This window comes from Vreelandella profundi (genome assembly GCF_019722725.1).
GTDB lineage: Bacteria > Pseudomonadota > Gammaproteobacteria > Pseudomonadales > Halomonadaceae > Vreelandella > Vreelandella profundi.
Window position 1 is genome coordinate 113,555 of record NZ_CP077941.1, and the last position, 115,343, is coordinate 228,897.

Below are 115,343 nucleotides of genomic sequence, written 5' to 3' on the forward strand. Positions count from 1 at the left end.
TAGTCGTGGTCATCATGGACTTCATGGCCCAGGTGCAGTCGCATCTCATGTCGCATCAGTATGACTCAGTGATGAAGAAGTCCAACCTGAAAGGCTACGGTAGCGGCGGTATCATGCGCTGAGGCGCCGCCCACCCCTATTAAGTTAGTGAAGGGGGCGAGCCGCGAGCCGGTTTTTGGAGAAAGATCGATGAAAGTTCGAGCTTCCGTAAAGAAAATGTGCCGTAACTGTAAGATCATTCGTCGCAATGGCGCTGTCCGCGTCATTTGTAGCGAACCACGGCACAAACAGCGCCAGGGTTAATACCTCTGGGTTGTTTTAAGCGGGTGCCAGCATACCCCTTGCCTTCGGGCAAATGAAGGGGTATGCTGTTGCGCCTTTTGTAGATGAATAAACGAGCAAGCCGCTCAAATTTCGGAGTAAGCTGATGGCCCGTATTGCAGGCGTCAATATCCCGGACAACAAGCATGCGGCGATCTCGCTGACCTATATCTTCGGGATTGGCCGTACTCGTGCTGAGCATATCTGTGCAGCAGCCGGTATTGCCATTACTGCCAAGATCCAGGATCTGTCTTCTGAAGAAGTCGACACCCTGCGTTCTGAAGTTGGTAAGTACACCGTAGAAGGCGACCTTCGTCGTGATGTTACGCTTAATATTAAGCGTCTCATGGACTTAGGTTGCTACCGTGGTCTGCGTCATCGTCGTAGTCTTCCGCTGCGTGGTCAGCGGACTAAGACTAACGCGCGCACCCGTAAGGGCCCGCGTAAGCCGATCCGCAAATAATACGCCGGCTCTTTAATAGAGAGCCGGTGTAACGACAGGAATAGACATCAACATGGCTAACCCGCGTAGTAACCGTAAAAAGGTTAAAAAGCAGGTAGTGGACGCGATTGCGCATATCCATGCCTCTTTTAACAACACGATCGTGACGATCACAGACCGCCAGGGCAATGCGCTTTCTTGGGCAACTGCCGGTGGTTCGGGTTTTCGTGGTTCTCGCAAGAGCACCCCGTTCGCTGCTCAAGTGGCAAGTGAACGTGCAGCAACTGCTGCAGCCGAGTATGGTGTGAAAAACGTAGACGTACTGGTTAAAGGCCCAGGGCCCGGTCGTGAATCCGCCGTGCGTGCACTTAACGCCGCCGGCTTCCGCGTGCAAAGCATCACAGACGCGACGCCCATTCCTCACAATGGCTGCCGTCCGCCTAAGAAACGCCGCGTTTAAGGAGACAGATTCATGGCTCGTTATATTGGACCGAAGTGCAAACTGTCTCGTCGTGAAGGCACCGATCTCTTTTTAAAGAGTGGCGTGACTCCCTTCGAGAAAAAGTGTAAATCCGAGCAAATCCCGGGTGTACACGGCCAGCGTCGTCAACGTCTTTCAGACTACGGCTTGCAGCTTCGCGAGAAGCAAAAAGTACGTCGCATGTATGGCGTACTCGAAAAGCAGTTCCGCAACTACTACAAAGAAGCTGCTCGCCTGAAAGGCGCGACCGGTGAAGTATTGTTGCAGTTGTTAGAATCCCGACTGGATAACGTCGTCTATCGTATGGGCTTTGGCTCGACTCGCTCTGAAGCGCGTCAGCTAGTAAGCCACAAGGCGATTTCCGTGAATGGACGTACCGTTAACGTGGCTTCCTATCAGGTTAAGCCAGGTGACGTTGTTTCCATTCGCGAAAAGGCGAAGAACCAAGCACGTATTCAAAGCGCACTGTCCATTGCGGCAAACCGTGGCGATATCGTTTGGATCGAGATCGACGCCAAGAAGATGGAAGGCACTTTCAAGGCTCTGCCTGAACGCGGTGACCTGACTGCCGACATCAACGAAAACCTGATCGTCGAGCTGTACTCCAAGTAAGCAGCGTTAATTAAGTAAGAGTCTGCTTCTTGAAGCCCGGACGGGTAGCGTAGCTCTCCGTCCGGTTGCTCTTGAGTACATGCTCTTGAGCCTATGCTCTTGAGACTGAGTATCCGTTTGGCAGCCTGAAAGGTGTTCATATGCAGCGTTCAGTGACAGAGTTTCTCCGCCCTCGCGACATCAAGGTCGAAGAAATCAGCGCACATCACGCCAAAATCGTACTCGAACCGTTCGAGCGCGGATTTGGTCACACCCTTGGGAATGCACTGCGTCGCATTCTGCTTTCGTCTATGCCCGGCTGTGCCGTGGTAGAGGCTGAAATTGCCGGTGTAGAGCATGAGTACAGTGCGCTCGAAGGGGTGCAGGAAGATGTTATTGAAATCCTCCTGAACTTGAAAGATGTTGCGATCAAGATGCACAGCCGCGATGAGGCGGTGCTCACGCTGAACAAGCAGGGCCCAGCCGTCGTCACCGCAGGCGACATTGCGCTTGATCATAGCGTCGAAATCGTCAACCCGGACCACGTCATTGCTCATGTCAATGAAGGTGCCGAGCTGAAAATTCAGCTTAAGGTAGCGCTGGGTCGTGGCTACGAACCGGCTGACGCCCGCGGCTCTGATGAAGAGTCACGTGCTATTGGCCGCCTGCAGCTGGATGCCACCTTCAGCCCTGTCCGCCGCGTTTCCTACTCGGTTGAGGCCGCTCGTGTTGAGCAGCGCACCGACCTCGATAAGCTAATTATCGATTTGGAAACCGACGGTACCCTGGATCCGGAAGAGGCTATCCGTCGCAGTGCGACCATTCTGCAAGAGCAGCTGGCCGCCTTCGTCGACCTGGAAGCTGATAAAGAACAGGAAGTCGAAGAAGAAGAGGATCACGTTGATCCAATTCTATTGCGCCCCGTAGACGATCTTGAGTTGACCGTTCGTAGCGCGAACTGCCTAAAAGCCGAGAATATTTATTACATTGGTGATTTGATTCAGCGCACAGAAGTTGAGCTGTTGAAGACGCCGAACCTCGGTAAAAAGTCTTTGAATGAAATCAAAGATGTATTGGCGGCGCGCAGCTTGTCCCTCGGCATGCGGTTGGAAAATTGGCCACCGGCAAGCCTGAAGGACGACAAGGCCTCCGCGTGAGTGTCGACTTGAGTCCCAGTTTGGTAAGGAATTACAACCATGCGTCATCGTAAGAGTGGTCGTCATCTGAATCGTACCAGCTCGCATCGTCAGGCAATGTTTAAAAACATGTCTGTCTCGCTGGTCGAGCATGAAGTCATTAAGACAACCCTGCCGAAAGCCAAGGAACTGCGTCGCGTTATCGAGCCGCTGATCACCTTGTCTAAGCAGGATAGCGTTGCAAACCGTCGCTTGGCGTTTGCCCGTACGCGTTCTAAAGAAGTGGTCGGCAAACTGTTCAACGAATTAGGTCCGCGTTACGCTGAGCGTCCGGGTGGTTACATCCGTATTCTTAAGTGCGGTTTCCGCACCGGCGACAACGCGCCTATGGCGTATGTTGAGCTAGTTGATCGTCCCGTTGTTGAAGAAGCCGCAGCAGAAGAGTAATCCTCTGTCGTTAGCGTCTTGAATAGCGAATGAAAACCGACCCTCTTGGGTCGGTTTTTTTTATGCCTATCAGCTAACACTCTCCAGGTGAGCAGGCGTGGGTATATACTCGGCATATTATAGATAGCCAAAATGACTACTTTGCCGCCATGGGAAAGCCTTGCGTTGCGCCTTGAGTGTGGCATGGTAGTGAACCAGTAGAATCTATCAATCAGTCGAAACTAACGATCAGTCGAAACAATGGGCTAGTACGAGCGCGTTGATAACGAGCAAGGGGCAGAGGCATGTATGCGAGGGTAAAACACGCTGTCGGTAGAGCATCGGCGGCATGGGCAGTGAGTATGGGGCTACTACTTATGCTGTCATTGATCACAAGCGCTCACGCTGACAATCCTCGCTATGCGGGCATTGTGGTCGATTTAGATAATGGCGAAGTGCTGTATGCCGAAAATATCGATGATCAGCGCTATCCTGCATCGCTTACTAAAATGATGACGCTGTATTTGACCTTTGAAGCGCTTCAAGCCGGTACCCTGCGTATTGACCAGCCCTTGCCCGTTTCTAGCTTTGCCGCTGCTAAGCCAGCCGTAAAGCTCTGGCTGGCGGCGGGTAGCTCTATTCCTGTTGATACCGCCATACGTGCACTGGCGGTACGTTCGGCTAACGATGTCGCTGCGGTGATAGCCGAAGCGCTAGGCGGCACCGAAGAGCGCTTCAGTGACATGATGACCACCAAAGCGCGTGAACTAGGCATGCACGGCACGACCTTTCGCAATGCCTCCGGTTTGCCGGATGACGGCCAGGTGACTACCGCGCGCGATATGCTGACGCTTTCTGTGCGCGTGATGCAGGATTTCCCTCAGTACTATCATTATTTTGGCCTGCAAGAGTTCACGTATCGTGGCACTCGGCATACCAGCCACAATCGCTTAGTGCGTGACTACCCAGGGGCTGATGGTCTTAAGACCGGGTTTATTCGTGCCTCTGGTTTTAACGTGGCAACGACGGCCGTGCACGGCAATCGCCGGCTGATGGCTGTTGTGATGGGCGGCTTTTCCGCTCAGTCTCGCGACACGCATATGGCTAACTTGCTCGACCGCAGCTTTTTGCGCGCATCGCTACGCGATCAGCAAAACTGGATGGCGAGCACCAATGTCGCCCAGGAATTTATGACGTTTGGGCCCACCGCGTTGATGCCGCCCCAGCCGGTTTCACCGCCTGCGCCGCGCCAGCCTATGTTGGCTGTCGTGGAAACCGTGCCGTCGCCCGCTCCCTCTTCCTCTCTGTCTTCAGCGCCCGCGCGAGATCTCGATGCGCAGCTGGCCGATGTGTCGAGCATACAGCGCCCCAGCGAGCAGCAAACCACGCAGCAGCGCGATCCCTTACAGGCTTTTATTGAGCGTGAGCAGCAGATGGCGTCGGTATCTGAAGCCGGTGGCAGTTGGGGAATCCAGGTAGGCGCGTTTAGCCAAGAAATGCAGGCAAGGCAGCTTGCCCAGCAGGCGGCGCAGCGGGTAGACCAAAGCGTTGGTGGCCGTGTTGAAGTAGACACCATCGCTGGTCAAACACCGGTTTACCGAGCCCGCTTAGTCGCGCTCGATGAGCAGCGTGCGCGTCAGGCCTGCCGCCAGCTAAACTCTCAAGGCATGGACTGCATGGTAGTCAACGCCAGCTTATAGCGCGTTGCACTGGCACATCACCCCGCCAATCTTCGTTGGCGGGGTTTTTTTTTAGGTAGTTAATGAAAAGGAGGCTGCAGTGACAACGTCGTTGAAAGGCATTCTCAGCATGTGTCTGGGCGTATTTTTTCTAGCGATGGGTGACGCCGTCGCCAAGTGGCTTGGTGAGGTGCACTCGCCCCTGCAGATTATTTTCTTTCGCACGCTGATATCACTGCCGCTGATCGCGCTGCTGGCCTATTTCTCGGGAGGGCTGCGTACACTGGGTACTCGCAGGCCGGGGATGCATGCCGTACGAGGTTTGATTTATACCGGCACCATGGTGTTCTTTGTAGTGGGCTTAACACTGCTCCCACTGGCCGAGGCGACGGCGATTGCATTTGTAGCGCCGCTATTTGTCACGCTGCTGTCGGTGCCTTTGCTTGGCGAGCGAATTGCGCCGCCGGTGCTAGCCGCCTCGCTGGTGGGTTTTATCGGTGTGCTGGTGGTGGTTCGCCCGGGGGGCGGTGCCTTTCAAATAGGCACGCTCAGCATGATAGCGGCGGCCGTGTTTTATGCGCTTATGATGATTACAGCGCGTCGCTACGGTGCTCGCGAGCACCTCTGGGCCATGGTGTTTTATGTCACGCTAGTGCCGTTCTTAGTCACCGCAGTGAGTTTGCCTTGGGTGTGGCAAACGCCCCAGCTTTGGCACTGGGCAGGTTTCATGGCATCGGGCGTGCTCGGCGTGGCGGCAACGGTGTTTATCACCCTGGCCTTTCGGTTTGCTCCGGCGGCTATCGCCGCACCGTTTGATTACACCGCCATGCTTTGGGCCGTGATACTGGGCTGGTGGTTTTGGGGTGAAATGCCGGACATCTGGGTGTGGGTGGGCAGCGTCTTGATTGTGGGTAGTGGCATTGCCGTGGCGTACTACGACCGTCGGACTACTTTAAAACGCCGCCCAACTTCTTAGCCGGGCGCTCAAGCAAACTGATAAACATCCATCGCCAGCACGCCGTGCTCAACGCTGTGATGTAGCTGGGTTGCCTCGTTACCGGCGCCCATTGCGACAAGCAGCGGTTGAAAGTGCTCTGGCGTAGGGTGGTTCCTATTGGCCTGCGGAGCCTTTTCCCAGTGCAGCAGCGCGTCACGATCATTGGCAACTATATGGGTGCTCACCCAGCTTGAAAACTCATCTACCCAGGCGGGCATTTGACTGCCCATCGGCATCAGCTCATACAGGTTATGGGTCAGGCTGCCTGAGCCAATAATCAAAATATCTTCTTCTCGCAGTGACGACAGCCGTTCGCCGAGTGCGACAAGCTCGGTATTCCCCCAATGCACGGGCAATGATAGTGAAACGACGGGCACATCGGCAGCCGGAAACATCAATGAAAGTGGCACCCAGGCACCGTGATCCATACCACGCTCTACTCGCTCGGCACCCAGCAACAGCGCCAGCCGTTCGGCCAGCTCAGGGTCGCCTGACGCAGGGTACTGGCATTCGAAAAGCGCCCGTGGGAAGCCTTTGAAATCATGAATCGTTTCTGGCTTGGCGGTCGTGCTGACCTTGAGTGACGAACTCTCCCAGTGTGCCGATATCACGATGACGGCGTTAGGCGAGAGCCGCTTGCCCAGTTCGCGTAGAAAGGCATGCGCAGGGGTTTTATTAAGCGCCAGCATAGGTGAGCCGTGGGAAATAAACAGGCTAGGTAACATGAGTGGTTCTCCATCGCAGTGCCAGCGCTAGCGGTAAGCAAGCGCTGGCGATAACGTTAGGCAAAGCGGCGATCTAACACCCAGCGCCCACTTCCTAGGCCGGCTTGAACGATCAGCACCAGCGTCCAAAATATCGGGAATTCCCAGCCGCCCGCACAAACGTAACGAGATGCCCAAGCTGATTCATGAGGCCGTTGCCGCTTTAAACGCCCGCGCGGCTTGAGCCGGGTCGGGCTGGCCGCAAATAGCTGAAATAACCGCTAAGCCGTTTGCGCCTGCGCGCCGTACAGAGTGCGCGTGTTCAGCCTTTAACCCGCCAATGGCAACGCTGGGGAGCCGGCATGCGGCTACCAGCGCCGCTAGGCCGTCAAAGCCGACCGGCTGCGCGTGGTCTTGCTTACTTCCGGTGGCAAACACCGGGCCAATTCCCACATAGTCGAGCAGTGTCATTGGCGCTGCTTCAAGCTGGGCAAGCGTGTTGATCGACAGGCCAATAATCGCCTGCGCGCCCATCGCTGCCCGCGCCTCTTGCACAGCGGTGTCGCTTTGCCCTACGTGTAAACCGTCTGCCTGGCTTTCTAGCGCTACCGCTAAGCGGTCGTTAATAATCAGCGGTACGCCGGTGCCGGCCAGCACGCTTTTCAGCCGCTTGGCTTGTGCAATCATCTGAGAGTCGCTGGCGTGCTTATCACGTAGCTGGACGATCGTCACGCCGCCGTTTACCGCTGCTTCGACCGTTTTTTCCAAGCCATAGTCGTGGCATAGCGCCGCATCGGTGACTAAATACAGCGACAGATCAAACGGCATAAACCGCCTCCAGATGAGTATGCGTGGTGAGATCACCGGGGGTAAGCTGGTAGAGCGCATCCAGAAGCGCCACCTGGAAGCTACCAGGCCCTTGCGCGCTACTTCCCGCTCGTTCACCGGCAACGGCAAAACAGGCCAAGGCGGCCGTGGTTGCGCCCAGTGCCGCCGTGGGATTAGCGGCCACAAAAGCGGCAACCAAAGCGCTCAGCCCGCAGCCAAGCGTCGTGACATACGGCATCAAGGAGTGGCCGCCCTCGATACGATAATGCTGTGCGCCGTCGGTCACCCAGTCGCTTTCGCCGGTCATGGCCACAACGCAGCCGTGCTTTTGCGACAATGCGATGGCTGCGTCGACGGCTTGGTCATTGGCGGCGGTTGAGTCCACGCCACGCCCTTGGCTAGCCAAGCCGTTGAGGGCAAGGATTTCAGAAGCATTGCCGCGAATAACGCAAGGCTTCAAGGCCAGCAGGCGTGTGCAAAGCGCTTGGCGATAGCGCGTTGCGCCAACCGCGACAGGGTCTAACACCCACGGGATGCCATGCTGATCGGCGGTAGTCGCCGCGATCAGCATGGCATCTGCCCAGTGGGCAGAAATCGTACCAATATTGACAGACAGCGCCGCAGAAATAGCGGTGAACTCAGCCACTTCCTCAGGCGCATGCAGCATGGCGGGCGAGGCCCCCGTGGCTAGCAGCAAGTTAGCGGTGCTGTTCATAGCGACGTAGTTGGTCATGCAATGAACCAGCGGTGTCTGTGAGCGAAGGGCCTCAAGATAATCGCCAAGCGGGCGGAGGGGCATAGTCTGTTCCTATAAAGCGGCCAGCGTGACCGGCTGAATGCCAGCATGGTAACGATTATTCACCATCAGTGCTGACCGAGATTCATGAAAGACAGCGCTTGATGAAAGGCTTAGGGCAATAAAAGCCTATAGACTTGCCACAGAATCAATCTGCGAAGCAGTGATACATGGGGAAAACCAATGGCTGAACTACTCTTCCGGCTGCGCCACGTGACCGATGAGGAAGCGATGGAAGTACGCGATCTATTCGCCGCACACGGCTTTGATACCTATGAAACTCAGGCGGGCTTTTTCCGCCTGGGTGTCGATGCCATTTGGCTGCGTAATCCACATCAGCACGAAGCAGCGGCCGCTGCGTTGAATGCCTATCAAGCCGAGCGACTTGAGCGCGTGCAGCGTGAACACCAGGCGGCGGTTGAGCGCGGCGAGGCGACAACGCTGTGGCGCCGCCTAGCCGCTCACCCGGTACAAGTCGTGCTGGTGCTGTTAGCGGTAGGGCTTATTGCCGCCCTCACGCTGCTGCCTTTTTTAGGCCTATCGCGCGCCTAAGCGGGCGGCAAATGGCCGCGTTTAAGATACATCATGACGCCTTCGCTACCGGCGACGAGCGCCGGCGCCGCGCCGCTGGGGTAGCGGCACCAGGTACCTGCCGAGTAGCTTTGCTCAGCATCGCTAAGCGTGCCTTCTAAAACCAAAAACTCCATTCCCCCCATCAGAGTCGGGTAGGTAATAGATGTGCCCGCGGCCCATTGCTCTAGGCTGATGCGCTCCTGCTTATAGGTATGCAGCATTTTGTAGGCAATGCGCGGGCGCCGGTCTGGCTGCCAGGGCAGCCGATGGGCAGGAATCGCCAGCTGCAGCGTGTCGTTAGGATCAAACTGGTGCAGCTTGACAAAAATCAGCGCGCCTTCCTCGCCAATCTGCGGCGTATGGCCGGTGCCAATGGGGTTTCTTAAGTAGCTACCCGCCGCGTAACGGCCATGTTCATCGGCGAAGACACCCTCTAACACCAGAATTTCTTCACCGCCGCCGTGCGTGTGCCGCTCGAACTGCGAGTTGGGGGCGTAGCGAACCAGGCTGGTTGCACGTGCGACTTCATCACCAATCCGGTCAAACATCATGCGCTCTACTCCCGCACTGGGGGAGTCGACCCACTGATACTCTTCCGGGGTAACACAGGCAAAGTGGCTAAAATCAGCGTTTAGGCGCATAGGAAGGCTCTTCGCAGGGGACATAAAGTAAGGGGGAAGGGGTGCTAGTCTCCTTATCGAGAGCCGAGAATGCAACTTTCAGTGCTGTGATACGTGCGGTGAAGGCAAAAAAATACCGCCCGAAGGCGGCATCCATAGACGCATGCGTGAAGAATACGTCAGGGCGCGTCGGTCAGCGCCGTCAGAATATGATGAGCCGCTTCAATACGTGCGCCGTTGGGATAGTTGCGGTTAGCCAGCAGCACAATGCCGATTTGCTCGCTAGGCACAAAGGCCACGTAGGCACCAAAGCCGTTAGTCGCGCCGGTCTTGTTGTACAGCGCATCCTGGCGGGGCGGCAGCGCCGGGCTTAGACGATTCGCTGGGTTAGCTTCTAACACCATCTCGACCGAGTTGCCTTCCAGCAGCTCCTTAAGAGCCACCGGGTACGCATAGCTTTCCCAGCCGAGGCCTTGGGTCATATTGCCCACGCTAAAGTAGCCCATTCGCGTGGCCGCCATGGCTTGGCTTAGTGGCTCATCCCTTTCAGTCTCAGCCGCCTCACCCAGCTCAGCCATATTGGCATCGACCAGCATTAGCACGTCGGCAGCGGTCGATTTTAAACCGTAGGCCTGGGCATCTAACACGCCGGGATTGACCCGAATCGGCTCATCTTCTTTTGAGTAGCCGTAGGCATAGTTCGCCTGCTGCTCTTCTGGCACCTGAAAATAGCTGTGCGCCATCCCTAACGGTGAGAACACATCTTCCTGCATCAGCGCCTCGAACGGTTTGCCAAGGCTGTGTGCGGCCAGGTAGCCAAACAGGCCCAGGCTCGGGTTCGAGTAGAGGCGATGGCTGCCAGGGGCCGATTCAGGCTGCCACTGGCGATAGTAGTCGATCATTGCTGCTTCGCTATCGACCGCGTCCGGAAACTGCAGGGGCAGCTCACCGGCCGTGTAGGTGGCCAGCTCTAGCAGCGTGATCTCATCGAAGGCGCTACCTTCCAGGGCAGGCAGATAAAGGCTAGCGCGATCAGAGAGCGAGAGCGCCCCGCTAGACTGCGCGTAAGCCGCAAGCGTTGCAGTGAAAATCTTACTCACCGAGCCAAGCTCAAAAAGCGTCTCTTCGGTGACCGGTATGCCGGCTTCCTGATCGGCGTTACCAAACTGAAAGTAACGCGGCTGGCCATTGATACTCAGCGCAACCGACATGCCGGGAATACGATGCTCGGCCATCAGCGGCACGATGGTGTCATTCACCAGCGCCTCAATGCGTTCGTTATCCGCATCCCCAAGCGCCCAGGCGGAGCTACCGAATAAGAGTGAGCCCGCCATAAGAAGGCTGATCTGTGCTGCTAACCGTTTAGGCATACCAGGACCCTGCTGATATTAGTGGTGAACGTGGCCGCTATGGCCGTGTTCATTCTCATGGTCGTGATCATGGTCATTGTGGCCGTGTTCATGCTCATCATGACCTGGCTCTTCATGCCCGGGCTGGGCCAGCGCATCATGCAGCATGCGAGCATTGTGGTGCATCATACCCAGGTAAGTGCTGGCCTCGCCTTCACTGGCCAACGCGTCCGCGTATAGCGTACCTGCAATGGGCAGGCCGGTTTCTTCGGCTAGCTGAGTGATGATCGATTGGTTGGTCATGTTTTCGTGAAACAGTGCCTGCACGCTCTCTTGATTAATCACGTCTACCAGCGCCGCCATGCTGGCGCCACTAGGGTCGGCTTCTGTGGAAAGCCCCACTGGAGACAGGAAGTTAACGCCATAAGCGTTTGAGAAGTAGCCAAAAGAGTCGTGGCCCGTAATCACACTGGTGGAGGCCGGTATTTCCTCTATTAACGCACGAATCTCAGCGTCGACATCAGCTATTTCTTGTAAATAGCGTTCTGCGTTAGCGCGGTATTCATCTTCATGGTCGGCATCTGCCGCGATTAATCCATCGCGAATATTGGCGATATACACCTCGGCTTGGCGCATATCCTGCCAAGCGTGCGGGTCCTCATCACCATGATCATGTCCGGCATGGTCGTCGCTATGCTCGTCATGCGCATGCGCTTCATGATCGTGCCCTTCATGGCTGTGATCGTGTTCATGATCATGATCGTCATGCCCGGCATAAGAGAGCGGCTGAATGCCATCGGTCGCGGTGACCAGCGCGCCGTCGTAGTCGCTGGCGCTAATCAAACGCTCCATCCAGCCCTCAAACAGCAGGCCGTTAAACACCACCAAATCAGCATCGGCCAGCGCGCGTGCATCGCCTGGGCTTGGGGAGTAAACATGGGCATCGCCATCGGCCGCGACCAGGGAGCTCACCTCGACATGGTCGCCGCCTACGTTTTCCACCATATCCGCCAAGATAGAGAAACTGGTTACGACCTGAATGCGCTCATTCGCCATGGCAGCAGGCAGCGCCAACAGGGCGGAAACGCCGACTAACCAGCGTGCCGACTGGTGTGATAATCGATATGAAAAATGGCCAAGCGACATACAACACTCCTTACGATTAAGCATGAAACGGACAATTAAGACCCGTGCTCAACAGCCAGCGGCGTTGTTTTACGCCTAAGCTTGGCTGCCAAACTGTGGTAACGACCAAACAGGGCCGAAAAAAGGTATCCCACGCCGGCCAGCAGAATAATGCTCGGGCCGGAAGGAATATCCAGATGAAATGAAAGCAGTAGGCCGCCGGTGCTAGACACCATAGCCAGCACAATCGAAATGCCGATTAGTCCTTCTAAACGCTTGCTCCAAAAGCGTGCCGAGGTGGCGGGAAGCATCATTAAACCCACCGCCATCAGCGTGCCTAGGGTTTGAAAGCCGGCCGTTAAATTCAGCACCAGTAGTCCCAAAAACACGCTGTGCACCCAGCCGCTGCGGCGGCTTTGGCCGCGCAAAAATAGCGGGTCCAAACACTCCACCACTAAGGCCCGAAAAACCACCGCCAGCGTCACGACAATCAGCGTGCTGATACCTGCAATCAGCATTAGGGCGGTGCCATTAATCGCTAAAATAGAGCCAAACAGCACGTGGGTAAGATCCACGCTGCTACCGCCTATCGAAATCAGCATGACCCCTGCGGCCAGCGAAATAATAAAAAAGCTCGCCATCGCCGCGTCTTCACGCTGGCCGCCCATCTTGGACACCGCGCCCGCCAGCAGCGCGACCATTAATCCAAACAGCACCCCACCAATACTCATAATGGGCAGCGAAAATCCTGCCAGTAAAAAGCCGAGCGCCACGCCAGGGAGAATCGCGTGGGCCATGGCGTCGCCAATCAGGCTCATCCCGCGTAACACCAAAAACACCCCCAGCGGGGGGGCCGCCAGCGAAAGCGCTAAGCCGCCCACCACCGCACGGCGCATAAAGCCGTAGTCGAACGGCGCGACAAACCAAGCATTCAGTAGATCAAGCATGCTGACCTCCCGGGCTAAACGGCATCACCTGAGCGGGCGCATGCTGATGAGTAAGCGTTGCGGGGGCCACCCAGCGCGCATGACCGCCGTTGAGCATCAGCACTTCATCGGCGAGGCGGCGCAGATGATCCATATCGTGCAGCACTACAATAATCGTCGCGCCGTCATCGGCCATCTGACGCAAGATACGAATCAAAATATCGACCGTTTCACTGTCCACGTTGGCAAACGGCTCATCTAGCAGCAATAGCTCGGCTTCCTGCATCAGCGTTCGCCCAATCAGCGCACGCTGGCGCTGGCCGCCGGAAAGCTCGCCTAGCGGCCGATGAGCCAAGTGCGAAATGCCCAGCCGCGCCATGATCTCACGGCCTTTTCGATAGTGCCCGGCACAATAGCCGGTTAGCGCACCGTGGCTAGGCCAGCTGCCGGTCATGACCAGTTCTTCCACGCTCATCGGGAAGGTAAGGTCCAGCGCCAACTGCTGGGGCAGCCACGCCCGGCGCTCTTTGGCGACGTTGCAAACCACTTCACCGCTGATCGGCCGCAGTTCGCCCATAATCGCCTGAATTAACGTACTTTTACCGGCACCGTTAGCGCCAATCAGGGCAGTAATCGCGCCCGGCTTGAAGTCGCCTTCAATGTGTTCCAGCACCGTTCGGCGCGCCTGCGCCAAGTGTAGGTCGTGCAGATGTAGGCGAGAGACAGAAGGCTCACTCATCCCCACCACCCGCCAGCCCAACCCACCAAACCCCACAGCGCCAGCAGCGGCGCGGCAACAAACAGCAGTCGCTTAACCGCCGACAATGACATTAAGGAAAAGTGACAAGGACCTTCCTTGTTATGGCGGTGCGTATGCTCACTCATCAAGTGGCCTCGTGTAATATAAAATAGGTTATAACATAACACATGGTAAAGCCGAAAAATTGCTTGATATTTTACGCCTAAACGCCGTGCTGGCAATCATAAAGCGCTGGATTGAGTGGCGTCGTAAATGCTACCCCAGCCCGCCTGCCAAATCATGAGCTGGCACACATCATTATCAAGCACCGCATCGTATTCGCGCAGCTGCGCTTGTATAGGGTAAATCTGGCTGTGGATAAGTCTTTGGGTAAGGTTGTGAATAAACGTGTGCATAAAGCGGCAGAACCATTAATAGAGGGCTAATCAACGCCGCGAACAGTGCATAAAGCGAACAGGACAAAGACGTATTTATTCATTTAATGGCGCTATCCGTAGCATGGAGCTGGCATATCACTAACGTGGAAACAGCATTAGCTAAGTAAGACTAAGTTTAATGGCGCTTAAGAGTAAAGAATGATTTGATGGGGAAAGGTGATGACTAGGAGCGTGCCATGGATGACTTTTCGCCCAATGATTTAAAAACCATTCTTCATTCCAAGCGTGCAAATCTCTACTACTTGCAGCACTGCCGCGTGTTGGTGAATGGTGGCCGAGTGGAGTACGTCACCGATGAGGGTAGCAAGTCACGCTACTGGAACATCCCTATTGCCAACACCACTTCGATACTTTTGGGCACCGGCACTTCTATCACTCAGGCAGCCATGCGCGAACTGGCGAAGGCAGGTGTGTTAGTCGGGTTTTGTGGCGGTGGCGGTACGCCGCTCTTTGCGGCTAATGAAGTCGATGTTGATGTCGCTTGGCTGACCCCGCAAAGCGAATACCGTCCTACAGAGTATCTCCAATATTGGGTGCACTTTTGGTTTGATGATGCAAAGCGTCTGGATGCAGCCCGTGCATTCCAGCAAGCGCGCCTGACTCGCATTGAAGCCCTGTGGACAAGCCGTGTAATGAAAGATGCAGGCTTTAGCATTTCAACGGATCAACTGCATAGCGCACTTGCCCACCACCGTGAAGCGATCAAGAAAGCACCTAGTACCGTTGACCTGCTCACCCTGGAAGCGCGCTTAACCAAAATGCTGTTTAAGCTGGCGGTGAATGCTACCGAGTATGGCGACTTCACCCGCGCCAAGCGCGGAACAGGCGTGGATCCCGCCAACCGCTTTCTCGATCACGGCAACTACCTCGCCTACGGGTTGGCCGCCACGGCCACCTGGGTGCTGGGCATTCCTCACGGCCTGGCCGTACTTCACGGCAAAACTCGTCGAGGCGGGCTAGTCTTTGATGTCGCCGACTTAGTCAAAGACGCAGTGATTTTACCCCAGGCATGTATTTCCGCCATGCGCGGCGATGAAGAGCAGGAGTTTCGCCAGGCCTGTATCGAGCGCCTGACCCGCACCGAATCCCTCGACTTCATGATCGATACACTCAAGGAAGTGGCTCAAGCGCTGGGGAGCGCAAAACAATGAATGTGCTGCTGATTTCCCAGTGCAATAAAAATGCGCTGAAAGAAACCCGCCGCATTCTAGACCAGTTTGCCGAGCGCCGCGGCGACCGCACCTGGCAAACGCCCATCACTCAGGCCGGGCTGGATACACTCCGCAAACTGCTGCGTAAAACCGCCCGTAAAAACACCGCCGTGGCCTGCCACTGGATTCGTGGGCATGATCACAGCGAGCTGATGTGGGTGGTGGGGGATGCTGCGAAGTTCAATATCAATGGCGCTGTACCGACCAATACCACCGCCCGAGATATCCTGCGCCGTCGGGATGAAAACGACTGGCACAATGGTGAAGATATTCTTTTGCTCACCGCTATGGCTGCGTTACTGCACGACCTGGGAAAAGCCTGCGATGCCTTTCAACAGCGGCTTAAAGGCAAGCTAGAAGGGCGTAACTTATACCGCCATGAGTGGATATCGCTGCGCCTTTTCCAAGCGTTTGTAGGAAGTGATAACGACGCCACATGGTTGGCGCGACTCGCCGCAGGCAGCTATCACGATCAAGACTGGCTAGAGGGTTTAGAGCGTGACGGCATGGACACTCCTACTTCTGCAGTGTTTGGTCGTTTACCGCCGCTGGCTGCTGCGCTTGGTTGGCTAGTGCTTAGCCACCATCGGCTACCGCTAAAGCCGCCTGAAAAAGATGGTGAAACTGAGCGGCGCTGGGGGCGAGGAAAGTCGCCACTGCAGGCGGAGCAACTAGGCGGGCTGTTTGCTTCTATCCATGCTGAGTGGAACGAGATTCCCGAGACACAAGACCCTAAGCGGATCGCGCCTTACTGGCAGTTCAAGGGTGGATTGCCGGTTAGCACACCACGTTGGCGCGAGCGTGCCACAAAGCTTGCCACGCGGTTACAGGCGCGGCTGAAAAGCGATAGCCACTGGCTGGAAAGCCGCTACGTCATGCACTTAGCCCGGCTTAGCTTAATGCTCGCCGACCATCACTATTCAAGCCTAGAAGACTTACAGCATCGTGTTCGCGGCGAGCCCAACTATCCGCTGATTGCCAACACCGTGCGTAAAACCGGTAAGCCTAATCAGCCGTTAGATGAGCATATTCTGGGTGTTGAAAAACATGCGGCCGCAGTTGCTCGTGCGCTGCCCAGCGTAGACAGCCACTTGCCCCGTCTAGCGCGCCATAAAGGCTTTCGTAAGCGTAGCAGTCACTCGCGTTTTCGCTGGCAGGATAAAGCCTTTGATCTGGCCCAGTCGCTAAGGGAACTCAGCCAACGCCAAGGCTTTTTTGGCATTAATATGGCCTCCACCGGCTGCGGTAAAACCCTAGCGAATGGGCGCATTATGTACGCGCTAGCCGACCCCTTGCAGGGCGCGCGCTTTAGCATTGCGCTAGGGTTGCGCACGCTAACGCTACAAACTGGCCAAGCCCTCCGCGACCGTTTGCATTTGGGCGAAGATGAGCTCGCCGTACGTGTAGGTGGCAGCGCTAATAAAGCCCTGTTTGAGCACTACGAGCAAGAAGCTGAAGCCAGTGGCTCTGCGTCTAAACAGGCGCTGATAGAAGAAGATGCCCACGTGGTGTTTGACGGTAATTTTGATGCCCATCCGGTACTCCGCCGTTTGAGCGATGAACCGGGCACCCGCGCGCTGATAGCGGCCCCCATTCTGGTATGCACGGTTGATCACTTAGTGCCTGCCACGGAGAGCACACGAGGCGGACGACAAATTGTGCCCATGCTGCGCCTAATGAGCAGTGATTTGGTACTCGATGAAATAGACGATTTCGATATCAACGACCTGCCCGCGCTTACCCGGTTAGTCAATTGGGCCGGGCTATTAGGTTCACGAGTGCTGCTTTCCTCTGCCACCTTGCCGCCTGCGCTGGTGGAGGGTTTGTATGAAGCCTATCGCAGCGGTCGTGAAGCTTTTCAGCGCCATCGCGGCGAGCCAGGATTAGCGACAGATATCTGCTGCGCCTGGTTCGACGAACATGATCGTCAGCATGCAAACTGCGCTAGTAGCGAGACCTTCCAAACGGCTCATCACGCCTTTGCCAAGCGTCGGTTAGACCGCCTATCCAAAAGCCCAGTACGCCGCCGCGCAGATATTTTAGCGTTGCCACCGATGGGCAAACGTCCAGAAGAAATAAGGCCCGCCATTGCCACCCTGCTGCGTGAAAATGCGTTAGCACTCCACCAGCAGCATCACTGCGTTGACCCTCACTCAGGCAAGCGGATCAGTTTTGGCTTAATGCGAATGGCCAATATTGACCCCTTGGTTGATGTAGCCAGGGCGCTTTTTCAGCAGGGCGCCCCTGAAGGTGTGCGCATTCACCTCTGCGTTTACCACTCTCGCCACCCGCTGGTAATGCGCTCGGAGATTGAGCGCCGGCTAGATAAAACGCTACAACGGGCTGAGCCAGATAGGGTTTTTCAGCAGCCGGATATCCGCCACCTGCTGGATAGCAGCGAAGAAAGCGACCATCTGTTTATCGTTCTAGGATCACCGGTCACAGAAGTAGGCCGCGATCATGATTATGACTGGGCGATTGTTGAGCCATCTTCTATGCGCTCAATTATTCAGCTCGCGGGTAGAGTTCGCCGCCACCGCGAGCAGGGATGTGAATCGCCCAATATCTTACTGCTCGATACCAACCTCAAACACTTGGAGCAGTCTGGAAAGCCTGCCTTCCACAAGCCTGGCTTTGAAACAGATATCAATTGGCGGTTAAGCAGCCACTCACTGAAGGATCTATTAAACGAAGAGGAGTACCAGGTCATCGATGCCCGCCCCCGCGTGCTGGCGCGAGACACGTTGCGCGCCAAAGAAAGTCTCGTCGATCTGGAGCACGCGCGGCTGCATCAGTTAATGATTGAGCAGCCCGCCGAGCCGTTAACCAAAAAAGATCTACGCCTAGGAAAAACCCCCAAACCACCGCCGCTTGGCGCTTATAGCTGGCATGTGATGCCGCAATTTCACTTAACCGGCGTGTTGATTCAGCGCGACCCATTTCGCAAGCAGCTCGAACCGGAAATAACCCTGGCGCTGCTGCCCGATGAAGGCGGTGAAACCTGGACGCTAAACCGTGTAGACGACGGCGCGAGACGTGGTGAAAAGCTCTATGTGCCGGTGGAAGAGAGTCTGCTGGTACGGGTAGACCTAGCCAAAGAGCGGGGCGAGCGGATTCAGACTTGGGGTGCCAGCGACTACTTAACAGCCCTGGCGGACTTAGCAGAAGACCTGGATATCTCTCTTGATCGCGCCGCCCGTACCTTCGGCACGGTGACAGCCTCGGCTAGAAACCAGCGGTGGGGGTATCACCCGGTGTTGGGGTTTTGGCGGAGCCGCTAGCTATACGTTTGCGAGCCGATCACTGACTAAGCGGTTGAGGCTGATATTTTCTTCTGCTGCCTTAATCGCAAGCTCGCGGTGTTTTTCTGGGGGAATACGCACATTAAAACGGCCAGAATAGTGGCGTTCAGAAAGTGGGAGCGGGGGTGTTTCTCCTTCAGCTTCCATGTCTGCCACCACGTCGGAAACTAGGGAAAGAATACCTTCCAGCGCTTCTTGGTGAGTATCTGCAAGCCAAGAGAGGCTGGGTAGTTCGGTGCATAAACCAACGAATTGGTCATCTTCTTCTGACCAGCGTATGCGGTACGTGTAATGGGTATGGTTCACCATGGTACTACTCCCATCGTCATGCTGATGACGACAATTTATCAATGGCAGCGAGCGCTTGGCGTATCTGATAAGCCTTGGCCTCTCCATTCTTCCCCCGCTGAATATTAACGCGAGGGTCGCCTGGCCAGGGTGTTTTATACACACGATGGCTGGTTTTTTGCTGGCGAGGAGGGCCAAAGTAGTGATCGCATAAATAGGCCAATTCGTCGAAGCTCATGCTTTTGGGCTGTCGACGTGCTTTATCCAGAAGCTTATCAAGCTTTGCCATAAGCGCTCTCAAATAGTAGTACTAATAATAGTACCGTAGCTGGTGTGTGTCACGTTCTGTTGGCAGAAATAAGTTGCTCCTACTACCTGGTCGGCAGCAATAAATTACTAGAACACTTTCCTAAGCTGTCTTCGCAACAGAAAATTAGTATAGAAGATAATTTCTACTAGCACACTGGAAAATATAAGTAGAAGTTTAATTAAAATTCGAATAAATTGAGTGTAGTGAACTAAATCTATTGAGAGATTGAATAGACAAACACAAGGATAATTCATGGCCATTACTCAGCAACTGGGTATCCGAAGTACCATTGAGCAGTTTCTAAAAGAGCGCTTTGATACCAAGGCGGAAAAGCTGCAGCCCGACGATCCGAAATACCAAGCGCTAGTTGAACAATTTCAGTTCGATACTTGGATCAACGATGCGGCAAGGCGTGTAGGCCAGCTGCAAGTGGTTACCCACTCACTAAAACCTATTCACCCTGATGCTAAAGGCTCCAGCCTTTATGCCCCGCCTGAATCGCTGAACAAACATAATCTTGTCGGCAGCCACACGCTATCTGCTAATTTTGCGGGGGATGTTGTGGGGAACGCTGCAGCTTTGGATGTTTATAAATTTTTAAAGCTGACGTTTGAAGACAAATCACTGCTTGAACGTGCGCTAGAAAATGACTCTGAGCTTGCCAAAGCGTTAAGTGGTAAGCCCGAACAAGCTCAGGCGTGGATCAGCGCTTTTGCTGCTATTACCGAGCCACGTGGGGAACATGCCTCACATACCCGCGGTAAACAACTTTATTGGTTAGTGGGTGATGATGCCGCAGACGTAGAAAATGAAGCCGAGAACTTCCGTCTGCTAGCCCCGCTCTACGCAACCTCGCTGGCGCACCGCGTATTTCAAACTATTAACCATGACCGCTTTAGCGAAGAGGCCAAAGATGCCCGTAAAGCCAAGCGGGAAGGCAAGTACGTGGAGCAGCCCGTGCATAGCTACCCCAATTTAGCTGTGCAGAAAATGGGTGGTACTAAGCCACAAAATATCTCGCAGTTGAATAGCGAACGCGGTGGCAATAACTATTTACTGGCTTCAATGCCTCCGAGCTGGAATGTTCGTGATACTCGGCCCCCTCTAAAAGTAGCATCGGTTTTTTCGGACCCAGGAGTATTTGGCAGCCGTTCAGAAGTACGCTCCCTGGTTAAAGACCTCAAGCAATTCCTTGAAAAAAATCCTACGTCAGACATGCACACACGCGATTTACGCGATGACTATACCGCGATGCTAATGGATGAGCTGGCGCTGTTTGCGATGCAAATGCATAGCCTGCCTGCAGGTTGGAGCAGCGATGAAAAATGCGAATTGGTCTCCGAAGAAGCTTTCTGGCTAGATCCTGGCCGCGCCGTAGAAGATGTCGCTTTTCGCGAGGCGCGGAATAGCGTGGAGTGGTCAGAAGATATTCGCCACCGATTTGCTAACTGGCTGAATGCCGCGCTCGGTGGAAAGCTTCCCCTTGGTGATGTGGAGTTTCGCCACTGGAAGAAAACGCTGGCAAAAGATATGACGCATCAACGTTTGCTGGATCGTGACCGCCGCTGGATGGAAAGCTTAATGGAAGACTTAACCAACCTGCCAGGAGGTGATGACGATGAGTGAAGTGAAAAACCTCCTAGTCCTGCCGCGCCTACGGGTGCAAAACGCCAATGCGATTTCTAGCCCAATGACCTGGGGCTTTCCCGCCATGAGCGCTTTTGTCGGCTTGATGCACGCCCTGGAGCGCAAGCTGTTTTCAGCGGGTATTAACGTTTCGCTTAGTAGCATCGGCATTATTTGTCACGATTTCGATGCTCAGACGACGGAAGGCGGCTACATTCGCGGCTTTCACCTCACCCGTAACCCGGTGGATAAAACCGGCGGCACGGCAGCTATTGTAGAAGAAGGGCGTGTTCATCTGGATATCACGCTGGTCTTCTCAATTGAAACCGCTGCGGCAGAAAGTGAACATAGCAATATGGCTCACCAAATCAATGACATCGTGGCGGGCATGCGTATTGCCGGGGGCAGCGTGGTGCCTAACCGTAGCGTGCCAAGCCATCAGCAACGCCCGCAATGGGTTGTGCTGGATGACAAAGAGGAAGAGCGGGCCAAGCAATTTGCGCGCTTAAAGCGCCGTTGGCTGCCGGGCTTTGCGCTCACCCTGCGCGATGACTACCTCTCGGGACATCACCAGACGCTGCAACAGCAAAACCCCGAGGCCAGTTTGCTGGATGCGTGGCTAGATCTGTCGCGCCTCAACCACCACTGCTCAATGGAAAACGAAGGCCAGCCCAACGAGAAACCCGCCTGGCAGGTGCAGCGACCTTATCGCGGCTGGCTGGTGCCGATCCCTGTGGGGTATGGCGCTATTTCCGATCTTTTCAATCCCGGAGAAGTGGCCAACGCCCGTGATGAAAAAACCAGATTTCGCTTTGTCGAAAGCCTCTATTCCATTGGTGAGTGGGTTAGCCCGCACCGCATGAAGCAACCCGAAGACCTGCTTTGGTACGTTGATAATGACGAAGAAGCGGATCTTTACCGACTCAATAACGATTACCACCTTCGCGCCACTGCACAATAAACAAGGAGCTTTATCATGGCTAAAAACGATACCCTCAAAACCGCCTCCGTCCTCGCCTTTGAGCGCAAGCTCGACCCTTCTGATGCACTGCTTTATGCCAGCAGTTGGGAAAAACGGGAAGATGAACAGCAGTGGCAGCCAGTCGCGGTGCGTGAAAAATCGGTGCGCGGTACTATTTCCAACCGCTTAAAAGCCAAAGACCAAGATCCCGCCAAGCTAGATGCCGCGATTGAAAACCCTAATCTTCAAACCGTCGATGTTGCCACGCTGCCCCACAATGCAGACACGCTGGTCGCCCGTTTCTCTCTTCGTGTGCTGGCCGGTGCCGGAACGCCTTCGGCCTGCAACAACGCTGAGTACCAAGCCAAGCTGGAGCAGGCAGTCGCAGAATATAAGCAAGCACAAGGATTTGGCGAGCTGGCGCATCGCTATGCCAATAACCTCGCTAATGGTCGCTTTCTGTGGCGCAACCGCATGGGCGCTGAGCAAGTAGAGGTAAGCATTCGCCAGTTAGCTCAAGGCAAAGCCATCAAAGAGTGGACGTTTGATGCGCTGTCGCTTTCTTTGCGAGCTTTCGAGGACACCGCCGAGCTTAAGGAGCTCGCCAGTGTTATCGCCAAAGCATTGGCGGGTGAGCTGCACTTGCTGCTTGAGGTTGTGGCCTATGTGCGCATGGGTCGTGGCCAAGAAGTATTCCCTTCTCAAGAGCTGATTCTTGACCCGGAGCAAAAAAAGAAAAAAGGCAAAACGCTTTATCACGTCAGCGATATTGCCGGTATTCACTCGCAGAAGCTGGGTAACGCCATTCGAACGATCGACACCTGGTACCCCAATGAGAACGATGAGGACCTTGGCCCTATCGCCGTAGAGCCCTATGGTTCGGTGACGACGCAAGGCAAAGCGTATCGGCAGCCTAAGCAAAAAGCTGACTTCTACTCACTGCTGGATAACTGGATGATCAAAGACCAAGTGCCTTCTAAGGAAGATCAGCACTTTGTCATGGCCACTCTGATCCGCGGCGGTGTGTTCGGCGAAGCGGGGTGAGCCATGGATCACTATATTGATATTCGCCTAAGGCCAGACCCGGATTTTCCCGAACCAATGCTGATGGGCGCGCTTTACAACAAGCTGCATCGTGCGCTTTTCGACCTGGAAGCAAACGGTATTGGCGTAAGCTTTCCGCTATGCAAACACGGCGTTCGCGCCCGCACGTTGGGCGTTCACCTACGCTTGCACAGCACCCAAGCGAGCCTTGAGCAACTGATGGCGTCTAACTGGCTGGCCGGCATGCGCGATCACGTTAGCGTCAGCGACGTATTGGTGGTGCCTAACCACGCGAAGCACATCAACGTAGCGCGCAAGCAGTTCAATACGGGGAGCCTCAGTCGTGCAAAGCGCTATGCCAAGCGGCATGACATTTCTGAAGAAGCAGCGCGCCAAATCTACGCCAAGGTAGCTGAAAAGCGCATTGAGCTTCCCTTTGTGCAGATTAACAGCCGCTCTACGCACCAGCGTTTTGCTCTATTCATAGAGCATCGCAAGCCGCAGGAGGAGCCGGTTGCAGGGACGTTTAACCATTATGGATTAAGCAATAATGCCACCGTGCCCTGCTTTTGACCCTTTTTTCTAGTATGAAAAAGGGCGACCAGTAATCAACCACTTAGCGGTATCTCTCAAAAAAGGGTGATATCGCTTTTTTTGGCTAAAGCTCTTTAACAATCAGTAGATTATTTTTGGTAAGCTCTAGTTCGCTGCCGCCCAGGCAGCTCAGAAAAAGCCCAGCAACAAGAAAGCGGCCGCCCCACGGTTCGCTGCCGCCCAGGCAGCTCAGAAAAAAGCCCAGCGCGAAGCTGCTGAGAAGCGCAAGTTCGCTGCCGCCCAGGCAGCTCAGAAAATGCCATCGTGCGGCACACGCTTGCGCCCAGGGTTCGCTGCCGCCCAGGCAGCTCAGAAATGCTCATCGCCCCAGGCCCATGCATCGTTCACGTTCGCTGCCGCCCAGGCAGCTCAGAAAAGATATTTAATCAGCAATGGCTCGATCAGTGAGTTCGCTGCCGCCCAGGCAGCTCAGAAAAAAACGATAATGGGGTGCCTTTTGACACCGGTGTTCGCTGCCGCCCAGGCAGCTCAGAAAAAGAATCGACGAGAACACGTCAACAATGCCGCGTTCGCTGCCGCCCAGGCAGCTCAGAAAAATTGGCGATAACGATCGTCGCCTAGCGCATCGTTCGCTGCCGCCCAGGCAGCTCAGAAATAGCGCATCCCATAAATCGCCCTTGCTTAGCTGTTCGCTGCCGCCCAGGCAGCTCAGAAAGTACGCCGCGACGCGTGGCGAGGATGACTATCGTTCGCTGCCGCCCAGGCAGCTCAGAAAGTAGACAGCTTTCGTACGATTCGCGTCGGGCGGTTCGCTGCCGCCCAGGCAGCTCAGAAAATTAAAAAGCCTCCCGCGCCTGTAGGGTTATCGTTCGCTGCCGCCCAGGCAGCTCAGAAAGTAGTGCTAATAGCGGATTCCAGCGCATAGCCGTTCGCTGCCGCCCAGGCAGCTCAGAAAGCCGTGATCAGCGGTACTGCAACGCCTTAACAGTTCGCTGCCGCCCAGGCAGCTCAGAAAGCTAGCCCCTGACTCTATGGAGAAGGTCATGAGTTCGCTGCCGCCCAGGCAGCTCAGAAATAAGAAAAAGGGTCGCCCATTATGCATCCATGGTTCGCTGCCGCCCAGGCAGCTCAGAAAAGATGACACTGACGACGAACGCATCACTCGCGGTTCGCTGCCGCCCAGGCAGCTCAGAAAACATTGCCTGAGGCGCTAAACGCCGATTTAACGTTCGCTGCCGCCCAGGCAGCTCAGAAATCTAGCTGCCAGTCCCTCCGGGCTAGCATGTTGTTCGCTGCCGCGTAGGCAGCTCAGAAAATCTAAAAATGCATAAATACAATCAGTAAAGCGTTCGCTGCCGCGTAGGCAGCTCAGAAAAGCGGCATTGAGTGTAGCCATCGTGGGGAATCGTTCGCTGCCGCGTAGGCAGCTCAGAAATAATTTACTCTCATTAATACAATACATTTTAAGTTCGCTGCCGCGTAGGCAGCTCAGAAAAGCGAGATCATTTATTTAACGCTGCGCATGTAGTTCGCTGCCGCGTAGGCAGCTCAGAAAAGGTTAATCAGGGCGAAAAACTCAACGACCCCGTTCGCTGCCGCGTAGGCAGCTCAGAAAATGAGCGAAGAGCGCGCCTTCCGGGGTGTCTGGTTCGCTGCCGCGTAGGCAGCTCAGAAACAGTCGGTTTCTGTAGCCGGGTCGCTGTAATCGTTCGCTGCCGTGTAGGCAGCTCAGAAAATCAAGCTGGAAGCCGATCGGAACCGAGCGCAGTTCGCTGCCGCGTAGGCAGCTCAGAAATCGACCGTATTCCTGGAACGATATGCATCCAGGTTCGCTGCCGCGTAGGCAGCTCAGAAAGCTAGCTGGCTGGTGTTTTTGCACTCAATGGGGTTCGCTGCCGCGTAGGCAGCTCAGAAAAAACAGGCACAGTAGCGATAGCTCCATAGCGAGTTCGCTGCCGCGTAGGCAGCTCAGAAAATACGCGAAAACCAACCGTTGCTGTGCTGCGTGTTCGCTGCCGCGTAGGCAGCTCAGAAATCTATTTGAAACACAGGAAGCCGCCGACCTGAGTTCGCTGCCGCGTAGGCAGCTCAGAAACGCATCCCCCATCAGCTGTAGCGATTCAACCAGTTCGCTGCCGCGTAGGCAGCTCAGAAAAACACGCTGTTAATCGTTATTTCACCAGCCAGGTTCGCTGCCGCGTAGGCAGCTCAGAAAATGATAGAGGCGGAGAAGATAGCTACCGCCCAGTTCGCTGCCGCGTAGGCAGCTCAGAAATTCCATATCAACTGGCACATGCGCGCTTCAAGGTTCGCTGCCGCGTAGGCAGCTCAGAAAGGCGGGGCCTTCTCAGTCTCATACGCATAAACGTTCGCTGCCGCGTAGGCAGCTCAGAAAGGAGCACCCATTGGGGCTTCTATTGAGGGGCCGTTCGCTGCCGCGTAGGCAGCTCAGAAATCACCGAAGATGAGGCATTCCTGCGTATTCACGTTCGCTGCCGCGTAGGCAGCTCAGAAATGCGCCGCTGCCCGCTGCTCATCCATCGCTGAGTTCGCTGCCGCGTAGGCAGCTCAGAAAAGATTCGCAAGCCAGCTATCGATGCTATTGCCGTTCGCTGCCGCGTAGGCAGCTCAGAAAAAACAGATCTTACCGCTGTTTAAACCGCATACGTTCGCTGCCGCGTAGGCAGCTCAGAAAGTTGGGGTTTTCCGGCGTACTTCCGGGCGCTAGTTCGCTGCCGCGTAGGCAGCTCAGAAATATTTGCGCTGGCTCAGCAGTTGACAGGTAAGGTTCGCTGCCGCGTAGGCAGCTCAGAAAATAAACGCGAGGCTTAACGTTGCCGCCAATGTGTTCGCTGCCGCGTAGGCAGCTCAGAAAAGCTACGCCGTCGCCCACACGGTTGTTAAAGAGTTCGCTGCCGCGTAGGCAGCTCAGAAAAAGGCAGCTCAGAAAAAGGCAGCTCGATGTAAGAGCCAGCTGACGCCGTTCGCTGCCGCGTAGGCAGCTCAGAAAAAAACAGAAACGGTAACGACAGCGATCACCATGTTCGCTGCCGCGTAGGCAGCTCAGAAACCTGGGAAGTCGAACTATGCGATGCGCGCGGGGTTCGCTGCCGCGTAGGCAGCTCAGAAAATGCTCAAAATGCACATAACATTGCAACGGCGGTTCGCTGCCGCGTAGGCAGCTCAGAAAAACTAATACTATCCAGCGCCTCGATTGAAGCCGTTCGCTGCCGCGTAGGCAGCTCAGAAAATAACGCTCTCCTGTGTAATTCGTGATAGACGGTTCGCTGCCGCGTAGGCAGCTCAGAAAACGATAGCGCACCGCAATCCATACCACCGATGGTTCGCTGCCGCGTAGGCAGCTCAGAAACGAAGGATAACGGGAACCCTATCACCCACGTTGTTCGCTGCCGCGTAGGCAGCTCAGAAAGACCAGGAAAATCTCGACAAGCTGCTCAGCTTGTTCGCTGCCGCGTAGGCAGCTCAGAAATAGCCAACAACCGTAAGCCGTGGTCTGCCAGTGTTCGCTGCCGCGTAGGCAGCTCAGAAATAGCGCGCTGATTCTTGCGCGCCTTGGTTTTGTTCGCTGCCGCGTAGGCAGCTCAGAAAATACCAGAACATGCCGTTTATAGCGTTAAACAATTCGCTGCCGCGTAGGCAGCTCAGAAATTGTTGATTGGCTGCATACTCTGCGGCTTCAGGTTCGCTGCCGCGTAGGCAGCTCAGAAAGCTAACTTGTCAGGCCGGAACCCGCTCCAATGGTTCGCTGCCGCGTAGGCAGCTCAGAAACTGATCCAAGTTGCGTCCGTGTAACGTTGTCGGTTCGCTGCCGCGTAGGCAGCTCAGAAACTGATCCAAGTTGCGTCCGTGTAACGTTGTCGGTTCGCTGCCGCGTAGGCAGCTCAGAAAGCGATAAAGCCGAGCTAGTAGCGCTGCGCCAGGTTCGCTGCCGCGTAGGCAGCTCAGAAAAACTCCACATCCCGTTATTGATTTTAAAGCCCGTTCGCTGCCGCGTAGGCAGCTCAGAAATGATATCAACGCAGCACTCAACACATCGAGCAGTTCGCTGCCGCGTAGGCAGCTCAGAAATCACCGACTCATCTATTCGGGTGCGAATAATTGTTCGCTGCCGCGTAGGCAGCTCAGAAAAAATTGATATGGCTGGACATATTGTGGTTTGCGTTCGCTGCCGCGTAGGCAGCTCAGAAAACGTTAACCGCCTCCTGATGACGCTTTGAGCAGTTCGCTGCCGCGTAGGCAGCTCAGAAAAGAGGGCGAATAATGAAAATAACCCTAGAAACGTTCGCTGCCGCGTAGGCAGCTCAGAAAGGTTGGGACGACCTCACGCTAACGCACGAAGAGTTCGCTGCCGCGTAGGCAGCTCAGAAATGCTCGATGCGGCACTGCTGTTTGATGATGTCGTTCGCTGCCGCGTAGGCAGCTCAGAAAGCGATGGGCAGCGACCCGGTGCCGGATGTTGAGTTCGCTGCCGCGTAGGCAGCTCAGAAAGCGATGGGCAGCGACCCGGTGCCGGATGTTGAGTTCGCTGCCGCGTAGGCAGCTCAGAAAACGGTATGCGGCGCTTGATGCGACACCTGCACGTTCGCTGCCGCGTAGGCAGCTCAGAAAAAAACATATCGACATCAAAACCAGCATCAACGGTTCGCTGCCGCGTAGGCAGCTCAGAAATCTTGCTCAAGCGCGGTGATGCGGCGGCGCAGGTTCGCTGCCGCGTAGGCAGCTCAGAAAGATGAGTGCGCAGCAGCAGGCGCTATGGGCCAGTTCGCTGCCGCGTAGGCAGCTCAGAAAGAGTCAGGCGGTACCTACCAGTATGTGGCTGAGTTCGCTGCCGCGTAGGCAGCTCAGAAAACCCATCTCGTTAAGCCCGAGGTGCTGCTCGTGTTCGCTGCCGCGTAGGCAGCTCAGAAAGTCACAACGCCCACCGGCGGTGTGTATCAGCTGTTCGCTGCCGCCCAGGCAGCTCAGAAAGCTGGCAGGTTCACTTGAGCGACGGCATCGGGGTTCGCTGCCGCCCAGGCAGCTCAGAGCCAAACCACCCACAAAAAAAGCCACCTCGTAAGGTGGCTGTCAGTACTGAGTGATCAACGCTAGCGCGTTTAACTTTCTTTCGGTGACGTTTCCATGGCGCGTTTGTCGTCGGGTACTCTGACTATGTTACCGACTTCGAGTTTTTCATGGCGCTGGTGGCGGCTGCCGTTGGAACCAATGATGGCGGCCACTTCGCCGATGCTCACCGCGTCATCTTCCCGGTAGGCCTCTACTTTGATGCGTACCATGGCGCCTTGGTAGCGCGCGGAAATAATATCGCCCGGGTCGGGGGCGTGATGGTCAGGGTCGTTCTTGAAGTACTCAGATACGCTGGCGCTGCCTGGGGCATCCCATTCGACATGTTGATGCATCGCTGTTTTCCTTATCGTGTTGGGTGTTTCTGCAGTGTAGTGCGTTCAACCGCTCACTTCCTGTGTGCTTTGCGCCTCCGCTGATTTTTCTGTTGTTTCTACGCTGTTTTCTTGCCCAACGTACTGAAATAAGAAGTTGAGCGCGGCCGGTAGGCTGGCGCGCCAGACGTGCCAGGTGTGGCCGCCGGGGTAAAGGTCGAGACGCACGTCGTTGGGCTGAATGCGTTCCATGGCTTGGCGCATTAGGCGGGCATGAAATTCGGCGTCGTAAACGTCACTGCGTCCCGCGCTTATATACAGCGGCACGGGCGGAATCTCGGCCTCTTGATCGGCGCTGCGAGGCGTCACGCGTAGGCGGTACTCCTCAAGATGAGCGGTATAGTTGAGCGATTCCCACAGGTCAGGATCAAACCGGCCCTGTTCATCAAGAAAGGCCGGGTGGCGGTGGGCCGATGAGTTACGCGGTGGCTGCGGTGAGTAGCTGGCGGGGCTTAGCGCTGCAACAGCGGCGAATAAGTCAGGCCGTTCAAGCGCGAAGTTAAGCGCGCCATAGCCACCGGCTGAAAGCCCGGCCACGCCACGCAGGCGGCGTTCCTGGCCTACACGGTAGGTCGCTTCCACGTGGGGCATTAAATCGTTAAAAAACGCGCTGCGAGCGGGCTCGTTGTAGCCATCTACCCACCAGCTGCGGCTGCCGGGCATAATATAAACGGCAGGCGGAATGTGCCCTGCGCTAATTAACCTGTCGGCAACTTGCTGCAGGTTGCCGCGTGACACCCAGTCGCGATCGGTTCCAAACGAGCCGTGCAGCATATAGATGACTGGATAGGCGTCTGTCGCCTGGGCGTCATAATGATCGGGTAAATAAACGCTGTAGGGGTAGTCGTAGCCGAGCGTGGGCGAGAAGAATTTATGGTGCTCAACCTCGCTGGCCAAACTATGGCCGCTAAACGTTAGCCATCCAATTAGCGCTGTTAACAGGGCTTGAGATCGATACGAGCAGAGCGGTCGCTTGAGTTTGAGCACCTTGCCTCCGGGAATTAAAACGCTTCAATAAGGTCGGACAACGGGACGGCGTTAGATGTTCATTATAGTAAGGATGGCATTATGTAGCGGCGGGAGGCCTAATGCGGAAAGTTGACGAGATTTATTGGCTGCGTGCTTACGGCTGCATGGCCGTTTTTTTATTTCATCTATTAGACCATGTAAATCAACGCGTTGATAACGTTGCCACTGATCTCCTGCGCCTGCCGCTTGTGCTGGGTACGCCCATTTTCCTGTTTATTTCGGTGTTTGTGTTTGCCGTTCGTTACGATAAATCGGTGCCAGAAGGCTTCCTCATCCAGCGCGTAAAATATGTGATGGTGCCGTATTTTGTGTATGGCTTTATCTATTCAACGGCCGAGTGGGTGAGCTTACAAGGCTCGGATGAGCCGGTGGGGTTTGTCGCCAATGCCATTGAGTATTTTGTCTACGCGGGCTGGCACGGCTATTTCTTAATCATTGCGATGCAGTTTTATGTGGCGTATTGGCTGTTTACACGCTGGCAGCTGTGGCGCTTAAATCCGGTGCCTTGGCTGTGGGGCGCTTGTGTGATCAGTATGGCGTACTGGGGGCTTGCATATTGGTTTGATATTGATCTGCCCGGCTACTTGCTTTGGGTCGCGCCGCTAGGATGGATCTATGTGTTTTTCCTGGCGCTGGTGCTGGTGCGTTATTACCCGCTAGCGCCAGAGAGCGTGCTTGCCCAGCGGCCTGTTTGGATGCAGCAGCTGGCTCAGCCCGTTTGGCTTGTGCTGCTCGTCGCGCTGGTCGTTGCAGGCACTTTCGCGGGCCAGCTAGCCTTTTCATCTAAAGAAGTATGGGTGATCCCTTTCTTTGTGATGTTTACGCTTTGCGCGATGCGCTACTTAGCCGGACGTACGGTGCCGGTGTGGGTGCGTCATGTGAACGCGCATTCGTTTGGCATTTACTTGGCGCATCCCATGTTTTTTGTGCTTGCCGATTTGGCCGTTGCGCCTCTGGCGCTGCCCGTTGTGGTATATGCCTTGGTGCTTATTGTGGTGGGCGTCGTGGGGTCGGTAGCGCTTAATAAACTGGCAAATACCTTTACGCTGGGGGCGATGTTGTTTGGTAAACAGCTGAAGGTGGCCTAAGGGTGGAAGATCAAAATAGGTTAAAGGCGCGGCGTGTAAGCGGCGCTAAGCTTGCTGGGCGAAACCGTGCTTGGTTCGCTTAACTGGCGGATTAGTTGGCCGCTGTAGGTTTTCAGGCGAATGGGGCAGGCGTGTAAGCGCTGCACAAAATCAGCAACCGCACGTTCTTCATCCAGCTCAGGGTCAAAACCTCCTAAGCGCTCGAACCAGGCCCGTTTAATCGCGATGTAGGGCGGTAATAATGGGGCGCTTGCCAGTAGCCGCCGCAGAAAACGCTCTGGCAATGTGGGCTGCGTAAGGCTGACAAGCAGTGCATCCAAGGCATAGGTGTTTAGCTGAGAATAGAGTGAGCCCCAAAGGCTTGCCGGCACTGGCTGTTTTTGCAGCGCAACGATCAACCATTCAGCTTGGCTAGTAAACGCCGCTTGGTTAACGCGTGCGCCGAGCCCCAGCGTTGGCGTGATGAGGCTGCGCGTGTGATAGCGCTGTTCGATAGAGGGCAGGCGAGCATGAGCGCAATTGCTGGTCACTAGAATAGGCAGTAGATGGTCGGCAACACCCGATGCACGGATGGATCTTAAATGGCGTGGCAGCATTGCCCCTGTCACCATGGCATCAATGATAAAGCAGACCGATCCCATTGCCGACTCCGTGTGTGAGTTAATTTGCTGTTATGTAATTTATTGTAGTGTCTTGTTTCTTTGGGTAGCAAGAAAAAGTTTGCGAGCCAAACAATAGTGCTCATTATTTTCAATGGTCTATTTTGGGGCATTAATATGTATTTTTGTTCTATTTTGGTGCATTGAGCATGTTTTTAGCGCCTGATTGGCTGCAGCTAAGGCGCTATGCGTCATCACGAGGCATCGCGAGGTATTTTTTAATGTTTAAAAAACAAATGGTTGTTGTTTTTTAATACCATAATGGTGCAGTGTTGGCATGATCTATGCTTTCTCCTGTGCAGTAAGTTTTACAACGGCTACTGGTCGTAGGCAGAAGCCCTGCGGCGTGATAAAACGATAGCCGGCCTGAAAGGCTTGCTCAGTGATTTGTTTATATTTTTCAGCAAACGTTGGGTGAGCAAAAAAATGACAGGCGTGCGTTTTTGCACGTATTTTGTCGCACAACACTTTTATCGATAGCTTACTGTCGCTAGCTTTAAGCCACGCTCATACCGGAGGACACTATGTCAGCCAAGACCATCGCGCTAATTGAAGAACATGATGTTAAGTGGGTAGACCTGCGTTTCACCGATACGCTCGGTAAAGAACACCATGTCACCGTGCCTGCTCGCGACGTGACCGAAGAGTTTTTTGAAAATGGCCAGATGTTTGATGGTTCTTCCATCGGCGGCTGGAAGGGCATCAACGAATCCGACATGATTCTGAGCCCAGAGGACGGCTCTGCTTACCTCGATCCTTTTACTGAAGACGCGACGCTAGTGCTGCGTTGCGACATCATCGAGCCTGCGACGATGCAAGGCTATGATCGTGACCCGCGCTCCATCGCTAAGCGTGCAGAAGCGTTTCTGCAGTCAACTGGCCTTGGCGATACCGCTTTCTTTGGTCCTGAGCCTGAATTCTTCATCTTTGACGAAGTACATTGGAAAACCGACATGCAGGGTTCCATGTACAAAATCTCTTCTGATGAAGGCGCTTGGGCGACTGACAGCGTCGTAGAAGGTGGTAACTTAGGCCACCGTCCGCGTCTGAAAGGCGGCTACTTCCCGGTCCCACCGGTTGATAGCTTCCACGATATTCGTGGCGCTATGTGTAATACGTTGGAAGCGATTGGCCAGACCGTGGAAGTTCACCACCACGAAGTTGCCAACGCAGGTCAGAACGAAATTGGCGTTAGATTCAACACGCTGGTAAAGAAAGCTGACGAAGTGCAGGAAATGAAGTACGTGATCCACAACGTGGCGCACGCTTACGGCAAAACGGCGACCTTCATGCCCAAGCCGCTGGTAGGTGACAACGGTTCTGGTATGCACGTTCACCAGTCGTTCTGGAAAGATGGTAACAACCAGTTCGCCGGTGACGAGTACGCAGGCCTGTCTGAAATGGCGCTTTATTACATTGGCGGCATCATTAAGCACGCTCGTGCGTTGAACGCGTTCACCAACGCTTCTACTAACTCGTACAAGCGTCTAGTGCCTGGCTACGAAGCGCCGGTAATGCTGGCCTACAGCGCGCGTAACCGCTCTGCTTCTATTCGTATTCCTTACACCGCTAGCCCGAAAGGCAAGCGTGTAGAAGCCCGCTTCCCTGATCCTACCGCTAACCCATACCTGGCGTTCTCTGCCATGTTGATGGCCGGTATCGACGGTATTAAAAACAAGACCCATCCTGGCGATGCTATGGATAAGAACTTGTACGACCTGCCGCCAGAAGAAGGCAAAGCGATTCCTACGGTCGCCAACAGCCTGGATCAAGCATTGGAAGCGCTCGACGCTGACCGTGCGTTCTTGACCGAAGGTGGCGTATTCACCGACGACATGATCAATGCTTACATTGAACTCAAAATGGAAGAAGTGAATCGTATCCGCATGACGACTCACCCGATTGAGTTTGATATGTACTATAGCTGTTAAATGACAATAGCTGCTAATCAGCGCATTAGCCGCCGACTGTTGCTGACGAGATGTTAACAGCAGTGATAAACCCCGCTTCGGCGGGGTTTTTTATTGCGAGCACCAATATGGTGCAATAATAAAAGCGATAGTGCAGCGGGATGCGCTAAAAGGACTCGGCGTTTGGTATGACGTTGCTCGCAGGCCGTGCAACCGGGCATAGGCGCGTAATTGGCGCGCTTATTGCAGTCTCTCATTCATCATCCACCTGTAGGTCTGTAATGGCGATGAAAGACGCGATTTCTCAGGACGGTTTCTCAGAACATGCAATGCACCAGCGCTTGCTCGAACATCTCACTACGGCAGTACTGCTGTTAGATGGTGAGCTGAGGGTGCGCTGGATGAATCCTGCGGCCGAGGCGCTATTAGCGGTTAGCCTTAGCCGTGTGCGTGGGAGCAGCCTGGATACGTTACTAGGTGGCGATGAAAGCATTGATGACGTGTTGGCCAAGGCCCGCGATGCCTTTCACCCGTATACCCAGCGCGAGGCGCGCATTACGCCGCTGAATAGCGACCCGCTAACGGTCGACTATACGGTGACGCCGCTATCAGACAATGAGCTGCTGTTGGAAGTAGAGCCTCGCGATCGGTTGATGCAGATCTCTCGAGAAGAGGCCCTGACCACGCGTCAAGAAACTATCAAGATATTAGCCCGAGGGCTTGCCCACGAAGTTAAAAACCCGCTAGGCGGCATTCGTGGCGCCGCACAGCTGCTAGAGCGAGACTTAGACGACCCGGCGCTGCGCGAATATACCCACATCATTGTGGAAGAGGTGGATCGGCTGCGCGATCTGGTTGACTCCATGCTGGGACCTAATCGGATTCTTAAACACGAGCCGGTGAATATTCATCGGGTGCTGGAGCGCGTACGCACGCTATTAATGGCTGAGCACCCCGATGTGGCTATTAATCGCGATTATGATCCTAGCTTGCCCGATCTTTCCGGCGATGAATCGCAGGTGATTCAAGCCGTGCTCAACGTGGCGCGTAATGCGGTGCAGGCGATGAGCGATGCCCAAACGCCTGAGCCCACCTTAATACTGCGCACCCGTGCCCGGCGCCAGTTTACCCTCGGCGCTGAGCGTCACCGCTTGGTCAGTGAAGTCGCGGTTATTGATAACGGCCCTGGCGTTCCCGATGCGCTACACGAAACGCTTTTTTACCCCATGGTTTCGGGGCGTGCTGAAGGCAGCGGCCTTGGACTCTCTATCGCCCAGTCGATTTTGCACCAACATCAAGGATTGATCGAATGCGATTCACGCGCCGGACATACCGAATTTCGTTTATTGATTCCACTGGTATTAACTTCACCGGAGAAACGTCATGACTGAGGCGACACGTACTGATGTTGCGCGGGTGGTGATTGTCGATGACGACCGCGCTATCCGCTGGGTGCTTGAGCGCGCATTAGCGCAACCTGATCTTGACGTTGAGTGCATTGAGCGTGCGGACGTTGCGTTGGCGCGGGTGCTGGAAAACCCGCCGGACGTGCTGGTAACCGATATTCGTATGCCCGGTATCGACGGGTTGGATTTAATGTCGCGAGTCCGCGAGGCGCATCCTGACCTACCGGTCATTGTGATGACCGCGCACTCCGATCTAGATAGCGCCGTCGCGTCTTATCAAGGGGGCGCGTTTGAGTATCTGCCCAAGCCGTTTGACGTTGATGAAGCGCTGGCGTTAGTGCGCCGTGCGGTGGCGCATGCGCGTGAGCGCGAACGTCAGCGCCCGGCCACTGTGCCGGAAGGCTTAAATACCGAAATTATTGGTGAAGCCCCGGCGATGCAGGAAGTGTTTCGCGCCATCGGTCGGCTTTCGCACTCGCATATCACGGTGTTGATTAACGGTGAGTCGGGCACCGGCAAAGAGCGCGTCGCCCAGGCGCTTCATCAACACAGCCCGCGATCAGGGAAACCGTTTATCGCCTTAAACATGGCGGCCATTCCACGCGACTTGATTGAATCGGAGCTGTTTGGCCATGAGAAGGGCGCCTTTACGGGGGCTGCGCAGCAGCGCCAAGGGCGCTTTGAGCAGGCCAACGGTGGCACGCTGTTTCTAGATGAAATTGGCGATATGCCCGCTGAAACCCAAACGCGCTTGCTGCGGGTATTGGCCGACGGCGAGTTTTATCGCGTCGGGGGGCATACGCCGGTTAGGGTCGATGTGCGCATTATCGCCGCTACCCATCAAAATTTAGAGGTATTGGTGGACGATGGCCGCTTTCGTGAGGACTTATTCCATCGCCTGAATGTGATTCGGATCCACCTGCCCAAGCTTGCCGAGCGGCGTGAAGACATTCCCCGGCTTACGCGGCACTTTTTGGCTGAAGCGGCAAAAGAGCTGACCACCGATATTAAAGTGCTCACCAGTGAAGCAGAAACTCATCTGACGCATTTACCGTGGCCTGGCAACGTGCGTCAGTTAGAAAACATCTGCCGCTGGCTGACCGTTATGGCCTCAGGGCGCGAAATCCTTGTTGAGGATCTGCCTCCCGAGTTGCGTTCGCCCAATGCCACTGATAGCCGTGTTCACGGCGACTGGCGCACGGCGTTTCGCGATTGGGCCGACCATGCGCTGGCAGAGGGCCACACGCATTTGCTGGAAGAAGCCGTGCCGGATTTCGAACGTATTTTGATCGAGACGGCCTTGAAGCATACCGGCGGTCGCAAAGGGGAGGCAGCAGAGCTGCTTGGCTGGGGCCGCAATACGCTGACCCGTAAATTGAAAACGCTATTACCGGCGCTGGCCGACGAGTGAGCGCTATTCTTGCGCTTCTATACGCAGGATCTCTGCCCGAATGGCCTCGGCTTCTTCGGTAAGCGTAGCGTTGGCGCGCATGTCGCCATTACGTGATGCCTCCATCGCGGCCTGAAGTTTACGTTCGTAATCTTGCTGCAGTTTCTTTTTGGGGTCGCGCTTAAACATGCCTAACATGAGCAAACTCCGCACTGAATGTATACTATTTGTATAGCTTTTTAAGGCTCGTGTCGAATATTTGTTGTATGTTAGCCGGCGATGGCTTGACGGGCATCGGCACCGCACTGGTGTAAGAAGCGTTCGAAATCGAGCAATATCGTATCGAGGCTGGCATGCAGGCGATGATCGTCATCGACCATGCGTAGCGACAGACGCTGAAGGCGGGCGCGTTCAATCACTGGCCCCGGGGCAATCACATCATCGCGCCAGCCGTGAATAATATGAGTATGGCGCGCCTGAATGTTGGGGGACGTTTCAGGGTAGTCAATTAAACCCAGAGCTGGGGCCAAGAGAAAACAGCCCAGCACCGGCTGCTGGGCACTGACCGCCGCACTGAGCCAGCCGCCTAAGCTTGAGCCTGCTAGAACGCAGCAGGCGGGGTCATCACCACGTTCGGCCAAAACCGCAAGCAGATGCGTAAGGCGTTGCTGCGGTTCTGCCATGCCACGGTAGTCCATAACGACGGGCTCACAGTCGTCCAGCTTTTCGGCGATGCTCTTCAGCGCCTGAGTTTTCAATGCACCCGGCCCGCTTTCCAAGCCGTGAGACAAGTAAACAGTCATCATCATCGTTATTCCGTTGAGCGTTGGATAGCCTGGCCACCCTGTTCAATGTCTTCACCTGCGCCGCGAATAGTATTGCAGCCGCTAAGCAGCAGCGCGGTGATGATGAGAATACCCATAGCAACAGCTGATTTCATGGCGGCCTCCTTGAAGGCATAGCTTGAACTGGATGGTAATAGCTTGAACTGGGCGCTAACGGTTTGGACTGGACGCTAACGGTGGGCACCCCTCGGCGAGGGCACTCTTTTCACCATCAAATAGCTTTCACCATCAGATAATAAACTAATCCCTGTTGCGACGTTGCGCTACGGCTGAGTGAAAGAAATGCGCACTTATGTCGTATGCTTATGTCGCATGTGTCAGTTCTACACATTAATTAGGTATTTAAAAAGCTAGTCTTTAGGATTGTGTGTTTTTTAAGTATTTGTTTTTAAATTAATTATTTGTTTTTATAGTCATTTGGCCCAGCGTGTGCATTATCTAAGATATAGCAACAAGCGCAGTCATCCATATTTAATGTTAAGTAAAATTAATTAATAGTGATGTAATAGTTGTTGAGTATCGATTTTCATTTTAAGCAGTTGTTGTGGCGGGTAGTTAAGATTTTTTAAAAAGACTGAGTGAGTGGGCCGAGTACATTAAGGAAGGCAGGAAGCCGAGCAAAAGAACAGGGAGTGAAAAGGACAACCCACCCGCTCATTGGTTACAGCGCATAGAGGCGCTGTTCATCAAAGCCAGGGATCGGAATCGATGCAAAACGGCCATCTCATGAAAGTGAGGTGGCTTTTTTGCGTCTGGAATTTGCTTGGGTGGATGAATCTTGCTCGTTATATTTTGGCTGCATAGGTTTTGCATAAATAAAAATTTTGTACAGATTAACGCCGTGTTTTGGTCTATCCTTTTAGCAGGTGTAAATATGTTGCGGTTAGAAGACGTCAACGTTGCAACCGCACACTGACAGGGACAAGACTATGGCTATGGCACTGATGTTGTGCATGTTTTTTTTGTTCTTAGGGTTTTCGGGCGTTGGGCTGTACATGGTGTTTAAAACATCATTTATGGCGAGATTGGATGAGCGCGACGACATGCCTCCCGGTATGTAATAGCCACTTTTCATCATGGTTCGTGTCTACTGATCATTTTCTCGTACTTTGAGATTTTTATAGGCACATGAAAAACGTCCGCTTAGCGGGCGTTTTTGCGTTCAGCCCATCCAATAAAGGCTGATCAGCGCAAATGCGTAGCCCAAGGCGGCGCCTGCCAGCACATCGCTTACGTAGTGCAATCCCAGACCCACGCGCGAAATCGCAATTAGCAGGGTTAACGGCACAATCACTGGCAGCAGCCAGGGAGTGTGCGCGGCGACTAATACGCTAAACATGACCGCGTGCATGGTATGGCCGCTAGGAAAACTGTAGCGATCACGCGCGGGTTCGCAGCACTGAATACCCTCACCGTAGGTAATGAACGGTCGCTCGCGGCATAGCCGTGTTTTCACCAGTCGATAAACGCCCATGGCCAACAGCGCGACAACGCTGTACTGCATAACTCGCCAAGCGCCATTCGGCTGAAGCCAGGGTTGGGCCATGATGAGCAGCACCCAGGCCGGCCAGTCGCCTAAACGGCTGGCAGCCTGCAGCGTGATACGCCACGGCGAGTAAAGCGATAGGCGTGATATACGCTGGCAAAACTGCCATTCCAGCAGATCAAGACGATCGAATACGACAAGCGGACGCGGGCGCATGGTGTGCCTCCTGGGCTTGGTGTAAATAACGCAGAAACTGCTCGGTAATGCCTGACCAACTTTGCTCAAGCGCGCGCAAGCGTGCCACGCGGCCTAAGCGTGCGTAGTCAGCGGGGTGCTGGCAAAGATCGACCGCTGCTCGGCGAAACGCAGCGCTATCACCTGCGGTGACGGTGACGCCATTGTGGCCGCTGTTAATGAGCTCAGCGCTGGCGGCGTGATCATAGGCCACCACTGCCAAGCCGCTGGCCATGGCCTCTCCCACCACGTTCCCCCAGGTTTCTGAAAGCGAGGGAAAAACAAATAAGTCGGCACTGGCATAGTGGCGGGCGAGATCATCCTGATTAATGAAACCAGTGAAATGCACGTCGGGTAGTGCCCTTTGCAATTGCGCCCGGGCTGGGCCATCGCCCACGATTACCTGGGCCATGTCGGGGCGCACTTCACGCATAGCGTGAAAGCTTTCTTGCAGTAAGGTGAGGTTCTTTTCTGCAGCTAATCGGCCAACGTACAGCGCCACTGGCTGGTGCTCGCTAACGCCCCAGCGCTTACGTAGCTGTGGGTCACGGTGTGTCGGCGAAAACCGTTCGCCGTCTAATCCCCGTGAAAGCACGTGAACGTCTCGAATGCCTTGGCGCGTTAGCGTGCCAGCCTGCGCGTGGGTAGGAACCAATGTTAAGTCGCAGCCGTTATGGAAGTAGCGCAGATAGCGACGGGCCGTCGAAGCCAGCCATGTGACCCCGTAATCTTTGCAGTAGTGGTCGAAATTAGTGTGCCAACCGGCTACCAAGGGAATGTTGAGCCGCTTTGCCGCGTGGCGCGCCGCCCAGCCGAGAGGGCCTTGAGTGGCCAAATAGATCACGTCGGGGCGATGCGTTCGCCAAAAGCGCCGCAGCGCGGCCGGTGTCGTCAAGCCCACCTGAACATCGGTATAGCCGGGTAGCGCAACGCGTGAAACCTGTAGCTCGTGGTTAATGCGCGTGGTATTTCCAGCCACAAGCGGGCGGGGGCGAATAACGTCAACCGGCACTCCTTGCCGATTGAGCTCACAGCTTAGCCGGCTCAGCGTATGGGCAACGCCGTTAATGTCCGGTGACCATGTTTCACTAACGATACAGAGCCGCATGAGCGATTCATCCCTTCATCACGTTTATACGCAGTGTGGGAGAGGAGAATGACACTGCTGAGTCAAGCCGATGAATAAGCGATGACAAGCGGGGATTAGTCCGGAAGAAATAGGGTGGCTGAACGGGAACAATGCGAGATGGACTTAGATTGAGATGCCCTTGTCCTAAAGATTTGATGGCGTTTTTATTTATTCACTATAAATAAAAATTAAGTTAAAAAATAACTCATCCCCTAGTCATTAGGCGAATATAAGTTTTCTGCTATACTTTTTGACTATTTGATCAAGACGATGAGCGTGAAGTTCCGTTTTCTTCTCCCCCTGCCGGGCACTAATCTTCAAGTGCTAATTGGAATGCCTCAGGTTCGCCAGATACTTCTAACCTACTATTTGAGAATAGCCCACGGGACTTCGTTAGGGTAAAACCAATCAGGCGACAACTATCCTAGCACCGGGGGCATATTAGCACCTCTAATTAGGTGGCCAAATTCACTATGCCACTACAACCTAACATTAGGAGACGCAGTCAATGAAACACTCTGCCTTTTAGCTTCTCTCTCTTGTATTTTTAATGACCTTATATAAGCTTCTCTACTGCTTAGTTTATCCCAGTACCTTTTAATGCCATCTCCAAATTTTTCTTCCATATCTAAATATGAGGCTAGCATTAGAGAGTAACCAACTGATACGTCGGCAGCAGTGAACCTCCCGGAACAAATATAATCTTTAGACAATAGTCTCTCGTCAATAAGTTTCAGTCTTGAAAGAAACCAGCGTTCATAATCGATCGCCACTTGCTCTATTCTTCTTTCTAACGACTCAAAGTACTTGTATCTAAGGATAAGCGTCTGTGGGAAAGTGAGTGTAGCTTCTCCGAAATGAAGAAAATTTATATAGCAGCCATAACTTGGTTCCGCTACTCCAACCCCCATTTTATTGGCAGAGTAGCGGTCGGCTAGGTATTGGCACACTGCCGATGACTCTGTCATGAAGATACTATCGTCATAGAATGCTGGAACAGTTCCCAAGGGGTTTGTTTTTTTGTAATCGTTTTCTAAATGCCTTGGGGGAAAATCATGCATAACCAAATCATACTCCATCCCCAGCTCTTCCAGCATCCATAAAATTCGAAATGATCTAGCACTCATACAGTGGTGTAAAGTAATCATAAGTACTCCTAAAAATTATATTGAATTTAAAAACTAAAAAATTACTTAAAGACCATCTCAGGCAGCAATAACATGATTGCTATAAATAGGGCTATCAGCACACAGGCCAATGTGATTAGAGCCATAAAGGGATTGCCGCGCGGTAAAGGCCAACGATCTCCACCCCAGGCGGTACCGATGGAAAATACTTCGGTAAAGGCAGTGTCTTCCCACCAACAGCATTACCATAGTGGTGATCTTGCTGGCCTCGTCCAGCGTGGGATAGCAGGTCGAGGCCTTCGTTGAGTGCATCTATAGCCCTAGCAATGGTGTTCATGAAAAGGCTCTCTGAAACGAGTGAATCAAACGTATCGGGGTGTTGGAGGTGCCAGAAAGAGTCCGGGGCACGTAAGCCCCGAACTGATTACTGGTTTATGCAAGCTTCAAGTTCTTCAAGGGAGGGTAGGTTGTCCGTGGTGCGGCTCATGTTGAAGGGAACGGTCAAGTCGCGCCAGATGGAGTAGTGCTCTAGATAGCTGACCATGGAGTGATACACTTGTGCTGTCATTGGATTTTCACATGCACTTTGAACAATAACTTGATTAGTAATTTTTTGGATTGTTTCTAAGTCTTCCTCTGATAGCCTATGAATCTCAATTCCTGCCTCAAGAAAACTTTCAGCCCCTTCAGTTGATTTTCTTTCAAGCCATGAGAGCGACCAAGCCATAGTGGACTCAGCGGCAATTTTTAGTTTATCTTGGGTTTGCTCTGAGAGCCTATCCCAGGCATCCTTATTGATCATTACGCCCAGGACACTTCCTGTTTGATGCCAGCCAGGAACAGTCCAATGTTCAACGACCTCTGCAAACCCAGCGTCGTAATCTACTCCAGGAGTATTAAACTCCATTGCGTCTACAATGCCACGCTCAACAGCTTGATAAATCTCAGCGCCAGACAGCGATACTTGAGAACCTCCCAGGCCACTCAAGACTCTTCCTTGATCTCGCCCAGCTAGGCGAATTCTTTTTCCATCAATATCATTTAAACTAGTAATTGGAACCCCTCCCATCAAGCCAGATTCGCTACCAACAATTCCATACGGGAGATAGACTATATTATATTCCCCGTAAACCTCTTGATAGAGCTCCCAACCGCCCCACTGCATTATCCAATTAAGGTAGTCAACACCATTGAATAACATGGTTGTAGTGCCTAAAGGAGAAAAGGCCGAATCAGTACCTGCCCAATAACCTGGCCAGTCACCAGAAGCTTCGATGCTTCCTGTTTCTGTGGCATCGAAGACTTCGGTGCTTGGCATAAGGGTTCCGCCAGCACGAAATTCAATAGACAACTCTCCATCCGTAAGCTTATTTACAGTCTCGACCCAATGTCGATCGATCTCTATTAACCCCAAGCTCTCTGGCCAAGTCGATGTCATAGTCCATGTATCTTGAGCATTTGCTGTTGCCGATAAACCCAGCAAAGCTGTTGAAATGATCGTTTTAATTAAAATTGTTTTTTTCATGGCTATCTCCAGTTGTTATAAAACATCTTTTGGGTAGTTTTCAGCATGAAAGGAGCTAATTAATTTTATTCAGTTGCAATAAGTCATTGGGGTTAATTAAAATTTATCATTGTTTTGTTATTTTTAAAATCAGCGTCATGAGAAATGATGTTTATGTTGGCATTGTTCGTAAACATTAGATAAGTATTGCAGTTTCATATAAGTGTTTGTTACATTCTTTTAAGCTTCCCACGTATAATTTTTCCAGTAGCTGTCTGCGGAAGCTCATCAATGAATGTTATTTCACGCGGATATTCATGTGCTGCTAAACGCTTTTTAACATGACTTTTAAGCTCTTCCGAAAGTTCCTCAGTTGGCTCATACCCTTCCGCCAACACAATAAATGCCTTTACTATTTCAGTCCTCAGTGCGTCAGGCTTTCCTACTACAGCAGCAAGTCGTACAGATGGATGTTTAAGCAAACAATTTTCAATTGGTGCGGGGCCAATTCGATAACCCGCACTAGTTATGACGTCGTCATCTCTTCCAACAAACTTAAAGAAGCCATCTTCATCTTGCACACCCAAATCACCGGTTACCAACCAATCACCAATGAATTTTTCTTTAGTGGCCTTGGGGTTGTTCCAGTATCCAATAAACATAACAGGATCAGGGGATTTGATAGCTATACTTCCTAACTCACCACTTTTAAGAATATTTCCCTTGTTATCTATAACTGCAACTTTATGACCTGGTACAGCCTTACCTGTATGCCCTGGCTTATGAACGCCCATCTGTGCGCTAGATGAAACCACAATATTGCATTCAGTCTGCCCATAAAATTCATTTATTGTTACATCAAAAATTTTTCGCCCCCAGTCAAGAAGTTCTTCCCCTAGTGACTCTCCGCCACTTGCGATACTCCTAACATTCAGTTCCCACTTATCCTTGGGATTCTTTTCTTGCCGCATAATCTTAAGTGCTGTTGGGGGAAGAAACATATTTCTTACCCCAAAACTTTCAATGAGAGAGAATGCTTCTTCAGCATTAAATTTTAACATTCGCCTAGCAATGACAGGAACACCAAAATACAGCGATGGCAATAAGACATCTAATAGGCCGCCAATCCATGCCCAGTCCGCAGGTGTCCACATCACATCTCCGGTTTGCGGAAACCCATCATGTGAAATTTGAACACCAGGGATATGGCCAATCAGCACCTTATGAGAAAGAACAGCACCTTTCGAGCTCCCTGTAGTACCTGATGTGTAAATTATCATGGCCGGGTCATCTGCTGATGTTTTCTTCGCTGAAAAATGCTCATCAAACAGAGATATATCTTTATGAAAATCAATAGAATTAATATCTGACTTACAAGGCTCTATAGAATAAATTATCTCAATGCTATTAAGGTCGTTGATAATGGATAATAAATTCTCGCCTCCCCTAGCATCCGTTATAACCACGCGCATGGAGCAATCATTCATTCTATGAAAAACGGCATCCGGACCAAACAAGCTAAACAAAGGAACGGCAATAGCACCTAATTTATAACAAGCAAAATGAGAAACAGCCGTCTCAGAACACTGTGGCAGGTAAATGCCAATTCTATCTCCAGACACCACCCCCTTTGCAGCCAAACTATTTGCTAACCTATTTGATTTTTCCTGCAACTCTTTGTAGGTTATCTCTTTACTGCCCCCTTGGCCGTCGACCTCTATCAACGCAACTCGTGAATTATCTTTGTTGGCCCATTTGTCACAACAAACATCTGCGATGTTAAAATCTCGACAACTCGGCCAAGAGAAATTATTTGCAATATCTTCATAACTTGAAAAAGAACTAATCATACCTCCTCCTTAAAATTATTATTGAAGCCTGATAATTTTTGATATCATCTCCGCCATATTTCGACAGCCAAGCTTTTTCATAACTTTAGATCTATGCGCTTCAACTGTCCTGTAGGATATACCAAGCTCTTTAGCTATTTCTTTACACGTCATCCCGTTAGCAATATAGCCTGAAACCTCTCTTTCCCTAGCAGATAAGACCTTACTTGGCCCAGAGAAATCTTCAGCTTCAGAAAAGCTCCAAACTGCCAGCTTGAAAGGATCTTGTGGAGTCAATGTTCTACCCGAAGCTCTAGCCCAAAAAATCTTGCCCCCCTTGGTTTGCATAAACCTCTCATCTACATAGGAGGCAGACTCCATCAATTCTGAATAACTTTTCTCACCAATCTTGTTGAAGTCGGCAACGGAGGGATAAAGCTTCAAAATCAATTCTCCTAACAGCTCCTCCTTTTCATACCCAAACAACTCGCAAAATTCTGCATTGCAAATTTTTATTGATCTACGCTCAGTCAGCACAAGGGCAACAGGAGCATACTCAAAAACTAGGTTCTCAACTTCATCACTAAGCACAGAGATCATGGGCGGCATCATCTAGTCATTTGATAGCGTGACTTGTTTTTTTAGTTACGCGCTTCAATCCAATGTCGATGCATTAGAGATTATCAGCACGCACTACGTTCCTCTATACGTAGTACTACGTATAGAGGAACGCATAATCTTCTACTATTGCATATCCTTTCAATGGTCAAGTAAAAACAGCATCCGATTTATAATTAACCCAGTGATTTTCCTCTATCTGGTTCGGACTCATCCCCTTTTTGTACTGATGGGGGCGAAGCTGGCTGTGATACCCGATTAAATAAGTTCACGATATGATATTGGCCCTGCAAGAATGAGCGATACCCATACGTAGGCACACATTCAACCTGTAGGCTCCGAAAGAACTGCTCTATTGGCGTATAATCCCAGTAGTTCCCGCGCCGACTAAGACTTTGTTTTTATTTTGTATTTCCAAAGCGTCTGACGCTTTTTGCTGGTCGCTGTGCCACAGACCCCTTTGGGTTGCACACGGCTCTCATTGGCCATTTTTAATGCGCTGCTGGTCAGCTCGTTATCCGGCGGCAACGACATAGTCCAGCCAATCGGTTTTCTAGCAAATAAACCGATGACAACGGCAAGATAAGCCCAGCGGTTGCCTGTCCAGATATACGTGACATCGCTACACCAAACGGGGTTGGGCACTACAACGTTAAACTGACGCTCTAAGTGGTTCGATGTCTCAACATGTTCATCCCCTGTTTTCTTGTAGGTGTGATCGGACATTTGGCAACTAATCAGGGCCAAGCTTTTTCATCAGGCGGCCAGCGCGATAGCGACTTAACGGTACTTCCTGCGTTATCGCCATCTCGGGGATGCTGTGCGCACCCGCAGATCCTTCGCTCTCGCGAAAGAGCTCTTTGCCCTTGGCTATTTCCATTGCCGTTGTGACACACGCAGGCCTTTTCGAACGTTGTACCCAGTATTTAAAGCTGCTGCGATGTACGCCAAGCACGTCACACAGTTTTTTCACTGGATAGCTCGTCTTGAGTTTCTCGATTAGCGAGAAGTGTTCAGGGAGTCCGACATCAAGAGAGCGGTAGCCTTTTGTAGGATGTCTTTTTCCATCCCAATATCACGGATGCGCTTTTAAGCGCGCGAATATTGAGCTGATGGGGTGTCATGGGCGTTGCTGTAGGGCGTTGGCCATCACGCTCTTGGCGACGTCACCCCTTGATCGAGATTCGGCGGCCTCAAGTTCCAAGCGCAACGCTATTGAAGAGTGCTTGGCCCGGCAACGGACTTCTTGAGCACCTCGGCGTAAACTTCCAGCGGCGTTCGCGCCAATGAAACCGCGCTGGGTAACTTAATCACCGATGCACAGCTGCTGACGGCGTTCGAAATCGCGTTGGGCGAATGCGCCTGACGAGAACGGTAGTTTTATGCATGTATCCACGGGGGGTGAGCTGGTGTACGACAGCCGTCAGCCGGTGGGCGAACGCGTCGTCAGCCACACGGTGCTGGGTGCGGCATTAACTTATAGACTAATCCCCCATGCGTTTTCCAGTGGCACTGTTAAAAGGATGCAGTGCTTCGCGGGTCACAAAAAATCGCAGAGTTTCACCTTCGGCGACCGGCGGCTGGCCTGAAACGCGAATGACGATGGGCTGATCGCTGCCGGCAAGCGTCACGTAAAGATGGCTTTCGGCACCGGCGGCTTCAAATAGCGCAAGGGTTGATTCGACGACTAAATGGGGCTCGGCAGGGGCGGTTAAGTGCATATCATCAGGACGAATGCCGACGATATCGGTGCCCTCTGGCAAGTCATCCAGCAGGCCGCTGGCGCCTTTTTCCATTAGATAGTTCACCGGCAGCATGTTCATGGCGGGGGAGCCGATAAATCCCGCAACGAATAGGGTCGCTGGTCGCGCATAGATCTCCATGGGAGTGCCGACCTGTTCAATCCGCCCGTCATTAAGAACCACCAAACGGTCGCCCAGAGTCATGGCTTCTAGCTGGTCGTGGGTGACGTACAGGCTGGTCGTTTTCAGGCGCCGTTGGAGCTGCTTAATTTCGACACGCATCTGTACGCGTAGCTTGGCATCCAAGTTGGAAAGTGGTTCATCAAACAAAAACGCGGCAGGATCGCGGACCAGCGCACGTCCCATCGCCACGCGCTGGCGCTGGCCGCCGGAGAGCTTGCGCGGCTTGCGTTCTAGGAACTCCTCAATTTCGAGCATTTTGGCCGCTTTACGCACGCGCTCTTCGATCTCGGGTTTTTTAAAACCTCGGTTTTTCAGGCCATAGGCAAGATTGTTGTACACCGTCATATGTGGATAAAGCGCGTAGTTCTGAAACACCATGGCAATATCGCGTTCGGCGGGTTCGAGTTTATTGACCACGCGATCGCCGATTTTAAGCGTGCCTTCGGTTATCGTTTCAAGCCCTGCCACCATGCGGAGTAGGGTTGATTTGCCGCAGCCAGATGGGCCCACCAGCACCACAAACTCACCGTCGTTAATCGCCAGATCAATGCCCTTTACCGCATGCACATCGCCCGCGTAGGTTTTCTCAAGCCCTTCCAAGGTAATACTGGCCATGTTATTTCTCCGTCTCGGTCAGGCCTTTCACAAACAGTTTTTGCATAAACAGTACCACCAGCACCGGTGGCAGCATGGCAAGCGTGACCGTTGCCATAATCAGGTTCCAGGCGGGTACGCGGTCGGATGATGCCATCAAGCGCTTAATCCCCATTACAATGGTGTAGAAGTTTTCGTCGGTAGTGACCAGCAGCGGCCAGAGATACTGAACCCAGCCGTAAATGAACATGATGACAAACAGCGCGGCAATATTGGTGATCGAAATCGGCAGCAGGATATCGCGGAAAAATTGCATCGGGCTGGCGCCATCCACCCGGCTCGCTTCCATCAGTTCTTCGGGCACGGTCATAAAGAACTGGCGAAACAGAAAGGTGGCCGTCGCTGAGGCAATCAGCGGCAGGGCAAGCCCTGCGTAAGAGTTCAGCAGGCCAAGGTTGGCCACCACGGCGTAGGTGGGAATAATGCGCACTTCAACCGGTAGCATTAAGGTGATGAAAATAATCCAGAAGGCCAACATGCGAAACCTAAAACGAAAATAGACAATCGCAAAGGCCGAAATAATCGAGATAGCGATTTTGCCGATAGCGATCGTTAATGCCATGATCAGCGAGTTGCCGAGCATCAGCCAGACGGGCGGTGTTCCGCCTACGCTCCAGCCGGAGTTAAGCATTTGTCCGTAGGATTCGAACATATTATTGCCCGGTAGCAGCGGCATCACGCCGCGCACAAAGGCACTTGGCTCATGGGTCGAGGCGATAAACGCCACGTACACCGGAAACGCCACCACCAACACGCCTATAATCAGCACAAGGTGCGTCAAGAGGTTAAGAAAGGGTCTGTTTTCAACCATGTTGAAGTCCTTTAACGCTAGTAATTGACACGGCGTTCTACAAATCGGAACTGGATAAACGTCAAGACAATCACGATGCCCATCAGCAGCACCGACTGGGCCGAGGATGAGCCAATATTGAGGCCAGCGACGCCATCGGTGTAAACCTTATAGACCAGCGTCATGGTGGCTTGCCCGGGCCCGCCGCCGGTGGTGGCGTCGATTACCCCAAAGGTCTCAAACATCACGTAGTTAATGTTGATAATCAGCAGGAAGAACGTGGTGGGCGATAGCAGCGGAAACACGATGGTCCAGAAGCGCTTGAAGGGGCTGGCACCATCGATGGCGGCGGCTTCAATCAGCGAGGGTGGAACCGATTGCAGCCCAGCCAGGAAAAACAGAAAGTTGTAAGAAATTTGCTTCCAGGCAGCGGCGATGGTGATCAATATCATCGCTTGGGTGCCTGACACGCGATGGTTCCAATTGATGCCGAACCAATCAAGCAGGTGCGGGAGCAGGCCGATGGTGGGATTAAACAAAAACCACCACAGCACCCCGGCTACCACTGGAGCGACGGCGTAGGGCCACACCAACAGCGTTGTGTAAAACCGTGAGGTACGCATTACGCGGTTAACGCATACGGCCAATAGCAGCGCTGTGCCCATGGAGAGCACCGTCACCGAGACGGCAAAAATCGCGGTTCTGCCCAGCGCATTAAGGTAGCTGGGGTCGGCCAGAATTCTGGCGTAGTTTTCGAGGCCGATAAACGTTGTTTTGAAGCCGAAAGGATCGGTTCGCTCAAAGCTCGATTTGACCGCCTGGCTCGCCGGCCAGATAAAAAACACCAGCGTGATCGCTAGCTGCGGCGCTAAAAGGAAAAAGGGTAACCATCGGCTCTGATAGGTGGAGCGTTTTGTCTGCATGAAACTATCCTGTCTAGCGGGCGCAACGGATGTAAATCGCCCGGCCAAGCGCTAACGCATCACCGGCAAGTCAGCCATCCCTTACCCTCGCGCTGTGCCGAGGGTAAGGGATGGCCGTCATAGTAGAAGCCCCAGCCTTGAAAGCCGGGGCTTTGTAACGGATAGCGGTGCGCGATTAGCTATTGGCCGCTTCAAAATCGCGTAGGATCTGATTGCCACGCTCTGCGGCATCATCTAATGCTTCCTGGCCGCTCTTGTCGCCTGACAGCACGTTCTGGAACTCTTCATCCAGCACCATGCGCACCTGCGGGTAGTTGCCAAAGCGCAAGCCTTTGGAGTTCTCGGTCGGCTCGTTTAAGTTGATTTGCTCGATGGCAATATCGGCGCCAGGGTTCTCGTCGTAGTAGCCCTGCTCTTGGCTCAGCTCATAAGCGGCAGTAGTGATCGGCAGGTAGCCGGTGCCCTGGTGCCACTCGGCCTGTACTTCCGGCGAAGAGAGGAACTGTAGGAATTCTGCAACGCCCGTGTATTCGTTTTCTTCATGGCCGGAAAGCACCCAAAGGGTCGCGCCGCCAATGATCGAGTTCTGCGGTGCGCCGTCCACGTCATCATAGTAAGGCAGCATGCCAAAGCCCACGTCGAAGTCGGAGTTCGCCAGTACATCGGCACGCGACGCTGACGAGTTCATGTACATCGCGCAGTCGCTTGAGTAGAACGCCGGTGCGGCATCGGGGCCGTTCGCCGGACCGGCATACATGTAAGCACCGCTGTCGCTCCACTCTTTGAGCTGATCCCAAAAGCGCGCCTGAACGTCACCGTTAAAAGTGAATTCGGTCTCTAATCCACCAAAGCCATTTTCCAGGGTGCCGACGGGCAGGTTGTGCATCGCTGAGAAATTTTCAAGGCCGACCCAGTTGGCGGCATAGGCCAGCGTGAAGCCGCACGAGGCTGCATCTTCATCCAGAATCTGCTGGCTCATCTCACCCATTTCTTGCCAGGTGGTGGGCGGTGTTTCAGGGTCGAGGCCAGCGGCTTCAAAAACGGCTTTGTTGTAGTACAAGATTGGTGTCGAGGAGTTGAACGGCATGGAGAGCATGTTGCCGTCGGTATCGGTGTAATAACCAGTGACCACTGAGAGATAATCGGATGGGTCAAAGTTGTTGCCGTGCTCCTCCATCAGCTCATAAACCGGATAGATAGCGCCCTGAGCGGCCATCATTGTGCCGGTGCCGACCTCGTAAATTTGTACGATGTGCGGTTGCTCACCCGCGCGAAAGGCCGCAATGGTGTTGACCATCGCCTCTTCGTACTCGCCACGGTAAGAAGGCGCGATAGTGAATTCATCCTGAGAGGCGTTAAAGTCTTCGGCGATAGCGCTAAGGCGCTCACCCAGCTCACCGCCCATGGAGTGCCACCAAGTTATTTCGGTCGCTGCGTGAGCAGACAAGCTAAGGCTTGCCGCTGCGATACCTACTGAGAGGGCGTGCAACGTAAAACGAGACATAACAGCTCCTTGTGAGCCTGAATTTAATCAGGCAGTGCAGTACGTTTGTTAGGATTTTTGAATGCACTGAACAATAGAAAGTGTAGGTGACGTTTTGATGAATGCGAGGTGAATACGAAATGAAATTCAACAGACGGTAAGCAGAGTAGGTTTCATAAGGTGGGAGTGGTAGGGTTAGCGCCATATCATTTGAGAAAGAGAAGATCATGTCCGACACCATCGCGCTTTTGGAAAAGTTGATCGCTTTTGACACCACCTCTAGCGAATCCAATTTAGCGCTCATCGAGTACGTCGAAGGTTACTTGGCTGACTATGGCGTTAGCGCTGACCGTGTGATGAGCCCCTGTGGCACCAAAGCTAATCTGGTCGCCAGAATTGGCCCTGATGCACCGGGTGGCGTCATGCTTTCTGGGCATACCGACGTGGTGCCGGTGGCGGGGCAGCCGTGGTCGAGTGACCCTTTCACGCTGCGCGATGGCGGCGATGGGCGTTTGTATGGGCGTGGCACCTGCGATATGAAAGGCTTTATTGCCTGCGTGTTGGCTAGAGTGCCTACCTGGGTGAAAGCACCGTTGCAGCAGCCGATTTACCTAGGTTTCTCGTACGATGAAGAAATTGGCTGTGTGGGCGCGCCGGATCTTATCCGTTTCTTCTGTGAACACTACTCACAAACGGCCAACGTGATTGTGGGCGAGCCCACCAGCATGCAGCCGGTGGTTGCCCAGAAGGGCGCGACTAACCTGCGCACCACGGTGATTGGTCGTGAAGCGCACAGCAGTCAAGTCAACCAGGGTACGTCAGCGATTCATGTCGCGGCGCGGTTAGTAACGGTTATTGAAGACACCATGGCAGCCTTAGTCGAAGAAGGGCGTGTGGATGAGGCCTTTAACGTGCCGCACACTAGTCTGCATGTGGGTAAAATTAAAGGCGGCACGGCGATCAATATTATGGCGCGAGAGTGCCAGTTTGATTGGGAAATCCGCCACCTGCCCACCGAAACGTTTGAGTCGATCTATGAGCGTTTCGATGCATTTTGCGCCCAGTTAACCGCTGAGCTGCAGGCGAAAGGCAAGCATGTTGAAATCACTACGACACCCCTTAGCCCGACGGTGCCAGGGCTTGCTGATCGTGATAATGACTACGTTCTGCGTTTAGCCAAAGACCATTTGCCTGCTGCCTGCTGCAACCACGCAGTGGCTTACGCCACAGAGGCCGGGCAGTTTCAAGGCCAAGGCTTGCAAACCATTATTCTCGGCCCTGGCAGCATCGCCCAAGCGCACCAGCCTGATGAGTATGTCGAGATAGAACAGCTGCAAGCCTGCGATGATTTTCTAGCCAAGATGGGCAAGGCGCTGGAGCAGCCGTTTGAAGTCTGAGGCAAAGATGTTATGCCGCGCCCTATTGAAATGTGCGTTTGGCACTGTTGTATGTTTTATCTCTAAATAATATTTACGGTAAAAGCTTTGATACCATCAAGTTAGAAGCCATGGCCCTCTCGATGCCATGGTTGTATGATTAACTGCAAATGCTACACAGCATGTTGTGATTTCTGACGTTTCCATCGCACAAGAAGAGGCGATGCTAGTGCCAGCAGAATTAAGCCCATGATGAGCAGCGAGAATGGGCGATCAAAATAATATCCCAGCATATTACCTTTAGACATTACCAATGACTGCCGGAACCCGATCTCAGCCATAGCGCCCAATATCATGGCAAGCACAATGGCGGCTGTTGGGAAGTCGGTCTTTCTCATCAGATAGCCCAATAATCCAAATGTAGCCATGATGTAAACATCGAACATACTGTTGTTGATGGTGTAGGAGCCGACAACTGATAGAACCACAATAATCGGCGCAAGAATTGCAAAAGGCACAGAAGCTACCTTAACGACATACTTTGCCAATGCTAAGCCCACGATACCCATCAAGATATTCGCCAGCAGCAGCCCCACAATAATGGCATAGACAATATGAGCGTTGGCGGTGAATAGTTCGTGCCCAGGCTGCAAGCCATGAATATACAAACCTCCTAGCATAACCGCCGTTGCTGCGCTGCCGGGAATCCCCAGTGTTAGCAGCGGAATCATGGCGCCACCCGTCACGGCATTATTGGCTGTTTCAGCAGCAGCCAGTCCTTCAATGTCGCCTTTGCCAAAGAAACCGGGAGTTTTGGCATTACGTTTGGCCTCATTGTAGGCTACCCAAGATGCGACATCGCCCCCTGCCCCTGGTAATGCCCCCACCAGCACACCAATGACTGAGGATCGAGAAATAGTGCGCCGAATTTTTCGCCACTCTTCTCTACTAGGAAATAGATTGCCACTCAACTTTGGTGCTTGGGATGTAAGGTTATTGGCTCCATGGAGCTTTTCAGCCTGGATCATAACTTGAGAAATTGAAAAGAGACCAATCATAGCGGGAATCAGAGAAATACCATTTTCTAGCTCGGCAACTCCAAAGGTAAAGCGTGGATAGGCGGTCATAACATCCACGCCGACTAGGCTGATGAGTAGACCCAACAGCCCTGCGGATAGGCCTTTTACCATTGCGCCACTGGAAAGGCTGCCAATGATGGTCAAACCAAATATTGCGATCAGAAAATACTCAGGTGCACTGAAGCGTAATGAAATCTGTGCCAAAGGCGGTGCCAGCAGTAGCAAGGCAACTACACTAACTACACCTCCGATTACGGAGCAAAGCGTGGATGTTCCCAATGCTTTCAGCCCTTCGCCACGCTGTGTCATTTGGTAGCCATCTAATGCCGTGGCTGCTGATGCAGGCGTACCCGGCGTATGAATTAAGATAGCCGTAATAGATCCTCCATAAACGGCAGACGCATATATAGCGGAAAGCAGTACCATTGCTGCTACTGGCTGCATGCCGAAAGTGACAGGAATCAATAGCGCAATACCCATCGTCGCGCTTAATCCAGGTAAAGCGCCGAGAAAGATGCCTCCGAAGACACCCACGCATAGCATTAGCAACACATCTGGTGAGGCTAACTGCGCGAGAACTGACAGTAATAAGGTCGTATCAATAGCCATTATCCCTCTCCTTTACAGCAATAAACCAGTGGGAAGCGCGATGCGTAGCTGCCAGACAAAGAGCAGATAAATGAAAGTATTCATGATAAGGAGTACTAACATTACTTGGACGTATGATCTCACGCCAAAGTAGATCATGAAGAAAATGGCGACGATCGAGCTGGCAGTAAAAAAACCGAGAATGCTGATTAAGACTATATAAAGGCAAAGTGCTATAAATGTGATGAGTGGGCCACGGATATGCTGAAAAATAGACGTGTGTTTAACACCCTGTTTCTCGGCTGCCCATGTTTTTGATACCCCTGACCAAGTAATGAATAGCGAAAATATCATTAAGATGGTTAGAATAAGTTTAGGAAATACCGCTGGGTCAGAAGGCATCTGAGCGGATAAGATTAAAAATATTATTGAGAAAATCAGCATAGCCAAGCCGATTAACGCATCGGAGTGTAACGCTTTCATAAAACACCTATTTTATTATTGTAGACGTTTCGCATCTAAGGTTCTGATCGTGATATACATCAATATCACGATCAGTGATGGTTACCAGCCAAGCAAGTTTTCAAGAGAGCGAACGCCTTGTTCTTCCTCTTCCAGCATTTCTCGATAGGAATCACCTGTTCGTATATCGACTAGCAGTCCCAGCTCTTCCATTTTTGCTAAATGCTCAGGGTCTTGCATACCGGCAACAAAGGCTTCTTTAAGCTGCTCCAACACGGAGGGATCGGTGCCTTTAGGAGCCGCAATGCCGCGTGCGGACCAAGAAATCACGTCCGAGTAACCTAGCTCCTCTAGCGTAGGGATATCAGGAATAAAATCTGATCGCTCGGGAGCCATGATCGCAAGAATTTTTAAATCGCCATTACGATGCGCCATGTTGGTATCCCCAACGTTTGAAAAATTCACATCAACGTGCCCGCCCTGAATCGCGGCGCGCTGCTCCGCCGTGCCTGTGGTATGGACTGGTACAAACTGCGTCTTATAATTATGATTCATCTTCAACATCGCAATATGGTCATCACCATTTGCCCCGGTTGTTGAAGCTGTCAGTATGTTTGATTGGGCGTAAGTGACTAACTCGTCAATAGTGTTAAAGCGGGTCTCATCTTTATTGATCGAAATGACGCCGTAGTCAGTGACATGATTCGCGATGAGTTCGAAATCATTCAGATCTATGTCGCGACGATACTGTGGATCCAAGTAGCCGGTGATCAAATTGGGAGTATTTATATAGCCTAGGGTATAGCCGTCATTGGATGAGTTGAGTAACTGTGCCCAGCCTACCCAGCCCCCTCCGCCGGGTCGATTGATAATGTTAAGCGGTACACCTAACTCACGATCTACTGCTGGAAACAGGATCCGCGCACCAACATCCGTATTTCCACCAGCTCCAAAGGCGATAATGGTAGAAATTGGTCTTTCCGGATAGCTATCCGCACCTGAATAGGCTGCAAACGTCATGGGGAATGCAAGGCAGGAGAGCATGCTAATTGCTTTTATAGTTTTCATTTCAAATCTCTTTAATGTTGTCTAAAGCGCTATTTTATAGTTATTTGTTTCTATTTCTTTAAATTATGAGTAACTTTTACGCTAAATTTAATTTTATTAAGGTGTCTCTTAGTCCTAGTAGGTCTACGGTGTTGCTCCCTTGCTTTATTTCTTCACGGTATATTGCTTCAGTGTTTTCGCGCTCTTGGGTTGCTTGAAGCACCGCTGCTAGGTTCTGTGGCGAAACCGCCACGACCCCATCTTCATCGCCAAAAATATAATCACCTGGGTTAATAACCGCATCACCAATACAAATAGGTACATTGATTTTGCCAGACTGTTTTTTTGCTGTCCCTTTGATGCTTAAGCCGCGACAGAAAACAGGAAATCCAAGTGTTTTTATTGCCTGGGCATCTCTAACGGAACCATTAATGATAAGGCCTGCAACGCCTTTAGTGATCGCTTGCTCCGTGAGGATATCCCCCCATGGGCCTGCTTCAATAAAGCGTTTTGCATCCACGACTAATACATCACCTGGCTGAATATGCAGTAGGGCATAATGCAGCATGAGGTTATCGCCAGGATGTATATCTACCGTGAATGCTGGCCCATATACTTGCATTGAGTCGCTGAGGGGTTTGATACCACTGTCGAGTGCTCCTATGGCGCCCTGTGCTTCATAAATAGATGCGCTACCAAACTGACTGAGTTGTGAAGCGATATGCTTATTTATCATTATTATTCTCCTGAGTTGACCTCAGACTCACTATCATATATTTATTATCTTTAATAAATCAGCAAATTGTGCAGGAAAGTTCATAAAAAATGAATCTACGGCAAATGCTTTATTTCTGTGAAGTAGTCGATGCGGGCGGCGGCAGTGCTGCCGCAAAGCGGCTTTTTATCGCGCCGACAGCGATCAGCGCTCAGCTCGCTCTCTTGGAACAGAATCTGGGAGGCGAGCTATTTGACCGCACAACTCGTCCCATGCAACTCACATCGCTTGGGAAGTTTTTTTATCCACGTGCAAAAGAGCTGTTAAATCAGGCCTCTCGACTGGAGCAAGAATCCAAGCAGGTAGCCAGTGGCAGTGGCGGCTGGCTGGGGATAGGATTTATTCGCTCCACACTTTTTTCCTTGCTACCCAGTGTGATTAAGAATTATCGAGTGCAGCATCCAGAGGTTCATCTGGACCTTGTTGAGATATTGTCGGAATATCAGGAAGAAAGATTAAGACAGCACCGCATTGATGTAGGAATTGCTCGATTTATCGGTATGTTTGAGCGCCATGCTGATATGGATTATGAAGTAATAATCAACGATCCATTTATGGTTGCCTTACCTATTGATCATCCACTTGCTAAGCAGGACATCTTTCCTATTCGAGCATTTAATCAAATTCCTTTTATTCTTTATCCTAAGGATGCTCGAAGCCCTTTTGGGCAAAAAATTCTTTCACATCTTGAAGAAAAAGGAGTACGTCCTTCTGTTACACATGATGCGATTGAAATTCATACAGCATTGGCACTGGTAGGTGCAGGGTTGGGAGGAACACTGGTAAGTGGTTCAATTGCACTTAACAATCGAAGAGATGTTGTATTTCTACCTGTCGATGGTATTGAAATCAGCACAACGCTTGTAGCCGTCACGCGAAAGGGTGAAGAGAATCCCCTGTCAGATAACTTTATCAGTATGCTGATTAGTAATGCTGAGGAAGAGATGCACTGATGTCCTAACAAAAATCCCACCCGTTTCAAGGGGTGGGATTGTTTTCAAACGCACTTAAATACGATGTTTATAATACGTATATTTATAGCGCGTATGTTCATCGTTCATGTGTTCAAAGCGCGTCAGTGCTGAGAGTGCTGTTCATAAAGCTCTGATTTGGCATGGCGCATCACGTCTTCGCACGCCTGTTGCTGGGCTAACTGCGTTAGCAGGCGCTGAGTGACTTCAAAACCCTTACCTAAACACGTGTCTACTTCTTGGGGACTAACCGCTGGCGTCACCCGGTAGTCAATTTTTACCGTGCGCCCGCCGCCTTCCAGTCGATCCGCAACGCCCCTGAGCCGCCATGCGACTCTCTCTTTCCAAGTGGCTGATTCTTCCGCGCCTTCGTTTACGCTAAACGTGCACTGCCATTCCGGTTTGTAAACCTTCATAGGGAGAACCTCCAAAATTTTGGAAAGAATGATTGATCGTTATTCGTACTCCGTCGTTTAAATATTGTGCGTCACCACTATATACCCAACTCAGCGGAAATATCGACACAAAACGCATACATGCCGGGCGACGCGCATAGGACCTTTCGGTTAGGCTATGAGCGATGTTGTGAAAGAGCGCCGGTTATGACCTTAACGACCCCTAAAACGTGCCCCTGTGGTAACGATTTAACGCTGGATAGCTGCTGTGGCCGCTATCATCACGGCGACACAGCGCCTACTCCTGAGGCGTTGATGCGCTCTCGCTATGCCGCCTTTGCGCTAGGGCTTAGCGACTATTTACTCACGACATGGCACGCATCGACGCGGCCAAACAGCCTGCCGCCTGACCCCGATACCGAGTGGAAAGCGCTTACTATTGTGGCCGCTGAGCCGCCGCTCGCGAACGCCGGTTACGTGCATTTTCGCGCCTTTTTTTATGAACGAAGGCGAGAGCGTGGCCGCTGGCATGTGCTTGAGGAGGTGTCTCGCTTTACCCATGAAGAACAGCGCTGGTGGTATGTCGACGGCACGCCCACGCTAACGCGCTTAAAGCCGCGCCGTAATGACCCGTGCCTATGTGGTAGCGGGCGTAAATTGAAGGTATGTTGCGGTGAATAGTGGCATCGTTGAGCCTCAGAAAGCCGGTACTCAGTGGTATCTGTATTTACTTGAGTGCCAGCGCGGCACCTATACCGGGATTACCAACAACCTAGCGAAGCGCTATCAGGCGCATTGCCTGGGTAAAGGGGCGCGCTACACGCGGGCGAACCCACCCCTTGCGCTATTAGGCGCTGAGCCTTTTGAGGATCGCGCCGCCGCTAGCCGGGCTGAATACCAGTTAAAACAGCAAACAGCGAGCCAGAAACGCCGCTGGGCCAAACAGTGGCCGTGTCAATTAGATGCCGATTAAGGAGCCTGCATGCTGACGTTTTACTCAGAAAAAAGCCGTTTGCGCCAAGCGCGTACCGAGTTACATGATGGCGCGTTGGTCACGCCATTCGAGTGCCCTGAACGCCTTGATCTCGTGCTTAAACAACTTCGTCAATCTGGCCTTGGCGATATTTGCACGCCCAACGACTATGGCCTGGCGCCGGTGCTGGCGGTGCATGACGAGCGCTACGTTACGTTTTTAGCTAACTGTTGGAAAGAGTGGGGAGCGGCAGGGCACGAAGGTGAGGCGATTCCCAATATTTGGCCGGCGCGCAGCATGCGCGGTGACCGCATTCCGCGCTCTATTAGTGGTCAGCTAGGCTACTACGCGCTGGCGGCGGAAACGTCGATTTCTGAAGGTACCTTTGAAGCCGCCATGGCAAGCAAAGATGTGGCGCTCGGCGCAGTGGAACACACGCTGCAAACCGGTGAGCCAAGCTTTGGACTATGCCGGCCGCCCGGCCATCACGCCGCTTATGATCAGTTCGGTGGCTACTGCTTTTTCAATAATGCCGCGGTTGCTGCCCAACGAGCGCTGGATGCAGGCAAACGCCGCGTTGCGATTCTGGACGTTGATTTTCACCACGGCAACGGCACTCAGCAAATCTTCTATAGTCGCGACGATGTGCTGTTTATATCGCTGCATGGCGATCCGGAGGTCACCTTTCCCTATTACTTGGGCTACGCTGATGAGCAAGGCGAAGGTAATGGCAAAGGCTTTAACGTCAATTATCCGATGCCCCCAGGCACCAGCGTCGCCACTTGGATGGCGACCTTGGAAGTGGCATTGGCGCAGATTAAGGCCGCTGAATGCGATTGCCTGATTGTGTCATTGGGGGTCGATATTTTTGAGGGCGACCCGATTAGTGCCTTCACCTTTGCGAGCGCCGATTTTATCGCGCTAGGTAAACGCCTCGCGCAGGCAGGCCTGCCCAGCGTGTTTCTGATGGAAGGGGGCTATGCGGTGGATGCAATCGGTGTCAATGTAGTCAATGTGTTACAAGGTTTTGAACAAGGCCTTCCACAGGATTCAACAACGGACAAAGTTTAACCAGTGACAGCGGCCGGTAAATCGGGCAGGCTGACGCCCTTTAAACGGGGCAGGGAGCTTAAGCGTGGCAGTGTATGGCGGCATTCAAGCACATGAATTGGAGCGTTGGCTCAATGCGTTGACCAACGCGGCGTATGATCGACGCTGTCCGCTGGCAAAAGTACACGGTGGTAACGCCCGCGCACGCACTGCCCGGCAGAATTTATTACTGTTAGCCCATGATTACCGCAGTGGCCAGCGCACCCGCGAAGAGAGCGCCTTTATTCTAGGGCGCTGGTGCGAAACCTACCTTTCCGAAGCGGAATGGTACGTACTGGTCGGCATCCGCCAAGCACCTTCCCAGCCCCAAAATGAAGAAGAACGCAGCCTCACCGTGCTCAAACAGCATCGAGTGGGATGATTTTGCGTGCATGCAAAGCGCAAAGGCACGCAGCTTTAAAACTCCCGCAACGGGAGTTTTTTTGTACGTGTACGGAAATATTCAGGTGTTAACGGCGGGATAAATGCGCGGGTGCTATACGATTATAGATTGACAAAAGTTTAGCAAAATAAGTAGTTTGACGTAATTACTACATACGACTAATGGTTTACGAAAGCTCTGGGCAGTCTACGTTGACTCTGTTCAAAAGAAAGCGCTGCCCACGAGCAGGGAGCATGGCATCTTGTGATAACGACACCCGCGCTATCGGTTCGCTCCTTGAGCGTGAATTTTGGTTCTAACTGCGTTGTTAATAATCTAAGTTTTGATGTTTATCCTGGCAAGACAACCGCCATCGTAGGTGAGTCAGGTTCAGGAAAGTCGGTGACATCACTTGCCATCATGCGTTTAGTTGAATACATGAACGCTGAGATTACCCAAGGCTCGATACATTTTTGTCGCGATGCCGAGGGGCATCAAACGCAAGATCTCGCTCAGCTTTCCGATAAGGCGATGCGCAAGATACGTGGCAAGGAAATCGCCATGATCTTTCAAGAGCCGATGACGTCGCTGAACCCGGTTTATACTATCGGTGACCAAATTACCGAAGTGCTCGTCCTGCATGAAAAACACACCAAGGCTACTGCTCAAGCTGAGGCGGTCAAACTGCTTAAGTTGGTGCGCTTGGCCGATGCAGAAGCCCTGCTGAAGCGCTACCCTCATCAGCTGTCGGGCGGCATGCGCCAGCGGGTAATGATCGCCATGGCTTTGGCGTGCCGACCCAAGGTGCTGGTAGCCGATGAGCCTACCACTGCGCTGGACGTGACGATTCAAGCCCAGATTCTTACCATCATGCGCGACCTTCAGCAGGAGCTGGGGATGGCGGTTATCTTCATTACGCATGATATGGGCGTAGTGGCAGAGATGGCTGACCAAGTCGTGGTCATGCGTCATGGCGAAAAGGTCGAAGAAGCCGCAGTGGAGGAGATATTTGCCAATCCACAGCATCCCTACACTCAAGCCCTGCTCGCGGCAGTGCCCACGCTGGGGAGTATGCGAGGTGAACCGCTGCCACGAATGGACCCTTTGGTTGAATTTAAGGCGAATGCGGCGGTTACGCGGGGTGAAAGCAAAACGCAGGATACCGCCAGAACCGATGCCACTCCGGTGGTAGAGGTGGAAAACCTAGTGACTCGCTTTGATATTCGTAAGGGTTTCTTTGGCGGCATTAGCCATCGAGTGCATGCGGTAGAAAATGTCAGTTTCACTATTTTTCCTGGTGAAACGCTGGCGCTAGTCGGTGAGTCAGGCTCTGGAAAATCGACTATCGGACGCACTATTCAGCAGTTGCAGGAAAGTACCAGCGGCACGATACGCTTTAATGGTCAGGCGGTAGCAGACATGTCGCGCGCCGAAAAAATGCGCCTACGCCAGGAAGTGCAGTACATCTTTCAAGACCCGTTCGCCTCCTTAGATCCACGCAAAACGGTGGGCTTTTCGATTGCTGAGCCGATCCGCACCCATGGTTTGCTGCACGGTACAAAAGCGATACGCCAGCGGGTCGATCAACTGTTAGAACGCGTGGGCTTAAGCGCAGAGCAGGCTGATCGCTATCCTCACGAGTTTTCGGGCGGCCAGCGGCAGCGAGTCTGCATCGCGCGCGCCTTGGCATCCAAGCCTAAGCTGATCATTGCAGACGAAGCGCTGTCTGCACTAGACGTGTCAATTCAGGCGCAGATTATCCATCTGCTCATGGAGCTGCAGCAAGACGAAGGCTTGGCCTATCTATTCATTAGCCATGACATGGCGGTGGTGGAAAAAATGAGCCATCGCGTAGCAGTGCTGCACCTAGGCCAAGTGGTTGAGCTGGGTGGGCGTCAAGCGGTATTCGATACACCCCAGCACTCTTACACCCGCAAACTCTTGAACGCCGTGCCAGTGGCGGACCCTGGTCATCGGCGAGAACGAGTGTTGCTACAAGGCGATATTCTCAGCCCCATTCGCAAGGTCGGTGATGAGCCTGAGCATGTGCCGTTAGTGCAGGTGGGCTGCGGTCATTTTGTTGCTCAAGAGGCCGACACTGACGCGGACGCGCGTTTGGCATCATAGTTGACTGTTGAGCAACCGCCCGGCAGATAGTGCTCTAAAAAAAGCATCTTGCTCGTCATTTTCTAGCAAGGTTAGTGATAAAAAACAGGAGTGAACTTCATGCAAAAACCTAACAAGCTAAAAACTAAAACGGTGCTCAATAGCGTGATTGCGAGCCTGGCATTAAGCGTTGCCTTTTCTGCATCGGCACAAGCGGGTTCATTAACTATCGCATCACCCCAGGACCCTGGCACCTGGGATCCTATCGATACTTTTCTAGTCAACTGGGCGTCGGTTGCCACCAATATTTTCGATGGCTTAACGTATCGCGGACCTGATTTGGAGCTGGTGCCCGGCCTTGCTACCGAGTGGGAGGAGCTGGATGACGGCACCCGTATTCGTTTCACGCTGCGCGAAGGCGTCACCTTCCATAACGGCGAACCCTTCAATGCGCAGGCGGTAAAGTTCACCTTTGATCGTCTACTGGGCGAGGAAGGTTCGCGAGGGCCGCAGCGTTCTAACTACACGGCGATTGAAAGCGTAGAAGTCATTGATGATCACACCGTTGACTTCCATCTCAATGAGCTGGACCCGGTGTTATTAACCAAGCTTGCTGGTTACGGAGCAATGATCGTACCGCCTGCTTACCTGGAAGAGCATGGCGACGAGTATTTCAATACTCATCCCGTTGGCACTGGCCCCTTCAAGGTGGTGGCGTACAACCCTCGTGAGGATATCCAGCTTGAGGCCTTTGCCGACCATTGGGGCGGCGCGCCGAAGCTTGAAAAAGTGACCTATCGCTTTATTTCTGAACCCTCCACCGCGGTAGCTGAGCTGCAGGCGGGGCGTGTTGATATCGTCATACCACCGACTATTCCTATTGGTATGATCGATACGATCAAAAATCACGACGGTGTGAGCATTGTCAGCGTACCTTCACCGACCGTGGAAGCGATTCGCTTTAACACCCAGTCAGGCATTACCGCCGATGAGCGCGTGCGCAAAGCCTTAATCATGGCCGTCGACCGCCAGGCTATTATTGACGCTATTTTAGCTGGTGAAGGCGAGATGATTGCCAGCTTCCAGGGCGCCCAGTCGTTTGGTCATGACCCTGACATGGAACCGCTGCCCTATGATCCACAGCAGGCTCGCCAGCTGCTGGATGATGCCGGCATCGAGTCTGGCGCGACCGTACAGATTGATGTGCGTGGTAACGACGCGACCTTTGCCGAGGTGGCTCAAGTAGTGGCTTCCTACCTGCAGACCGTCGGCGTGACCGCCTCAATCCAGCCTTATGAAACCAATGTGCTGCTTAACGACATTATTCCCGCAGGGCGTACGGGTGAGATGTTCCAGCAAAAGTGGGGTGGTTGGACGTTCGATTTCGATAATACTGCCTACCTGATGTACCACAGCGGCGAGCGCTGGAATCCTTACGACAGCGACCCTGAATTAGATGAAATGCTAGAAGCTCAGCGCAGTATTTCAGACCAGGATGAGCGTGAAGAGCTGCTTCAGGCGATTGCACGCTATACCCAAGACCGCGCGCTGGAAATGCCGCTGTACAGCATTAATGCCTTGTACGGTGTGAACGACCGCGTCGAGAACTTTGAGCCTGCTCCGGATAACCGTATGCGCCTGACCGACGTCGATGTCGCTGACTGAAACGTGGCGCAACCAGGCCGCTTGAAAGAGCGGCCTGGTGCGTGACAGCAGACACTTCATATAACGGCGATACGCGCTTAAGAGCAAAGAGGTCATAGTGGCAAAGTTTCTTTTATATCGAATACTGCAGGCTATTTTCGTGGTGATTGCCGTTACGCTAATCGTGTCTTTTGCGATTCGGCTTACCGGCGATCCGGCGGTGATGCTAGCGCAGGGCGCGGGCAGTATTACCGAGGCAGATCTGGTAAAAATTCGTGAAGCATTAGGCTTGAATCAATCATTTCTGGCGCAGTATCTGGAGTTCTTGCGTGGCTTATTAGTGGGCGATTTTGGCCGCAGCTTTATGGGTGGCACCCCGGTAAGTGACCTCATTGGGCGTGCTTTACCTGCAACCCTCGCGCTAGCCTTCGTTTCACTGCTGTTGTCTATTGTGATCTCAATTCCGTTAGGCATTAAAGCGGCCGTATCGCGAGGCAAGTGGCCGGATCAAATGATTAGGATTTTTTCCCTGATAGGGCTCTCTTTTCCTAACTTTTGGCTAGCCATCATGCTGGTGCTGCTCTTCTCGATTACCTTCAATCTATTGCCGCCCAGCGGTATGGAGGGTATCGCTAGCTTTATTATGCCCGCTGCCACCATGGCGATCATTCTGACCGCTACTAACGTACGCCTAGTGCGAACGACCATGCTGGATACGCTGCGCTCGCAATACATTATGGTGGCGCGTGCCAAAGGGCTTTCTAATAACGTAGTGCTCTACAAGCATGCGCTACGCAACTGCTCTATCCCGTTGATTACTTATTTCGGTTTGCAGTTTGGCGGGCTGCTGGGCGGTATTGTCGTGGTGGAACGAGTCTTCAACTGGCCGGGGTTGGGCACGCTTGCCTTCGAAGCGGTGTCGTCGCGTGACTATCCCGTCTTACAAGGTGTTATTACGGTGCTCTCATTAATGATCATCTCTATCAATCTGATCGTTGATATCGCTTATGGCTTGGTCGACCCCAGAGTACGCAAGGAATAACCATGATGGCTGCTATCAAAACCGATAAATTAAGACGTTTTAAAAACCTAGAGTTTATTCTCGGTGTGCTGCTATTTGGTGGTATTGGCCTGGCGGTCATTTTCTCCGGCTGGCTGTTCCCGGGCGGCGGCTCGGAGTTAAATTTAGCCTATCGCTTAACGCCGCCGTTAACAGAGGCTGGCTTTCCCTTCGGCACGGACCCGCTAGGTCGAGATGTGCTGGCGCGGGTCATTATTGGCGGAGAAATCTCGCTGAAAGTCGGGGTGTACTCTGCACTCGGTGCGGTGGTTATCGGCATTATTATGGGCTTAATATCCGGCTACTACGGCGGGTTTGTCGACATGATTGTCATGCGCTTTGCCGATGTACAGCTCGCGCTGCCTTTCATTCTACTGGCGATTACCTTCATTGCGGTGATTGGTGGTGGCCTGACCAACATGATCATCTTGCTGATTATTTCCCAGTGGGTGCAGTACGCGCGCCTAGTTCGGGGGTCGGTGCTTTCGCTACGAGACCGCGAGTTTATCCTGGCGGCCAAAGCGATCGGGGTAAAAGATATCCGCATTCTCTTCCAGCACCTGCTGCCCAATTTGATTGGCCCCGTCATCGTGCTGATGACCCTTAACGTGGCGAATAACATTTTGCTGGAAAGCAGCCTGACCTTTTTAGGGCTAGGCGTGGACCCCGTTATTCCTAGCTGGGGCGGCATGTTGGCGGAAGGGCGCACTTATCTACAAACGGCGTGGTGGGTTAGCGTGTTTCCTGGCCTAGCTATTTTGTTAACCGTGCTCGGGCTTAACTTGCTCGGCGACTGGCTGCGCGATGCGCTTGATCCCACCGGACGTACCTCGTTATGAATAGGCCCAATAGCGCCCAGGTAACGACGCTGCTTGAGCGCTCTTTTCCCCGTACCACGCGTGCCTTGCTGGAAAAATACGCCACGCCAGCCTATCAAGGCTATTTGCTTGAGGCCTGGGTATTCGATGATGAAGCCGAGCGCCAACGTACGCAGGCTGCTTTCAAAGCGGCCGGGGTCAGCGCTTGTCTACGTAGTGCCTACAAGCCGCTAGTGCACTTCTTTTTGGAAGAGCTTAGCTGGGTATCACTGACGTCACTGGTGATTGAGTATCCGGTGTTGGAACACTCGCCGCGTCGATTCCTTCTTGAAGCTTATCCGCTTGCCGCACTGCTTCCAAAAGACGTTACGTTACGCTGGGAGGGCGTTGAGACATCGGCGACCCACTACAGCGTTAAGGTGGAACGCAGCTCAGGTAATCAGGAAACGTATCGTGTCGCCGCGCCCAACCGATATCATCAAGATCATGTTGGCGAAGACCAGTATTCACCCTGCGGTTGGCTGCGGCTAACCTCGCCTCAGGGCGAAATGAGTGAATCGGTGATTGAGACAGACTACGAAGCGCTCTATCAGGCGGCGATGTCGACGCTAGCGTCAGCGCGGTGGCAGAGCGCATCGCCGTATTTTGAGGAGCTCAATTTTACGGTGCATTTGCCCAGCAGCGACCGTCGCTTGGCGTGGGACGATGAGCATATTAGCCTCAGCGAAGCGCTCCACGAAGAGCTGTATTTCTCTACTCTGGAGTATTTTCAGCGTCAAGCGGGCCTGGCATTGGGAGATCGTTCGATTCAACCGGGCCAGATTGTGCCGGAAGTGTCGACCCAAGGTGAAACTGCCTACTTGCGAGTGAGCCTACAACCCCTGGACTCATCGCCGTCGCCACGTGCCGCCGTGGCGCTAGATACTGCTTCGCAGGCTATTGGCGCTGATCAGATCAAGCAGACGCTGGCCGCGCTGGGTGGCCAGGCGCTGTATGCCACCACCCGCGCGGGCAGAGCGGTAGAAGCGCGCTATGTCGTCGGCAGTGACCGTGCCGTGATGATCAGTGCTGGGCAGCACGCCAACGAAACATCGGGTGTTGTCGGGGCATTGCGTGCGGCTGAGCAGCTTGGCGCGCAGCCGCACGCACACTTTGTTATTTCTCCTTTAGAGAACCCTGACGGCTACGCCCTGCAGAATCGGCTCATCGCCACGCAGCCGCGTCATATGCATCATGCCGCGCGCTATACCGCCTTTGGTAATGACTTACAGAGCCAGCCGCTAGGTCAGCCTTTCGAACATGCCATTCGCGAACAGGCTTTTGCGGCCAGCGCTGCCGGGCTGCATGTTAATCTGCATGGCTATCCGGCTCATGAATGGACGCGACCATTAACGGGCTACGTGCCCCGTGGCTTTGAAATGTGGACGATTCCTAAGGGATTCTTTTTGATTCTTCGCCACCAGCCAGGATGGGAAAGGGCGGCGATGCAGTTAGTCGAAGCCGTTACTCAGGCGCTTGCGCAAGTGCCGGGGCTTGTCGAGCTTAATGCCACGCAAATCGCGCTGTTTGAAACCCATGCGGGCGCGCTCACGTTTCCGGTGCTGAATGGCTTTCCTTATCTCATGTTGGAAGATGCTGATCAGTTAACACCATTAATGCTGATTACCGAATATCCGGACGAGACCGTAACCGGCGATGCATTTGTGCAAGCGCATACCGCCCAAATGGCAACGGTAGTGGCGGCCTATAAAGCTTTCCAAACACTCGCATTGAACGACTAAGCACTAGCAGAAGGCGGGATGATATTGAAGCGCCCGGCGATGGGAGTCAGCCCCAATCGCCGGGCGTTTTGTTTAGCTTAAGCGATGCGGCGCTTAGTTTGCGTTTTGCTACCCGCAAAACCGGCAGCGCTGCTGATCAGTGCCGCGATAATCATGGCAATGAAGATCATCAGAGCAGAGTTGCGGATGCTCTCGGTGGCGTTTTCGGCAGTTTCACGCAGCGATTGCTCAGCCTGCGCAAGCTCTTCCTGAGCCTGCTGAATGCGGGATTCTAAGCGGTCGATTTGACGCTCAAGCTCATTAATACCTGAATCAAGACGCGCCATGGACTCATCAACGAAGTTTTCAGCTTCAGGCTGGGTCATATCCGTATTGCTTGTTAGGGCATTGACCAGTGCATCGCGATCTACGTCCTGCTGGATGTTTTCAAGCCGAGTGCGCTGTTTTTCAAGCAGCTCATTGAGGATGGCTTCGTACTCCATAGGATTATTGGCAAGGCTCCTAACGGCTGTTTGAATATCGCCGACGGCATCTTGAGCTTGGTTACGTAGGTGCTCTGGCTGGAGTGACTCAGCGCCGGTGTCACGCAGTATCTGGTTGACCTGGTTGCGAATGTTCTGGTCATCCAACGGTGAGTCAGTGCTGGGGTCGAAGTCGAAATTCTCGCTTAGCTGTTCGCCCAGTGACGACGTTGCACTGCCGATGCCTTGCGCAACGCTCCCCGTCACCTGCCCTGCGCCTGATAAAATCGAACCAATAGCGCTAGCGCCACTCGAGGCTACTTGGCCAGCAGCGAAGCCAATCAGCGCTAAAGACAGAATGGTTGCGGTTGCCCAGCTCAAAAATCCGTGTATGAAGCCGTTACTATTGGCCAGGCGGCCAGCCACAAAACCACCTGCGGCAAAGCTTACGATCAAGAACACGGCAGAAGAGATGCCAAAGGCAGTACCCAGCCCATCAAAGGGGTTGTCGGACATCGGGTCAATCACGCTAGAACCGATCGCCGTCCCAAGTAGTGATAACAGAGCAGAAAGGGCGAGGACGGTCACAACACCAGCAATGACGCTTCCCCATGACACGCGGTCGATTGACTCGCGAAACGATCCAATAGTGGTCTCTGGCATGGTCTACTCCTTTTATCGAGCACTTACTAAGGTGCCCTTCAGCAAGTCGGTGCTGGTGGGCAGCGACCTGTCGTCCGTTGAAATAAGCCGTATTCGTGGTTGGTCGTATTGACGCCCTCATACATTTTCAAGATAGCAAAGGATGTGACGATAAGAGTTGTTATTTTTGTTTTGTTTTCTTTAATCTTTAAAGGGCTGAGGATTGGGCTGCTTTATGACCTGAGAAGGTTCAGGCAAGGCCTCTTGGGCAACGTTGTAAAGCCACTTTTTTGCCCAACGCTCGTTTGCATACACGACTGCAAAGCGTGTGCGTTGAGCAATTACTTTCACTTATAAAGACCAGTAAGCGAGCCAATGACCGATTTATTCTGGTACCAGTATCTTCTTATCGGATTGATTTTCGCCTGGAGCGGCTTTGTGAGAACCAGCCTGGGCTTTGGCGGCGCGGTGCTGGCGCTGCCGTTTTTGCTGTTAGTAGTGAACGAGCCGCTCGTCTTTCCGCCGATTATCGCTATTCACCTGATGATTTTTTCTAGTTGGATTGCGTGGAGTGGGCATCGCCAGCTGCAAAAAGAAGGAATGGGGGGCGCAAGCGCAGAGAGCAATATTGACTGGGGCTATCTTTTCAAAGCCTTGAAAATCATGATCATTCCTAAGCTAATTGGAGTGATAGGTCTGTTAACGCTGCCCGCTCAGGTCATGACCAGCATTATTTTTGGCATTGTTTTCATTTATGCCATTGGCTATGTACTCAACCGACCGTTCAAGAGTAAAAATAAATACGTTGATTACGTACTGCTGGCGCTCGGCGGGTACGTCAGCGGCACCTCGTTAATTGGTGCACCGCTGATTGTGGCGGTGTTCGCCACTCATGTGGCCAAAGAGCAGCTGCGGGATACCATGTTTGTGCTGTGGTTTATCCTGGTAGTCATCAAGATGGTCTCGTTCCTGATTGCAGGTGTGGATCTTCAGCTAATCCATCAGCTGTGGCTGCTGCCCTGCGCTTTTCTTGGTCATCTTCTGGGCGAGAAGGCCCACCGCTATATGCTCAAAGCGGATACGGGCCTGTTTTTTCGCGTGTTGGGCGGGGTATTACTGCTGGTCAGCGTGGTGGGGCTGGTTCATCCGCCGGCGTAGCCTGGGCCTTTAAAGCGGCGCTGCCTAAAGCTGGCTGTCGGCGCGTAAATAGGTTTTGCTCAGTATCAGCAGGGCGGCTGCGAACAGGCAGCAAAGCATCGCCATGGCGGTGTAAACATTACGCAAGGAGTCGAGCCAAATCAACGCGGTGGCAACCACGACCGGCGACACAAACTGCCCGAAAAAGAAGGTCGAGGTAAAGCCGCCAAACACACGGCCGCGCACCCGTTGAGGCGTAATGCGCATCAGCCAAGTGGTGGTGTTGGGCATAAAGGCGCCCAGCCCCAGGCCGGAAATAGCCGCACCGACGATCGCCATGGCATAGCTTGTGGTTAGTCCGACCACCAAAAATCCGGCGCCTGCCAGCAAGAAACCTAAGATATAAATCGTCATGACCGATAAGAAGGGCTTGTAGTAACCATAGCCAAAGGCAACGATACTGGCCGTAAGAGCGGCCATGGAAAGCGCAATACCAATCAGCAAACCGCTGATTTCGCCTGACTGAGAAAGCAAAAAGGGCAGCTGGGCGGGAAACATGTAAAACATCATCATGCTTATCATGGCGATAAAATAAGCCAGCCCGGTACGCCAATAGTCCACGGTGACAGGCGCGTCGCTTACACCGCTGCTGGTGATGCCCGCATTTTTGGGCTCCTGAAGTACCGCCAATGCGTACGGCAGCAGAAGCACCCCGGTGAGATAAAGTAAAAACGGCCCGCGCCAGCTCCAGTCGGAAAGTATGCCACCCATATTAATGAAAACCACCCCGCCCAGCGCCATGCAGCTACTTTGCAGCCCTAGAAAGCGCACGCGCTCGTGGCCATCGAAATAATCGCCCACCAGCGTGGTGCTGATACTGAGAATGCCAGCCACCGCTATGCCCATCAGGGCCCGTGAGCTTAGGAGTAAATCTACGCGGTCGATAAAAAAGCCCGCAACCCCTGCAAAACCATAGATAAACAGCATCATCAGCAGCAGTTTCTTGCGCCCAAAACGATCGGCAAGATAGCCCATGAGCGGGCTAAACAGGGTAATCATCAGCGCAGGAATAGTCAGAATGAGCTGGATCAACACCTGAGGCTGGTCAGGAAAATGACGGCTGATACCCGGTAGCGCCGGCGCAATGATTGCGCCCGACATCACCGTCATGGTGCTGGCAAACAACAGCACGGCTTTAATATGTTTTAAGGAGCTAATAGTCTTTTCCACATCAAGAGAGGGGGAGGGGGGACGTTTAAGGCGAAAACGTCAATCTTAACATGTTTATTAGCAGGCTAGTTATCGCTTGGTGTGAGCCCGCTATCAAGGCCTAAAGGCTAGCTGTCACGAGAGGGTATTAGCGCTAATGTAATGGGCTTGGGATCTATCCGTTATGGGTGGGAGTGCCGACAGCAAAGTATCAGGGGTGGAAAACGTGGAGTCTTCGTCGAGTGATAGTTCAGATCCGTTAGCGCACATGCTAGCTGTCACGGCGTGCTTGTTTGATAACAGCGGTTCAGCGGTTTCCCTGTTCGATGATGACGATCGGTTGCTTTATGGTAATGCTCAATATTATGACCTTATCTGTCATGCGCCGGGTACGCACCCGCTGTGGCCGGATATTGTGCGTGACAACTATGCCAATAGTCAGGGGTTGATTATTGAAGCAGATGATATTGAGCTGTGGATTCAGACGGCGCTATCAAAACGCCGCAAGCAAACGTATCGTCAATTTGAAATTGACGCATGTGATGGCCGCTGGCTGTTGATGACGGAAACATTGATTTCGGGTGTTGGTCTGCTAGGTATTGGTGTGGATATCACTCAGTCCAAGAATGTTACGACTGCTTTAAAACAGGAGTATCAAAATGCGTTGGTCAAGGCGGAAACCGATTTACTGACCGATATGGGCAATCGCCGGGCCTTAGAACGGCTACGTAATATTCTATTGAGTAAGGGTATTCACTTTCAGGTGGCGGCGCTGATGATCGATATCGATCATTTCAAATCCTACAACGACACGTTGGGACATCCGCAGGGTGATCTTTGTTTGCAGCAGGTAGCTCGGATAATTCGAAGCAGCCTCAGAGTGAGCGAAGCCTATCCGATAAGGCTGGGAGGTGATGAGTTCCTAGTGCTGATGATGGGAGCCCCCCTGACTTTGGCCCACCAGATAGCCCAAAGAATCAGAGACGGAGTACGTCATAGCGCCATCCAGCATCCTGCGAAAGATTCTGGCCTGGTTACTCTCAGCATGGGCCTTGCCTGTCATGAAATTATCGATTCGAAAAGCCTTTCATCGCTACTTAAAGACGCCGACGATGCGCTTTATCAAGCTAAGCGTAGTGGGCGTGACCGCATCAGTGCGCCGCTGACAGTGAGTGACTGTGTTTGAGGCTCGCTAATATTTAACGACCGATGAGTGGGCAAAAATATTAACAAAAAAAACGGCCACTTGCTCGATGAGCTAAGTGGCCGTTTTTAATAGTGTTCTTGGTCGGAATAGCAGGATTCGAACCTGCGGCCTCTGCCTCCCGAAGGCAGCGCTCTACCAAGCTGAGCTATATTCCGAAAGCTGCCGAGCATGGCTCAGCAGCGGGAGTGGATCATACTTATCCAAGGCCGTTTTTTCAAGCCCTTGATAGCGTGATCGAGCAATTTTTATGCTTTACGATCAACGGCTAAACGGGCTAGCTGCGCCATGCTGTCGCGATAAGGGCTGGGCGGTAGAGCGTTCAATTGCTCAAGGGCTTTGGCGGCCATTTCTTCGGCGCGCTGGCGGGTGTAGTCAAGCGCGCCGGTGGCATGAACAATTTCCAGTACGGCGTCTAGCTGCTCAAGCCCGCCTTGGCGAATCACCTGGCGAATAAGCTTGGCCTGCTCTGGAGTGCCTTGCTCCATGGCGTGAATCAGCGGCAGCGTCGGCTTGCCTTCGGCCAGGTCGTCGCCGACGTTTTTGCCCATGGCATCAGCGTCGCCCTGATAATCCAGCAGGTCATCAATCAGTTGAAACGCGAGACCCAGATAGCGGCCATAATACTGAAGCGCGTGCTCTTGTTCGGGAGTGGCCTGGGCCAGCACGGCACCGCTGTGGGAAGCCGCCTCAAACAGCATGGCGGTTTTACCCAAAATGGTCTCGAAGTAGTCCGCCTCAGAAATGCTGGGATTACCAATGTTGGTGAGCTGCAGCACTTCTCCTTCGGCGATGATGCAGGTGGCGCCGGAAAGAATCGACATGATGCGAAGTGAGCCCACGTCGACCATCATTTGAAAGGAGCGAGCATAGAGAAAGTCACCCACCAACACCGACGGCGCATTGCCCCAGGCATCGTTAGCGGTTTTCTTGCCCCGGCGCATGTGTGATTCATCAACCACGTCATCATGCAGCAGCGTCGAGGTATGCATAAACTCAATCAGCGTGGCCAACGGGATGTGTTTATCGCCGGTATAGTCGAGTGCGCGCGCGGCTAAAAGCGCCAATAGAGGACGCAGGCGCTTACCGCCACTTTCAATGATGTACTGGCCGATGGTTTCGACCAGCGGCACTTTAGACGTGAGCTGCTCAATAATTGTCCGATTGACGGCTGCGAAGTCATCGGCCACCACGGCGTGCAGCGGTGAAGGCGTTGGGCTGACGGGTTGGGCTGAGGAGACGTTAGCGGTCATTGGATCCGTTCATCGCGGCAGGTGGAGGCGGTAAGTGCCGCCCGTAGTTATGTCATTCGTTATGGTGATGCGTGGGGCTCATGCTATGGCGCTGCCTGTTGGGCGTCAAGGCGCGCTCAGCAGTGACGGCTTCTCCCAGCCATTGACGAGTACAGGTAGTCTTGTGGTAAGAGGAGATAGTCGTTATAATCCGCGACCCACTCATCATGCTCCCTGTCAGATGGCTCCAGAAGGGGCGCCACTCGCAGCAGGTCGATAAGAGCGGAAGGCGATGAGCGCTGGTTACGCGGGGCGTAATTGGCATTAACGACAAGTCCGGAGAGCGACATGTACGCAATTATTAAAAGCGGTGGCAAACAGTACCGCGTTCAAGAAGGTCAGACCCTCAAGCTCGAAAAAATCGAAGTCGCTACGGGCGAAACGATTGAGTTTGATGAAGTGCTGATGGTTGCAGACGGCGATGACTTCAACATTGGCGCGCCAATGATTGGCGGCGCTAAAGTCTCTGCCGAAGTGGTTTCCCACGGCCGTGGCGATAAAGTGACGATCATCAAGTTCCGTCGCCGTAAGCACAGCATGAAGCGTCAGGGCCACCGTCAGTGGTTCACTGAAGTCAAAATTACCGGAATTTCCGCGTAAGCGGTTAGTCCCTTTAGGAGGTTTTTGCAATGGCTCATAAGAAGGCAGCTGGCTCCACGCGTAACGGTCGCGATTCCGAGTCTAAACGCTTAGGTGTGAAACTGTTCGGTGGCCAATCGGCGACTGCGGGTAACATCATCGTGCGTCAGCGCGGCACGCGTTTCCACGCTGGCACAGGCGTTGGCCTAGGCCGCGATCACACGCTGTTCGCGCTGAGCGACGGTTTTGTGAAATTTGAGACCAAAGGTCCCAAAAACCGTAAGTTCGTTAGCATCGTTTCTGCATAAACGAAAAGCGCGGCGCTAGATCGATGCTGCGTGAGAAAGCCCCGCTATGGCGGGGCTTTTTTGTCGGTTAAAACTCTTTTCGCATACGCTTTGCTACCACGATGGTGGATAAAAGCGCTGGTGAAAAAAAGTATTGCATATTAGGGCGGCGGAAGCGGCCGGGAGAATCCAATGCAGTTCGTCGATGAAGCCTCGATTATTGTTGAGGCGGGCAAAGGCGGCAATGGCTGTCTGAGCTTTCGCCGCGAAAAATATGTGCCCAGGGGCGGCCCCGATGGGGGCGATGGCGGTCATGGTGGTAGCGTTTACCTAATTGGTGACGATGCGCTTAACACCCTGATCGACTTCAAATTCCAGCGCTTCTATAAAGCGCAAAACGGCCAGGGCGGCATGGGCCGTCAAATGAGCGGCAAGGCCGGCGAAGATCTACACGTCAAAGTGCCGGTCGGCACTACGGTGATTGACGAAGATACGTTAGAAGTCATCGCTGATGTCACCGAGATCGGCCAAGTGGTATTGGTCGGTGAAGGCGGTCGGCGTGGGCTGGGTAACATCCACTTTAAGTCTTCGACCAACCGCGCGCCGCGCCGGACCACGACCGGCACCGACGGTGACCGCCGTAACCTGCGTTTGGAAATGAAGGTAATGGCTGATGTGGGTCTGCTGGGTATGCCTAATGCGGGCAAGTCCACGCTGATTCGTTCCGTGTCTGCCGCCAAGCCCAAGGTCGCTAATTACCCGTTCACTACATTAGTACCCAATTTGGGCGTGGTGAAGCTGGGCATGCACGAACACTTCGTGATGGCCGATGTTCCGGGGCTGATTGAAGGTGCTTCTGACGGTGCTGGCTTAGGGCTGCGCTTCTTGAAGCACCTGACGCGCACGCGGCTGCTGTTTCACGTCGTCGACGTAGCGCCGTTTGATGAGTCTGATCCGGTTGCGGCATCGAAGGCGATTGTGCGCGAGCTGGGGCAGTTCTCACCGGCGCTTTCTGAGCGTCCGCGCTGGCTGGTATTGAATAAGTTTGACCTGCTGCCGGAAGAGGAGCGCGAAGAGCGCGCCCAGGCGATCATTCAGGCGCTTAACTGGGAAGGCCCGGTGTTCCGCATCTCGGCCATCAGCAACGATGGCACCGATAAGCTGGTTCAGGCGGCTTATCGCTGGCTGACCGAGCAGCGTCGCCTTGAGCACGAAGATGAAGAAGCGCTGATTCGTGAGCAAGAAATGCGCCGTCGCATGGAAGAAGAGTCGGTCGCACGTACTGAAGCGCGTCTGGGTCGTCGGCGTAAGCGTGACGATGAAGACGACGAAGATTTCGACGACGATGATTATGATGTTGAAGTTGAATACGCCCCATAGCTTGGCAAAATAGCGTGACTCAGCTGAGGGTGTAAGATAGTAAGCTAATAAGGGCTGCGTTCGCGCGGCCCTTATTGTGTCTGATAAAGGTGGGGCGGATGGAAAGTAACGAGCAAATTCTCGGACGCAGCGCATTGAGTCGGGCGCGTCGAGTCGTGGTAAAGATCGGCAGTGCGCTACTGACTAACGATGGTCGCGGCCTGGACGAACCGGCCATTGGCGGCTGGGTGGATCAAATCGCCGCCTTGCATCAGCGCGGTATTGAGGTGGTGCTGGTTTCCTCTGGCGCCGTGGCGGCGGGCATGGTGCGCCTTGGCTGGCAGGTGCGGCCCAGCGCGGTGCATGAGCTGCAAGCGGCGGCGGCGGTGGGACAAAACGGGCTTACCCAGTGCTATGAGCAGCATTTCGCGCGCCACAATATGCTCACGGCGCAGGTGCTGCTCACCCACGACGACCTTTCTAATCGCAAGCGCTACCTGAATGCACTGTCGGCGCTGCGCACGCTGGTGGAAATGCGCGTGGTCCCGGTGATCAATGAAAACGATACCGTGGTCACCGATGAGATTCGCTTTGGCGATAACGATACGCTCGGGGCGCTGGTTGCCAATCTTTTGGAAGCCGATGCGCTGCTGCTGTTGACCGATCAGGAAGGGTTGTTTGATGCCGACCCGCGGCATAACCCGAATGCTCAGATGATCGCCGAAGGGCGCGCCGACGACCCTCGCTTAGCGGCTGTTGCAGGCAGCGGCGGTGCGCTAGGGCGGGGTGGCATGAGTACTAAAGTGCGTGCGGCGCAGCTGGCGGCGCGCTCCGGGGCAGTCACTGTCATTGCGAGCGGGCGTCAGCCTGATGTTATCAATCGGATAATGGCGGGTGAGTCGCTGGGTACGCTGCTGCGCCCTGATCAGGTGCCTATCGCGGCGCGTAAGCGTTGGTTAGCGGGGCAGTTGCAGGTGCGCGGCACGCTGGTGCTGGATGCTGGCGCAGTTAAAGTGCTGCGTGACAAAGGCTCTAGCCTATTAGCCGTTGGCGTTCGCAGTGTGCAAGGCAGCTTTAAGCGTGGCGATATGGTGGTATGCGTGGACGAGCAGGGCGCATCGGTGGCCAAAGGCTTGGTGAACTACGGCGCTGATGAGGCTCACCAGCTGGCGGGGCAGCCCAGCCATCAGATTGAAGCGATTCTTGGCTACGTTGAAGCCCACGAGCTGATTCACCGCGATAATCTTGTGGTTCTATAAGCGAGCAGGCGGCGGTAAAGGCACTTGGTGCGGCCAGTCGTCAGGCACCAAAAAAACGCGCTCATAGCGGTGTTCATGTTGGTAATAGAGCATGATCTGCTGAGGCGAGCGCCATGCGTGCACTCTATTGATGACGCCGGGCACCACTTCATCAAGGGGGCGAAAAACGCTGGGTAGCGGTGGCGCCAGCCAGTGCGGTTTTTCCAGCCAGGCTATCGTCGGTACTGACGCTGAGCTGGCGACAAGCGCAGGCCAGTCGCGACAGTAGCACCAGTAGCCACGGCGGTGGTTCGGCGTGGCGCCCGCTGGCGGTGGCATCTCTGTGTGCCAGGGCGTTTGCCAGGGATAGTACAGCACGCCCGGTATGGCTAGCCGCTGTGTTAACTGCTCACACAACGTCAGTTTAGAGGCGCCCAGGTCGCGCGGCGCCAGCCAATGAGCCAGGGTTGCCAGCGCAGGCAGCGTTGTGGAAAGCGGTAGCTGGTGGCGCTGTAGATGAGCACATTTAAGCGCTAGGCTGTCTGCCCCGCCAGGGCCAATCCAGCGGCTTTGGCTACGCAAGTCCCCAGGCCCTTCCGGCAAGCCCAGATAGAACTTAATCGCCACTTCCAAATGTATCGGGGCCGGGTTGTCGCGGGTGCGATATAGCATATCCAGCTCGCCCAGCGTAATGCGCTGGCGAGTTATGCGTACGTTGTGCGCTAGCATGCGTGTGTTGGGGGCGTGATCGAGCAACGTGTGCCAAAGGCGTTCGTGATAATGCCCCATGCGATTGGCCCGCGACCCCGTTAAAGCTGTTAGCGAAGGTGTTGGGAGTTGGCGCAGCCAGGGCAAAAGCAAGTTTTCCAGCCCTAGTTCTTTAAGCGTTGGGCGGCCTGCGCAGGGAATCGGTGGCGTCATTTCAATAAGATCCGGCGTGGCGGCCAGCCAGGCTAAATCGCGCAGTGCTGCGTTGGGCAGCGTGTCGCCGTGGGTTGGGCCATCAATGTCTTTATTGTGCACGGCGGTCTCCTCAGTCTGCGGCTAGATTCGCTTCCTGCTGAGATCATTATGACGCTTGGCTATTGCCAGGGCTACAACGCAGCGGGCTCCCTTAAAGGGAGCCCGCAGGGCGGCTTCAAACACCGCTAATAGAGGTGATGCGAGGCGTTAGTCGCGATCAATCTCGCTGACTTGATCAGCGCCTTGGCGTACGCTGATTTCCAGCTCACGGCCATTTTCGTCGCTGCCTTCAACGTCGATCATGCCGCTTTTATCCATGTCGAGATCTTCAAACTCAACCATGCCTTCCTGGCTGGCAACATTCAGCGCTTGGCGAATATCGTCTTCGCTCATACCCCAGGCACCGGTGACCAGACGCTCGCGTTGCTCTTGCAGCGTTTCACCGTCATCTAGTGAGAAATCGATATCGGCATACCACTCATCGTACTGTTCTAAGGCCTAAAAATTGAAGTTGCGTGAGTGAGTAAATATATAACGAATTGTTTTATATTATATATATGAAATTTTCATTAGTATTTTATGCACTGTTATATTAAAAAAAGTACCTTTAGCTGCTAATTTGTGGCTTTTTGCCTTTTTTGAGGCACTATAAATCTTAACGCTAGCAGGACGAAATGCTGCACGGTTCAATGATACATACACAGGCGTCAGACCAGCGCTCAATGGACTCTTTGGCTAATCTGGATACCGAAGCGATTCACCCGCTGCCGTATAGATATACCTAAGCTTTAAGGGTGGAGCTGAGCAGCGATAAAACGTTACTTCAGGCTATCTCTTGCGCGTCGTATTCCGGCCATCTGCCTTTCTTGAGTGTTTGTTTGACCGCTTGTGGCTAGCATTTTCAGCATTGAACTCCCGATAGAGCTTTTCAGATCAAGCCCTTCACGCAAACTAATAATCGAAACCCTTTGCTTTGCATGAATTGAACTGTATTCAGCACATCGACTGTATCTCGACCCAAGCGATCAATGGCGTAGACTGCTAAACATCCCTTTCAAGCATATACTCTGCTAATTAAAAAAACTTGTTAGCTGCAACGCTTATAGAACCCCTGATGTTGCTTCCTCACTTTTCCGAACGCATATCAAAAAATTGTCATGCAGTTTTGATATTTTTAAACAATGAACATATAAATGATGAAATGATCGCAACATTCAAAATGATGTTGAATCCATAATGTGACCGCGAAGAAAAAATGTGCAATGATTGTTGCTAAATTTATTTAATTCTCCGCACTGGATAATTCCGTCAACGCTTGCCCGATGTCCCAATACGCACAATATCGGCATAGGTGAATAATAAGTGTATGTTTTAATCAGCTTTTGTGGCTAACGCCAAGAATCTTGATCAGAAGAAAGAGGGAGCGCTGAGAATTGTTATGGGGGCAGTAAACATAGAATACAGCCGATACATGCTGTGGCTGCAAAATACAGATGCGGCGTCTGACGTCAAGCGGATAGCAAAATTAGCAGAAGGTAGCCTTGATGGATTAGCTCGAACGGTTAGTGCTGGGGGGCAGCGTGCGAAGCTTTTGGCACCGCTTCTACGCCAGAATCTATCGCTGACTGATGATAAAATTGAGCATGTTGAGCACCAAGAGGCAGGTGGAGCGCTACCTTGGACTCGCCTCGAAAAACTTACCGTTGGACCATTCCGAGGATTTCGTTGGGAAGAGCAATTCGACCTGAACAAATCTGTGGTGCTGTTTTATGGGCCGAATGGGAGCGGAAAAACAAGCCTTTGCGAAGCCATAGAGTATGCTCTCTTGGGTGATGTGGAAGAGGCATCTGCAAAGCGAATCGGCTCATTAGAAGGTTACTTTTCCAACATCCATGAAGCGGAATATTCCTCACCCCAGTTGTGGTCTGAAGGTGGCCAACTGGTGCATGCGAACGAGGAACTGTTGCGCTTTGCGATTATCGAGAAGAATCGCATTGAGGGATTTGCACGCTTGGCCGCACGGCCACCTGCCCAAGCGAGCGCGATGATTGCCACGTTGTTCGGGCTTGACAGTTTCAACGATTTCGTAAACAACTTTACCAATACCTTGGATAGCCAGCTACTCCTCGATAAGCCGAAAAGTAAGTTTATTGATAGCCAAAGAGCTGCACTGGAAGAAGCCCGCAAGAAGGTCGACAACAAAGATGAGACCTTGAAAAAATTTGATGAAGAGCGGGAGAAAATCGCGAATGATTTCCAGGCAGGGTATTCCTTTGAACAGTTAAGTAAGTTACTGGGTATTGCAGAGCCACCGGGAAGGTTGCAAGAGGTAACAAAGCTTCTAGAGGAGCAAGTTCCCGCTAAGTCTAGGATAGCCGGTTCCGAGCTGATTCGGTTACGCCGTTCATTTCACGCGAAAATGGGAGCTCTTGCCGACTGTGCTAAGCAGCTAGAACATCGAGCGGAAGAGTTGTCATACCGCGACTTGTACAATGCGGTTTTGGCTCTGGAAGAAGAGTCGAATGACAAGTGTCCGGCTTGCGATACTCCTTTAGACAGAGCCGAAACTAACCCTTTTGAGCGGGCGACTTATGGACGTGAATTGTTAAAAGATTTGGCAACCCTCGAAAGAGAAAAAGAAGGGCTTCTTGAAGAGCGTAATAGACTATCGTTACAGGCTAGGCAGGCTCTGACTACTGCTGACAGCCACCATGCGCTAAATACGCCAGCCCTTAAAAATGTGATTGACTGGGTCCGAAGTGGTGAGCATACCCCAATATGGGAAGTGGAGATTGACGCCGCCGTTTGGCGCGAATTGTTACGAGCCATCCGAAAAATGGAAAGGCGAGATGTTGAAATTCAGGAGCGATTGGAGCAGCAACAAGAGCTCGTAGATGAGCGCAAACGGTTGGAAAAGGCCAAAGAAAAATTAACAGCGCTAGATGGAAGACAGGCACAGTACCAAGAACAAATAGCTGAAGAACAGGCGTTAATCGACAATTTCGACGAAGCTAACGCGGCCTTGCTTAAAGAGGTAGAGCAAGAGGAAGAGCAGCATAAGTTAGAGCTGCGGATACAGGCCGCTTATGCCGACTATCTGGAGGGTATCCGACTTTATAGAGACCAACTTCCAGAAGGCTTGCTAGCGGAATTGAATGAAACGACACGTGATCTTTACAATCAGATCAATGCTGACGATCACGAAAACGATAAGCTCAATGAATTGATCCTACCTCTTCGTGGAGGGGAGCGCATTCAAGTTTCTTTTCGCGGTTCGCCCGATAAAATGCACAATGCCCTGCAGGTGTTGAGTGAAGGCCACCTGCGTTGTCTCGGGTTGGCTATTCTACTGGCAAAAAATATAAAGCTTGACCTTCCATTTATGGTATTCGATGACGCCGTGAATGCGATTGACCACGATCATCGGGCTGGCATTCGTTCAACAATATTTGGTGACCCTCGTTTTCAGGCCAAGCAGATATTATTAACAAGCCATAGCAATGAGTTTATAAAAGATATTCATAACCAATTGGGACCTCAATCCTCTAGGCTTTATGTCCTCAGCCATCATGCCGGTGACCACCAGCCTATTGTTCAGGGTGGAAGTGATCGACATTACCTCGTACGTGCGCGAGAGCGGCTCGATGATGGCGACCACAGGCAATGCTTGGCTTCTTGTCGTCAATCGCTTGAAAATTTAACGGCTAGACTTTGGAAGGCGCTGGCGAACAAATCGCAGGAGCTCGGACATCTCTCGCTGGATCTCCGCTCTCCCACGAGCAGACCTGAACTAAGAAATCTCACAATGAAAATTGAAAAGAGCATTCAGCGTGGTCGGGAGCAGGGTAAACTGAATAATGAGACATGGGCTAGGAGACACGAAGGGGTTGAGGAAATCTTGAAGGTCCCTGAAAGCCACTTAGCTTGGCAATATCTAAACAAAGGGACCCATGACGAAGAGGATAGGGAGGATTTCGAGTTCCAAGTCGTTCGTCAAGTCTTTCGCGCACTTGAAAAGATTAGCCAAACCTTTTGACACCAGCTTAGAAGCTTGGCCGCTGAAATTGAATGCAACAACTGAGCATTCAGCTAAGGTTTTCCCTCATGTCATACGTCGAACTCAGCATTGACGAGCGTGTCAGCATCCAGTTAGGCCAAGCCCTTCGAATGAGCCAACGGCATATCACCCGACTCCTAGGGCGAGCCTCCTCGACGATTTTTCGTGAAATACGTCGCTATCAAAAGGTTCAGGATACCTACTTTGCACAGCATGCCCAACAGCAACGAGATTGACGGCGAGCCCTCATCTCCCCAAGCGTATACGCATGCCAGGCTCCGAGAGTTTTGAACTCATCGTTCATATGTTGTGACGACGGTTGTCTGGTATTTCAGCGCTATTTTTTAGGGAGTTACCAGGCAAAGTTATATCAGCGACAAGAGATACTGGCGGTAGTATTGAGAAAAGCTCAGCATCAGTAATGATGGCTCATTAACTTGCAGCTCGTTCTTTCCATTCAGCTCTGTTGCAGAAAGGGGATGATCTTTATTTTCTATTTCGCTCACGGTATTGCCATTTGCTTGCTCAGCATGTGATTTGGTCAGACGATCATGAAGCTTTTTTGCCTGCAGCATCGATTGATCATCTGGAAGATCATTCGCGATCCTTTGCGAGTATTTACGCAGAGTAGGTTCAGCGATCACATAGAGCCACGCCTCTCTATCTTCAGTGCCCATCTTTCTTAAGATGCGACCAAGAACCTGCCTGTAGTGAAGCTCGGTACGAATGCGACTGAGGTAACAGCAAACTGAAAGACGCTGTATATCTGTGCCTTCAGAAATCATGCTAACCGCTACAATCCAGCAGGTGTTGTCATGCCGAAACCGGTCGATTAGTTGCTGAGCCCGAGGTGTTTTACTGGTGACCACTACATAGCTTTGATGCTTAGCATTCAGTATTCCAGCAATTTGGTGGGCATGCTCAATATCCGTTGCCACCACTAGCCCCCCAGCTTGAGGGGTCTTATGTCGGGTTTCACTCAGCTGCTGAATACCTATATCCAGCACAGCATTGAGGATGTCGTCATGGCGCAACAGGTCTTCGTAGCTAACGGGTGACTCACTGAGTAGTTGAGAGAAGCATGAAAACCCTCGAACAGACTCAGTGTTTTCTTTTTCCTCGACGAGCCTGATTAAAGGGTTATCGATCAGCGTAATCCGTGGGGCTCTGCAAACGCCCTCGTTCACAGCACTTTGTAGGTCGTAACGATAGTCACAGATCAGTTGCCCTTCTGGATCAGAGTACCGTGCCAACGCGATAGGAAGGTCATCAGAACGCCAAGGGGTTCCAGACAAGCCGAGGGTATAAGTAGCTTGATCCTGGATATTCCGAATAATCTGCTGCCCCCATGTGTTACTAAGGAGAGGATCATGACCTGCGCAGTGATGAATTTCGTCGAAGATAGCTAATACGCGGAATTTTTTAAAAATATCCCAAAATTCTTCCTGTTGGTATTCCATGGACTGGTAAGTATAAGCGGCTCCTGCGGAGGCAATGACGTTTCCAAAACGCTGATCTAAAACAGCAGAAAACGTGCGCTGCATACCTGCAACCACTTCCCGCGTAGGGGCAAAGCAGATAACGAAGTCGATAAGCTGTTCTTCAAGCAACCCCTTGGCCAATTCGGCAGCAAGACGCGTTTTCCCGCTACCCGGGGTTGCCTGAACGAAATAATCACGGTGGCTCTGATAGTGTGCTTTGGCCTTGTCTAAACAGTCCGCTTGCCACTTCCGCAATACAATCATGAGCCACTGAGGCGGCTTATGGCCTTTTCTAAAGCACTGACATGGCCTAAAAGACGTGAGCTACGCTCGTGAGCACTGCGGTAGTCAATTGAAAGGCTATTATTAAGCTCTGGATGGTCCCTCATAAGCTGCTGGAAGGCCTCCACTTCCCCTAAAGATTCCAAAAACCGGCTTTGCGCCTCATTTAACTTTTTTTCCAATACCGTGTAGCTATCGGCAGGCGCCTTTACCGCTTGCCTGTTCTTTTCGCTATTTGACTGGCTTGCATCATTGGTCACTGGCTCATTCGGTGTTTGAGGATGAGTACGCTGTAGCCATGAGACAAAGTCATCTTCATCAGTATCAAGATCAGCTTCTATCAACATAGAGCTTACATGGTACTTCTGGCCGCGGCTCTTTATCTCACTGTCCTTCTCTACAAAGTGGGCCTTAATTAACTTTCTGACGCGCTCATAAATAAAGCGACGCAGTGGCGCTTTATGCACTGGGTTTACGTCGTATTGCTCAATGTACTGATCCCGAAGGCTTTGAACGCAGAATGTTACATTTTCTGGTTTCAGTAAGAGTTCAATGATTCGCCTATCTATGCTCGGGAGGTTACGGGACATGGGTATGGGCATCAAAGGAGTGAAAATACGGATTATAAGCCGTGGCTTGATAGGCCGCAACGCTCGATAGTCCTGCCTCATGACCAATGAGGCAGATATGGAAGAGCTGGCAGTCGCTATCGGAAAAAACATTAGGGAAAAGCGCCGAGCGAATGGCCTCTCTCAGGATCGCTTTGCATTAGTAGCAGGCATTGATCGTAGCTATATGGGGAAGATAGAGCGTGGTGAGGTGAGCATCACCTTAGAGAAGCTATACAGGATTGCAGAAGCTTTGCATTGCGAGCCGATATCCCTGCTCCCTAAGATGTCTTCCATTCGCCTACAAACCCCTCGTAAGACCAATAAGGGCGGACTTAACGAAGTACGATAGCCATTTCTGCTATGAGAAGAGGTGACTCGATGGCTGTGTGAGGTGGCGTTTTTGTGATAGGTCTGCATCGTCCATAACGATACCCAAGCAGACACAAAGCCACCTACTTCCGCTAGAACAGCGCAATTTTCGTATTGATTGTCGTTATTTAGCGTTGAGAGAAAAGCCTACTTTCTGCAGTGCTTCTTTAAAGTAATGTTCAGAATTCATCTTCATTAATTAATCGAAACACCATTCGCTTGGCATGGTTAAGATCACTCTTAGCAAGCACGTGCCAATCGTACGCTTCGCTTCCCGGCACCATTTCCTGCCCTACTGCACAGCGATCTCTCTCGTAGCGGAATCTTGTGCCAGCGGGTGATTGCCACTCGACAACATTGTCACCACTAAAGACAGTTTTGAGATCACTTATTTTTCTTATACCCATCGCCCAGCCAGCCACTTGAAATAATTTAGGCTGTAATAACCTATTTTCTTGAGCAACGCCAATGCCATTCGTATGCGGGTATCAAAATGCCGTTGTCGACTAACTGAATTTAGCCTGGCAGCCGAATAAGCCGCCAGCCAGGGAAATACATCGGCTATGGTGGTCAGCAACTATTTGCCGATACGCCGGGGGTGCTGCACTGAATGCAAAAGAAGCTCTATATCAAATTGATCAGCGACTTTTAGCTATTGACGAGATAGATCCACAATCGTTTGGCCTATCAAACGAAGAGCTGCCATCGACATAACCGTGTACAAGGCGACCTACTCTTTCTACAGTAGCTTTATTGGTAGAAATAAATCCTATTGGCATAGAAACTGGCAACGTTTCAGGCTGCGAGAAGTGATACACAACTACCACTAATTCGCCTTCGAGATGAATTATTTCAACACTGCCACCAAGCATGCCCTCAGATAGTCCGTTGATAGATTTTTCAAAGCTTCTGAACTCATGACACCAACTTTTAGCGGCACGGGTGTCATCAGGCCCGAATACGGGTACATATAGAGTTTGTTTGTACAGTTGCTTATCCTTGGTAGACGCCCTGTTGATGAATTCGCTAATCGCTTCTCTTACTCTGTCATTTTTGGCCCAAAAGGGATCGGACGGAGCAATCCATGTAAAGCGGGCATCACTGTGATCTGATTTCGTCTTGATACGCCTCGCCAGTAATGGTGCAAGAATACTTTGGAACTGTTCCCAGTTTGATTGAGTATATATCTGACCTACGAACGTTTTTCGATCCGCCTCATTGTATTCTTCCAGCTTTTGTAAATCATCTATGAAACGCGGGTTGGCGGAGTTCGTTTTAGGATCAAAGACCTTCAACGTGTCCTCATCCCCAATCTCATTCATCGCCTGCATAAGAGCCATCGTATTTGAGGGTCGCACTAGCTTTGATAAACTTACCGCGATAAGCCCATGCACGATTTCAGAGTCATTTAGTTGCTCAAAATTGTCTCTTTCTACCGATTTCCCATCTTTCCCAACTTTAAATTTTGTCGTGAGGCGAAGAGGTAAATCTCGTAATTTGTTTACTGCATTTACCGTATAGACATATGGCCTCTCCTTGGAATCTTGGCTTACAGCCTTGGGCAAAAAATCTTTCTCAAGTATCTGGGAAAATTGATGTTGGAAGTGCTTCTCAACCAGCTTTTCACTTTGGGAGATATGGTTCCGGTCGACCTCCAGTGAAATACCAGCTCTCCAGCCATCGTTCACATTTTGATTGCTAAAACAGCTAAAGCTGGCCAAATCAAAGGAGAGTGTCGCACCGCTGTCCAAAACAGCCGAAAGTTGAGGAGTTTCCCCTAAGTCTGTGAAGTAACCTTGTGAGAGTCCTGTCAGCATGAGTCGACCGGTATCTGAAAGTGCCAATTCTCCTCGCTGAACTAAATCTGATACAGCCTCTTCGGTCTCAAGCCGGCTAAGACCGAAGTAAGTGGCTATTTGGGATTTACTCATTGGAGCGATGTGAACCAGACGGAGAACGAACTCTCTAATAAATGGTAACCCTTTTTGAGTTACATAAGAAAACTGGATATTGAATCTTTGTGCCGGAAGAAGGAAATCGACTTCCTGATAAGTCATTTTGTTTTCTGAATCCATTAGTATTTACCACCCTGACGAGCAGACAAAAAGGTGTAACCAGCCGCGCTACCGCGCTCGTTCATAAAGCGCAAAACCTTACCAAGAGGCATATCTTTATTACTGCCTTTCCACATGTCTGCGTTACCAACAATTACTAATCGATCCATGGCGCGTGACATGGCCACGTTTATTCTGTTCGGCGCTCTCAGAAAACCTGGAGTTAGTCGTTTGTCAGAACGAGTAAGAGATAAAATAATTATCCGGTTCTCTTTCCCTTGATAGCTGTCCACTGTGTCTATCTTCACTAGGTCTTTAAAACCTTCATTCCACGCTTCCTGGTTGAATTTCATGCGCAGGATGTGCTTTTGCTCGGCATACATACAAATAACCCCAATCCCGGCTTCATTTTCACCGATGACGTCATCAAGCCCTTTCATAAATTCTACGTTTTCAGATAATTCTTTTAGGAGAGCGATGATTTCATCGGCCTCGCTTCTATTGTAAATACTGGTGCCGATACCTTGGGAATGGTGGGCTTTTTGGCCTAAATTTGCTGTATCAATCCAAGTAACGACGTTGCTTAATACAGCGGGCGCACTATCGTAGATATCAGGAATACTTCTATCGCCATTCTGCAATGTTCCTTTGTAGAATGTCTCTGAAACAAGATTACCTATGGGCGCGGCCATCCTATATTGAGTCAATAGTGCAGCGCTGGTCTGTTTGCCATACTTGGAATTAAATGCCCTCGCAAAATCGCTGCGCAGGGCTTCATCGAACTCGGTGTGTTTACTGCTTATCCCTAGCTTTCGTCCCAATGCTTGCTTATGAGCATCAGAGTAGAGCGGGGGTAGTTGTAGGTGATCACCAACCAACAGCACTCGCTTGGCGGATTGCATGGCGATAGCAAGTTCACTAGAGATCGAGCGCGCTGCTTCATCAATAATTACCCAATCGTAAATATTGTCATGAATGCCTATGTGCCCTTGACCAATACCAACACAGGTACCTGCCACTAATTGGCGGGAACGAGCAAAAAACTCGTCATAATTGACTCGCTCAGCAGACAAGGCGTTGTGCATATCTCGCGATACCTTGGACAAGGCTCGTACGCGGCGAGCTTCGTCAGGCCTTACTCCGTAATCGAAGCATAACTTAGACAACACTTTATCTTTGACATCAGAAATTCGTGCACCTTCTTGCAACTCAATACCAAACTTAGTGTTTAGCTCTTCACGAATTGAACTATCTAGTTCGACGGCAATTTTCTTTAGTTGTTTGATATCTTCATCATCAGTCACAACATCCACTCGATCTAAAAGCGTCTCCAGGTGGTCGACCTTACTGAACAGTTTCAGCTCCGCCATAACAACACTGGAAATGAATTCAGGCTGGAGCCCCAGAGCATCACTTAGTGCTTCAACCCTGTATTTCATCTCTGCATCAAATAGCTCTCTTTTTTCTGCAGTGATGGCGTGAGAATAGACATCTTTTAGACCTGTCGACACAGCGCCCTCGCGGTTACTGAATCGAACAACCTCTAAGTCCGTATTCAGTCGAGCGCAGTGTCGTCTGATTCGCTCCGCAGCAGTGTTAACCGCTTCGTGTGATTGACTTACCAGCAAAATCCGTTTGGTTTTCTGTTTTTCGACTAAGTAGTGAACAAAGGCTGCAATGAACTCCGTTTTTCCTGTTCCGGGAGGGCCCTGTAGCAATGATAAAGGACCGTTGTTGACCAATTTCGCAAACGCTTCTCGTTGCTGAGGATTGAGGCTAATTCTATTCCCGTGTTGATCTTCTCTATCATAGTGAGAAAATTCTTCATCTGTTGGCTCAACACCATACTGCGTAGCAGGCCTGTCGCATGAAGGATCGAACAAATCCACCAGTTCTGGCATAGCGCCTTCTCGGTCTAGTAGACGTTCCAGCGCTGCTTTCCTCTTGCGGTAAGAAGCCCTGTCCTGCCTTGTTCTGAAAAATACGATATCACTGTTCTTCAAGTGATACGCAGATCCCCGGGCTTTGAGGAGGCGCACTGAATTGAGCGTTGAGGATTTCAAGCAAACCTCTCCCAAGAACCTTTCACTGCCTTCTTCATCCACAAGTAACGCCTCTACTTCGTCAGAGGCAGTAAATGCACCCAAGGGATCAATTTCGGCAGAGTACGGAATAATGACCCCACCATCAGATTTCCCGATGGATGAAATTTCACCGTCGATTTCAACATTCGGAAGGGATTGTGTTTCTGTATCGAGAATCGCCTGCCAAAGCTTCGCAGTAGAAATAGCAATTTTAGGATTCTCAGGTTGCTCTCCAGCCTGCTTATGCAAGCGCTCGAAAGCTTCTTCCAGTTCAACCGTGAGCGCACCGCTCTCATTTTGCGGTTCGTCCTGTTCCTTATCATCCCCAGCCGTGGCCAACTCAACGGCTCGATGAAAAGCTTCGTTCTCGTCCAGTAGGGAGGACAGTGCCGATAAATTATGTGGCTTGCCCGGTATAACCTTGATAGCACACGACAATTCGAATTGGCTTTCTTCAGTATCCCACTTGCTAACCGATGATCGCTGTTTTGGTTTAAACCCAATTACAAGTGTGGTCTTGTCTTTGTTGTACATCGCAGAGAAGATCCCTCCAATCCCCGCGAAGGTGACTCTTACCTCGGATGAGTCTTTAGGATTTTTCTCAACTCGGCAGTAAAGACGACCATTATCAGGAAGTAACGTTACAGCTTCGTCTGCATTACCTGCGATGATCTCAATGGGCTCCTGTCCAGCTTCAGCTTCTGGGGTACTTAAGGCTTTATTAAAGCGCCCAAGGTCTTTGAATCCAAATTGGGGGTCTTCCAATTCTGCTCGAACTGCGTCAGCAATCGCAGAGAACTGGTCTGAATTTTCGCCCCAAGCTATTCCCAATAGCTCGCAGGACATTTTCATGACTGCGAAGTTATCGCGTTCAAATGACGTGCATCCATCGATATTGTCTGGACTGTATTGATGATTTTTAGGCTCATCATTAGAAGGCGTAAAATCAGGAATATCGATCAAGAAAAGCGACAAACTTTCCTTTTCAATAATAACGTTTTGGGGGTGTAGATCACCATGAGAGAGTCCGAGTCCATGCAGGTGCTCCAGTGCCGCGACTAACTTGGAGACCGTATCCAGGCGCAATTCCTCCTCAATTTGAGCTGCGCTCCATGTATCGCCATCAATCAGATCAGTTATTAAATACAGTGCCGAGGACTTAGAAGCGATGCCATAGTCTTGAATGGCAGGCAGATAAGTAGGTTTTACTGATTTGAGTTTATCCAACCGCTTCAGGAAGTTAAGCACCTGGAAATTAGAGATTGAGGAAGCACCTTGGCTACCGCAATCGAGCCATGCTTTAACCAATCGTCCATCAGATACGTAGACTTCCTTATCCGATGTTTCAACGATGAACTCACCATCTTCTCTGTACTGCCGCAAATGATTAATAGCGTGTCGGTATGATGCTAGTTCAGCATCATCAAACGTAGGTATCTCATCATCATTTGGCTCGGCTTTCATCAGAGCGTCAAAGAACTCTGATGCGCTTGAAAAATTCGCTGCAGTGGCGTCTAAAAGAACCTCAGAATACCATTCGTCACATGCGAGCATCTCATCCTGGATTGTTTTCATACTTTCTGGAGACATTCGACGCCCGTTGAGCAGATGCCAACACACCAAGCCCAAGGCATGCACATCCTGCTGATAAGGTGTTAAATCACTGTCATCCAGCATATCTTGTGCTTCAACTGCACCAACCGAAAGCGCCGTTCTATAGTCACCAACCGTCCCGGCTGGGCGATGATAGGCTGATATGAAATTAGATAGAGCAATCTCCTTAGACGGCGAGATCCAAAGGCTATGATCCGCAATATCTCTGTGTGCGACTTTCGCTTCATGCAAATCGGAAAATTTTGCAATTAAGAGTTTGGTGACGTTTAACCGGTCCTGATCAGAGAAGGTTGCCCCGTATTTACCAACAAACTCGTTAAATCGGATATGCCCAGGAGGTAACTCATAGACTTCGCAATACTCTGCCGTAATTTCGTCTTTTTGAAAACTGGTTAACGAACGCAAACAGTGATTGTACAAGTCACGGTTCTGATGATTGAGGTACTGGAGTATTGAACGTTCACGAGAAACAATATCGGCCCTACCACTAGGTGTGTACGCTTTTCCACCCTCAACTTTATTAAAATTCCATACTCGAAGTAGCGCTTCGGAATTTGAAGAAATTTCAGACTTTGCTAGGTATTCTCGATAGATATTTTTGGGGTGCGTGAAAATCTCATCTTTAGCTTCGTAACCGTCTATTCTCAACGCTTTCGGGGCTGTCTGTGGGCCTAGGAAAAGCTCGTCAAAAATACCAAAGTCCTTATTAAGGACTTTTTCATTTGGGTGGGGCCTGAAGTAGTTATTAAAGGTACCCTCATTGGCGAACTTCAAAAACTCTCGTAACGATATCGTGTGATGAAGCTGCTCCTCTGGCAATTGACTAAAATCAGCATCTCCTGTCATAACGACAAAGAAATAAACGCGAGGGACGTATCCTTTATTTGAAAACTTGTGAGCCAGACGCTTTAGCTTATTTTCTAGCGTGAATTTTTTGGAGCGCGTCACGCTCACCGGAGAGCGCTTCATGTTTTGGTCACCTTTGTACCAAATATCCCCTTTGGCTGTGACAGGCTGGTGATTCCAGTCTTTGAGCTCGACTATGATAACGTTACAATGCGTAACTATTACTAGGTCAAACTCACCTTCCTTCTTTGACTCTACAAATCGAAACCCCGCATAGCCTTTCCACGGGAACATTCCTTTTTTTCCCAAGCCAGCTCCCTGAAGTTGATCACGCAGAGAGCCTCCCTTAGATTGATTTCTGGCCACTTGAGTATTATCAGAAAAAGCAGCCTTTATTTTTTCAATAGCTGATACTTCTTGCTCTTGTAATCCGCCATCCCAAATTTCTACTTCCAATTTTTATACCCCATTATTCTTGGTAGGAAAATGTAACATGTACCTAATCTTCCATTTCATTCTGATCTGAGCAATGGCCATTAATGACCCTGCTACCGTTTTATATCTCAGGGGAACACCCGACTTGGCTGACAACTGCCAACATTTCGCGGTGCCCTTTGTGAAAAGAAGCAAAGTTCGTGCAGTGAGTTCCTGCTAAGGCAAGTCATCAGACATTAGCCTTCCCACACCCTACCTGCACAACAAGCTCATAAACCCTCTTCAGATTTTCCTCAATGCATAAATTGGGGCTTTTATTATTGAGGGATGGATGTGATGTTTTCATCCAGCGCCTTGCCTGCACTTCCCCCATTGCTTGAACCGCAGCTTCCCAAATATCTTCTCGACAAGGAGTATCGATAACTTCTCTCCCGACATCACTCGTGTGCTGCCATGCCTGAATATCGTCAGGTTCCGGGGCATTTGGGTCGCATTCATCTAGCAGTATATTGAGCCGAGCGGGTCTAATCGTTGAAGCGTCTAATGCGTCTTTCGAGTGTTGCAACAGTGCGTCTCGTAGCCAGGCATCCACTGCTTCACAGACCTGATCATTTTCTTGCGGAGGAACTACAGCGGAGATATTGCCACTTTGGCGGATGAAAAAATGCTCGGGGATGTGAAGCGCACGACCGCCACGGAGATAAACTACAATCTCACCGCTCATATCGGGCAGGTATGCATCACCGCTTTGTAAGCACTCTAGTGCTTGCCGAAACGTTTCTAATGGCTGAGGGAATCGATCACGTAGATCAAAAGCGCGGTAAGCAAATACGCTTTGTAAATGGTTGTCATTAGGCGGCTTGGCTGATGGCATCCTGAGCTCCAAATGCATTTCGCACTGCAATTTTCTAAACCACCTTAGCACCAGAATGCTAGATTTGCTCATCATTCTGAGCTTATTTCATTAGAATCTTTGTCGCTTATTACCTGACGTTAACGAGCTCGTCCCAACGAGTTGTATAACGCGGCGTGCGGTGCTCAGAGCGTAGCGACCAGGCGTTCCCTGCACGGGATTGGCCAAGCTGTATTGTGCCTCGGCCTAACTCTCTATTGAGTCGATCTACGGTGGCCATAAGCTGTTCGCTTCGTTTCGCCTGAGCTTCTGTTTGCGGTGTTTCCGTCAGTGTTAGTTGGCGGTTAGCTTTTGGAGAGAGGTCTAACAGCATCACTCCTACTTTGTGATAGGCGTAGCCCTTACGCCATAGCTGCCGTAGCCCTTGAACGGCAGCGTGAATCAAGTCGCGGCTATCGTCCGTAGGTCGTTCGCGGGATACCATCGCCCAGCATGGAGTCACCTTCAGCGCGCATGAAAAATGTTGCCGCTGGGCGCTTTACCACATGGCGGTGAAGATCGATTTCCACATCTAAATGATCATCAGCAGGGCTTGGAAAACCGGCACGCACAGCACTGGCGAACATAGGCAGCGGCTGCGGCACTGGACATAGGGCGGCGTTGCCCATCAAAGAAGCGGTTGTCATCATAAGGCAAATCTCCATAGCTGTATGCATAATCAGTATAGAGAGGCGCAAAAACGGCACAAGCCCTAGGTCGTTCTTTACTGCTCGCTGTCTGAGTCTTCTCCCAATTCCTTCAAGGTAGGCGTCGCGAGCTCATCTGCGTGGGCGGTGTCGGGCGTGAGGCCTTTCACTAGTAGCGTTTCCCGCTCATCCCCGCCAACTGGTTCAAACGGCTGGACATACTTGCCTATGGAGCCTTTGAGCTTATTAAGCGGTTCATCAATGCCAGTTCCATAAAAGCTATTTGTCTGCCGATCTTTTTTCGCCATCATTTGCTCCTAAGTGAATATGACAATTTCAAGCCCTCAATTGGCACCAAGTCTGTCATAGTCAGTTAAAACCAGAGCATGAAACGCTTTAAAAACGAGAGTTACACGTTGATAGTGAGTGATCTCACTAACTCAAGCGTAATAACACGACAATCATGGCGGTGCTGCGAGACAGACCGCTGTGATAAGGTTTAGTGAATATTCTGATCTTATGTCATCTCACACCATGAATGGCTATAAACATCAGTAACTGCCCTAGATAGATGGAGTGAAACACCTTGGCTGAACGTATTGAAAAGACCCTGTTTGCCGCTGCCGATAAGATGCGCGGCGCGATGGATGCAGGCGAATATAAGCATGTGGCTCTTGGCCTATTGTTTTTGCGTTACGTTTCGGCTGCCTTTGAGGCTAAGCGTTTGGAGTTCGCCAAGGACGAATACATCGACCTAGAAGATCCTGAAGAATACGCTGCAGAGAATATCTTCTGGGTACCTGAAAAAGCCCGTTGGGACATGCTCGCTGCTAATGCCAAGTCTAACGATATCGGCGTGCAGGTTGATGACGCCATGCGAGAAATCGAAAAAGCTAACTCTTCGTTACAAGACGCGCTACCAAAGGTCTTTGGTCGCGCCAATTTAGACCGAGCGATTGTCACCGGCCTAATTGAGATGTTCACCAATCTGGAACTGCATGGTACCAAGTCTGACTTCGATCTGATCGGGCGTATTTATGAATACTTCATCAGCGAATTTGCCAGCTCAGAGGGCAAGCGTGGCGGTGAGTTCTACACCCCTAAAACCATTGTTTCGATCATGGTCGAGATGATGGAGCCAACATCAGGCCGCGTTTATGACCCTTGTTGCGGGACTGGCGGTTTCTTTGTGCAATCCGAAAAGTTCATCACGGCCCATCAAGGCGAAGTTGATGACATCGCCATTTACGGGCAGGAACGTAACCACACCACCTTTCGCCTAGCCCGTATGAACCTAGCCATACGTGGGATTTTCGGTGACCTTCGTTGGAACCAGGAAGGCACGCTCACCCGCGACGCGTTTGCCGATGAACGTTTTGACTTCATCCTGGCGAATCCTCCCTTCAACATTTCTGATTGGAACGGCGAGGCCCTACGTGAAGATCACCGCTGGCGTTTTGGCACGCCTCCGGCTGGCAACGCGAACTTTGCCTGGATGGCCCATATACATCACCACCTAAGCGCCAATGGTATTGGAGGCGTAGTGATGGCCAATGGCTCTATGTCATCGATGCAGTCAGGGGAAGGCGATATCCGCAAAGCCATGGTTGAACAGGACGCGGTAGATTGCATGGTAGCTCTACCGGGGCAATTGTTCTTCGGTACGCAGATACCTGCCTGCTTGTGGTTTCTGGCTAAAGATAAATCCAACGGCAAAGCGGCTGGCGGTAAATTGCGCGACCGGCGAGGCGAGGTGCTATTCATCGACGCCCGAAAGATGGGCTCATTGATCTCAGGAAGTCGCAAGCAGAAGGAATTATCGGACGAAGAGATCGCTAAAATCGCCAACACCTACCACGCATGGAGAGGTGAAGAAGCCGCAGGTGAATATGCAGACGAAGCTGGGTTCTGCGCTTCAGTAGAGGTCGAGGAGATTGCCAAGCATAACTTCATATTGACGCCAGGCCGCTATGTGGGCGCGGGTGCGATCGAGGAAGATGAAGAGCCTTTCGAGAAGAAATTCGCTCGCTTGCGACGGGAGTTGCAAGAACAGTTCGAAGAGAGCCGACGACTGGAGATCGAAATTGAGACGCGGTTGGGGGGCTTGGTTTGAAAACACTGGATGAGGTGTGCGTTGCGATTGTCGATTGTGAGCACAAAACCGCTCCGAAGGTGGAGAGTGGCTATCCATCTATTCGAACAACTGACATAAAGAACGGGCGAATTGACTTCGAAAACGCCAATCGTGTCTCTGAAGAAACTTATAACAAGTGGACTAAACGCAGATGCCCTATGCCAGGTGACCTCATCTTGGCACGTGAAGCACCTGTTGGTGAAGTAGGTTTGATTCCTGATGGCGCTTTTCCAGTTCTGGGTCAGCGAACAGTTTTGTTATCACCGAATTGTGCGCTGGTGGTGCCGCGTTATTTGCATTACCTCTTGCTTGCACCTCATCTTCAACACGAAATTAAAGTTCGTTCTTCGGGTTCGACAGTTCACCACCTTAATATGAAAGATATTCGGGCCCTTAAACTCCCTGCTTTGCCCACCCTGCCCGAGCAACGCGAGATCGCAGCAGTGCTGGGAGCGCTCGACGACAAGATTGAGCTGAACCGCAAGATGGCTACAACTTTGGAGGCGATGGTACGAGCAATTTACCGATCGTGGTTCGTGGATTTTGACCCTGTCCATGCCCGCACCCACGGTCTAAAGCCCGCTCATATGGACGATCTTACCCGTGCTCTCTTCCCCACCCGTTTCGGAGATGATGGGCTTCCTGAGGGATGGAAGATGGGTGTGCTTTCGGATATAGCGCTAAATCCACGAACAGGTGTCAAACCTGATCAGATTGATCCGAATACACCATACATAGGCCTTGAGCATATGCCCCGAAAATCCATCGCAATTTCCAATTGGGGGACTGCAGAGCAAATCGGAAGTCAAAAATCTGCAATAAGCACGGGTGATTTCCTTTTCGGAAAGCTGCGCCCTTATTTTCACAAAGTCGGTGTCTCGCCCGTCGACGGTATCTGTTCGACTGATATTATAGTTGTCCGCCCAAAATCACAGGCTTGGGGTGCAATGGTCCTATCAATTATTTCGTCAGGAGATTTTGTCGAATATACAAATTTAAGCTCATCTGGAACGCGAATGCCGCGTACAAACTGGAAAGATATGGGGAGTTATGAGGTCGTCTTGCCGTCGGAACCTATTGTGCAAGTGTTTGAAGATGTAACCAGCATTATGCGTGAAAAAATCATACGAACAATATATGAAAACCAAACTCTAGCGACACTTCGCGACACTCTACTGCCTCGTCTTATGTCCGGTGAACTACGCGTTGGCGAAGCCCGTGAGATGGCAGAGGATGTCGTGTAATGTCGTTAGATCCTTACCAAGTATCTACCCCTTATCTTTTCACAGAGCCATGTGAGGATGTCGATTACTTTGAATCAATCACAGCATTTGCCGAAAAGCGGTTAGAGGCTTTGGCTAAGCGAGTTATCTACGGCATGCAAAGAATGCCTGCTTCAGGCATCTTTGAGGACACCGCGAAACCTTTGAAATCGGTCTGGGATGAGTGGTGTTGGTATCAAGCGAAGTATGACAACGATTGTGGCAGCCTGTCTTCAGCCTTTGAGTTAACCCTAGAAGGTATAATTAGCGGTACTGTAAGTGAGCTACCCAACGAAGAAGCTGTGCTCATCAGCTGCGCCGTGTGTGAGGATCAGCAAAATATGCCTGCAAGAAGCGATGATGAAATCTGCAACGCAGTTCGGGATGTGGTGATTGAAGCCGCAGGTAGACGTTCTCTTGCACGCTTTGAGGGCTGGTAATGTTTCGTGTTGATCGTACTCAAAACCGTTTATCTCGCCTTGCCAAGAAGCGATTTGCTGATTTGAACCTGCGCGAGCGCGACCATCTGCAGGAATGGCTGGCTAACCAACCGGATGCCTTAGGTGAAGAGTTACTTATCATCCAGAAGGAGTTCGATGGCTTTGACGAAACTCGCGAGCGGCTCGATCTCTTGGCACTCGATAAGGACGGCAACCTTGTTGTAATCGAGAACAAGCTCGATGATTCGGGTCGTGATGTCACTTGGCAAGCGCTGAAATATACAGCCTATGTGTCGGGCCTGACCAATATGCAGATTGTTGATATCTACCAGCAATACCTTGACCGCTATTGCGGTGGTGGAAATGCGGCAGTACGTATCTGTGAGTTTATGGAAGTCGAAGAGTTGGAAGAGACCGTTCTCAACCCCGGCAATGACCAGAGGATGATTTTTATCGCTGCTAATTTTCGGCGAGAAGTCACCGCAACGGTGCTTTGGCTGCTTGGGCGAGGCATTCGTACGCAATGCTTCAAAGTGACGCCCTTTACATTCGGTGAAGAGCTGATGGTCGACATCCAGCAAATTATCCCGACGCCTGAAGCGGCGGATTTTATGATTGGAATGTCGAGTAAAGAAAACGAGGAAAAGGCAGTTCAGAACACTCAGAAAAAGCGCCATGGGTTGCGGCTTGCTTTCTGGGAGCAGGCTCTGGAAAAGCTTCGCGAAGATGGTGTCGACCTTTACCGCAACATCAGCCCGACCAAGGATCATTGGTTAAGTGCTGGGTCAGGCATGCGCTCTTGCCCATATCAATTGATCTTCTCCCGTGATGAAGCCCGTGTCGAGATTAGCCTCCAGCGTTCTGATGCAGATGAAAACAAGTGGGTCTTTGACCAACTGATCGCTCAGAAAGAGCAGATTGAGTCAGCCTTCGGAGCTGAACTTGATTGGCGACGCATGGATGATAAAAAGGCCAGCCGCGTGGTTTTCGCCCAACCCTTTGATGGTTTCAATCGCGATGTCTGGCCCGATATGATCACGTGGTTATCTACCCATATTCAACAATTGGAGGCGGCATTCAGCGAACCACTCGCACGTTTTAACCGCCAGATCCGGACATAAGATGAGGAGGCGCTGATGGCTTTTGCATCGGAAGATGACCTGGAGCAGTGGACACTTGTAGCATTGCAAGCGTTAGGCTTTACCTATATGCATGGCTCGGAATTATCACCTGAGGCAGATAACCCCGCACGTGAGAGTTTCCGCGAAGTGTTTCTGCTGGAACGCATGCGTGCTGCTATTTCGCGCTTGAACCCAGAGCTTCCGAGTGTGGCTATCGAGACGGTTACCAATCGCGTGCGCGACCGAGAATTTTCCGATGATTTGATACAGGAAAACCGACGGCTGCATGAGCTGTTAGTTTACGGAGTACCCGTTTCATGGAACGAAAACGGTGATGAGCGGGATGCAATTGCGCGATTGATCGATTGGGAAAACGGCGATAACGACTGGCTAGTAACCAACCAGTTTGAGGTGGTGGGACAGACGGCACGGCGACCAGATGTAATTATCTTCCTGAATGGAATGCCCCTAGTCGTGGTTGAGCTGAAGGGTACAGAAACCGGCACCCTAAAAGGGGCTTATAATCAAATCCAGACCTACAAATCACAGCTGCCAGAGTTATTTCGAACCAACGCTTTTAACGTGATTTCCGAAGGTGTCACCGCCCGTTATGGCACATTGAGTGCCAACCTTGATCGATTTATGCGGTGGCGAACAGTTGATGGCGAGACATTGGTACCTGATGGCAGCGACTTAGCATTGGAAACGATGATTCATGGATTACTAAACCCGCAAACCATTCTCGACCTGATGCGTTATTGCACCGTCTTTGAAGATGAGGGGGCAGGTCCAATCAAGAAAGCTGCCGGCTATCACCAGTTCCATGCAGTCCGTAAAGGTGTTGATGCAGTTCTATCGGCCCGGGGGCGAGATGGGCGCGGCGGGGTGATGTGGCACACGCAAGGTTCAGGCAAGTCATTGCTGATGGCTTTTTTGGCTGGGCGCTTAATGCGGCATCCAGATATGCAAAACCCCACGCTTCTGGTTTTGACTGACCGTAATGACCTAGATAATCAGTTGTTCGCTACCTTCTCGCGCTGTGCGGCGCTATTCGGTGAAGCTCCTGAGCAGGCTGAGGATATTCCTGACCTGCGATCCAAGCTGAACGGTCGTAAGGTGGGCGGCGTTATCTTCGCCACCATTCAGAAATTTCGCCCCGGTAAAGGTGAAGTGGAACTGCCCCAGTTGACTGACCGCTCCAATGTTGTGGTCTTCGCCGATGAGGCCCACCGCTCGCAATATGGGCTTGAGGCCAAGCTGAATGCTAACACTGGTGAAACAAAATACGGCCATGCACATCACTTACGCAGTGCTTTACCAAGTGCCGTGCATGTAGGCTTTACCGGCACCCCTATCTCGCTAGTAGGCGCTGATACGCAAGGGGTCTTTGGCGAATATATCGACGTCTACGATATCGCACAGGCGGTCGAGGACGGCGCTACCGTACCGATCTATTATGAGGGTCGCGTCGCCAAGATCGATTTGGACGACGACGCGGGTGAGCTACTCGACGCCGAATACGAAGAGATACTCGACGAGGCTGAAGATGCCGGAGCTGAGATTGACGAAGATGCACGTAATGCCATGTCGAAGAAGTGGAGCCGTGTAGAGGTACTAGTAGGAGCGGCACCCAGGCTAGACAAGGTGGTTGAGGATATTCTGAAGCATTTTGAAGCTCGGCTGGAGGCCATGGATGGCGGAAAGGCGATGATTGTCTGTATGTCGCGCCGAATTTGTGTGGAGGTTTACAACCGGATCGTTGCTGCTCAACCAGAGTGGCATGCCGAGGAGGACGCTGAGGGCGCTGTCAAAGTAGTTATGACCGGTGCGGCGCAAGATCCTGAAGAGTTTCAACCGCATGTTCGTTCCAAAGCTCGATTGGAGGCCTTGCGTACCCGTTATCGTAATGCGGCCGACCCATTCAAGCTGGTGATAGTGCGCGATATGTGGCTAACAGGGTTTGATGCTCCATGTATGCACACTCTCTACGTAGATAAACCCATGAAGGGGCATGGATTGATGCAGGCTATCACTCGTATCAACCGTGTTTTCGGTGCAAAGCCTTCGGGACTGGTCGTGGACTACATAGGTCTCGCGGCTGATTTGAAAGCTGCGCTGAACCACTACTCCAATGCTGACCGGCAACAAACAGGAGTGGATCAAAGCGAGGCTGTACATGCACTGATGACGCAGCTCGACATTATGCGTTCGATGTTCCATGACGTGGATTATATGTCGGCAGTGAATGGATCACCCAAAGATAGAATACGCGTGCTACCAGTGGCTATCGAACATGCACTGACCTTGCCAGTAGACGGAAAACCACCTGCAGACCGGCAAGACTCGAAAAAACGATTTATGACAGCGGTTGCTGGCTTGGTGAAGGCGTTCCGCATTGCATCAGGCACACCAGAGGCTGCCGAGGTAAAAGACGAGGTAGGGTTCTTTACAGCGGTGCAATCAGCTATCCGTAAGATGGATGCCGGCTCCCGCTCAGCACGTAACTTAGATGAGGCAGAGTTGGCGATTTCGCAGCTCCTTAATCGTGCTGTTGCCTCGACTGAGGTCGTCGACATACTTGAAGCTGCGGGAATTGATCGTCCGGATATCGGTGTATTGAGCGAAGAGTTCCTGCTGGGACTACAGAACAATAAGCACAAGAACCTAGCAGTTGAAGCACTGAAAAAGCTTTTGAACGGCGAGATAAAGACTCGCACACGAACCAATACCACCCAAAAAGAGGCATTCTCTAAGCGCCTTGAGCAGGCCATGACTCGCTACCATAACCGCAGTGTGGATGCGCTTCATGTAATCCAGGAGATGATCGACATGGCCCGAGAGCTGCAGCAGCAGCCCGAAGATGGCTTGTCAGGGGAAGAGGTCGCCTTCTACGACGCGTTGGCCACCAACGAAAGCGCACGCGAACTCATGGGGAACGAAGAGCTGCGCGTCATCGCGACCGAATTGGTCAACACCGTTCGTCGGAATGCCTCCGTAGATTGGTGGCGTAAGGAGAACGTGCGCAAGAAGATGCGAGTCAATATTCGCCGTATCCTGCGCAAATACGGCTTCCCACCTGATCTACAGGCAGATGCGATTAAAAAGGTGGTTCAGCAGGCTGAAGTGCTGGCACGTGAGGTTGGGTGATGTTCAGGCTTGCTTAGTTTGGCAAATAAGATAGAGGAGGCCTAAAGGCGTTTTTTTTCTTACGGTTTAAAACAAAAATCTGCTGATAATCTTCATTGCTCAGCGAATGATACCATTCACGCTGCCTACGCAGGTAATCAGCATATTTTTCTGGATCTGAACGGATACGCTCTAAGCGAGTGTATTCATACTCGCGTTTTTGTTGAAGATATCGCTCCCTAAGTTCGGGATCTGCCTTCTGTTTTGATCGCCAAGTTTGAAGTGCTAGTCGATGATGTGCACGCAATAATTCAGAATTTTCTTCATTAATGTTCGAGAGTTTAGCTAAAGAAGGTCTGATTGATTGCCGATATCAACAGGTTGCTGAATGCTACCCTATCATTGCTGAAGCAAAGAGTTTAAAGCGGGCCATGTTGACCCGCCTTTCTTAGTAACTCGTTATCGTTAATTAATCTCGGTCAATTTCAGTAATCTGTGACGAACCCTGCTGCACCTTTATATCCAGCTCATGACCATTCTGGTCTCGCCCATCAATGTCGATCATGCCGGTTTTGCTGATTTCAATTTCTTCAAATTCGATCATGCCTTCTTGGCTGGCGTTATTGATTGCCTGACGAATATCGTCTTCGCTCATGCCCCAGGGACCAGTAATCAGGCGTTTCCGTTCTTCTTTTAAGGGGTCGCCATTATCTAATGAGAACTCAACATCGGCAAACCACTCACCATCCAGCCAGCCTTCAACTTCTGCACGGTTACTGCTTTTAATTTCAATCTCTTCATAATGTGTGAACCCGTACTCTCTGGTGTAGGCTAGAATCTCATCAATACTATCTAGCGGTTGGTAATCTGCGTGTACGTTGCCTGTCGCAGCGGTAAGCAGTAGGGCAGAAGCAGGGATCAACAGCATTTTTTTCATGGTGTTCATATCAAATTCCTTCTTTAAGGTCCGTCAGACATTGCGACAGGGTATTTGTACCATGATGCTTCTTACCTAAAGCTGACAAAGCTGTTCATCTACCGTTCATGTTGCCTTTAGCATGCTAGCATCATGAAAAAGACGACTAGAAGTTTAACCCTCTGAGCGCGATTGGCAGCGCCCTTAGCCTGGATCGCTTCATCGAGTTTGAGAAAACTTTGCCAACTTCCTTTCAATATCCACTTGTCTCCAGCTGGCCGAGTTGCCTGCTTTAACGGCCTCCTGCAGGCAGTCGAGGTCAGCTACCATTACAAGGCGATCGGTTGGGCGCGTAGAGGCCGTGTATATCAACGACGCATCAAGCATCTGCTGAGCTTCTCGTGTGAACACTGAGAACACGGTGTGCCACTGAGTGCCTTGTGCTTTATGAACGGTTATGGCGTAACCTAGATCCAATACTTCCAGCAGTGTTTGATTGATACCTTTCATTTCGCCATTAATTTCGGCGACGCCGTACCAGCCCTCAGAGCTTATAGAGGGGTACACTTCGGTAATAACGCCAAGATCACCATTGCGAACATCTAGATCGTCGTCGTAAATGTTTGCTTTCACAAGTATTGGGTCACCCTGCTTCAAGCTTTGACTATAGAGCGTGAACCAGGGTATCCAACCTTTCGCGGGGTCTAGGTAATGCAGTTCACCACGTGTCTCCCCCTGTACGCGCTGGAAGTGATCGTTAAGTGCAGTCACTCCCCAATTACCTGAGTGGCGAGGGGACAAGATGATGCGATCACTCAGTTTGCCTGCATCACACCAGAACCGCGTCAGCCGATCCAAGGAAGGCGGTGACAAGATGCAGCAGTCCGACGAAGTAGAGAAAGTTTCTGCTCCCATCTTCGATACTATGGTTTCACCTTTTCTCACCGCAGTCGCAAAACGATGTATCTGACTCTGCTCTGACTGTCGCTTCACCTGAGTCAATTCAAAGAATGGGATCACCGAGTTATAGAGCGAGTGGAAAACTAAGCCACCCCCAACCGGGGGCAGCTGGGCACTATCCCCAATTAGAATGATGCGACTTGCTTCAGGTAATAGGCCAACTAGGCGATACATAGACAGCAGATCAACCATCGACGCCTCATCAATGATGATCACCACATGATCAGGCAATGATGGTTTGCTTTTCCCCTGGTGATCAGAGATCAATTTGGCAATCGTTTGAGCAGGCCTACCAATGCTTTGCGCCATGTGCCGGGCAGCCCGGCCAGATAAGGCTAATGGCAGGCAGAGCTCTCTATCAGCAAGAACTTCATACAGACCAATGATAGCCTTCAAAATCGTCGTTTTACCGGTTCCTGCTCCACCAGAGATACCCACAACGGGAGCTGAGAATGCTCCTATTACGGCTTGGCGCTGTTCTTCTGAAAGAGTGAAGGGCAATTGATGCTCAAGGCAGGCTAGAGCGTTATGCAGTGTCAATTTATCAACCTGCCTTTCCCAGGCCGCGTGCAAGGAACCCTGTCCCGCAGGGCGGCTCAAAGCTGCTACCAATTTTCGGGCTACTTCAGCTTCCATGAATGCTGTGCCCCACGTTTGATAACCATCCGGAGCACGCACGAGCAGGCCTTGGTTAACCGCTGCTACTCCCGGATCAATGTCACTCGGTGAGCGTATGAGTTTATTTACAGATTGACGCAATACTTGCTCGGAGACCACCGTCGAACCGCTACTGCTTGTTCGCTTGACCACAACATGCATCGCCGCACCTGCAGCAAGCATTTCATCGGACAGGTTCAGCTTGAGTTGGTCGATGACAGTTAATACTTGGCTATATGAAACATTTAGACCGATCAATAGAAAAGGATTATCAGTCAATCGTTTAATGGCATCATCGCCAAATAAATTAGTCAGCTTAAAGCCTAGAGAAGGGCTCAGATTCAAAGCATCCAGCCAGTCCATGGTCTGATACAAACATTCCGATGGCCATTGCTCAATGAGTCGGTGGACTAGCGTGGCATTCATGCCAGGCACCTCACACAGTTTGTCGACTTCAGCATTCCTAACCCATTTCTCCAGGTTGCGTTGGCGCACTAATCGGTTAGCAATAACCTCCCCTATGCCCTCAACTCGAATCCTGATCCAACGGCTCAATGTGTGCTTGGAAGGCCTAACCAATGAGGCATGAGTTGCTTCCAGCACATCTTCATAAATGAGGAAGCCACTCACCATAAATTGATTAATTACCTGCGGGCCTGTGACCTTCCACAACGACCCAGTAGGAATTTCACCATAATGATGGGGAAAACGAACAATCAACGACCGATGACGTTTTTTGATTGAGCCATCAGAGTTGATGACGTGGACGTAGCAATATCCACCTTTGCGTTGTTTGGCGACCTGAACGAGGCTATAAAGCCTTGCACTGGTCATGGTTTTACCTCAAACCCGACCATGCCTTCGTGAATTGCTTCCTCCAATGCACGGTAGCGAGATAATTGTTTTCTAAGCGCTTTATTTTCTGACTCTAGCTCGGTAACGCGAGCAATTAGCTTGTCACTGTCTGAGAAAACTACTTGCGCTTGGATTTCCGCATTAGATCTAGTCTTATCAGCGGGCTCTGTGCCAAACCATTCCCGATCACAGCATTCTAGGAGCGCTTTAACTCCTTTATTTTGTACACATACGCTTCGCGAGAAGCCACATTCACGTGCCACTTCAGTTCGCTTAACACGACCGGCATAAGAGTACTCATGAGCTTTCCCCGTTGCTTCAATACAAGCCTTCCAGGCTTGTGCTCGTTGCAAATACTCATCCCCCATCTGTTTGCCGTTTTTGCCTAAAGTCACGCAATACTCGCTAGTTGATGTTGTCTGGCAGTGGGTTAGTCAATAACTCCTGTAATTTCTTGGTATCCATGCCAGGGAATAGATAGGCATTGCGCTGCAAGCGCAGAATAGCATGTTGGAGGTTGTTCACTTTCTGAGTTTGGTGTTCCAATTCAGACTGCAGTTTTTCATTTTTCCTTCGAAGTATTTCAATCGTTGAGTCGGTGCTCTTTTCGGCAGGGGGTTGCTCTCTGAGTCGAGCTTTCACCTTGTGGTAAACCTCCACAATTTCATCGTGTTTGTAGAGCGAGCGCTTGGCTATCCGGTCTACTTTTAAGCGCTTTGCGAGCTTGCTGGCATATAGATCCCAAGTTAATTTTCCTTGCCAACTGTGCAGTAAACCAAGAGCCAGGGGCAACGTCTGCTCGGTAATGATTTTTTTAGGCACCTTCCACCATCCCCAGCAGTTTATTGATCTCTTGTGTGACACTGTCTTGTGATTTTTCTGGCACCTCAAACCCTTTGGCCATGAGGTTTACCTTCAGAGGGCTGGGATCGAAGTGTTCATCGACCCCAAGCACCGTGCCATCAGCGATTGTTGGATCTTCCATTTGCCGCACCAAGGATTCAGCAATGGCATAACGGATCACGTTGTACGTCATCCACTGATCTACTCCCAATTGGTCTCGCTCCTTCTGCCAAGCTTCAAGAGCATCAAACTCTGCTTTGTGGTGAGAGGCAGCTTCTCTAAGTCTTTCAAGGCAGCCTGGTGCCCCCTTGATATATTTTTTTTCAGAACAGGTTAGGCAATCCCCACCTTTCATACATGGGGGTTCGGAAATGGAGTGTGTGCAGCCTCCAAACTCACCGATTTGGATAGGCTGAGGCACCCCATGCACTCCGAGCGCTCGACCTAGTAATTCATGGCGATAGATAGGAGTACCGACAACTAGCCGCTTATGGAGCGGAAGGTTATCGCTTGATATTCCAATGAGCTGTCGATATTGAGCTGCTTTTTGTTCCGGCGTGTTAAAGTCATAAGCATCGTTTTGAAGGATATCTTGTCGGCCGGCCAGCATTCGCAGTCTGTGCTCTGACAATCCTTTAAATGCTAATGCTCGCCCACGGGTGCCGTGCCAGCGGCGGAAGTCATGGGAGACCAGTTGGATCGGAGACCCATCATCCATCGTCAGCCCCAATCGATCAAAAAGACTGAACATCGTTTTCTCGCCCTTTTCCCACTTTCCACTTAGTTGATTACATAGTTGCGTTGTCGTTATCAAGCAGTAACTGTTGGGATAAACGCTCTTGAAAGAATTATCGTGAAACTGGTTCCATTGATGAAGAATGAGCGACTCCCAAACCTTAACGCGTCCGCTGTTGGAGGTATGTGGCCAGTGAGGCAGTTTATTTTTAAATTTTTGGTAGTCAGCCTGTGCGATGTCCTGATAAGTAGGGTTTCCGTCTTTAAAACATGGAAGATGCCAGCCAGAGTATGTTCGCGATGCGCGAATATTTGGCCAAAATTGCCTCCCCGTACGGTCTAAATTTGCCGTTCGACACATAGCGTGAGCCGTTTCCATGTCGTTAAGCACTCTATCCTGCGGGTAATTCTTTGAAGTAATGCAAAGCTCGTGAATTGGGTAAACTGTGCCATGCGTGTCGTAAGCCAGCTTGGCAGCTTTTCGAGCCGGTTCTGACAACCGCAACAAGCGCTTGAATGCTTGCACCACCATATCCATCAGCCGGGATTCCTGTGTTTCATTGCCGTTGGAGCTGGGCAGTCGAGGAACCCACTTAACGTTTGCACCGAACCCCTTTTCGGAGAACCAGCGTAGACCGACTCGCCTCTTTGTGCGGCCATATCTATCGGTGTAGTGCTCATCAATTAGCGAGTCCTCTCTTAAGTCTACAAGTTCACCCCCTCGACTAGAGGCAAAAGCAAGCAACAGCGCCAAGCTCGACCAATATTGATCCTTATCTGTTTTAGCTAATTCAAAAGCAACAAGCACCGTTGCCAGCTTGCGGTCATCAGGAGTTTTGTCTTTACGCCAGGCAATCGCGGAGGGGGTCATGGATGAGCTTCTGTTATCACTCTTCCATGGCGATTGCCAATGGGGTAATGCAGGGTGAATTCCTTGCTTCCGCAATTCTGTGTATAGACTCATCAGTTCGAGCCCTATGTAATGGGTACTTCTTCTTCTTTTGGAGCCATACCAAGCAACGAGCTTCTCAAAAACTAGTTCCTGCACACTTCCGTCTACTTTGAGAATATCGGGTACACTGTGAAGCTCTTTCAATGCCGCATACACAAATCGCAACGCTAACAGCAAACTTTTTATTGGTACTCTTTCTTTATTGTATTGGTTATGGCGCACATAGGCTTTAGCGAACTCAAGAAACGGTTCCTGCATAGGCACAAAAGGTTTTCTGCCATGAGTCCTCAATTCGCAGAACGCTATGGTTATAGGGGATCTCAGGGTTGTAGTGACCCAGGTATTAGCATCCCAGCCATCTTCGCCGCCATAAATGCTTAGCTTGCGCGCACTTTCGATGTAGGTTTTAAGAATACCTCTCGATGACATATCTAGGTTACTTATGACTTGTCCCTCGCTCTTTTTGCTCTTCACAGAGGCGTATAGTGGCTTTAATCGCCGCGATGGGCAGATCCAGGGAGTCGACTTGTTGGCCACTCAATCCCTGAGAGATGCGCTTTTGACGCTCCGCTACTACTTGGGCCAGCGCTTCATTATGAGGTGCGTCAATAAAGGGGTGGAATTTAGGGCAGGCATAGCAGTTTAAGATGCCACTGCCGCATAGTTGGGCGCAATTGCCCACTTGATCATCACGATTTAAGTAGATTTTTGCTTGCCCTGCTATCGGTTCACCAAGCAATCGCTTTTCCTTAATATCGAGAACAGGCTCCCAAGCCTCCACCATGATGCCATCACAGGCTGCCTGATCTTCGTAGGTATGGGCGGTGTAAACCTTGACTGTATCCGTTGTCACGTGTCCCAGAACTGTGGCAATTAATTCATCACTAGCCCCTGCCTCAGCAAGACGCGTCGCAACGGTGCGCCGAAATCGGTACAAGGAGATTGGTAATAAGTCTCCATCAAGCCTCGACGTGGTAACAGGGCATTTCTGAAGGCTGCCGATTATATGGCTATGAATATGAACATCGAAGGTTCTTGGCGTCTTAGCGAGGCGGTGCTCAAAATCTTCGCTGCTTCCAGCAGCGAGCAAGCGACGCCCTACAAACAGTGGCAACTTTTTGGAAAGTTGAGGGGGGATCGTTTGGCCCCAAGCTTGGGCTACTTTGTTTTGGCCTTCGACAATCACTTGCTTAAGAAGGGCATACAGGTCGGGGGGAAGCTCTAGCTTGCGATTCGCAGCTCGATAGTTGCGGCTACCTTTGGCAGTGGGTATGGCTAATTCGTAAATATGTTCGGCTTGATCTTCAATGACATCGCAGGCTCTCATTGCCCCGATCTCCACTGGACGACAACCAAACTCGACCTGGATGAGAAGAATTGCATAGGCCTGCAAAGGTAGTATCTCATCAGCATAGGCAGCGTGAATCCAGCGAAGTAAAGCAACTTCCTCTATCTGAGAAAATGGCCCTCGCACGGGGCATTGTTCACGAACAATTTGACCAGTGTTATTTCTGGAGCCTACTTTGATCTGATGTACGTGGTTCCCCAACCCTCTCTCCAGGCCTGGATAACAACCATCGGACCAAGCAATCAAGGCAGCCCGGCATTGATGTATGTAATTCAGCCGGGTAGGTGTCGAAATCTGTCGAGTCGAAAGTTGAGCGCGCCACAGCTCAAAGGACTTGATCGTTATTTCATCGGTGCAGTAGTGAAGCAATGACAAGATACGATCAAACAGATCTCTCGCATAACGTTCGGAGACTTCTTCAACCAATTCAGACATGGTTTTGCGAAATGAGTCTAGAACCTTAGGTGAAACTCGGTCGGTCAGCCCATTCATATCCAAAGCAGACCAAGGCAATTTTAATGTTCGTCCAATACGCCACTCGTCACTTTCGTACACATAAGTTTCACCTGAACGCGCTGTCTTCAGCGTTTGCTTAAGCGTGGCTACTGGGGAGTCAGCCTGATTATGTGTTATTGCCGCTGTCTGCTTTATTGGCATTGTCGTGGCGCTTCTGATTGATTTCACGTAAAGTTTTCTTGGCGAGTTTTTGATTATGTACTCGGGTATAATCGTCTTGTGATTTCGGATTGTTGTGACCCAGCAGGTATTGAACAATCGCTGTTTGATCTGCGTTGGCAATGCCTTGCTCTGCCAAGTCGCTTTTGACTTTCAACGTGAAGCCATGACGAAATTGATGCCGTGTTAATCCCGAAAAAGTGTCAGGGCGTGTGCTGACCACCAGCCCCATCTCCTGCATCACTGCTTTAGATGAAATCGGCTTGCCCCTGCCATTGCTTGCATGGGTCACAAAAAGCAAAGGATGACTTTGCGCTTCATAAATCTGGTTTCGCACTTCAATCACGTATTGGTGGATGAGGCGGGCGAGTTCGTCCGCGATAGGTATGACTCTTGGCTCGGTCTTGGCTACCGACTGTTTCGAACGTGGATCTCGTGGGTCATGATGCCTTCGAACCACATGAACGTTATTATCGGCGCCATATTCGATATCTTTCTCCCAGAGCCCCAAAACTTCACCGGATCGTAAACCTGCTTCGTACTGCAGGCGCATCATAATGTAATGCCTAAGTTGTCGAGCCGGATTTCTGAAGGGGTTATCAATTGCGCCTGGTGTAGCGACTTTCAGATAAGTTTCGAAGACTAATTTATTTGGGGTTCGGTAAGCTCCGCTGTTTTGCGAATAGCTTCGGGTGCGAGGGGTCATTTGCCGTAAGCCATCAATCATACGATCAATGTAAGGCTTCATGGTTACAAAATCGGGGCGCTTCCGCATAACAGTTTCGGCTAGAAATTTTAGGTATTGAGCGACATAGCCCATCCGAATAGCGCGATGGTTAGAATTGACCGTCAATACTTGCGGCGTTTTATAACGACTTAGGCTTGCTAAATTGATGAGGCTGGCTGCTTTTATACTCTCAGCTTGAGCAACCCAACTTTCGAACGCTTCGCTGTCGAGCTTACAGTGATCACGGATTGAGTATAAATCTTCCTGCTCCAACAGATGTTTGTCGTAAAATTCATCTGCGAGCACTCTCCCATTGAAATTTTCCCAACGCCGCAAATGCTTTAACGCTGACAATACCTTTTCCAATGTACTCGCCTGACTCTTAGGCCTCATAACAACAGTTATGAACAAGGAAATGTAGAAATCAGGCATGCCTCTACTATCGACTAGCAATGGATATCTTTCACCCGACTCAAAGACTAGAACCTTCGTCAGCAAATCAACCATGCAGAGACTCCTTATTTGTACTTTTAGAGTATCTTGCCATTCTAAATAAAGATACTAAGTAAAAGGCACTTTAAGGATTTTATTTTTTGCTCAATAATTAGATTTTATTTGTATTATATCAATGGTTTATATTTTTTTAAGGCATCTTTCTTATAGATATTCTAAGAAGTCTAGCCAGCCTTCTACTTCCACCCGGCCACGGCTTTTAATGCTAATTTCTTCGTAGTGGGTGAAACCGTAGTCGCTCGCGTGGGTCAATACGTCATCAATACGATCCATTGGCAGCGAACCAGCCTGAGCACTGCCTGCCGCAGCGGCAAGTAGTAGGGCAGAGGTCGGGATCAGCAGCATTTTTTTCATGGTGTTCATAGCAAATTCCTTCTTTACGTGACGAATCATTTACGTGAATCAATGGCACTCAGCGAATGCGACAGGTAATTTATACCACTGCGATACTTTCCTTAAGCTGACAAAACTGTTCATCTAACGTTCATGTTGCCTTAGGCATCCTGACACTATGAATAATGTCGTACGTCACCTTATAACGCCACTAGGCCGCTTCCAAAAAAGCGCTTGCCGCAGTGTTGCCGGTTTAGCCTTAGCGCTATTACTGGTTAGTAGCGCGGTGGGCGATCAGCCCTGGGAGTCTCTGCACGGCGAGGTTCGTCGCGGCGAAGTGGTGCCGCTGGAGACTATTTTAGATTGGCTGGAAGCTCATTATATTGGTGAGGTGCTCGAAGTTGAAGTTGAGCGTGAACGCGGGTCTGTAGAGTATGAAATTAAGCTGCTGGGCCCCCAGGGCCAGGTTGTTGAATTTGAATTTGACGGCCAAAGCGGCGAGCTAATGTCCATTGAAGGTGTGCGCATTAATGATATGCGCCGTTAGCCTTTTATATAAGAAAAGGGTAGTCAGTCGATGAAGTGTTTGCTGGTAGAAGACGACCATGCGCTCGCCCGCGAACTAAGCCAGGCACTGCGCGACGGCGACTGGCTGGTCGAGCATGCGGCTACGGGCCAAGACGCCGATTTTCTGGTGCGCACGGAAGCTTATGACACGCTCATTTTAGATGTAGGCCTACCCGACGGTGACGGTACGCGCTGGCTTTCGGCTTGGCGTGAAGATGGCATTGACCTACCCGTGCTCATTCTCACCGCCCGCGAGCGCTGGGCCGATAAAGCGGCAGGATTTACCGCGGGTGCCGATGACTACGTCACGAAGCCTTTTGAACCGGCGGAGGTGCTGTTTCGCCTGCGCGCCCTGGTTCGCCGCAGCCACGGCCATGCCCACCCGATATTGAAAGCCGGCGAGCTCAGCTTAGATACGCACACGCAGCACGTCGCGCTGGCGGGGCGTCCTGTGGGGTTAACCGCCCAAGAAACGCGCCTGCTCGGCTACTTAATGCATGCCGCCCCGCGCGTGGTGAGTCGTACCGAGCTTTCAGAGCACGTGTACGACCGCGACCATGAGCCGGATTCTAACGTGATCGACGTGCAGGTTAGCCGTCTGCGCCGTAAGTTGGGCAGTTGGCGCATTGCCACGCTGCGGGGTCAAGGGTATCGGCTCTTGGAAGAAGAGCCCGCCGCCGAATGAGTCAACCCCGTTCGACGTGGCGTACTCAATGGAAAAAACGTTGGGCCGGGCGTTCCATCGGCGTGCGACTGCTATTGGCCGCGCTGTTGATGGTAGGGCTGGCACTTCCTGTTGCCGGTACGCTGCTTGCTCACCATTATCATGTATCGGCGACCCAGGCCTTTGACGAACGCCTGGAGGCCACGCTTAATGTGATTATTGCCGGTGCCACCTATGATCGTGCCACCCAGCAGCTTGCCTACGATCGGGCGCTGGGTGACCCACGTTTTGATAACGTTTATTCCGGCTGGTACTGGCAAATAACCGATGCTGGCCAAAACACGCTGGCCTCACGCTCACTATGGGATCAACGCCTGCCGGTCATTGCAAATGACGCTCTCAGCGCGCGCTCATTGCCAGGCCCACGCGGGCAATCGCTGCGCGTCGTGGAGCGCGATATCTATTTAGCGCCCTTGGAAGCGCCGCTGCATATTAGCGTTGCCGCGCGGGACGATTTATTAGCCGCGGATATTCGCGAATTCCAACGTCTTCTCTGGGGTGGTTTGGCGGGTCTAGGGATATTGCTCTTAGCCGTGCTGGCGCTGCAGGTGCGCTGGGGATTAGCGCCGCTGCGGCGTATGAGGGCCAACCTGCATGACGTTGAGCAGGGGCATGCAGAACAGTTGGATACCGGTTTGCCCGACGAGCTGGCGACCCTGGCCGCCTCAATGAATGCGGTGCTGGCGCGGGACCAGCGTTTAATTGAACGCGGCCGCCACACCGCCGGCAATCTTGCCCACGCGTTGAAAACACCGCTGAGCGTGATGCGCCTGCAGCTTCGTCAGTTGCCGGAAGCCAGCCGCGCTACCTGGGACGTGGAGTTAACGCGCCTAGACAGCGCGGTACGCCATCATCTAGCGCGTGCATCGGCGGCTGGCGAGGGAGCGCGCGTTGCCCCCATTGATCTGCACGCCACGTTAGCACCGCTGCTAACCGGGCTAGCCAAGCTTGGCCAGCGACGCGGCATTACGCTGCGCCAAACATGGCAACGTGACGTGAACGTGCATATGGATGGGCAAGATATTCAGGAGCTGGTAGGTAACTTAATGGATAATGCGCTGCGCTGGGCGCACAGCGATGTTCAGCTGCGGGTTCAGGTTGACGCACAGCAGCTCACTATCAGCGTTAGCGATAATGGCCCCGGCATGTCTGATGCGCAGTGCCAGCAGGCGGTGCAGCGAGGGAAACGCCTGGATGAGCAGCGCTCGGGCAGTGGGTTGGGGCTGGCGATAGTCACCGACCTTGTCGCTTTGTACAGCGGCCATATGCAGCTTTCCCGCGCCAGCGAAGGAGGCTTAAACGTAGTGGTTGGGCTGCCCGTAGTGGCGAACGGATAACGGAGATTTCATTGAATGCATGGCACGGATACGCTGCCCGATATTTTAGTTGGCCCTTTATTGCGGCGCATCAGCACGACCCGGCTGGTGATGTGGCTTGTGGCCACTCGGCCACTGACCATGACGCTGGTGCTACGACCCGGCCAGCATGACGCCGAGTCCATCGGTTTAGCACATCATCATCAGTGCGTTGCCATCGGTAAGCGCGCCTTTATCCACCTGATTGATATTGAGCTTGAAACGCCGCTGCCCTGCGACGAGCGTATCGAATACGACCTGCAGATCGAAACATTGCAGGGTGGCCGGCAATCGCTGCCCGAGTGGGCGCCCTGGCTGTGCTACGAAGGCGCCGATTACCCTGCCTTTGTGATTGCCTCACGCCATCATCGCCTGATGCATGGCTCTTGCCGTAAGCCACATCACGATAGCCCTGATGGTTTGGTGCGTGCCGACAGCTGGCTTGCCGATCAGCAGGCGGCGCCCACCGAGTGGCCCGCCTGGCTACTGATGACCGGTGACCAAGTCTACGCCGATGACGTTGCCGGCCCGATGCTGCGCGCCGTGCATGCGCTGATTGAACGCCTTGGATTAGTCGACGAACAGTTAGAAGGCGCCACGGTAGACGACAGCCAGGCGCTGTATCACTCGCCTGACAGCTATTATTGCCGCGCAGCGCTGCTGCCGGATTTCACCAGCAACGCGGCGCTGCGTGAGCGCTTTTTTGGCGGTGTCAAAAAGCCGGTGTTTACCTCAGCCAATGCCCACAACCATTTAATGACGCTGGCGGAAATGCTCGCCATGTACTGTTTGGTGTGGTCGCCGGTGGCCTGGCAAGTGATTGCCCCCGCGCCGCCCACATTAAATGACAAAGACGCTGAGCTTTATCGCCAAGAGCAGGAGGTGATCGATACCTTTGTTGAGGGCTTGCCCCAGTGTGCGCGGCTGATGGCGCACTTGCCGAGCCTGATGATCTTTGATGATCACGACGTAACCGATGACTGGAACCTCACCGCTGACTGGGAGAAAGCTGCCTACGGCCATCCGTTTTCTAAGCGCATTATCGGCAATGCCCTGGTCGCGTATTCGCTCTGCCAAGCATGGGGTAACGATCCGGATAAACTCAACCCATTAATTCACCATGCCGCTACGCTGCTGGGCGATGGCCGCGAGATGCTCGCGCGTGCTGAACAAGATGGATTAATTGAGCGACTGCTGCGTTTTCAGGGCTGGGAATTTCAAATCCCCGGCACGCCTGCGCTTATTGTGCTCGACACCCGCACCCGCCGTTGGCGCAGTGAGCGTAGCCCCAAGCGGCCTTCTGGCCTCATGGATTGGGAAGCGCTGATGGAAATGCAGCAGGCGCTCATGGGCGCTAAGAGCGCAGTGATCATCTCGCCTGCGCCCATGTTTGGCGTCAAATTAATTGAAAGTATTCAAAAGCTATTTACCGCCGTGGGTAAACCTTTAGTGGTGGATGCTGAGAACTGGATGGCGCACCGAGGCGCCGCTAACGCGCTGCTGCAAATTTGGCAGCACTCTAAAACGCCGGGCAATTACGTGATTCTTTCTGGCGATGTGCACTACTCGTTTGTCTACGACATTGTCGTGCGCCATCAGCGGCGCGCTCCTCATCTGTGGCAGATTACCTCAAGCGGGATTAAAAATACTTTTCCCAAGAATCTTCTCAATACCTTTGATCGTCTGAACCGCTGGATGTACGCCCCGTGGTCGCCGCTTAACTGGTTTACGAAGCGCCGCAAACTCAGCGTTCACCCCCGTGACCCCGACCGAGCGAGTGCCGGGGAGCGGCTTTGGAACGCCAGCGGCATTGGTTTAGTCACACTCGACGAGAA

General features: G+C 51.9%; 107 protein-coding genes, 1 tRNA gene and 1 CRISPR repeat array (2 of these 109 running past the window's edge). Of the genes, 50 read left to right on the top strand and 58 right to left on the bottom strand.

The annotated features are described in order from the left end of the window. From secY to KUO20_RS00600, 9 genes are all read left to right on the top strand, one after another. A protein-coding gene (gene secY, locus KUO20_RS00560) for a preprotein translocase subunit SecY (RefSeq protein ID WP_096276494.1) crosses the window boundary here: on the top strand, positions 1-122 show its final stretch. The gene continues 1,210 nt to the left of window position 1, outside the view; 122 of the gene's 1,332 nt are visible here — the last part of the coding sequence; the start codon falls outside the window, past its left edge; its stop codon occupies positions 120-122. 67 nt (positions 123-189) lie between these two features. Further along, on the top strand, positions 190-303 hold the full coding sequence (rpmJ, locus tag KUO20_RS00565) for a 50S ribosomal protein L36 (protein WP_008959154.1): 114 nt from the start codon (positions 190-192) through the stop codon (positions 301-303). 124 nt (positions 304-427) lie between these two features. Further along, positions 428-784, top strand: coding sequence for a 30S ribosomal protein S13 (gene rpsM / locus KUO20_RS00570; protein ID WP_096276492.1), 357 nt, complete (start codon positions 428-430; stop codon positions 782-784). 52 nt (positions 785-836) lie between these two features. Continuing rightward, a complete protein-coding gene (gene rpsK, locus KUO20_RS00575; protein ID WP_096276490.1) occupies positions 837-1,223 on the top strand; it encodes a 30S ribosomal protein S11 in 387 nt (128 codons plus the stop codon). Positions 1,224-1,235: 12 nt separating this feature from the next. Continuing rightward, on the top strand, positions 1,236-1,856 hold the full coding sequence (rpsD, locus tag KUO20_RS00580) for a 30S ribosomal protein S4 (protein ID WP_096276488.1): 621 nt from the start codon (positions 1,236-1,238) through the stop codon (positions 1,854-1,856). 140 nt (positions 1,857-1,996) lie between these two features. Then, a complete protein-coding gene (locus KUO20_RS00585; RefSeq protein WP_235041002.1) occupies positions 1,997-2,992 on the top strand; it encodes a DNA-directed RNA polymerase subunit alpha in 996 nt (331 codons plus the stop codon). Between the two features lie 39 nt (positions 2,993-3,031). Next, entirely contained in the window at positions 3,032-3,418 is a 387-nt protein-coding gene (gene rplQ, locus KUO20_RS00590) for a 50S ribosomal protein L17 (protein ID WP_235041003.1), read from the top strand. Positions 3,419-3,759: 341 nt separating this feature from the next. Continuing rightward, positions 3,760-5,097 (top strand): D-alanyl-D-alanine carboxypeptidase family protein, encoded by a 1,338-nt coding sequence (locus KUO20_RS00595; RefSeq protein ID WP_235041004.1) that lies wholly within the window; start codon positions 3,760-3,762, stop codon positions 5,095-5,097. A 79-nt stretch (positions 5,098-5,176) separates the two neighbouring features. After that, the gene (locus KUO20_RS00600) at positions 5,177-6,052 is read left to right on the top strand and encodes a DMT family transporter (protein WP_235041005.1); all 876 of its coding nucleotides are present in this window, start codon (positions 5,177-5,179) and stop codon (positions 6,050-6,052) included. A gap of 8 nt (positions 6,053-6,060) precedes the next feature. On the opposite strand, the gene KUO20_RS00605 is transcribed toward KUO20_RS00600, so the two are convergent. From KUO20_RS00605 to thiM, 3 genes are all read right to left on the bottom strand, one after another. Then, positions 6,061-6,798, bottom strand: coding sequence for a DODA-type extradiol aromatic ring-opening family dioxygenase (locus tag KUO20_RS00605; RefSeq protein WP_235041006.1), 738 nt, complete (start codon positions 6,796-6,798; stop codon positions 6,061-6,063). Between the two features lie 183 nt (positions 6,799-6,981). Beyond that, positions 6,982-7,605, bottom strand: a complete 624-nt coding sequence (thiE, locus tag KUO20_RS00610) for a thiamine phosphate synthase (protein ID WP_235041007.1) — start codon at positions 7,603-7,605, stop codon at positions 6,982-6,984. After that, positions 7,595-8,404 carry a hydroxyethylthiazole kinase gene (gene thiM / locus KUO20_RS00615; protein ID WP_235041008.1) on the bottom strand — a complete coding sequence of 270 codons (810 nt, stop codon included), beginning with the start codon at positions 8,402-8,404 and terminating at the stop codon, positions 7,595-7,597. The genes thiE and thiM overlap by 11 nt, the downstream gene beginning before the upstream one ends. A gap of 180 nt (positions 8,405-8,584) precedes the next feature. Between thiM and KUO20_RS00620 the strand changes: the two genes are divergently transcribed. Further along, positions 8,585-8,953 carry a DUF6164 family protein gene (locus KUO20_RS00620; RefSeq protein ID WP_235041009.1) on the top strand — a complete coding sequence of 123 codons (369 nt, stop codon included), beginning with the start codon at positions 8,585-8,587 and terminating at the stop codon, positions 8,951-8,953. Here the strand turns inward: KUO20_RS00620 and KUO20_RS00625 are convergent. The 7 genes from KUO20_RS00625 to KUO20_RS00655 all read right to left on the bottom strand — a co-directional run bounded on the left by KUO20_RS00625 (position 8,950) and on the right by KUO20_RS00655 (position 14,149). Next, entirely contained in the window at positions 8,950-9,615 is a 666-nt protein-coding gene (locus KUO20_RS00625; protein WP_235041010.1) for a cupin domain-containing protein, read from the bottom strand. The two genes, KUO20_RS00620 and KUO20_RS00625, sit on opposite strands and share 4 nt — an antisense overlap. A gap of 158 nt (positions 9,616-9,773) precedes the next feature. After that, complete coding sequence (gene ampC, locus KUO20_RS00630) at positions 9,774-10,964, bottom strand: class C beta-lactamase (RefSeq protein WP_235041011.1); 1,191 nt, start codon at positions 10,962-10,964, stop codon at positions 9,774-9,776. Positions 10,965-10,982: 18 nt separating this feature from the next. Further along, complete coding sequence (locus KUO20_RS00635; RefSeq protein ID WP_235041012.1) at positions 10,983-12,089, bottom strand: metal ABC transporter solute-binding protein, Zn/Mn family; 1,107 nt, start codon at positions 12,087-12,089, stop codon at positions 10,983-10,985. Positions 12,090-12,124: 35 nt separating this feature from the next. Then, on the bottom strand, positions 12,125-13,015 hold the full coding sequence (locus KUO20_RS00640) for a metal ABC transporter permease (RefSeq protein ID WP_235041013.1): 891 nt from the start codon (positions 13,013-13,015) through the stop codon (positions 12,125-12,127). Beyond that, positions 13,008-13,733, bottom strand: a complete 726-nt coding sequence (locus KUO20_RS00645; RefSeq protein WP_235041014.1) for a metal ABC transporter ATP-binding protein — start codon at positions 13,731-13,733, stop codon at positions 13,008-13,010. The genes KUO20_RS00640 and KUO20_RS00645 overlap by 8 nt, the downstream gene beginning before the upstream one ends. Then, a complete protein-coding gene (locus KUO20_RS00650) occupies positions 13,730-13,879 on the bottom strand; it encodes a hypothetical protein (protein ID WP_235041015.1) in 150 nt (49 codons plus the stop codon). Before KUO20_RS00650 ends, KUO20_RS00645 begins: the two co-directional genes overlap by 4 nt. Before the next feature lie 96 nt (positions 13,880-13,975). Then, positions 13,976-14,149, bottom strand: coding sequence for a hypothetical protein (locus KUO20_RS00655; RefSeq protein WP_235041016.1), 174 nt, complete (start codon positions 14,147-14,149; stop codon positions 13,976-13,978). Positions 14,150-14,367: 218 nt separating this feature from the next. Here KUO20_RS00655 and cas1f point away from each other — a divergent pair, with 218 nt between their 5' ends. Beyond that, on the top strand, positions 14,368-15,342 hold the full coding sequence (gene cas1f, locus KUO20_RS00660; RefSeq protein ID WP_235041017.1) for a type I-F CRISPR-associated endonuclease Cas1f: 975 nt from the start codon (positions 14,368-14,370) through the stop codon (positions 15,340-15,342). After that, entirely contained in the window at positions 15,339-18,683 is a 3,345-nt protein-coding gene (gene cas3f / locus KUO20_RS00665) for a type I-F CRISPR-associated helicase Cas3f (RefSeq protein WP_235041018.1), read from the top strand. Before cas1f ends, cas3f begins: the two co-directional genes overlap by 4 nt. On the opposite strand, the gene KUO20_RS00670 is transcribed toward cas3f, so the two are convergent. Both KUO20_RS00670 and KUO20_RS00675 read right to left on the bottom strand, forming a co-directional pair. After that, positions 18,684-19,013: a type II toxin-antitoxin system HicB family antitoxin gene (locus KUO20_RS00670; protein ID WP_235041019.1), complete on the bottom strand. Its 330-nt coding sequence runs from the start codon at positions 19,011-19,013 to the stop codon at positions 18,684-18,686. A gap of 16 nt (positions 19,014-19,029) precedes the next feature. After that, positions 19,030-19,281, bottom strand: a complete 252-nt coding sequence (locus KUO20_RS00675; protein ID WP_235041020.1) for a toxin HicA — start codon at positions 19,279-19,281, stop codon at positions 19,030-19,032. Positions 19,282-19,554: 273 nt separating this feature from the next. On the opposite strand from KUO20_RS00675, the gene csy1 reads away from it, so the two are divergent. From csy1 to cas6f, 4 genes are read left to right on the top strand one after another with little or no spacing between them, the layout of a single operon-like run. Beyond that, complete coding sequence (csy1, locus tag KUO20_RS00680) at positions 19,555-20,928, top strand: type I-F CRISPR-associated protein Csy1 (RefSeq protein ID WP_235041021.1); 1,374 nt, start codon at positions 19,555-19,557, stop codon at positions 20,926-20,928. After that, complete coding sequence (gene csy2, locus KUO20_RS00685) at positions 20,921-21,889, top strand: type I-F CRISPR-associated protein Csy2 (RefSeq protein WP_235041022.1); 969 nt, start codon at positions 20,921-20,923, stop codon at positions 21,887-21,889. The genes csy1 and csy2 overlap by 8 nt, the downstream gene beginning before the upstream one ends. Positions 21,890-21,904: 15 nt before the next feature. Continuing rightward, positions 21,905-22,933, top strand: coding sequence for a type I-F CRISPR-associated protein Csy3 (csy3, locus tag KUO20_RS00690; protein ID WP_235041023.1), 1,029 nt, complete (start codon positions 21,905-21,907; stop codon positions 22,931-22,933). Between the two features lie 3 nt (positions 22,934-22,936). After that, the gene (cas6f, locus tag KUO20_RS00695; protein ID WP_235041024.1) at positions 22,937-23,506 is read left to right on the top strand and encodes a type I-F CRISPR-associated endoribonuclease Cas6/Csy4; all 570 of its coding nucleotides are present in this window, start codon (positions 22,937-22,939) and stop codon (positions 23,504-23,506) included. 129 nt (positions 23,507-23,635) lie between these two features. Beyond that, a CRISPR array of direct repeats spans positions 23,636-28,537; the repeat unit is 28 nt; unit sequence GTTCGCTGCCGCGTAGGCAGCTCAGAAA. 68 nt (positions 28,538-28,605) lie between these two features. Here cas6f and KUO20_RS00700 read toward each other — a convergent pair. Together KUO20_RS00700 and KUO20_RS00705 are read right to left on the bottom strand one after the other, a co-directional pair. Then, positions 28,606-28,908 (bottom strand): hypothetical protein, encoded by a 303-nt coding sequence (locus KUO20_RS00700; protein WP_235041025.1) that lies wholly within the window; start codon positions 28,906-28,908, stop codon positions 28,606-28,608. Positions 28,909-28,953: 45 nt separating this feature from the next. Beyond that, positions 28,954-29,934 carry an alpha/beta hydrolase gene (locus KUO20_RS00705; RefSeq protein WP_235041026.1) on the bottom strand — a complete coding sequence of 327 codons (981 nt, stop codon included), beginning with the start codon at positions 29,932-29,934 and terminating at the stop codon, positions 28,954-28,956. Positions 29,935-30,035: 101 nt separating this feature from the next. On the opposite strand from KUO20_RS00705, the gene KUO20_RS00710 reads away from it, so the two are divergent. After that, positions 30,036-31,064 (top strand): acyltransferase family protein, encoded by a 1,029-nt coding sequence (locus tag KUO20_RS00710; RefSeq protein WP_235041027.1) that lies wholly within the window; start codon positions 30,036-30,038, stop codon positions 31,062-31,064. A gap of 20 nt (positions 31,065-31,084) precedes the next feature. Here KUO20_RS00710 and KUO20_RS00715 read toward each other — a convergent pair whose 3' ends face one another. Beyond that, the gene (locus tag KUO20_RS00715; RefSeq protein WP_235041028.1) at positions 31,085-31,705 is read right to left on the bottom strand and encodes a glycosyltransferase family 2 protein; all 621 of its coding nucleotides are present in this window, start codon (positions 31,703-31,705) and stop codon (positions 31,085-31,087) included. A gap of 542 nt (positions 31,706-32,247) precedes the next feature. Between KUO20_RS00715 and glnA the strand changes: the two genes are divergently transcribed. The 3 genes from glnA to ntrC all read left to right on the top strand — a co-directional run bounded on the left by glnA (position 32,248) and on the right by ntrC (position 36,450). Further along, positions 32,248-33,654, top strand: coding sequence for a glutamate--ammonia ligase (gene glnA, locus KUO20_RS00720; RefSeq protein ID WP_235041029.1), 1,407 nt, complete (start codon positions 32,248-32,250; stop codon positions 33,652-33,654). A 308-nt stretch (positions 33,655-33,962) separates the two neighbouring features. Then, positions 33,963-35,024 carry a nitrogen regulation protein NR(II) gene (gene glnL, locus KUO20_RS00725; protein ID WP_235042390.1) on the top strand — a complete coding sequence of 354 codons (1,062 nt, stop codon included), beginning with the start codon at positions 33,963-33,965 and terminating at the stop codon, positions 35,022-35,024. Then, positions 35,017-36,450 carry a nitrogen regulation protein NR(I) gene (ntrC, locus tag KUO20_RS00730; protein ID WP_096276446.1) on the top strand — a complete coding sequence of 478 codons (1,434 nt, stop codon included), beginning with the start codon at positions 35,017-35,019 and terminating at the stop codon, positions 36,448-36,450. The genes glnL and ntrC overlap by 8 nt, the downstream gene beginning before the upstream one ends. Before the next feature lie 3 nt (positions 36,451-36,453). Here the strand turns inward: ntrC and KUO20_RS00735 are convergent, their stop codons facing one another. The 3 genes from KUO20_RS00735 to KUO20_RS00745 all read right to left on the bottom strand — a co-directional run bounded on the left by KUO20_RS00735 (position 36,454) and on the right by KUO20_RS00745 (position 37,369). After that, a complete protein-coding gene (locus KUO20_RS00735; RefSeq protein ID WP_141393016.1) occupies positions 36,454-36,627 on the bottom strand; it encodes a DUF6435 family protein in 174 nt (57 codons plus the stop codon). A 71-nt stretch (positions 36,628-36,698) separates the two neighbouring features. Continuing rightward, on the bottom strand, positions 36,699-37,235 hold the full coding sequence (locus tag KUO20_RS00740; protein ID WP_235042391.1) for a YqiA/YcfP family alpha/beta fold hydrolase: 537 nt from the start codon (positions 37,233-37,235) through the stop codon (positions 36,699-36,701). Positions 37,236-37,240: 5 nt separating this feature from the next. Further along, positions 37,241-37,369, bottom strand: a complete 129-nt coding sequence (locus KUO20_RS00745; RefSeq protein ID WP_235041030.1) for an entericidin A/B family lipoprotein — start codon at positions 37,367-37,369, stop codon at positions 37,241-37,243. An 834-nt stretch (positions 37,370-38,203) separates the two neighbouring features. Here KUO20_RS00745 and KUO20_RS16750 point away from each other — a divergent pair. Further along, a complete protein-coding gene (locus tag KUO20_RS16750; protein ID WP_275415654.1) occupies positions 38,204-38,335 on the top strand; it encodes a hypothetical protein in 132 nt (43 codons plus the stop codon). Positions 38,336-38,436: 101 nt separating this feature from the next. Here KUO20_RS16750 and KUO20_RS00750 read toward each other — a convergent pair whose 3' ends face one another. From KUO20_RS00750 to ugpB, 12 genes are all read right to left on the bottom strand, one after another. Continuing rightward, complete coding sequence (locus KUO20_RS00750; protein WP_235041031.1) at positions 38,437-38,976, bottom strand: phosphatase PAP2 family protein; 540 nt, start codon at positions 38,974-38,976, stop codon at positions 38,437-38,439. Continuing rightward, a complete protein-coding gene (locus tag KUO20_RS00755; RefSeq protein WP_235041032.1) occupies positions 38,939-40,102 on the bottom strand; it encodes a glycosyltransferase family 4 protein in 1,164 nt (387 codons plus the stop codon). Before KUO20_RS00755 ends, KUO20_RS00750 begins: the two co-directional genes overlap by 38 nt. A gap of 500 nt (positions 40,103-40,602) precedes the next feature. Then, positions 40,603-41,271, bottom strand: coding sequence for a glutathione S-transferase family protein (locus KUO20_RS00760; RefSeq protein ID WP_235041033.1), 669 nt, complete (start codon positions 41,269-41,271; stop codon positions 40,603-40,605). A gap of 403 nt (positions 41,272-41,674) precedes the next feature. Beyond that, complete coding sequence (gene dctP / locus KUO20_RS00765) at positions 41,675-42,775, bottom strand: TRAP transporter substrate-binding protein DctP (protein ID WP_235041034.1); 1,101 nt, start codon at positions 42,773-42,775, stop codon at positions 41,675-41,677. Between the two features lie 209 nt (positions 42,776-42,984). Next, positions 42,985-44,604 (bottom strand): acyl-CoA synthetase, encoded by a 1,620-nt coding sequence (locus KUO20_RS00770; RefSeq protein ID WP_235041035.1) that lies wholly within the window; start codon positions 44,602-44,604, stop codon positions 42,985-42,987. An 18-nt stretch (positions 44,605-44,622) separates the two neighbouring features. Next, positions 44,623-45,183, bottom strand: a complete 561-nt coding sequence (locus KUO20_RS00775; protein ID WP_235041036.1) for a LuxR family transcriptional regulator — start codon at positions 45,181-45,183, stop codon at positions 44,623-44,625. 405 nt (positions 45,184-45,588) lie between these two features. Then, positions 45,589-45,927, bottom strand: a complete 339-nt coding sequence (locus KUO20_RS00780) for a DDE-type integrase/transposase/recombinase (protein ID WP_235041037.1) — start codon at positions 45,925-45,927, stop codon at positions 45,589-45,591. Between the two features lie 7 nt (positions 45,928-45,934). Then, positions 45,935-46,174, bottom strand: coding sequence for a hypothetical protein (locus KUO20_RS00785; protein WP_235041038.1), 240 nt, complete (start codon positions 46,172-46,174; stop codon positions 45,935-45,937). A 511-nt stretch (positions 46,175-46,685) separates the two neighbouring features. After that, on the bottom strand, positions 46,686-47,741 hold the full coding sequence (locus tag KUO20_RS00790) for a sn-glycerol-3-phosphate import ATP-binding protein UgpC (protein ID WP_235041039.1): 1,056 nt from the start codon (positions 47,739-47,741) through the stop codon (positions 46,686-46,688). Position 47,742: 1 nt separating this feature from the next. Further along, positions 47,743-48,591: a sn-glycerol-3-phosphate ABC transporter permease UgpE gene (gene ugpE, locus KUO20_RS00795; RefSeq protein WP_235041040.1), complete on the bottom strand. Its 849-nt coding sequence runs from the start codon at positions 48,589-48,591 to the stop codon at positions 47,743-47,745. Positions 48,592-48,608: 17 nt separating this feature from the next. Beyond that, positions 48,609-49,493 (bottom strand): sn-glycerol-3-phosphate ABC transporter permease UgpA, encoded by an 885-nt coding sequence (gene ugpA, locus KUO20_RS00800; RefSeq protein ID WP_235041041.1) that lies wholly within the window; start codon positions 49,491-49,493, stop codon positions 48,609-48,611. Positions 49,494-49,668: 175 nt separating this feature from the next. Then, positions 49,669-50,997, bottom strand: a complete 1,329-nt coding sequence (ugpB, locus tag KUO20_RS00805) for a sn-glycerol-3-phosphate ABC transporter substrate-binding protein UgpB (protein ID WP_235041042.1) — start codon at positions 50,995-50,997, stop codon at positions 49,669-49,671. A 206-nt stretch (positions 50,998-51,203) separates the two neighbouring features. On the opposite strand from ugpB, the gene argE reads away from it, so the two are divergent. Further along, positions 51,204-52,373, top strand: coding sequence for an acetylornithine deacetylase (gene argE / locus KUO20_RS00810; RefSeq protein ID WP_235041043.1), 1,170 nt, complete (start codon positions 51,204-51,206; stop codon positions 52,371-52,373). A 152-nt stretch (positions 52,374-52,525) separates the two neighbouring features. Here the strand turns inward: argE and KUO20_RS00815 are convergent, their stop codons facing one another. The 4 genes from KUO20_RS00815 to KUO20_RS00830 form a co-directional block, all read right to left on the bottom strand. Next, positions 52,526-54,040 carry a tripartite tricarboxylate transporter permease gene (locus KUO20_RS00815; RefSeq protein WP_235041044.1) on the bottom strand — a complete coding sequence of 505 codons (1,515 nt, stop codon included), beginning with the start codon at positions 54,038-54,040 and terminating at the stop codon, positions 52,526-52,528. 12 nt (positions 54,041-54,052) lie between these two features. Next, complete coding sequence (locus tag KUO20_RS00820; protein ID WP_235041045.1) at positions 54,053-54,502, bottom strand: tripartite tricarboxylate transporter TctB family protein; 450 nt, start codon at positions 54,500-54,502, stop codon at positions 54,053-54,055. Between the two features lie 81 nt (positions 54,503-54,583). Beyond that, positions 54,584-55,549 (bottom strand): tripartite tricarboxylate transporter substrate binding protein, encoded by a 966-nt coding sequence (locus tag KUO20_RS00825; RefSeq protein WP_235041046.1) that lies wholly within the window; start codon positions 55,547-55,549, stop codon positions 54,584-54,586. A 76-nt stretch (positions 55,550-55,625) separates the two neighbouring features. Next, positions 55,626-56,264: a 4-carboxy-4-hydroxy-2-oxoadipate aldolase/oxaloacetate decarboxylase gene (locus KUO20_RS00830; RefSeq protein WP_235041047.1), complete on the bottom strand. Its 639-nt coding sequence runs from the start codon at positions 56,262-56,264 to the stop codon at positions 55,626-55,628. Positions 56,265-56,353: 89 nt separating this feature from the next. Between KUO20_RS00830 and KUO20_RS00835 the strand changes: the two genes are divergently transcribed. Next, positions 56,354-57,256 carry a LysR family transcriptional regulator gene (locus KUO20_RS00835; protein WP_235041048.1) on the top strand — a complete coding sequence of 301 codons (903 nt, stop codon included), beginning with the start codon at positions 56,354-56,356 and terminating at the stop codon, positions 57,254-57,256. Between the two features lie 122 nt (positions 57,257-57,378). Here the strand turns inward: KUO20_RS00835 and KUO20_RS00840 are convergent, their stop codons facing one another. Beyond that, entirely contained in the window at positions 57,379-57,690 is a 312-nt protein-coding gene (locus KUO20_RS00840; protein ID WP_235041049.1) for a hypothetical protein, read from the bottom strand. A 186-nt stretch (positions 57,691-57,876) separates the two neighbouring features. Between KUO20_RS00840 and KUO20_RS00845 the strand changes: the two genes are divergently transcribed. The 9 genes from KUO20_RS00845 (at position 57,877) to KUO20_RS00885 (ending at position 67,522) form a co-directional block, all read left to right on the top strand. Then, positions 57,877-58,350 (top strand): YchJ family protein, encoded by a 474-nt coding sequence (locus KUO20_RS00845; protein ID WP_235041050.1) that lies wholly within the window; start codon positions 57,877-57,879, stop codon positions 58,348-58,350. Further along, on the top strand, positions 58,343-58,642 hold the full coding sequence (locus KUO20_RS00850) for a GIY-YIG nuclease family protein (protein WP_235041051.1): 300 nt from the start codon (positions 58,343-58,345) through the stop codon (positions 58,640-58,642). The genes KUO20_RS00845 and KUO20_RS00850 overlap by 8 nt, the downstream gene beginning before the upstream one ends. 9 nt (positions 58,643-58,651) lie before the next feature. Further along, complete coding sequence (locus tag KUO20_RS00855; RefSeq protein WP_235041052.1) at positions 58,652-59,713, top strand: histone deacetylase family protein; 1,062 nt, start codon at positions 58,652-58,654, stop codon at positions 59,711-59,713. A gap of 64 nt (positions 59,714-59,777) precedes the next feature. Next, positions 59,778-60,113 (top strand): hypothetical protein, encoded by a 336-nt coding sequence (locus tag KUO20_RS00860; protein ID WP_235041053.1) that lies wholly within the window; start codon positions 59,778-59,780, stop codon positions 60,111-60,113. 264 nt (positions 60,114-60,377) lie between these two features. After that, on the top strand, positions 60,378-62,240 hold the full coding sequence (locus tag KUO20_RS00865; protein WP_235041054.1) for an ABC transporter ATP-binding protein: 1,863 nt from the start codon (positions 60,378-60,380) through the stop codon (positions 62,238-62,240). A gap of 99 nt (positions 62,241-62,339) precedes the next feature. Continuing rightward, positions 62,340-63,884 (top strand): ABC transporter substrate-binding protein, encoded by a 1,545-nt coding sequence (locus KUO20_RS00870; RefSeq protein ID WP_235041055.1) that lies wholly within the window; start codon positions 62,340-62,342, stop codon positions 63,882-63,884. Between the two features lie 97 nt (positions 63,885-63,981). Then, a complete protein-coding gene (locus KUO20_RS00875) occupies positions 63,982-64,905 on the top strand; it encodes an ABC transporter permease (protein ID WP_096276391.1) in 924 nt (307 codons plus the stop codon). 2 nt (positions 64,906-64,907) lie between these two features. Then, complete coding sequence (locus KUO20_RS00880) at positions 64,908-65,762, top strand: ABC transporter permease (RefSeq protein WP_235041056.1); 855 nt, start codon at positions 64,908-64,910, stop codon at positions 65,760-65,762. Then, entirely contained in the window at positions 65,759-67,522 is a 1,764-nt protein-coding gene (locus KUO20_RS00885; protein ID WP_235041057.1) for a M14 family metallopeptidase, read from the top strand. Before KUO20_RS00880 ends, KUO20_RS00885 begins: the two co-directional genes overlap by 4 nt. A 77-nt stretch (positions 67,523-67,599) precedes the next feature. Here KUO20_RS00885 and KUO20_RS00890 read toward each other — a convergent pair whose 3' ends face one another. Continuing rightward, positions 67,600-68,646: an AAA family ATPase gene (locus KUO20_RS00890; protein WP_235041058.1), complete on the bottom strand. Its 1,047-nt coding sequence runs from the start codon at positions 68,644-68,646 to the stop codon at positions 67,600-67,602. Positions 68,647-69,000: 354 nt separating this feature from the next. Between KUO20_RS00890 and KUO20_RS00895 the strand changes: the two genes are divergently transcribed. Further along, positions 69,001-69,783, top strand: coding sequence for a sulfite exporter TauE/SafE family protein (locus KUO20_RS00895; RefSeq protein WP_235041059.1), 783 nt, complete (start codon positions 69,001-69,003; stop codon positions 69,781-69,783). A gap of 24 nt (positions 69,784-69,807) precedes the next feature. Here KUO20_RS00895 and KUO20_RS00900 read toward each other — a convergent pair whose 3' ends face one another. Next, the gene (locus tag KUO20_RS00900) at positions 69,808-70,953 is read right to left on the bottom strand and encodes an MFS transporter (RefSeq protein ID WP_235041060.1); all 1,146 of its coding nucleotides are present in this window, start codon (positions 70,951-70,953) and stop codon (positions 69,808-69,810) included. Between the two features lie 202 nt (positions 70,954-71,155). Between KUO20_RS00900 and KUO20_RS00905 the strand changes: the two genes are divergently transcribed. After that, positions 71,156-72,157: a GGDEF domain-containing protein gene (locus tag KUO20_RS00905; RefSeq protein ID WP_235041061.1), complete on the top strand. Its 1,002-nt coding sequence runs from the start codon at positions 71,156-71,158 to the stop codon at positions 72,155-72,157. A gap of 99 nt (positions 72,158-72,256) precedes the next feature. Here KUO20_RS00905 and KUO20_RS00910 read toward each other — a convergent pair. Both KUO20_RS00910 and ispB read right to left on the bottom strand, forming a co-directional pair. Then, a tRNA-Pro gene (locus KUO20_RS00910) sits at positions 72,257-72,333 on the bottom strand. A gap of 90 nt (positions 72,334-72,423) precedes the next feature. Next, a complete protein-coding gene (gene ispB, locus KUO20_RS00915; RefSeq protein ID WP_235041062.1) occupies positions 72,424-73,428 on the bottom strand; it encodes an octaprenyl diphosphate synthase in 1,005 nt (334 codons plus the stop codon). Between the two features lie 327 nt (positions 73,429-73,755). Between ispB and rplU the strand changes: the two genes are divergently transcribed. The 4 genes from rplU to proB all read left to right on the top strand — a co-directional run bounded on the left by rplU (position 73,756) and on the right by proB (position 76,951). Then, the gene (gene rplU, locus KUO20_RS00920) at positions 73,756-74,067 is read left to right on the top strand and encodes a 50S ribosomal protein L21 (RefSeq protein WP_235041063.1); all 312 of its coding nucleotides are present in this window, start codon (positions 73,756-73,758) and stop codon (positions 74,065-74,067) included. A gap of 29 nt (positions 74,068-74,096) precedes the next feature. Then, positions 74,097-74,354, top strand: a complete 258-nt coding sequence (rpmA, locus tag KUO20_RS00925; protein ID WP_096276340.1) for a 50S ribosomal protein L27 — start codon at positions 74,097-74,099, stop codon at positions 74,352-74,354. 171 nt (positions 74,355-74,525) lie between these two features. Beyond that, entirely contained in the window at positions 74,526-75,713 is a 1,188-nt protein-coding gene (gene cgtA / locus KUO20_RS00930) for an Obg family GTPase CgtA (protein WP_235041064.1), read from the top strand. 98 nt (positions 75,714-75,811) lie between these two features. Next, entirely contained in the window at positions 75,812-76,951 is a 1,140-nt protein-coding gene (gene proB, locus KUO20_RS00935; protein ID WP_235041065.1) for a glutamate 5-kinase, read from the top strand. Here proB and KUO20_RS00940 read toward each other — a convergent pair. The 3 genes from KUO20_RS00940 to KUO20_RS16815 form a co-directional block, all read right to left on the bottom strand. After that, positions 76,946-77,953: a DUF1853 family protein gene (locus KUO20_RS00940; protein ID WP_235041066.1), complete on the bottom strand. Its 1,008-nt coding sequence runs from the start codon at positions 77,951-77,953 to the stop codon at positions 76,946-76,948. The genes proB and KUO20_RS00940 overlap by 6 nt on opposite strands. A 147-nt stretch (positions 77,954-78,100) precedes the next feature. Continuing rightward, on the bottom strand, positions 78,101-78,286 hold the full coding sequence (locus KUO20_RS00945; RefSeq protein ID WP_235041067.1) for a hypothetical protein: 186 nt from the start codon (positions 78,284-78,286) through the stop codon (positions 78,101-78,103). 535 nt (positions 78,287-78,821) lie between these two features. Beyond that, positions 78,822-78,893, bottom strand: a complete 72-nt coding sequence (locus KUO20_RS16815; protein ID WP_422823133.1) for a hypothetical protein — start codon at positions 78,891-78,893, stop codon at positions 78,822-78,824. A gap of 384 nt (positions 78,894-79,277) precedes the next feature. Between KUO20_RS16815 and KUO20_RS00950 the strand changes: the two genes are divergently transcribed. Beyond that, entirely contained in the window at positions 79,278-81,929 is a 2,652-nt protein-coding gene (locus KUO20_RS00950) for an AAA family ATPase (protein ID WP_235041068.1), read from the top strand. 68 nt (positions 81,930-81,997) lie between these two features. After that, the gene (locus KUO20_RS00955; RefSeq protein ID WP_235041069.1) at positions 81,998-82,186 is read left to right on the top strand and encodes a helix-turn-helix domain-containing protein; all 189 of its coding nucleotides are present in this window, start codon (positions 81,998-82,000) and stop codon (positions 82,184-82,186) included. A gap of 129 nt (positions 82,187-82,315) precedes the next feature. Here KUO20_RS00955 and KUO20_RS00960 read toward each other — a convergent pair whose 3' ends face one another. Next, positions 82,316-83,695, bottom strand: a complete 1,380-nt coding sequence (locus KUO20_RS00960; protein WP_235041070.1) for a DEAD/DEAH box helicase — start codon at positions 83,693-83,695, stop codon at positions 82,316-82,318. Next, entirely contained in the window at positions 83,692-84,303 is a 612-nt protein-coding gene (locus tag KUO20_RS00965; RefSeq protein WP_235041071.1) for a hypothetical protein, read from the bottom strand. The genes KUO20_RS00960 and KUO20_RS00965 overlap by 4 nt, the downstream gene beginning before the upstream one ends. Positions 84,304-84,400: 97 nt before the next feature. Here KUO20_RS00965 and KUO20_RS00970 point away from each other — a divergent pair, with 97 nt between their 5' ends. Beyond that, complete coding sequence (locus tag KUO20_RS00970) at positions 84,401-84,673, top strand: helix-turn-helix domain-containing protein (protein ID WP_235041072.1); 273 nt, start codon at positions 84,401-84,403, stop codon at positions 84,671-84,673. 658 nt (positions 84,674-85,331) lie between these two features. On the opposite strand, the gene KUO20_RS00975 is transcribed toward KUO20_RS00970, so the two are convergent. From KUO20_RS00975 to KUO20_RS01000, 6 genes are all read right to left on the bottom strand, one after another. After that, on the bottom strand, positions 85,332-86,768 hold the full coding sequence (locus tag KUO20_RS00975; RefSeq protein WP_235041073.1) for a hypothetical protein: 1,437 nt from the start codon (positions 86,766-86,768) through the stop codon (positions 85,332-85,334). Further along, positions 86,768-91,747, bottom strand: a complete 4,980-nt coding sequence (locus KUO20_RS00980; protein WP_235041074.1) for an AAA domain-containing protein — start codon at positions 91,745-91,747, stop codon at positions 86,768-86,770. The genes KUO20_RS00975 and KUO20_RS00980 overlap by 1 nt, the downstream gene beginning before the upstream one ends. 208 nt (positions 91,748-91,955) lie before the next feature. Further along, complete coding sequence (locus KUO20_RS00985; RefSeq protein WP_235041075.1) at positions 91,956-92,600, bottom strand: hypothetical protein; 645 nt, start codon at positions 92,598-92,600, stop codon at positions 91,956-91,958. 109 nt (positions 92,601-92,709) lie between these two features. After that, positions 92,710-93,063 carry a DUF4113 domain-containing protein gene (locus KUO20_RS00990; protein WP_235041076.1) on the bottom strand — a complete coding sequence of 118 codons (354 nt, stop codon included), beginning with the start codon at positions 93,061-93,063 and terminating at the stop codon, positions 92,710-92,712. Continuing rightward, positions 93,032-93,268: a LexA family protein gene (locus tag KUO20_RS00995; protein WP_235041077.1), complete on the bottom strand. Its 237-nt coding sequence runs from the start codon at positions 93,266-93,268 to the stop codon at positions 93,032-93,034. The genes KUO20_RS00990 and KUO20_RS00995 overlap by 32 nt, the downstream gene beginning before the upstream one ends. A gap of 74 nt (positions 93,269-93,342) precedes the next feature. After that, complete coding sequence (locus KUO20_RS01000) at positions 93,343-93,573, bottom strand: hypothetical protein (protein WP_235041078.1); 231 nt, start codon at positions 93,571-93,573, stop codon at positions 93,343-93,345. Between the two features lie 278 nt (positions 93,574-93,851). On the opposite strand from KUO20_RS01000, the gene KUO20_RS01005 reads away from it, so the two are divergent. The 5 genes from KUO20_RS01005 to KUO20_RS01025 are packed head-to-tail and all read left to right on the top strand — an operon-like array spanning position 93,852 to position 101,369. Beyond that, on the top strand, positions 93,852-95,378 hold the full coding sequence (locus KUO20_RS01005) for a type I restriction-modification system subunit M (RefSeq protein ID WP_235041079.1): 1,527 nt from the start codon (positions 93,852-93,854) through the stop codon (positions 95,376-95,378). Continuing rightward, positions 95,375-96,643: a restriction endonuclease subunit S gene (locus KUO20_RS01010; protein WP_235041080.1), complete on the top strand. Its 1,269-nt coding sequence runs from the start codon at positions 95,375-95,377 to the stop codon at positions 96,641-96,643. The genes KUO20_RS01005 and KUO20_RS01010 overlap by 4 nt, the downstream gene beginning before the upstream one ends. Continuing rightward, the gene (locus KUO20_RS01015; RefSeq protein ID WP_235041081.1) at positions 96,643-97,101 is read left to right on the top strand and encodes a hypothetical protein; all 459 of its coding nucleotides are present in this window, start codon (positions 96,643-96,645) and stop codon (positions 97,099-97,101) included. Before KUO20_RS01010 ends, KUO20_RS01015 begins: the two co-directional genes overlap by 1 nt. Further along, complete coding sequence (locus KUO20_RS01020) at positions 97,101-98,222, top strand: DUF4268 domain-containing protein (RefSeq protein ID WP_235041082.1); 1,122 nt, start codon at positions 97,101-97,103, stop codon at positions 98,220-98,222. Before KUO20_RS01015 ends, KUO20_RS01020 begins: the two co-directional genes overlap by 1 nt. A 15-nt stretch (positions 98,223-98,237) precedes the next feature. After that, complete coding sequence (locus tag KUO20_RS01025; protein ID WP_235041083.1) at positions 98,238-101,369, top strand: type I restriction endonuclease subunit R; 3,132 nt, start codon at positions 98,238-98,240, stop codon at positions 101,367-101,369. A 448-nt stretch (positions 101,370-101,817) separates the two neighbouring features. Here KUO20_RS01025 and KUO20_RS01030 read toward each other — a convergent pair whose 3' ends face one another. The 8 genes from KUO20_RS01030 to KUO20_RS01065 all read right to left on the bottom strand — a co-directional run bounded on the left by KUO20_RS01030 (position 101,818) and on the right by KUO20_RS01065 (position 110,892). After that, positions 101,818-102,294 carry a PepSY domain-containing protein gene (locus tag KUO20_RS01030; RefSeq protein WP_235041084.1) on the bottom strand — a complete coding sequence of 159 codons (477 nt, stop codon included), beginning with the start codon at positions 102,292-102,294 and terminating at the stop codon, positions 101,818-101,820. A 189-nt stretch (positions 102,295-102,483) separates the two neighbouring features. Continuing rightward, on the bottom strand, positions 102,484-104,715 hold the full coding sequence (locus KUO20_RS01035; RefSeq protein ID WP_235041085.1) for an AAA family ATPase: 2,232 nt from the start codon (positions 104,713-104,715) through the stop codon (positions 102,484-102,486). Continuing rightward, on the bottom strand, positions 104,712-105,131 hold the full coding sequence (locus KUO20_RS01040) for a hypothetical protein (RefSeq protein WP_235041086.1): 420 nt from the start codon (positions 105,129-105,131) through the stop codon (positions 104,712-104,714). Before KUO20_RS01040 ends, KUO20_RS01035 begins: the two co-directional genes overlap by 4 nt. A 10-nt stretch (positions 105,132-105,141) precedes the next feature. Continuing rightward, on the bottom strand, positions 105,142-105,558 hold the full coding sequence (locus KUO20_RS01045) for a hypothetical protein (RefSeq protein ID WP_235041087.1): 417 nt from the start codon (positions 105,556-105,558) through the stop codon (positions 105,142-105,144). Beyond that, a complete protein-coding gene (locus KUO20_RS01050) occupies positions 105,551-107,695 on the bottom strand; it encodes a hypothetical protein (protein WP_235041088.1) in 2,145 nt (714 codons plus the stop codon). The genes KUO20_RS01045 and KUO20_RS01050 overlap by 8 nt, the downstream gene beginning before the upstream one ends. A gap of 7 nt (positions 107,696-107,702) precedes the next feature. Continuing rightward, complete coding sequence (locus tag KUO20_RS01055) at positions 107,703-109,271, bottom strand: site-specific integrase (RefSeq protein WP_235041089.1); 1,569 nt, start codon at positions 109,269-109,271, stop codon at positions 107,703-107,705. Then, positions 109,237-110,523 carry a tyrosine-type recombinase/integrase gene (locus KUO20_RS01060; RefSeq protein WP_235041090.1) on the bottom strand — a complete coding sequence of 429 codons (1,287 nt, stop codon included), beginning with the start codon at positions 110,521-110,523 and terminating at the stop codon, positions 109,237-109,239. The genes KUO20_RS01055 and KUO20_RS01060 overlap by 35 nt, the downstream gene beginning before the upstream one ends. A 150-nt stretch (positions 110,524-110,673) precedes the next feature. After that, positions 110,674-110,892, bottom strand: coding sequence for a hypothetical protein (locus tag KUO20_RS01065; RefSeq protein WP_235041091.1), 219 nt, complete (start codon positions 110,890-110,892; stop codon positions 110,674-110,676). 148 nt (positions 110,893-111,040) lie between these two features. Here KUO20_RS01065 and KUO20_RS01070 point away from each other — a divergent pair, with 148 nt between their 5' ends. The 4 genes in view from KUO20_RS01070 to KUO20_RS01085 are tightly spaced (at most 30 nt apart) and all read left to right on the top strand, a layout consistent with a single transcriptional unit that may run on beyond the window. Continuing rightward, positions 111,041-111,409 carry a PepSY domain-containing protein gene (locus KUO20_RS01070; protein ID WP_235041092.1) on the top strand — a complete coding sequence of 123 codons (369 nt, stop codon included), beginning with the start codon at positions 111,041-111,043 and terminating at the stop codon, positions 111,407-111,409. Between the two features lie 30 nt (positions 111,410-111,439). Beyond that, positions 111,440-112,114: a response regulator transcription factor gene (locus tag KUO20_RS01075; protein WP_235041093.1), complete on the top strand. Its 675-nt coding sequence runs from the start codon at positions 111,440-111,442 to the stop codon at positions 112,112-112,114. Next, the gene (locus KUO20_RS01080) at positions 112,111-113,490 is read left to right on the top strand and encodes a sensor histidine kinase (RefSeq protein ID WP_235041094.1); all 1,380 of its coding nucleotides are present in this window, start codon (positions 112,111-112,113) and stop codon (positions 113,488-113,490) included. Before KUO20_RS01075 ends, KUO20_RS01080 begins: the two co-directional genes overlap by 4 nt. Before the next feature lie 15 nt (positions 113,491-113,505). Next, positions 113,506-115,343, top strand: partial view of a metallophosphoesterase family protein gene (locus KUO20_RS01085; RefSeq protein WP_235041095.1) — the 5' portion only. 94 nt of this gene lie beyond the right edge of the window; only the first 1,838 of its 1,932 coding nucleotides appear in the window; it begins with the start codon at positions 113,506-113,508; its stop codon lies beyond the right edge, outside the window.

Excerpts from the sequence above, each read along its gene's own strand:
- rpmJ (WP_008959154.1), top strand. The coding sequence starts at position 190 with ATGAAAGTTCGAGCTTCCGTAAAGAAAATGTGCCGTAACTGTAAGATC.
- rpsM (WP_096276492.1), top strand. The coding sequence starts at position 428 with ATGGCCCGTATTGCAGGCGTCAATATCCCGGACAACAAGCATGCGGCG.
- rpsK (WP_096276490.1), top strand. The coding sequence starts at position 837 with ATGGCTAACCCGCGTAGTAACCGTAAAAAGGTTAAAAAGCAGGTAGTG.
- rpsD (WP_096276488.1), top strand. The coding sequence starts at position 1,236 with ATGGCTCGTTATATTGGACCGAAGTGCAAACTGTCTCGTCGTGAAGGC.
- KUO20_RS00585 (WP_235041002.1), top strand. The coding sequence starts at position 1,997 with ATGCAGCGTTCAGTGACAGAGTTTCTCCGCCCTCGCGACATCAAGGTC.
- rplQ (WP_235041003.1), top strand. The coding sequence starts at position 3,032 with ATGCGTCATCGTAAGAGTGGTCGTCATCTGAATCGTACCAGCTCGCAT.
- KUO20_RS00595 (WP_235041004.1), top strand. The coding sequence starts at position 3,760 with ATGGGGCTACTACTTATGCTGTCATTGATCACAAGCGCTCACGCTGAC.
- KUO20_RS00605 (WP_235041006.1), bottom strand. The coding sequence starts at position 6,798 with ATGTTACCTAGCCTGTTTATTTCCCACGGCTCACCTATGCTGGCGCTT.
- thiE (WP_235041007.1), bottom strand. The coding sequence starts at position 7,605 with ATGCCGTTTGATCTGTCGCTGTATTTAGTCACCGATGCGGCGCTATGC.
- thiM (WP_235041008.1), bottom strand. The coding sequence starts at position 8,404 with ATGCCCCTCCGCCCGCTTGGCGATTATCTTGAGGCCCTTCGCTCACAG.
- KUO20_RS00620 (WP_235041009.1), top strand. The coding sequence starts at position 8,585 with ATGGCTGAACTACTCTTCCGGCTGCGCCACGTGACCGATGAGGAAGCG.
- KUO20_RS00625 (WP_235041010.1), bottom strand. The coding sequence starts at position 9,615 with ATGCGCCTAAACGCTGATTTTAGCCACTTTGCCTGTGTTACCCCGGAA.
- ampC (WP_235041011.1), bottom strand. The coding sequence starts at position 10,964 with ATGCCTAAACGGTTAGCAGCACAGATCAGCCTTCTTATGGCGGGCTCA.
- KUO20_RS00635 (WP_235041012.1), bottom strand. The coding sequence starts at position 12,089 with ATGTCGCTTGGCCATTTTTCATATCGATTATCACACCAGTCGGCACGC.
- KUO20_RS00640 (WP_235041013.1), bottom strand. The coding sequence starts at position 13,015 with ATGCTTGATCTACTGAATGCTTGGTTTGTCGCGCCGTTCGACTACGGC.
- KUO20_RS00645 (WP_235041014.1), bottom strand. The coding sequence starts at position 13,733 with ATGAGTGAGCCTTCTGTCTCTCGCCTACATCTGCACGACCTACACTTG.
- KUO20_RS00650 (WP_235041015.1), bottom strand. The coding sequence starts at position 13,879 with ATGAGTGAGCATACGCACCGCCATAACAAGGAAGGTCCTTGTCACTTT.
- KUO20_RS00655 (WP_235041016.1), bottom strand. The coding sequence starts at position 14,149 with ATGCACACGTTTATTCACAACCTTACCCAAAGACTTATCCACAGCCAG.
- cas1f (WP_235041017.1), top strand. The coding sequence starts at position 14,368 with ATGGATGACTTTTCGCCCAATGATTTAAAAACCATTCTTCATTCCAAG.
- cas3f (WP_235041018.1), top strand. The coding sequence starts at position 15,339 with ATGAATGTGCTGCTGATTTCCCAGTGCAATAAAAATGCGCTGAAAGAA.
- KUO20_RS00670 (WP_235041019.1), bottom strand. The coding sequence starts at position 19,013 with ATGGTGAACCATACCCATTACACGTACCGCATACGCTGGTCAGAAGAA.
- KUO20_RS00675 (WP_235041020.1), bottom strand. The coding sequence starts at position 19,281 with ATGGCAAAGCTTGATAAGCTTCTGGATAAAGCACGTCGACAGCCCAAA.
- csy1 (WP_235041021.1), top strand. The coding sequence starts at position 19,555 with ATGGCCATTACTCAGCAACTGGGTATCCGAAGTACCATTGAGCAGTTT.
- csy2 (WP_235041022.1), top strand. The coding sequence starts at position 20,921 with ATGAGTGAAGTGAAAAACCTCCTAGTCCTGCCGCGCCTACGGGTGCAA.
- csy3 (WP_235041023.1), top strand. The coding sequence starts at position 21,905 with ATGGCTAAAAACGATACCCTCAAAACCGCCTCCGTCCTCGCCTTTGAG.
- cas6f (WP_235041024.1), top strand. The coding sequence starts at position 22,937 with ATGGATCACTATATTGATATTCGCCTAAGGCCAGACCCGGATTTTCCC.
- KUO20_RS00700 (WP_235041025.1), bottom strand. The coding sequence starts at position 28,908 with ATGCATCAACATGTCGAATGGGATGCCCCAGGCAGCGCCAGCGTATCT.
- KUO20_RS00710 (WP_235041027.1), top strand. The coding sequence starts at position 30,036 with ATGCGGAAAGTTGACGAGATTTATTGGCTGCGTGCTTACGGCTGCATG.
- KUO20_RS00715 (WP_235041028.1), bottom strand. The coding sequence starts at position 31,705 with ATGGGATCGGTCTGCTTTATCATTGATGCCATGGTGACAGGGGCAATG.
- glnA (WP_235041029.1), top strand. The coding sequence starts at position 32,248 with ATGTCAGCCAAGACCATCGCGCTAATTGAAGAACATGATGTTAAGTGG.
- glnL (WP_235042390.1), top strand. The coding sequence starts at position 33,963 with ATGCACCAGCGCTTGCTCGAACATCTCACTACGGCAGTACTGCTGTTA.
- ntrC (WP_096276446.1), top strand. The coding sequence starts at position 35,017 with ATGACTGAGGCGACACGTACTGATGTTGCGCGGGTGGTGATTGTCGAT.
- KUO20_RS00735 (WP_141393016.1), bottom strand. The coding sequence starts at position 36,627 with ATGTTAGGCATGTTTAAGCGCGACCCCAAAAAGAAACTGCAGCAAGAT.
- KUO20_RS00740 (WP_235042391.1), bottom strand. The coding sequence starts at position 37,235 with ATGATGACTGTTTACTTGTCTCACGGCTTGGAAAGCGGGCCGGGTGCA.
- KUO20_RS00745 (WP_235041030.1), bottom strand. The coding sequence starts at position 37,369 with ATGAAATCAGCTGTTGCTATGGGTATTCTCATCATCACCGCGCTGCTG.
- KUO20_RS16750 (WP_275415654.1), top strand. The coding sequence starts at position 38,204 with ATGGCTATGGCACTGATGTTGTGCATGTTTTTTTTGTTCTTAGGGTTT.
- KUO20_RS00750 (WP_235041031.1), bottom strand. The coding sequence starts at position 38,976 with ATGCGCCCGCGTCCGCTTGTCGTATTCGATCGTCTTGATCTGCTGGAA.
- KUO20_RS00755 (WP_235041032.1), bottom strand. The coding sequence starts at position 40,102 with ATGCGGCTCTGTATCGTTAGTGAAACATGGTCACCGGACATTAACGGC.
- KUO20_RS00760 (WP_235041033.1), bottom strand. The coding sequence starts at position 41,271 with ATGATTACTTTACACCACTGTATGAGTGCTAGATCATTTCGAATTTTA.
- dctP (WP_235041034.1), bottom strand. The coding sequence starts at position 42,775 with ATGAAAAAAACAATTTTAATTAAAACGATCATTTCAACAGCTTTGCTG.
- KUO20_RS00770 (WP_235041035.1), bottom strand. The coding sequence starts at position 44,604 with ATGATTAGTTCTTTTTCAAGTTATGAAGATATTGCAAATAATTTCTCT.
- KUO20_RS00775 (WP_235041036.1), bottom strand. The coding sequence starts at position 45,183 with ATGATCTCTGTGCTTAGTGATGAAGTTGAGAACCTAGTTTTTGAGTAT.
- KUO20_RS00780 (WP_235041037.1), bottom strand. The coding sequence starts at position 45,927 with ATGTCCGATCACACCTACAAGAAAACAGGGGATGAACATGTTGAGACA.
- KUO20_RS00790 (WP_235041039.1), bottom strand. The coding sequence starts at position 47,741 with ATGGCCAGTATTACCTTGGAAGGGCTTGAGAAAACCTACGCGGGCGAT.
- ugpE (WP_235041040.1), bottom strand. The coding sequence starts at position 48,591 with ATGGTTGAAAACAGACCCTTTCTTAACCTCTTGACGCACCTTGTGCTG.
- ugpA (WP_235041041.1), bottom strand. The coding sequence starts at position 49,493 with ATGCAGACAAAACGCTCCACCTATCAGAGCCGATGGTTACCCTTTTTC.
- ugpB (WP_235041042.1), bottom strand. The coding sequence starts at position 50,997 with ATGTCTCGTTTTACGTTGCACGCCCTCTCAGTAGGTATCGCAGCGGCA.
- argE (WP_235041043.1), top strand. The coding sequence starts at position 51,204 with ATGTCCGACACCATCGCGCTTTTGGAAAAGTTGATCGCTTTTGACACC.
- KUO20_RS00815 (WP_235041044.1), bottom strand. The coding sequence starts at position 54,040 with ATGGCTATTGATACGACCTTATTACTGTCAGTTCTCGCGCAGTTAGCC.
- KUO20_RS00820 (WP_235041045.1), bottom strand. The coding sequence starts at position 54,502 with ATGAAAGCGTTACACTCCGATGCGTTAATCGGCTTGGCTATGCTGATT.
- KUO20_RS00825 (WP_235041046.1), bottom strand. The coding sequence starts at position 55,549 with ATGAAAACTATAAAAGCAATTAGCATGCTCTCCTGCCTTGCATTCCCC.
- KUO20_RS00830 (WP_235041047.1), bottom strand. The coding sequence starts at position 56,264 with ATGATAAATAAGCATATCGCTTCACAACTCAGTCAGTTTGGTAGCGCA.
- KUO20_RS00835 (WP_235041048.1), top strand. The coding sequence starts at position 56,354 with ATGAATCTACGGCAAATGCTTTATTTCTGTGAAGTAGTCGATGCGGGC.
- KUO20_RS00840 (WP_235041049.1), bottom strand. The coding sequence starts at position 57,690 with ATGAAGGTTTACAAACCGGAATGGCAGTGCACGTTTAGCGTAAACGAA.
- KUO20_RS00845 (WP_235041050.1), top strand. The coding sequence starts at position 57,877 with ATGACCTTAACGACCCCTAAAACGTGCCCCTGTGGTAACGATTTAACG.
- KUO20_RS00855 (WP_235041052.1), top strand. The coding sequence starts at position 58,652 with ATGCTGACGTTTTACTCAGAAAAAAGCCGTTTGCGCCAAGCGCGTACC.
- KUO20_RS00870 (WP_235041055.1), top strand. The coding sequence starts at position 62,340 with ATGCAAAAACCTAACAAGCTAAAAACTAAAACGGTGCTCAATAGCGTG.
- KUO20_RS00880 (WP_235041056.1), top strand. The coding sequence starts at position 64,908 with ATGATGGCTGCTATCAAAACCGATAAATTAAGACGTTTTAAAAACCTA.
- KUO20_RS00885 (WP_235041057.1), top strand. The coding sequence starts at position 65,759 with ATGAATAGGCCCAATAGCGCCCAGGTAACGACGCTGCTTGAGCGCTCT.
- KUO20_RS00890 (WP_235041058.1), bottom strand. The coding sequence starts at position 68,646 with ATGCCAGAGACCACTATTGGATCGTTTCGCGAGTCAATCGACCGCGTG.
- KUO20_RS00895 (WP_235041059.1), top strand. The coding sequence starts at position 69,001 with ATGACCGATTTATTCTGGTACCAGTATCTTCTTATCGGATTGATTTTC.
- KUO20_RS00905 (WP_235041061.1), top strand. The coding sequence starts at position 71,156 with ATGGGTGGGAGTGCCGACAGCAAAGTATCAGGGGTGGAAAACGTGGAG.
- ispB (WP_235041062.1), bottom strand. The coding sequence starts at position 73,428 with ATGACCGCTAACGTCTCCTCAGCCCAACCCGTCAGCCCAACGCCTTCA.
- rplU (WP_235041063.1), top strand. The coding sequence starts at position 73,756 with ATGTACGCAATTATTAAAAGCGGTGGCAAACAGTACCGCGTTCAAGAA.
- rpmA (WP_096276340.1), top strand. The coding sequence starts at position 74,097 with ATGGCTCATAAGAAGGCAGCTGGCTCCACGCGTAACGGTCGCGATTCC.
- cgtA (WP_235041064.1), top strand. The coding sequence starts at position 74,526 with ATGCAGTTCGTCGATGAAGCCTCGATTATTGTTGAGGCGGGCAAAGGC.
- proB (WP_235041065.1), top strand. The coding sequence starts at position 75,812 with ATGGAAAGTAACGAGCAAATTCTCGGACGCAGCGCATTGAGTCGGGCG.
- KUO20_RS00945 (WP_235041067.1), bottom strand. The coding sequence starts at position 78,286 with ATGAGCGAAGACGATATTCGCCAAGCGCTGAATGTTGCCAGCCAGGAA.
- KUO20_RS00955 (WP_235041069.1), top strand. The coding sequence starts at position 81,998 with ATGTCATACGTCGAACTCAGCATTGACGAGCGTGTCAGCATCCAGTTA.
- KUO20_RS00960 (WP_235041070.1), bottom strand. The coding sequence starts at position 83,695 with ATGATTGTATTGCGGAAGTGGCAAGCGGACTGTTTAGACAAGGCCAAA.
- KUO20_RS00965 (WP_235041071.1), bottom strand. The coding sequence starts at position 84,303 with ATGTCCCGTAACCTCCCGAGCATAGATAGGCGAATCATTGAACTCTTA.
- KUO20_RS00970 (WP_235041072.1), top strand. The coding sequence starts at position 84,401 with ATGGAAGAGCTGGCAGTCGCTATCGGAAAAAACATTAGGGAAAAGCGC.
- KUO20_RS00975 (WP_235041073.1), bottom strand. The coding sequence starts at position 86,768 with ATGGATTCAGAAAACAAAATGACTTATCAGGAAGTCGATTTCCTTCTT.
- KUO20_RS00985 (WP_235041075.1), bottom strand. The coding sequence starts at position 92,600 with ATGCCATCAGCCAAGCCGCCTAATGACAACCATTTACAAAGCGTATTT.
- KUO20_RS00990 (WP_235041076.1), bottom strand. The coding sequence starts at position 93,063 with ATGGTATCCCGCGAACGACCTACGGACGATAGCCGCGACTTGATTCAC.
- KUO20_RS00995 (WP_235041077.1), bottom strand. The coding sequence starts at position 93,268 with ATGATGACAACCGCTTCTTTGATGGGCAACGCCGCCCTATGTCCAGTG.
- KUO20_RS01000 (WP_235041078.1), bottom strand. The coding sequence starts at position 93,573 with ATGGCGAAAAAAGATCGGCAGACAAATAGCTTTTATGGAACTGGCATT.
- KUO20_RS01015 (WP_235041081.1), top strand. The coding sequence starts at position 96,643 with ATGTCGTTAGATCCTTACCAAGTATCTACCCCTTATCTTTTCACAGAG.
- KUO20_RS01020 (WP_235041082.1), top strand. The coding sequence starts at position 97,101 with ATGTTTCGTGTTGATCGTACTCAAAACCGTTTATCTCGCCTTGCCAAG.
- KUO20_RS01025 (WP_235041083.1), top strand. The coding sequence starts at position 98,238 with ATGGCTTTTGCATCGGAAGATGACCTGGAGCAGTGGACACTTGTAGCA.
- KUO20_RS01030 (WP_235041084.1), bottom strand. The coding sequence starts at position 102,294 with ATGAACACCATGAAAAAAATGCTGTTGATCCCTGCTTCTGCCCTACTG.
- KUO20_RS01035 (WP_235041085.1), bottom strand. The coding sequence starts at position 104,715 with ATGACCAGTGCAAGGCTTTATAGCCTCGTTCAGGTCGCCAAACAACGC.
- KUO20_RS01050 (WP_235041088.1), bottom strand. The coding sequence starts at position 107,695 with ATGTCATCGAGAGGTATTCTTAAAACCTACATCGAAAGTGCGCGCAAG.
- KUO20_RS01055 (WP_235041089.1), bottom strand. The coding sequence starts at position 109,271 with ATGCCAATAAAGCAGACAGCGGCAATAACACATAATCAGGCTGACTCC.
- KUO20_RS01060 (WP_235041090.1), bottom strand. The coding sequence starts at position 110,523 with ATGGTTGATTTGCTGACGAAGGTTCTAGTCTTTGAGTCGGGTGAAAGA.
- KUO20_RS01065 (WP_235041091.1), bottom strand. The coding sequence starts at position 110,892 with ATGAACACCATGAAAAAAATGCTGCTGATCCCGACCTCTGCCCTACTA.
- KUO20_RS01070 (WP_235041092.1), top strand. The coding sequence starts at position 111,041 with ATGAATAATGTCGTACGTCACCTTATAACGCCACTAGGCCGCTTCCAA.
- KUO20_RS01075 (WP_235041093.1), top strand. The coding sequence starts at position 111,440 with ATGAAGTGTTTGCTGGTAGAAGACGACCATGCGCTCGCCCGCGAACTA.
- KUO20_RS01080 (WP_235041094.1), top strand. The coding sequence starts at position 112,111 with ATGAGTCAACCCCGTTCGACGTGGCGTACTCAATGGAAAAAACGTTGG.